Origin of the sequence: Actinomyces qiguomingii (genome assembly GCF_004102025.1) — a bacterium.
Taxonomy (GTDB): Bacteria; Actinomycetota; Actinomycetes; order Actinomycetales; family Actinomycetaceae; genus Actinomyces; species Actinomyces qiguomingii.
In genome coordinates this window covers 461,373-576,715 of sequence record NZ_CP025228.1, presented here as the reverse complement: position 1 = coordinate 576,715, position 115,343 = coordinate 461,373, and the positions used below count along the sequence as shown (strand labels likewise).

The window sequence follows — 115,343 nt, the reverse complement described above, 5'->3', positions numbered from 1 at the left end:
CGATGTGCCGGCAACGACCACCAACATCTGCGTCTACATCCTGGCTCAGATGCTGGGTGCCATCGCCGGTGCCGTTTGCGCCTGGCTCGCCTACAAGAAGCACTTCGATGAGAAGGCGCCCGCCGACGCCAAGCTCGGCTGCTTCTCCACCGGCCCCGGCATCCGCTCCTACGGCTGGAATGTGGTCACCGAGGCCATTGCGACCTTCACCCTGGTGGCCTGGGTGCTCTACAACGGCAAGTCGCCCTCCGAACTGGGTCCGCTGGCCGTGGCCTTCGTGATCGTCGCCATCGGCCTGTCGCTCGGTGGCCCCACCGGCTACGCCATCAACCCGGCCCGCGATCTGGGCCCGCGCATCGCCTACGCCATCCTGCCGATCCCCGGCAAGGGCTCGGCTGACTGGGCCTACTCCTGGGTGCCGGTGGTGGGCCCGCTCATCGGTGCCGTGGCCGCGGCACTGCTCATTCCGAACCTGGCCGGCCTGTTCTGATCCCGGCCCCAACCACAATGAAGTGAAAGGAACTCGCCCATGACCGAAGCAACCGAGACCGAGAAGTACGTTCTGGCGATCGACCAGGGCACCACCTCCTCCCGCGCAATCGTCTTCAACCACTCTGGCGAAGTCGTATCCATCGGCCAGCAGGAGTTCACCCAGATCTTCCCCAACCCCGGCTGGGTCGAGCACGACCCGGTGGAGATCTGGGAGTCGGTGCGCGCCGTGGTCGCCCAGGCACTGCAGAAGGCTGAGATCAACCGCCACTCCCTGGCCGCCGTCGGCATCACCAACCAGCGTGAGACCACCATCGTGTGGGACAAGAACACCGGGGAGCCGGTCTACAACGCCATCGTCTGGCAGGACACCCGCACCGCCGCGATCGCCCGTGAGATCGCCGCCGGCGACCCGCTGGGCACCGAGCGCTACCGCCAGATCACCGGTGAGAACATCTCCACCTACCCCTCGGCCACCAAGGTGAAGTGGATCCTGGACAATGTGCCCGGGGCCCGTGAGAAGGCAGAGGCCGGGGACCTGCTGTTCGGCACGCCGGACACTTGGGTGGTGTGGAATCTGACCGGCGGCGTCAACGGCGGCGTGCACGTCACCGACGTCACCAACGCCTCCCGCACGCTGCTGATGGATGTGCGCACCCTGCAGTGGCGCGAGGACATCTGCGCGGACTTCGGCATTCCGATGTCGATGCTCCCCCAGATCAAGTCCTCCTCCGAGGTCTACGGCTACGGCCGCAAGAACGGCCTGCTGATCGACACCCCGATCTCCGGCATTCTCGGCGACCAGCAGGCGGCCACCTTCGGCCAGGCCTGCTTCGAGGTCGGCACCGCGAAGAACACCTACGGCACCGGCTGTTTCATGCTGATGAACACCGGTGAGGAGCCCGTCTTCTCGAAGAACGGCCTGCTGACCACGGTGCTGTACCAGCTCGGTGACGCCAAGCCGGTATACGCGCTGGAGGGTTCCATCGCGGTGGCGGGCTCCCTGGTGCAGTGGCTGCGCGACAACCTCGGCATGATCGAAAAGTCCAGCGACATCCAGGCGCTGGCGCGCACGGTGGAGGACAACGGCGGGGTGTACTTCGTGCCGGCCTTCTCCGGCCTGTTCGCCCCCTACTGGCGCGACGACGCCCGCGGCGCGATCGTGGGTCTGACCCGCTACGCCACCAAGGGGCACATTGCCCGCGCCGTGGAGGAGTCCACCGCCTTCCAGTCCGCCGAGTTGCTCGACGCGATCAACGCCGACGCCGGAGTTCCGCTCAAGGAGCTCAAGGTCGACGGCGGCATGACTAACGACGACCTGGTCATGCAGTTCCAGGCCGACCTGTGCGGCGTCGACGTGATCCAGCCCGTGGTGGCCGAGACCACCGCGCTGGGGGCCGCCTACGCCGCCGGCATTGCGGTGGGCTTCTGGAATGGCACCGAGGACGTCGTGGCCAACTGGCAGGAGGGCAAGCGCTGGACGCCGTCGATGGACGCCGCCGAGCGCGACCGCACCTACCGGCTGTGGAAGAAGGCCGTCACCCGCACCCTCGACTGGGTTGACGACGACGTGAAGTGAGCCTGGGCGGCGGCTGCACCCGCCGTGAGTGCTAGCCGTCCATGAGATTCGGCCCCGCAGCCATAGCTGCGGGGCCGATTTCCTGCTCTTCCGGTTTGAGGACGCGCCCGCGCTCGCCCCTGGATGTCCGAAGCGCACCCGCGTGGAAGAAGCACCGGGTGACTATGCCGTGCCGGAGTCAGTACAAGCCAAGGAGTCAGTACAAGCCAAGAAGCTTCCACTAGGGCAGGCCGGACGCGAACAAGTAGCGGCTCGCTATGACCACGAGTATGAGGCCGAGCAGGGTCAGAAGCCACGGCAGCGGAGTCACCCCCAGCCCCTCTGCGATGACCTGTACGGTGAGCGGGAGGAAGGCGATCGCAGTTAAGAAGATCGTCGAGGTGGCGAAGCTGGCGTAATAGGTGGTCATTGTCAGGTATCGGCCGATTCGCCCGCCTTTGGGGCCGGGATCGGAATCGAGCACAGAAGCCACGCTACGCATGATCGGATAGGTGATCCCACCAGTGCGGGCGGCGTTGGAGAAACGTCACCGGCGCCGGGACCGGCCGCAACATGAATGCGGCCATCACGCCGAGGCAGAGAGCGAAAACCCTCCAGCCGATGGGGGGCAGCCCCCGCCGGAGCGGGCAGGAGAAGCGCAATGACGACAAGCGCCATGCACGCTCCCAGCTTGATCATTTGAGATTTCATTGCATTACCGTTCTACGTCGTTGGGGAACAAGCGGCCCGCCACCCGGCCGATCGGGTCCGGTGCGGCCGTTCCCATCGAGAACACGGACTTGACCGCACAATCGGCTGGCAAGGCTCCGAGCACCTTCACACCGCACGCCCCCATGAACTCGCTTCTCTGCTGGAATCCGAGGGACACCGCTCCGGAGGCGATCAGTTCGGCCACGGGCACCCCTGCGGGCGCCCGCACCAACCTGTCGTCCAGTGCGGGCCTCAGTCCCCACCCGTCGATCATGGACTCCAGCGCCCGACCGGAGGGGCCGGTGGAATAGCCGATTGAAGGCGCCTCCAACAGGGCGCTGCGAAGAGCATCGGCGTCGGCAAAGGCCGTGCTGTCCGGCCGGGGCGAGGCGCCGTGGATCTGTCGATCTCCGTGTCGGTGCTGCCCACCGAGTACCTTTGGCGCACCCCCGTACTGCCCGTCACCTACGTGGCCGTCACCTCGCTCCATCACCCCCTGCCGCATACCAGCACCATGATGTTCGCCGACCGGCGCTTCGTCAGGGTTGCGGCGCACGGAGGACACATTTACCCCAACCAGGCCCTCGACCGCCGTGGCTTGCTCGACTCCGTCACCATGTGGGTGGACAGTTATGCGGCGGTTCCGCTGATCGTGGAGTCCTCCGATCTCGTAGCCCTTCTGCCGCGCCACGTGGGCGAGGTCTACGCCCAGCGCCACGAACTAGCGCTTCATGAGCTCCCCTGGCCGATCGACAGCCCTCCCGTATCGGTTTACACCAGGACCAGCGAAAGGCTCAGTCCCGCCGAGCGCTGGCTGCGTCGGCTGGTGTTGGAGAGCATTGAAACCCGGACTGAGTGCGCGAGCACCCGGCCCAAGCCTTGACGCCCGCGCGTCCGAGGCCATGGCCGTCTACCCGCCGCCGGCACACTCACCCCACCTGTAGGCAAATCCTTCGACGCTCACGCATCGGCGGCGAAAAGATGAGATGATGCACATGTCGCGACCGCGACGATCACCGCCGCGGCCCCGACCTCCAAGCCGATGCCCCCGACCAGCCCGGAACCCACCATGATGCTTACAGCCCCACTGCTCGCCACGGCCTTCACGCCCTCGACGACCGCCGTCGGCGGCAATGTCTTCATCACCGCGATCATCGGCCTGCTGCCGCTGATCGCGTTCTTCATACTCATGGGGGCCTTCAAGGTCGCCACGCACTGGTGCGCGCTCATCGCCCTGGCGATGTCGGCCGTGATCGCCGTCGTCGCCTTCCACATGCCGGTGGCGATGACGGCACTGTCGGCCACCCAGGGCCTGGCCATGGGATTTGTGCCGATCATCTACATCATCATTGCCGCCGTCTGGCTTTACAACCTTACCGAGACCTCCGGCCGCAGCCAGGACCTCAAGGCCGTGTTCAACACAATCGGCAAGGGTGATCAGCGCGCCCAGGCCCTGATCGTGGCCTTCTGCTTCTGCGGCCTGCTGGAGGGGCTGGCTGGATTCGGCGCACCGGTGGCCATCACCGCCGCCATGCTGGTGACCCTGGGCGTGAACAAGCTTAAGGCCGCGATCGCCACCATCGTGGGCAATGGCATCTACGTGGGCTTCGGCGCCATGTCCATCCCGGTGACCACGGCCGCTAACCTGGGCGGTGAGGACCCGGTGTCCGTGGCCCAGAACATGGGCCACATAACCTCCCTCATCTGTGTACTGGTGCCCTTCCTGCTGCTGTTCATCCTCGACGGCGCCCGCGGTGTGCGGCAGCTGTGGCCGCTGGCCCTGGTGGCCGGAATCGCAGCAGGTGCCGGCCACTTCGTTACCTCCGGCGTCTCCTACGAGCTGACCTCCGTGGTGGGGGCACTGCTGGCCTTCGCCGCCTGCTACCTGTTCTTGCTGGCATGGACGCCGAGCACGCCGGAGGAGTACCACTCCGAGGTCGCCGCCGCGGACAAGCCCGACCGCGAGCGCGTCGTCCTGTCGTTGCTGCCCTACGTACTGGTGGTGGTCATCATCGCCATCACTAAGCTGTGGAAACTGGGCGTGGATCTGTCCGCCGTCCTGTCCGGCACCGACATCAAGATCCCGTGGCCGGGGGTGTACGGGAACCTGCTCACCGCCGATGGCGAGGCCTCAACCTCCGCGGTCTACAACCTGCAGACCCTGTCCAACCCGGGCACCTGGATCCTGCTCACGGCGGTGATCGTATGCGTCGTCTACGGCACTCGCTCCTCAGGGGGCCGCTTCCAAACCTCCGTCGGCGCCATGTTCGCGGTGTTGCCGCGCACCATCTACACGCTGCGCATGTCCATCCTGACCATCGCCTCCGTCATGGCACTGGCCTACGTCATGAACTTCTCCGGCCAGACCACGGCCGTGGGCGCCGCGCTGGCCACCACCGGCGCCGCCTTCGCCTTCCTCTCCCCAGTACTGGGTTGGATCGGCACTGCGGTGGCCGGTTCGGCCACCAGCGCCGGGGCACTGTTCGCCAACCTGCAGGCCACCGCCGCTGCGCAGGCGCACCTGGACCCGCGCATCCTGCTAGCAGCCAACACCATCGGTGGCGGACTGGGCAAGATCGTCTCCCCGCAGAACCTGGCCGTAGTCACCACTGCGGTGGACGCCCCCGGCACGGACGCGGAGATCCTCAAGAAGGCCGCCCCCTACTCCATCGGCCTGCTGCTGATCCTTTGCTGCCTGGTGCTGGCCGCCTCCCAGGGCTGGCTGGGCACCTACATGCCGGTACAGTAGCAACCAGATTAACAACCTGCATATTAAGCACCCTAAGTCGGTTAGCTATGTCTCTAACGACGACGCCGCCCGACTCAGCTAGCACGCCCGGGTTAGGCTACGCACGTGCTATACGACCTCATCGTCCGCTTCGATGTACTGTCAGCCATCGCCTCGCGCTTGGATGGAGAACAAGCTAGCCTTTCCACGTCTCCGACCGACTGGTCAGTGCCCCCACAGGACGCCACTGCGGGATTCCCCGAAGCCTTCAATGCCACCCTCAAGGAGCTGGCGATTACTCAAAACACCCTGAGTCAACAAATTAAAACCGCAGCAGATGGCGTAAGGAAGACTTCCAGCGCCTTCGCAACCACGGAAGAAGAAATAGCAGCCTCCGCAAGACGCCTTATGCGTACACGGGGAATGAAGCCGTGACGATCACACTGACAGCAGCCAAATCCTTCACGCCGGAACCGTACTTCCAGGCAGCTCGCGGTCTGGCCTCTCAAGCGCGCACGGTAAAGGATGTTGCCGACGGAATCACCAGCGTTCAATCCCTAGCCGCCGAGGACTGGCGGGGTGGGTGGGACAACGGCGGTGGCCGTTACCCCCGCCACGAGCCTGGCGGCGACGACAAGGTCAACCGTTACCCCGACGGTCGAGAGTACTGAGGAGAACAAGTAGATGGCAACCGGCCGGCTTCGAACCGACACCGTCTCTCTGCAGCCGCCGATTGCAGCACTTGCAGGGCGGACGATTTATGTGCGCCGTTTCATCACCCGGTAACCAGACAACAAATGAGGACAGAGACATGAGGAAGCCCATGCCCCACAAGTTGATCGCCGCAGCAACCGCCTGCATAGCACTGGTTCTTGCCGGATGCTCCGTGCTCCCCTTCCGTGGACAGGATGGCCAGGAAGACGAACGCTTCGCCGAGTTCACGCAGTACGTTCCCAAACAACTGGACATCCGAACTTCGCTGGACTCGGTCACCAGCCGTATGCCGGCCATGGGTGCCACAGGCGTGCACTTGGTCATGCAAGAGAGGGTCAATAAGAACGAGTCCCGACTGCCGGAGCCAGACCGGCCCTACTGGTTCCACGCCGTCATCGAAGTCGATCAGGCCACCAGTGAGGCGCTGGACGAGGCCGCCACCAATCCCCCGGCCCTCTTGCCACCGGTCCACCCCGACCTGCACCAGTACGTCCCCCAGGAATGCAGCTTCATCACCGTCCCAGAAGAGGACGCCAACCGGATTCTCGACACCGAGAACGCCGACCTCGTGGGAGGCTCGGAGCGATTCACCGTGGATGAGTTGGCGCTGTCCACCGACTGCGAGCTCGTGGTCCTGGTCGGCACGGGGCACTACTCCTGACGCCGTAGCACCTCTCGACCGACCCCGATCACGCGGGGCGCCTAAGTTTGACGACTCACAAGGCGGCAACTGACCCCGGCACCCATGTCCTAATGTCCGGCCGCCTCGGGTCCAACGGCCCTGCCTGGGGGCCAGGCGGTGGTTGCGGCGCAGAAGTTCTGGGCGAGCCGCCAACGGCCCTGCCTGGGGGCCAGCGAGTAAAACCGAAGCCTAGGCTTGCGCAATGTGACCCGCGACGCGCCCGCTCCGCCGCTCGAACAGACCTCACGCCCCTGCGCGACGAAGCGAGTTTTTCGCATGATTTCAGTGTTCTCCCAGCGGGGTTGTAGGCGGGGGCAGCAGGCGGTGGAGACGGCAGTGTCACTGCCCTAACCTGTTTACGGAAGCGCCAAAGCCGCCGTGGAGGAAGGACCAAGCCCCTTGCGCATCGCACTATTCGCCACGTGTCTGGCCGACACGATGTTCCCTCAGGCCGCACAGGCCACCGTCACTATTCTTGAGCGGCTCGGTCACGAGGTCGTCTTCCCCCAGGGGCAGGCGTGCTGCGGCCAGATGCACGCCAACACCGGCTACTTCAAACAGGCCGCCGCCATCGTGGAGAACCATGTCAAAACCTTCGAGCCGGTCCTGGATGGGGAGTGGGATGCCGTGGTGGTCCCCTCCGGATCCTGCGCCGGCGCCGCCCGCCACGAGCAGCGGCTCGTGGCCGAGCACGTGGGTGACTCCGCCCTGGTCAAGCGGGTGGATGCTCTGAGCCCCTACACCTACGACATCTCCGAATTCCTCATTGACGTACTCGGACTTGAGGATGTGGGCGCCTACTTCCCGCACACCGTCACCTACCACCCCACCTGTCACTCCATGCGGGTGGCACGCGTCGGAGATCGCCCCTACCGGCTGTTGCGGGCAGTCGAGGGACTAACCCTCATTGATCTGCCCGATGAGAACGTCTGCTGCGGATTCGGCGGCACCTTCTCCATCAAGAACTCCGACACTTCCACTGCCATGGTTGCGGACAAGGCCGCCAACGTCATGTCCACCGGCGCCGAGGTGCTGTGCACCGGCGACTACTCCTGCCTGATGAACATCGGCGGGGCCCTGTCACGCGTCAACTCCGGCGTGCGCGTCATGCACCTGGCGGAGATCCTCGCCTCCACCAAGGAGGCCCCCTTCGAAGGCCATGTCTCCTTCCAGCCCAGCAACGACCAGGTGAGGTTGTGACGACTCAAATGACCCAGACATCCCAGACATTTCTCGGTATGCCCGCCGCATCCCCAGAAGAACAGCCCCACACCGGCGGCTGGCGCACCAACGTTGAAGTTCCGCAGGACACTCTGCGCTGGGGTCACACCTTCCCCGAGGGCGCCCACAAGACCCTCGCCAACACCCAGATGCGCCGCAACCTGGGCCACGCCACCCGCACCATCCGCAACAAGCGGCAGCTGCGCGTGGACGAGATGCCGGACTGGGAGGACCTACGGGAGGCCGCTGAGGCCGTCAAATTCGAGGTCGCCTCCCGCCTGCCCGAACTCCTGGAACAGTTCGAGGCCAATGTGACCGCCCACGGCGGCATCGTCCACTGGGCCCGTGACGCCGCCGAGGCCAACCGCATCGTCGCCGACATCATCAAGTCCAAGGGCATCGACGACGTCGTCAAGGTCAAGTCCATGGCCACCCAGGAGACCAATCTCAACGAGTACCTGGCCGATGAGGGCATCACCGCCCACGAGACCGACCTGGCGGAGATGATCGTCCAACTCGCCGACGACATGCCCTCTCACATTGTGGTCCCGGCGATCCACCGCAACCGCTCCGAGGTGCGCGGCATCTTCCTGGACCGCATGGGAGACGCCCCCGAGGACCTTTCGGACAAGCCGGAGGAACTGGCCGGAGCCGCGCGCGCACACCTGCGCAGGAAGTTCCTGCACGCTTCCGTGGCGATCTCCGGCACCAACATGGGTATCGCCGAAACCGGCACCGTCTCCATCTTTGAATCCGAGGGCAACGGCCGCATGTGCCTGACACTGCCGGACACGCTGATCACGCTGATGGGCATTGAGAAGCTGGTCCCCCGCTACCAGGACGCCGAGATCTTCGCCCAGCTGCTGCCCCGCTCCGCCACCGGCGAGCGCATGAACCCCTACACCTCCATGTGGACGGGTGTCACCCCCGGCGACGGCCCCCAGGAGTTCCACCTAATCTTGATGGACAACGGCCGCACCAAGGTGCTCACCGACCCGATCGGCCGGCAGGCGCTGGCCTGCATCCGCTGCGGCTCGTGCATGAACATCTGCCCCGTCTACCAGCACACCGGCGGGCACGCCTACGGCTCGGTCTACCCCGGCCCGATCGGCTCGATTCTCACCCCCCAGCTCACCCAGGGGCTGGCCGACGACGATCCGGTCCACACCCTGCCCTTCGCCTCCTCCCTGTGCGGGGCCTGCGCGGAGGTATGCCCGGTCAAGATCGACATCCCCACCATCCTCATTCACCTGCGCGCCCGCAGCGTGGACGTCAAACGGCGCCTGGTGCCGGACATGTGGGACGTGGCCATGAACGCCGCCACCCCGGTGATGTCCAACGGCAAGGCCTGGCTGGCCGCCACCGAAGGGGTCAAAGCCACCCGCCTGATAGGACGCGACGGCCGGATCGGCGCACTGCCGTTCCCCGCCTCCCTGTGGACGCGCTCACGTGACCTGCCCGTCGCCCCGAAGGAATCACTGCGACAATGGTGGAAGCGCACCCACCCCGAGGGCATCACCCCGGCCCGGTCGGGCCTAGGCGCCGCCCAGTCCACCGCCACCAAGGAGAACCGCTGATGGACGCCAAGACCGCAATCCTCGCCCGCGCCCGCGAGGCCATCTCCCGCTCCCAGCAGGGTCGGCCGGTGCGGGATATTCCCCGCAACTACCTTCGGGTCGGCACCGACGCCCCCGGCTCGCAGCCCGTGGTCGCCGACATGGTCGAAAAACTCGAGGACTACTCCGCCAAGGTGGTGCGCGCACCCAAGGACGCCGCCATCCTGGACGGCATCGACGAGTTGCTCGGCGATGCGCGCAGCGTCGTCGTCCCCGCGGGGCTGCCGCAGGCCTACAAGGAAGCTGCGGCCCGTCGCGGGCGCACGGTGCGGGAGGACTCCCGGCAGGAGCCGATCCCAACCCTCGAACTGGACCAGATCGACGCCGTCGTCACCTGCTCGCGGGTGGGCATCTCCATGTCCGGAACGATCTGCCTAGACGGTGAACCCGATCAGGGCAGGCGCGCCATCACACTCGTGCCGGACAAGCACGTGGTAGTTCTGGAGCGGGAGATGATCATGCCCACGGTGCCGCAGGCCGTGGACGTGCTCGGCCAGAACCCCACGCGCCCCACCACCTGGATCGCCGGCGGCTCGGCCACCTCAGACATCGAGTTGGTGCGCGTCAATGGCGTGCACGGCCCGCGCAACCTGGGCGTGGTAATCGCCCACTGAAGTCCCGGCGGTGGTGCCGCACGTGGAGCTTCAAGGTGAGGCGGCAACAGCAATGACGGGCTCCGAGTCCGCGGCGTCGCCAGCGGCGTACACCGACACCCGGTCGCGCCGGGAGGCGCTCATTGCGCAACTGCGAGAGCGCGGTGAGATGGATGTCTCGGCGCTGCCGGAGCTCTTCGGGGTCTCCGTGGAAACCATCCGGCGTGATCTGCGCCAGCTGGAGTCCAGCGGGCGCATCATCCGCTCCTACGGGCGGGTGACCGCTGCGGAGTCCTCCACCTATGAGACCAGTCAGGCATTCCGTTCCTCCCACCACGTCGATGAGAAGGATCGCATCGCCAGGGCGGCCGCCGACTGCCTGGGGCATGCGGAAACGGTCTTCCTGGACGAGGGCAACCAGCCGCTGCTGGTGGGGCGTGCCCTGCCGGCGGACCGCCCCCTCACCGTGGTGACCACCTCCCTGCCCACGGCAATGGAACTCGCCGAACGGCCCCGTTACACCGTGATCTCCGTCGGCGGCCGAGTACGACCGAAGACTCTAGGTGCAGTGGATCGCTGGGCCACCGCCATGCTGGAGCGGATGGAGCCGGACCTGGTGTTCATAGGTGCCAACGGGGTCACCGACGACGGTTGGCTGACCACCCCGGACCCGGCGGTGGCGGCCGTCAAGGAAATGGCCCTGACCGTGGCCCGTCACGCAATACTCGTCGGCAATCACTCCAAGTTCGGGCATTCCACCTTCGTGCGCTTCGGACACGTGCGCTCCCTGGAGCGCATCATCACCGGCAAAGAGCTGCGCGGGGCCACTGCAAGGCGGCTGGAGGCCCTGGGCCCGCTGGTCGACCGGGTCTGAGTTGGGGACACGGCCAGGCGCCGACGGCGCCCGCGACCACCCACCACCACGCCCTTAAACCGAAAGAGCCCCGAAACGGTCACCGACGTACCCGACTTCGGTAACCGCCGTCCCCTTTCGGTCATCCTGAACCGCGCCGTCTGGGAGTTCTCGGCGCCAGAAACCGGCAACCGTCAGACCCCCAATCGGTCACCGGGGCGGTCAGTGCCCGGCCGCAAACTGGTCCCACCGGCGAAGGACGCCGGCCCTGAGTAACGACAAGGTGATCGAGCAACGATGCCATCCTCCAACCGGCTCATAGCAGCCATACAGAAGACCGGATTCCCCACCAACCTCGCCACCGGGTTCCTGGCAGTCATCATCTTCGTGATCGGTGACGGTATTGAGGCGGTGTGGATCACCAACTACCTGTCCAGCGACGCCATCGGCTTCTCCGTCTCCCACGCCTCAATGATCGTCACCTCCTACGGCGTGGTGGTGGCCATCGCGGCATTCCTATCTGGCGCCCTGTGCGACGCGATCGGCTGCCGCCGGGTGATGCTGATCGGACTGGTCTCCTTCCTGATCTTCGACGCCCTGTTCATCGCAGTGGGCCTGCCCAGTCACAACCTGCCGCTGCTGCTGTTGTTCTACGGTATGCGCGGCTTCGGCTACCCCATGTTCGCCTACGGGTTCCTGACCTGGACCATGATGGTGACCCCGCCGGCCCGGCAGTCCTCGGTCTCCGGCTGGTTCTGGTTCGCCTTCAGCTTCGGCATGCAGCTGCTCGGCTCCTACTTCTCCAGCCTGCTGCTGCCGCACATCGGTCACATCGCCACCCTGTGGCTCGGCTGGATTCTGGCAGCCATCGGCGGCACCATCGGCATGCTGTTCCTGCGGCTGCACCCCTCTTCAGCACAGACCCGCGGCAAGTCGGTGGCCCAGTCCGTCGGCTCGGCCGTCTCCGTGCTGTGGCGCTACCCGAAGGTCTCCATAGGCGGCATCGTGAAGGTCATCAACCTCTCCGGCCAGTACGGCATGCAGGCCTACTACGTGGTCTACCTGCACAAGGTCTACGGCATGCCGGAGTCCCAGGCGATCCTGGAGTTCTCCATCTTCGGTTTCGTGGCCATTATCGGCGATGTGTTCTGGGGTGTGGTCGGGGACAAGCTGGGCTGGCGCAACACCCTGCAGTGGTTCGCCACCCCCATCACGGCGGCAGCACTGGCCTACATCTACCTGATCCCGATCATTGCGGGCCCGAACTTCTTCCTGATCGCCCTGGGTACCTCCGCGGTCGGTATCGGGCTCAGCGCCCACGTGCCCACCACGCCGCTGATCACGGCCCACGCCCACGGCGAGACCGGCAACGCGCTGGCGATCCTGAACCTCGGTGCTGGCCTGGGCGCCTTCGTTGGTCCCGCCATCGTCACCCTGCTGATGGGGGACGAGACCACCGCCTCCGGCTACCTGTGGGTGGCCATGGCACTGGCGGGGATCTACGTGGTCTCCTTCTTCCTGTGCTTCGCCTTGAAGCTGCCCGGCAACGCCCGCATCCTGGAAAGCTATGACGACCTAGACAACGCCGACAACTCCAAGGAGGCGGTCACCGCCTGATCATTTCACGCGAGCATGGACCGATGGCGGGGCGGGGCACCGCAGCGCCCCGGCCCGCCCCCGGCCGACGCCGACCGCACAAGCCAGCCGATTTCCGCACTGCCACAACCGATTCAAGACAAGGATGTCCATTATGACCACCACACTCGCCGCCTCCCCCCTCGCCCCCACCTACGACCGTTCCGCCATCACCATCGGCATCGTCCACATGGGTGTGGGCGGCTTCCACCGCGCCCACCAGGCCATGTACCTCGACCGCCTGATGCGAGATGGCAAGGCCTTGGACTGGGGCATCTGCGGGGTGGGCCTGCTGCCCCAGGACGCCCGCATGCGTGACGCCCTGACCGGGCAGGACTTCCTGTACAGCCTGACCCTCAAGCACCCCGACGGTCACCACGAGCCGGCGATCATCGGCTCCATCTGCGACTACCGCTTCGCACCCGAGGACCGCGCCGGTGTGCTGGAGGTGATGACCGCGCCCACCACTCGGATCGTCTCCCTAACCGTCACCGAGGGCGGATACAACATCGACGACGCCACCGGCGCCTTCCTTCCCGACACCCCCGGAGCCGCCCACGACGCCGCCAACCCCCACGAGCCGGAGACCTCCTTCGGCTACATCGTGGAGGCCCTGCGACTGCGCCGCGAGGCCGGGGTCGCTCCCTTCACCGTGATGAGCTGCGACAATCTGCCCGGAAACGGCAAGATCGCCCGCACCGCCGTCGTGGCCCAGGCACGCCTGTGTGACCCGGAGCTGGCCGACTGGATCGACGCCAATGTCGCCTTCCCCAACTGCATGGTCGACCGCATCACCCCACAGACCACCCCCGCCGACGTCGAGGAGGTGCGCGCCGAGCTGAACGTTGAGGACGCCTGGCCGGTGGTGGCCGAGCCCTTCACCCAGTGGGTGCTGGAGGATGAGTTCCCCGCCGGGCGCCCGCCGTACGAGGAGGTCGGGGTGCAGATGGTCGACGACGTCGTCCCCTACGAACTGATGAAGCTGCGGCTGCTGAACGCCTCCCACCAGGGACTGGCGCACTGGGGGCGGCTGCTGGGTATGGAGTACGCGCACACGGCCGCCGCCGACGGCGACATCGCCGCCTGGGTGCGCGCCTACCTGGAGCGCGAGGCGCGGCCGCGGCTGCTGCCGGTGCCGGACATCGACCTGGATGAGTACATTGACACGCTCTTCGAGCGCTTCACCAATGAGGCTATCGCGGACACGCTGCTGCGGCTGGCGCAGTTCGGCCCCTCCGGCATGCCGAAGTTCGTGCTGCCGACCGTGCGCGACAACCTGACGGTCGACGGCCCGGTACGCCTGGGTGCGGCCATGTGCGCCGCCTGGTCGCTGGGGGTGCTCGGCACCGACGAGAACGGGGAGGCGATCCCGGTGGCCGACGACCTGCGGCCCTTCGCAGAGAAGCAGGAGGCGGGCGATGAGCTCGGCTTCATCGGCAACCGGGAGATCTTCGGTGACCTGGTCGATGACAAGCGCTTCCGCACCGCCTACACCGAGGAGCTGGCGGCGCTAAAGCGCGAGGGCGCCCGCGCCCGCATGCGCGCCCTGCTCGGCTCGCCCGAGTGATCACCTGCCCCCCTTTCACCGAGTTCGGTCGAAATAACCACCGAGTTCGGTCGAAATAACCACCGAGTTCGGTCGAAATAACCACCGAGTTCGGTCGAAATAACCACCGAGTTCGGTCGAAATAACCACCGAGTTCGGTCGAAATGACGGGGCCCGGCGACTACGTTCGCCGGGCCCCGTCGGATACGTCGAATTCGGGCTGCTGCGCTCAGTCAGCTGGCCGTAGCCGCCGCCTTGTTCGCTTCCTGCAGTGCCGCCCGCTCGGAGGCGGGCAGCCAACCGTTGTTCACCAGCCGCACCTGGTACCACCAGGCGGCCGCGAACAAGATCGCGCCGAATCCCAGTGCGGTCAGCGAGCCGCCCGCGGCGCCCAGACGGCTAAGCAGCCCCACAATCGAACCGAACCAGCCGAAGTCGGCGTCACCGAAGGTGGAATTGGCCAGACCGAGTGACCCCATAACGGTCAGCAGCGCGGCGGGTAGGAAGGTGATGAGCATGCCGTTGACGAAGCCTCCCAGGATCGCGCCGCGGCGACCGCCGGTGGCATTGCCGAACACGCCTGCCCCACCGCCGTCGAAGAAGTGCGGGACCATACCGGGCAGAATCAGCGCCATCCCCCAGGCGGGACCGAACCAGACGGCGATCAGCGCCAGCGCCGCCAACCCGCCCACGAAGGAGGCGATGAAGCCGATCAGGGAGGCGTTGGGCCCGAAGGGGAAGACGATCGGAATGTCGAGCGCGGGCTTGGCGCCGGGCACCACGCGGTTGGCGATCCCCTGGAATGCGGGGACCAGTTCACCCAGGATTATGCGCACCCCGTACAGGATGATGCTGACACCGATTCCGAACTGCAGCGCCTGGGCGAAGGCCGCCATGATGTAGGAGCCGTAGGTGTCTGAGGTTTGCGCCCCCTCGAAGACCCCCATCAGCTCCTCCTTGGGCACGGCGATCATGCCCCAGACGGCGAACACCAGGTACAGGACCAGCATGAGCAGCGTGGTTGAGACCATGGAGTCGCGCAGAAAGCGCAGCCCCTGCGGGAACTTCATGTCCTCGGTGGAGCGCGAGCGCTTGCCGACGGCGCTGCCGAGCGCGCCCGCCAACACGTAGCCGACGGTGTTGAAGTGGCCCACGGCCAACTTGTCATCCCCGGTCACCCGGTTCATGTACGGCTGGGCGAAGGCCGGCATCACCACCATGATGATGCCCATCAGCACCGAGCCGACCGCAACCACAAGGGCGGAATGCCCGGGGCCGAAACCCACCGAAAGGACCACGGCCAGCAGCGTCGCCATGAACACCATGTGGTGCCCGGTCAGGAACACGTACTTCAGCGGGGTGAACCTGGCCAGCAGCAGCATGATCAGGAAGCTGAGCACAATCAAATAGGCGGAGGTGGTGCCGTACTCGCTTGCGGCCTGTGCGGTGATGACCTCATTGGTAGGAACCACGCCGTGGGCCCCGGTAACCCGGAAGATGAGATCGCCGAAGGGGGCTAGCGAAGCCGTCACCACGGTGGCGCCCGCACCGAGAATGAGGTAGCCCATTGCGGCTTTCAGTCCCCCGCCGATGACCTGCCCGGCGGACTTGCGCAGGGCGATCAGACCGACGGCGGCAACTATGCCGATCAGGTAAGCGGGAACGTTCAGGATCTCCTGGCTGATGAAGTCGAGTACCGCGACCAGCGCGTTCACTGCGTCTTCTCCTTCAGAGCGGCCTCGATTTCAGAGACGTCGGTGAAGTTGTGGACGACGGCGATCGGCGTAGACAGGCCCGTGAGCTCCTCAGCCAACTCGGCAGAGGTGATAATCAGGTCGGCGCTCTGGGCGGCGCCCTTGGCGGTGCCGATATCGGCGGTGCTGACCTCCGCATCCAAGCCGAGGGAGGACGCAGCCTGCTCAACGTTCATCTTCAGCAGCATCGAGGTTCCGATGCCCATGCCACAGACGCAGGTGATGTTCATTCTTCTTCCAATCCGGTAGAGGTTTCGGTAGTGGTGTTGGTGGAGTCGGGGTCGAGCAGCGCACGCAACGCCGCGGGGGTGGGAACACGGTCCAGTTCGGATCGTGAGACGGGATCGGATAGGGCGCGGGCGAGCGCTGCCATGACATCCAGGTGCTCCTGCTCGCCCTTGGCCGCTAGGCCGATAATGTGTCGCACCGGATCATTAGGGCTGCCGAAGTCCACCGGATGCACCAGCCGCACCCAGCTCATACCCGTGCGCAGCACCGCCGGCGAGGGGCGTGAGTGAGCCAGGGCGAGCCCCGGCGCGATCACGATGTAGGGGCCGTGTTCCTCCACGGCCGCGATCATCTCCTCGGTGTACGTAGGCGTCGCCACACCGGAGGCGATCAGTCCCTCCCCCGCGAGCCGCAGCGCATCGCGCCAGTCGGCCGCCTCGACGTCGAGCCGGAAGGAAGTGTCCGGTAAAGCGGTGGACAGAGTGAGAACAGCCATCGTCGCCTCTTCTCGCATAGGGGCCGTTGAGTTCCGGTGCCCACGACAATACCGCCCACAGACCCGTTATGTAAAGAGTTTTACAAAACCGCCGTCGCTGTTCTCCGACGACACCCTCGACATCAACCGATCCAGGTGCGCCGGGTCGGTGAGCAGATCCTGCACCAGCAGGGCCGCCCCGACCACGCCGACGTCAGCCCCCAGTTGCGCGGGCACGACGACGAGCGGCCGAGTCACCTCCTGCGGCCCAATCGCCTCAAGCACCGAACGCAACGGATCCAGGTACCCCGCTCCGCCGTCGGCTAGCGCACCGGCGACCACCACTGCGCAGGGGTTCAGGACCGCAACCACCGGGGCCAACGCGCGGCCCACGAGCCACGCCGAACGCTCCAGCAGTTCGATGCTCAGCGAATCCCCGCGCAGGGCGAGCCCGGCCAGTTCCTCACTGCTGTCCACGGTCCAGCCGGCCTCGCTCAGACGCTCCCGCAGGGACCAGCCGCCGGCAACCGACTCCAGGCAGCCGAATCTCCCGCAGCGGCACTGCCGGCCCTCCGGAATCTGCACGTGCCCGATCTCCCCGGCCGCTCCGGTGGCGCCCGTACGCACGACGCCGTTGATCACGGCGGCCGCGGCGATCCCCTCCCCCGCTTTGACCAGCACGATGTCGTCGGAGTTGGACCAGTGCATCCGGTATTCGCCGAGTGCGGCCACCTGCACATCGCTGCCCACAGCCACCGGAACGCCGTCGAAGTCCCCCGACAGTTCCGCCGCGATATCGACGCCGTGCCAGCCGGGCATGAGTGCTGGATGGGCCAGCCTCCCCGACGCCGGATCGACCGGGCCGGGTACGCAGACTCCCAGGCCGAGGACTCTGCCCGTGGCGCCGAGCTCCTTAAGCATTTCCGTTAGGCGATGACGCACCCAGGGCAACACCGCTCCCGGGCCGCCGGACAGATCCAGCAGTCGGCCGTCGCGGATGAGGATCGTTCCAGCGAAGTCCGTCACCGCCAAATTGGTGCGCGAACTGCCGATGTCGACGGCCAGCAACACGCCGCAGTCCGGTCGGATCCGGAACACCGTGCGTGGCCTGCCGCCGGTCGAGGCGTCCTGACCGGCCTCATCCACCAGACCCGCACGGAGCAGGGTATCCAGGCGCTTACCCAGGGTGACGCGCGACAGTTGTAGGCGATCCTGCAACTCGGGCCGGGTGGTTGCCTCGCCACGACGGATCAGCCCAAGGAGTTCACTCGTCTCAGCCTCTCGCACGTTGCCCATGACGCTGCCTCACGCTTGCCCTTCGCGGCGATAGTATCCGATTCCCGACTCCGACGGCGGCTCGGCCACTTCGCTCCTACACAGCGGCTAGCCTTGGGTTCCGTGAGCACCCGTGTCATTTTGCTTACCGGCCCTTCCGGCTCCGGCAAGACCTCCCTGCTGCGCCGTGTAGGCGCTCGGCGCCTGAAGCTCGACGACTTCTATCGCGACGGCGACGAGCCGGGTATGCCATTGCTGGACGGCTCCATTTCGGGGGCCGACGGCGTCACACGCGCCGAGGCCCAGCATGCCATCGACTGGGATGATTCTGCCTCCTGGGACGCCGACCGGGCCATGACGGCGATTCTCGACCTATGCGCCACCGGGTCCACAACCGTGCCCGTGTACTCCATTCAGGACAACGCCACGGTCGACTACACCACCCTTGACGTCGACGCCGTTCCCGCCTATGTGGCCGAGGGCGTGTTCGCGGCGGAGCTCATTGACCGGTGTCGAGAGGCGGGAGTGCTCGCGGACGCGCTGGTGCTGCGCCGTCCGCGCCTGCAGACCTGGTGGTTCCGGCTGCGACGCGATCTGGCCGAGCACCGCAAGCCCGTTCATGTACTGCTGCGGCGCGGGCTGCGCCTGGCCCGGGAGGAGCCCGCCAAAATCGCCGAGTGGGTGGCCAAGGGCTGCCGCCCGGTCGACCGCGCCGAGTGCGAAGCAGCCATCGCCCGGCACATCGGCGCAACCGTACAGCAGTCCCCCGCCAAGGACGGCTGATCAACCGCCGAGGTCTGTTGATGTAGAGTGGCGGCGAACTGCCTGCGCCAACCTCAGGCGACGTGCGGCACCCTCCCGGATCCAACCAATCACCGCACACTCGTCGTCCAGCATCCCCCGCCCTTCGAGGGGGGCACCGCGGAGCGGCTCACGCCAAGGCGTACCTCCTAGCGATCTCCGCCCCGGCCCGCACCAGTCAACCCACCACCGCACGCCCACCACGATCCGCAACTCTCGCGGACAGTACCTGGATGAGGCACCGAACCACTTTCGCGGGCATCTGAAATGAGTCTCGTCGGTCGCTTGACACAGCCACAAAAGAAGAGATAACCTAACAACAGGGTTGATTGCATTAGCGACAGCTATGATAATCCCTGCACCAAAAGGAACCAACCATGACAAGACAAAGCCGTCTTCGCAATCGCCCTCACACCACCCAAGGTAGGAGGTGGCCACGGCGCACCCTCATCGGAACCGCTGGAGGTGCGGGCCTTATCGGTCTCATTCAGTTCCTCTTCCCCGAGATGACATCAGCCCATGCCGCCCCGTACCGCGACCGCGACTGGAACCAACAGTCGCTGACGAACATCCTTGAGTTCGAGGAGCGTAAGGACTCGAAGGGGCAGAGAACCTGGGCAAGAGCCAAAGGTGACATCGCAGACGACTCCGTTGTCGAGAAGGTGGCGTCACAACAAAACGGAGTCCTGACAATCACCTCGACTTTGCTGTCGGGAGACCAGACAGGAGCACAGGTCTCCGAAAGAATGAGATGACCAGCATGGCGTGGGCATTCGGAGTCGTCAGAATTCTTGCGGGTGCGATCCTCATTGCGGCCGCGCAGGGGAAACACCGCCAGACTTTCGCGAAGAACGTCAGCGTCGTTGAAGGTTATCGCCTGGCTCCTCGATCAGTTGCGGTCGTCGTCGCCGTCACATTGCCCGCCACCGAACTGGTCCTGGGGACAGCACTGGTCCTGGGCATGTGGCCCAGAGTCGTCTCCTGGACAGGTGCCGCTTTTTACCTCATCCTCGCCGCTGCGGTCGCTCAGGCCGTCACGCGGAGACTGGCCAACGAGTGCGGCTGCTTCGGGGCGCTGCGGCAGTCGACAGTCAACTGGGCAATCGCCGGCAGGAACCTCACCATCGCGGTTCTCCTCGCCGCTGCGACGGCATGGCCCGGTGAGCCGCGGCTCGCACTAGCGGGCAACGACTTCTCCCTGATGGCCGCAACACCCCTGGCACTTATCGCCACGTGGTGGATCGGGGAATCGATCGGACAAGCGCGCAGGACACTTCACACCAGGCCCGCCGGCACTGAGCACGAGGCGTCCACCCCGCACTAGCATCGCGCATCGCCAGAAGAAGACGCCGATCTACAAGGCTGGGTGGGTAACGGCAGGTAGCTGCGTTGCCCACCCAGCAGTGCGTCACGATGCCAAGGGCGCGGAGCGCTCGTGCCGCACCTCAACTACACACCACAAGTATACCTCGCGTGTATAGTCCCGTTCATGGATACTCGCCTCACGCTCCTCGGCCTACTCGGCACCGGCCCCGGCTACGGCTACGACCTCAAAACGCACTGGGACCGCTGGTTCGCCGACACCAAGCCACTCGCCTTCGGGCAGGTCTACGCAGCTCTCGCCCGCCTACTGCGCGACGGCCTGATCATCCAGACCGGGGCAGAGGCGGGCGCCGGCCCGGAACGCAAGCGCTACGAGATCACCGCACGCGGGCGCGCCGCCGTAGAGGAGTGGATCCGCAGCCCCGAGGTCCCCTCGGACTCCATCCAGGCCGATCTGTTCGCCAAGACCATCATCGCCCTCCTGCTCGACGACGACGCCGAGCGCCTCCTGGACCTGCAGCGCGCCGCCCACACCGCCCGGATGCGCGAGATCACCCGCCGCAAGGAGAGAGCCGACCTGCACACGATCCTCATCGCCGACCACGCCCTGTACCACCTGGAGGCCGACCTGCGCTGGATCGACCTGACCGCCGCCCGCTTGAGCGAGCTGCGCCAGGAGGTCCGGGCATGAGTACAGCACCCTCAAACTCATCCTCCGCACCCGTTTCAGCCCTACCGTCTGCGGCGCCATCAGGAGCCGCTTCACCCACCACCTCACCCGCCTCGGCATCGGCGCCCGAAGTGATCATGCGGGCGCGCGGACTGAAGCTCACCTTCGGAAGCACCCGCGCCCTGCGCGGCATCGACCTCGACATCGCCGCGGGCGAGGTCCTGGCCATCACCGGCCCCTCCGGCTCGGGCAAGTCCACGCTGCTGCACGTGCTGGCGGGAGTGCTTACGCCGAACGCCGGCAACGTGCACTACGGCGGCCGCGACGTCGCCGCCCTGGGCGAGGCCGACCGCGCCCGCCTGCGCCTGGCCGAGTTCGGCTTCATCTTCCAGTTCGGTCAGCTCCTGCCGGACCTGTCGGCGCTGGACAACGTGACGCTGCCGCTGCTGCTGGCAGGCGTCTCGCGCCGGGAGGCCCTGGAACGCTCGCATACCCAACTGGCGGCCCTCGACTTGGGCGAGCACGAGCGCAAACTGCCCACCCAGCTCTCGGGCGGGCAGGCCCAACGCGTCGCCGTCGCCCGCGCCCTGGTCACCTCGCCGCGCGTCCTGTTCGCCGACGAACCCACCGGCTCCCTGGACTCCCTGGCCGCCGAGCAGACAATGAGCGCTCTGCTCGAGGCCTCCCGAGCCACGCGCTCCACGCTGGTGGTCGTCACTCACGACAGCCGCATCGCCGCCTACGCCGACCGCGAGGTGATCATCCGCGACGGGCGCGTCAGCCTCAACAACGGCCTGCTCGCCGCAGCCCGGCCCGACGGCGAGGAGCAGGTCCGATGAGCACGCTCTCCCTGACCCGCCTGGTGGTGTCCGGCGACCGCGCCTCCCGCCGCCGTCTTGCGGGAATCACGGCGGGCGTCATGATCGGCGTCGCGCTCTTCCTGCTGCTGGCCGCCGCCGGGCAGGCATTCGGGGTGCGTTCGGAGCGCTCCACCTGGACCGATCTGATGGTGACTAATCCGGAGGTGACGCAGGAGCTGGCGGCGGACACCGTCTTAACACCGGACACCGCCGCCGCCGTCGCCGGCCTAGACCACTACGAGGACCGGGTGATCACCGTCGTGCTTGTCGCCGCCACGCCGGACACCCGCGTGCGCATACCCGGCTCCGAGGTCGTGCCTCGCCCGGGCCAGTACCTCGCCTCCCCCGCCCTGGCCGAACTCATTGATGCCGTACCGGCCGACCAGTTGGGCGAGCGCTACGGCGAGCAAGTGGGAGTCCTGTCCGACGACGCCATCGAGGGGCCGGACTCCCTGGTGCTGGTGTCCGGCGTGGAGCAGTCACGCGTGCTGGAGTGGGACGGTGCGAGCGCTCCCCTAGTGGTCACCGAGTTCATCGGCTACGACTACGCCTCCGTGGCCTACCGGATCGTCGCCATCATCGGGGCGATCGCCGTGCTCGTACCGGTGCTGCTGCTGATCGCCATCGTCACCGGTCTCGGTGCGGCTCAGCGCGCCGAGCGCTTCGCCACCCTGCGGCTGATCGGCGCCACTCCCGGACGAGTAGCGCGGATCGCCGCGGCGGAGACCGGCGTGACCGCGCTTGTGGGGGCGGTGCTCGGCGTCCTCACCTACCTCGCCCTGATTCCACTGGCGGCGCGCATCGAAATCGGCTCCTCGCGGTTCTTCCCGGCGGATCTGCTCGCCACCCCGGGCGTCATCGGCGCAACCGTCGTCGCCATCCCCCTGATGGCGACGGTGGTGACCTGGTGGACGACGTTGCGGGCCGACGTCGGCCCGCTGGGCGCCTCCCGCGAACGCCGCGAACGCCCGCCGCGGCTGCGCTCCCTCCTGCCCCTGCTATTGGGCCTGGCGGGACTGACGACGGTGCGCATTCTCACCAGCGCCGTCGAATCCGGCTCGGCGTGGGCCGCCGTCATGCCCACTGGCGAACTTCTGGTGGCCTCATTCGTGCTGACCATGCTGGGACTGCTGTGGGCCGGTCCCCTGCTGACCTCATGGGCTGCTCGCCTGGCACAACGCCGCGCCCGCAACGCGGCGCAGGTGATCGGTCTGGGCAGGATGGTCCAGCATCCCCGGGCGACCTTCCGTGCCGTCGGCGGCCTTGTCGTCGCCGTGTACGCGGTGACCCTATTCGCAGTCGCCATCACCGCCGCCGCCGGCACCCCGGTGCTCAACCAGGGCAGTGGTTACCTGGCGCCGACGACGCTGTACACGCTGTCCCAGCCCGGCGCCGCAGACGCACTCGAACAGACGGCCCCGCAGATTGCACAGGTCGAGGGCGTGACCGCCGTAGCCGTCGCCCTGGACGCATCGGGCGATTCCGAGGATGCCTCCATGCGGCTGGCGCTGCGGACAGAGGAGGCCCGCGCCCTGGGCGCCTTCGACGCCGATTCACCGGGCACGGCCGAGAACTCGGAGTGGGTCAGCGTCGGCTGGGACTGGCTCCTCAACGACGTTGCGGATCCGCGGCCGTATACCGCGCCCGAGGCCGATGCCGCGGCCATGCTGCTGGTCGCGACCGATGGCGAGTCGGCCTCGGTGGAGCGCGCCCGCACCGCCATGGTGACCGCGGTGGGTGAAGGGCTGACCCACTACCCGATCTCACGCTTCGACAATGTGGTCGCCTCCGCCGCCGCCCTGGAGAATCAGTTCGCGGTCCTGGGTTACATCGGCATACTCATCGCAGCGGGGGTGTCGACGGCGGCGCTGGCGGTGTCCACCGTCTCCTCGCTGCTGGCACGACGGCGGGTACTGTCCCTGCTGCGCCTGGTCGGGATGCCCCACCGGACGCTGCGGCGGGCGGTGGCCTGGGAGATGCTGCTCCCCGTGGGCACGGTGCTGGCGCTGAGCATCGGCGCGGCGGTGTACACGGCGTGGACCGTCATCGCCGGTACCTCGTCACGGGGAGTCGGTTGGCCCGCGGGCTCCTACTACGTGGTGCTCGGCGGGTGCCTGGCGATGGTCGGCGTCGCCGCGTTGGCGAGTACGCGCGCGGCGGCCCGGATGGTCGCCTCCGCGACGGTACGGTTCGAGTAGCCCCGAGCCCGACGCCGCCGGAGCCCGCTCCTTCCTTCCGGTCTGAGCACGTGTTCGCCGAGTTCGGTCGTTATTACCGTCGAGTTCGGTCGATATGACGATCGAGTTCGGTTGGTGGGGCTGGCGGGGCGGGGGGAGTGTCCGGATTCGGCACGAACGATGCTCCCCCGCCCGACGCCGTCTACCAGGTCCGCATGGTTTCAACGAGTTTCAGGGCGTGTACTGGGTGGGGCGGGGTGTTCGTGTCGATTCTGGACACTTTGACTCCCAGGTGCTGGTCTACCGTCCTGGTGTGGTGGGCAGGCTAGGGCGTCTGGTTGTCGACCGGGGCATCCCTTGTCCGATTGGGCTGCGGATGGACCGTCTGGTTGCGGATGGACCGCCTGGTTGCGGATGGACCGTCTGGCTGCCGTTGGACTGCCTGGAACGCACTCTCAGACGGTCCATGCGCGGTAGCCCGGTCCATCCGCAGTAACGCGGTCCAAGTACGAGGCCGGTAGCCGCCTGGGTCGACGCCCACCACCGCCAGCACCCTCAAACTGGAAGAGCCGTGTTGGGGCCGGGGTCGGTGGGTTTACTACTCCGGTTGGGGCTCTACTACTCCGGTTCGGGCTCTACTACGCCACTTAGGTGTTTGTTGAAGGGCTCTGGACCGTTCAGCAGAGTCCTAAGTGGCGTACTCAACGGTGAAGTGGCGTAGTAGAGGTCCCGGCGGGGTAGGTGGGTGTTCGAGGTGGTGCTTGGCGGCGGTGCTGGCTGGGGTGCAGGTGGGTGGCGTCCGGGTGGTCGGTAGTGCTGGTTGGGTGCAGGTGGGTGGTGTCCGGGTGTGTGGCTTGTGGTTCCGGTGGGGCGCAGGTGGTTGGTGTGGTGTTGGTGGGGTGTGGCGGTGAGGTTGCGATTTGGTCTACGGTACAAAGTTTAGTGCGTTTTGACCCCGACTTTTCCGCATGACTTCGTTGAAAGTTGGTGGCTGGAGGGGTCTTGGGGGGTGTCGGTGGCGCTTGGCTTGTTTTCAACGAAAGGTGGTAGTTTTGGGGTGGTGTTAGCCGGTCTCGTGGGGTGCTTGCGGGGTCGGTGGCGATCTGGCCTCTGGAAGTGGCGGTATGACGCGGTTTCCAGAGGCAGGGGTCAGGAAGCACCTCGCACCTCCAGGTGCATTAAGACGTGCGGGGCGTGCTTGTCGCTGTTCGCCTTCATTGCTGTCAGGAAGCACCTCGCACCTCCAGGTGCATTAAGACGCGTGGGCGTGGGCGTGGGCGTGTTACGTCAGGAAGCACCTCGCACCTCCAGGTGCATTAAGACTGCCGCCGGCCACCTCAAGAGCGGTTGCCGCAATGAGTCAGGAAGCACCTCGCACCTCCAGGTGCATTAAGACAGGGGGAAGCTAGCCTGCGGAGGCCAGAGCTCCAGGGGCAGGAAGCACCTCGCACCTCCAGGTGCATTAAGACCAACAGCTCGCCCGGCTTCAGCCGCTTGATGTTGTCGGTCAGGAAGCACCTCGCACCTCCAGGTGCGTTAAGACGGAGGTGCGCCCGCCTCCCGATCGTCGAGTTCGGTTGTTGTGACGATCGAGTTCGGTTCTGTGCGGTTTTTTGGGTTTGGGAGTGGGCCGGGGGCTGGAGACCCAGTAGGGATGTAGGGCCGGTGGGGAGGAGTGTTCCCGGCGTGCGTGCCGGAACGATCTGGTGGCTTCGTGTGTCCACTGCGACGGTCACGGCCGCCGGTGGTTTCGCCACGTGTCGGGCGCCGGATGCTGGGGTGGAGTGTCGAATTTTGGGACAAGCCAAACCGGACAAGCCACTTATTCTGCCTGCGGCGTCCTCTCATTCCTTCCGGTTCCGAGCAGCCATGCCGCGGTGAAGGCGACCACCACCGAGAAGACTGCCACCCCGATCGCCCCGTAGAAGTTCGACATTGAGCCGTCGGCGGGGATATAGGCGGGCAGCGAGGCGAAGCTCGGGCTGGCGATGACGTACTGGGTGGTGCCCAGCAGGCCGGCCAGTAGCCCTCCGGCGCCACCGCCGATGACGGCGGCGATCAACGGGCGGCGCAGCGGGAACAGCACGCCGTATACGCCGGGTTCGGTGATGCCCAGCAGGCCGGTGATGCCGGCGGAGATAGCCACCGACTTCGTTTTCACCTCCCGGGATCCGATCCCCACGGCGATGCAGGCGGCGCCCACGGACACGTTCGCCGCCAGCATTCCTGCCATCACCAAAGGATCGCCGCCAATCGATTCGAACAGGGCGAAGATCACCGGGTACAGCGCATTGTTCATGCCGAAGAACACCAGGAATGGCGTCGTCGCCCCAATGACGAGCACGGCCAGCGGCGGAGCGGCCTCGTACACCGCCGTGACCCCACTCGCCAGCCAGCCGCCGAGCACGTTCCCTATCGGTCCCAGTGCCAGCAGCGTCACCGGGACCGTCACCAACATGGTCAGCAACGGTAGGAACACGGCGCGCAATGCCCCCGGAAGGAGTCGCACGAAAAAACGGTAGGCCACGCTCATGAACCAGGTGCCCAGAATGATCGGGAACACCGTGGTGTTGTAGGTGACTTGGGCTACCGGGATATCCGCGAAGGTCAGCCCCTCCGCCCCGTTGATCGTCTCGTACAGCAGTACCGTGCCGAGGAAAGCACCCAGGTAGCCATCCACGTTCAGCTTTCGTGCCGCACTGAAACCGATGAACACGGGCAGGAAGTAGAAGGCGGCCTGGTTGACGGCGTAAAAGACCTGATAGGTGCCGGAGGCGTCGGCGACGTGGAAGAAGTTCGTCAGCACGGTCAGCACGGCCCCGGTCAGGCCGCCCGCAATCAGTACGGGAATCACCGGGGAGAAGGTGCCGCCAATGAAGTCCAGGACGCCGGTCATCCTCCCACGCCGTCCCCCCTCGGCCGCCTCGGCACTCCCCGCGGACCGCTGGGCGTCCTCCGCCGCGGCCTGCTCGTCGACGGCGCCACCGGCGGACTCGAATTCGCCTAGTTGCACGAACTCGTGGTACAGGTCGGTCGCCTCCGGACCGACCACGACCTGGTACTGGCCGTTGCGCTTGACCAGGCCGAGTACCCCGTCCCTCTTCTGGATGGCGTCCTCGTCTATCTTGGACGGGTCCTTGGCCGTGAGTCGCAGGCGGGTGTAGCAGTGCGCCGCCGCCGCGATATTCGCCTCCCCTCCCATGTAGGCGATGAGGTCGCGGCTCAGTGCGATGCGGTCCTCCTTGACACCCATCAATCGCTCATCTCCTCACCCCACTGCGTCGCCCCGGAGGCGATGAATGACCGGTACCAGTAGTAGGAGTCCTTCGGAATGCGGGTCAGGGACAGCGTCGAGACGTCGTCGGTCGCCTTCTGCTCCTCATCGGTCGTGTCGATGAAAACGAAGCCGTACCGCTTCGCCATCCCATTGCCGGTGGAAAGCAGATCGGTGAAGGTCCAGGCGTTGTAGCCGAACACCTCTACCCCGTCCTCAATGGCCAGGCCGATCTGGTAGAGGTTGTCCCGGATGTAGTCCAGGCGCTGCGGGTCGTGGACCTTCCCGTCGGGGCTCTTGGACTCGTGGGCGCCGAGGCCGTTCTCGGTGATCACCATCGGCAACCGGTAATGATCCCACAGGTATCTCAGGGCGTAGCGCATCGCGACCGGGTCGATCTCCCAGTCCCAGTCCGTGTATTCGACGTAAGGATTGCGGGTGAGCGCGTACTGACCGGGGACGACCGAGAAGGTGAGTTCACCCTTCTTCCCCGACGCATTCAGCAGATACTCCTGCGACTCGGCGTCCGCCGGCGCATGCTTAGCGGTGTTAGACCGGTAGCAGTTGACCGCAAGGAAGTCGATCTTCGCCCGTTTCATCGTCTCGATGTCACCGGGGCGGATATCCGGGTCGATGTCGTGGTTGCGCCAGTAGTTGTACAGGAATGGCGAGTAGTCGCCGTAGGCGTAGGTGTCGCACCAGATCTTCTCGGTGAACTCCTCCGCGTTCATCGCCGCGATCTGGTCCTCGGGCCGGCAGGTCTCCGGGTAGATGGGGACGTAGCCGGGAACCGGCCCGATCCTGCCTCCGTCAACCAGTTCATGGCACAGGTTGACGGCTGTGGCGTGACAGAGGTTCATGATGTGGTTGATCTTCCACTTGTCACGGAACCAGTCCTCGACGCCCTTGGAAACGCCGAGCCAATCACCGTAGCAGATCTGCATGTTCTGCTCGTTGATACTGAGCCAGTACTTCACGCGGTCGCCGAAGGCCTCGAAGCAGGTGCGCACGTAGTGCGCGAAGGCGGGAATGACTTCGCGCGACCGCCAGCCGCCCAGCTCCTCCTCGACCCACAGCGGCATGTCGTAGTGGTAGAGGGTGACGATCGGCGTGATGCCGGCCGCCAACAGCTCGTCGATCAGCCGATCGTAGAAGGCGATGCCGTCGGGGTTCACCGCGCCGTCGGCGGCCGGAATGATCCTGGGCCAGGCGATCGAAAAGCGGTAGCTGGTCAACCCGCACTCCTTCATGAGGGCGACGTCCTCGGCATGGCGGTGGTAGTGGTCCGCGGTGAACTTGTTGTCCACGAACGGGGCCTTCTTCTGCGAGTTGAGGTCGATGATCGCCGGTGTGCGACCGCCCTCGGTGGTGGCGCCCTCAACCTGCCAGGCGGCGCTGGAGGCGCCGAAGAGGAAGCCCGCGGGAAAGCGGGGGTTCCAGTCATAGTGCATGAGCCATCTCCTTTGAAGCGCACTGACGTGTCGGTGCTCCGACATTAGGAGGGGCCGGCCGAGCGGCGGGGTTCATAATGTGAACCCCGCCGCCGTCTGTCCACAGCACCGGGCGGCCCGCCGTCGCACACCGCGGCAGGTCCTCTCACTGCCGCCGAAACTCCTCCCGCCACGACCGAGCGGCGAGTGCCCGCCTCAGTCGAGGACGCCGTCGTCGGGGCGCCACCCGGGTTCGAGCGAGCGCCGCACCGTCTCCGAGGCGAGGTAGCGGCGCGTGTACTGGCTGTAGACCAGATCGAAGAACACGCTCACCCCGTACTTGGAGTACACGCTCCGGCACCCCTGCAAGTCCTCCCGGCTGAGGTAGATGACGCGGTCGAACAGCCGGTCCAAACCCGCCGAACGATTTGTGGTCAGCACCACGCGCAGTGCGGGCAGCGTCCGCATCTGCTTGAAGGAGGCCTTGGCGTAATTGCCGGTAACCGACACGATGACGATCAGATCCTCCGAGGTGACTGCGTCGAGCACCGCCGGATCCCCGGAGCCCTCCGTCAGGACGTGGACCAGTTTGTCCCCGTAGAGCATGGCCTGCTGGAACTCGCGCACGCTCATGGAGGAGAAGTCGGAGGCGAGGCAGGCCACTTCGCGCGCACGGTGCAGTTCCTCCACGAACTCATGTACCCCGCGGGAGGCCGCGACGTCGCGAATGTCGGAGAGCATGCGGACAATGCGGGCCGACAGGTAGGCGTCGAATCCGGGCTCATTAGCGTAGTCGACGAAGTACCGCCAATGCAGCTGCCACTCGTAGGCGGCCGCCTTGACCCCCGTGAAGGTCTCGAAGCCGATCGCCTGGCAGAAGCGGCGAATGCTCGACCTTGAGATCGCGCATTCCTCCGCCACCTCGTACACGTTCAATCGGGGCAGCGCATCGAAGTGCTCCAGCAGGTACTTGGACAGCACATAGCCGGGCGAGCCGACCTCGGCAGCATTGAATGCGCCGAGCAGCGCGTTGAGCAGGCTGAAATGCTTGAGTGAGAAATGCTCCCCGTACTCGGGCCGATCGACCGTCAGCACATCACCATTGTGCGGCCCGGCCGCAAGACGGGCCGCATTCTACGACTCCGATTCAGCCGCGCCGCACCAGGGGGAAAGTGATGGTCTCACGGATCCCCTGCCCGGTCAGGGCCATGAGCAGCCGGTCCACGCCCATGCCCATGCCGCCGCAGGGAGGGAAGCCCTGCTCCATAGCCACCAGGAAGTCCTCGTCCAGCACCATGGCCTCAGGGTCCCCCTTGGCTGCGGCCAGCGCCTGCGCCTCGAAACGCTCGCGCTGGATGACCGGGTCGGCCAGCTCGGAGTAGGCGGTGGCGGTCTCGGTGCCGCGGATGTACAGGTCCCACTTCTCGGTCAGACCCGGACGGCAGCGGTGGTTACGCGTCAGCGGGGAGGTGTCCTCGGGGAAGTCGAAGACGAAGGTCGGCTCCCACAGGTCGTTGCCGACCGTCTCCTCGAAGATGTCCTCCACAATCTTGCCGGCCACGGCGTAGTCGTCGACCTCCAGGCCGAGCCGCTCCGCGATCCGGACCAGCTGCTCGCGCGGTGTGGCGACGGTGATCTCCTCCCCCACCGCCTCCGACACGGAGGTGTACAGGTCGAGCCGGCGCCACTGGCCGGACAGGTCGTACTCGGTGCCGTCGGCAAGGCTCACGACCTCCTCGCCCTCGCTCAGGTCGAAGGCGTCGCGGGCGGCCTGCTGCACCAGGTTCTGGGTGAGCTCGGCCATGCCGTTGTAGTCGGAGTAGGCCTCGTAGGCCTCCAGCGCCGCGAACTCCGGGGAGTGGGAGGAGTCCATGCCCTCGTTGCGGAAGATCCGGCCGATCTCGAAGACCCGGTCCACCCCGCCGACCACGGCCCGCTTGAGGTAGATCTCGGTGGCGATACGCAGGTACAACTCCATGTCGAGTGCGTTCATGTGAGTTGTGAACGGCCGGGCGGCGGCTCCACCGTGAATCACCTGCAGTATCGGCGTCTCCAGCTCGACGTAGTCGCGCCCATAGAAGTTCTCCCGCAGGCTACGCACGACGGCGGCCCTGGTGCGTACCATGTCGCGGGCGGCGGGACGGGTGAGCAGGTCCAGTTCCCGACGGCGCACCCGCTGTTCCTCCGAGAGCGTCACCGCCTCGCCGGCCTCGTTGGTCCAAGTCTTGGGTAGGGGCCGCAGCGCCTTGGAGGCGATGCGCCAGGCGGGAGTGGCAACGGCGGCATCACCCAGTTCGGCCAGGTCGGCGCTGTCCGCACCCTCACACAGCTCCGGCTCGGCAAAAATGGACAACTCGCCGCGGCGGGAGGCGCCCACATGCCCGTGGACGAACAGATGGTCACCCAGATCGACGTCGGCCTTGAAGGAAGCCAGGCTGGAATGGCCCTGTCCTGGCAGGGACTTGGCCGACAGCATCGCCTGAAGTGTCGCGCCGGCACCATCCTGCAGGGTGACAAAGCACAGACGGCCGGTGTTGCGCAGAAACACGACGCGCCCCGCGACGCCGACGACGTCCTCGGTCTCCTCGCCGGCCTGGAGGTGGCCGTAGCGCTCGCGCACAGCGGCGATGGTGGTGGTCAGCGGCACGGAAACCGGGTACGGCTCCCAACCCTCCTCGCGCAGGCGCTCGCGCTTATCAGACCTGATCCGGAACTGCTCGCCCGACGACGGGGCGCCCTGCCGGGGCTCGGACCGGGATGCGCCCGGCTCGGTGGCCTGCGGCGCGGAAGTCTGCTGGTTGTCGGGGGCTTCACTCACGCGCGCGAGTCTAACCGCTGGCCCGGCGGGGCTCATATCCGGCCGACCGCAGGCGTCACCGATGTTAGCCACCATACCTGCGACCGCATCTTTCCCTCCGGTTGAAGCTACCGTGCCGGCCGGGGCAACCACTCACCCCAACCTTTATCCGCCCCGCATCTGAGCCAAGGCCCAGCGAGCTCACTCAAACTTTCATCCACAGGTTATGCCTGCGCTCCGCCCCAGTTGGTGGGTTATCCACAGGCAGGCGCTTGGGGCTACACGACTGGGCGGGCGCGAGGTCATCATTCGTTCATGGACATCAAGCTCGAGCTACTGCTGGAACGCGTCGCGACCCTAAACGGCGCGGCGTACGACGATGAGGTCGTCCGTGGTGCGCAGGACAAGCGCGTGATCGAAGCCGCCCTCGCGGCCGAGCTGCTCTATCGCCCCATACCGAGGTTCCTAGCGATCCCGGGGACAGATCCACGCATCATCAAGTGCAGGCAGTTTCGAGCGCACCTGACCTGCGCGAGCGCTGCTGAGGTACTCGGGTACCCCATGTGGAACAAGCCCAAATCCCTGCACCTGGCGGTGCCCAATAATCGCGGAGTCCGGTCGAGCCCGCACCGCGACTTGAGCGAAGTAGTCGTACATCGGAAAACGCAGCTCACACCGATGACGGTGGACGACTTCCCCTTGGTGGTTCCCGCTGAAGTCGTAGCCTGCTGCTTGAAATGCCTTGACGAACTCGATGCCATATGTGTTGCGGACGCTGCACTCCACCGTGGCGACACCACGAAAGAGGAAGTCGCGGAGCTTCTGATCGGTCGTTACAGCACCAAGGCCAGACAACGGTTGGAACGTGCAGAACCTGCTGCACGGTCCCCTTTGGAGACTCGTACCAGGCTCGCACTACGTGACATCGACCTGTCGGTGGACACTGGAGTCATCGTCGAGGAGGTAGGGGAGGTTGACATGCTGGTCGAGGGCTGGCTGATCGTAGAAACGGATGGCTGGGAGTTCCACTCATCCAACGAGCAGTTCGCCCTTGATCGCCATCGCGACCAGGCTGCACTCGCCGCCGGCTACGTGCCCATACGGTTGACTGGACAGGATGTTGCGGCCGGAGAGGAGCGCATTCGCCGCATAGTCGCGCAGGCAATGCTGGGTGCCGCACGCTCAGTTCGCGTTGCCATTCCCCAAAACCCCGGAATCATGCGGAATCTACGCAAGGCCGCGGGGGCGCACTGAGCCTCCTGCGTGCGCCAAGACTCTCGGCGCACGCAGGAGCAACATCAGCCAGCCGCCCCAACTTTTGGGCAACCATCACTTTTCCCTGGAATCTAGCCATACTTGGACATGTCGTGCGTCATTGCCCTCGTACCTAAGCGTGCGTCGCCCCTATTTTCGACGTACACGAATCGTCGGCCGTGGCGGTCAGCAGGAGATTCGGCACCGTATGGTCAGCTGGCTGCCATCGGGAAACGATGTCAGGGCATCGGCCCGGCTTGCCCCGCCGTGAACACTGCGCAGTTCAGCCGCGCACGGCAGTCAGGGGCAGACCAGAGGATCGCAGTCCCTGCACCCGGGCCACGTCGGAGTCGGCGGGTACCTGCCCGGGCTCGGTACCGCGCTCGACAATCTGGTTATTCTCATCAACGAACACCACGTGCGGCAGATAGTTGCGGGCCTCGTCATCGCTCAGCTGGGAGTAGCCGATGAGAATCACGATGTCGCCAGGACTGACCAGGTGAGCGGCGGCGCCGTTGATGCAGATCTCTCCCGCGCCGCGCTCGCCAGGGATGACGTACGTAGAAAGGCGACTGCCGTTGGTGCAGTCGCAGATGTCTACCCGCTCGCCGGGCAGCAGGTCGGCTGCGTCTAGCAAGTCCGCGTCCACGGTGATCGAGCCGACGTAGTTCAGGTCGGCCTGCGTCACTGTGGCACGGTGAATCTTGGATGTCATCATCGTCCGAGTGCGAGTACTCATCGCTTACAAGCGTAGACGCACCGGACTCGCCCAACGCAGTGTCGTGACAGAGAAGACAGCGTGAGGAGGCCAGCGCTCCCAGGATGGGGAACAGTGCACGCCGGCACATCAGCGCCCACCACCGCCACTTCGACCGAACTCGTCGGTCATATCGACCGAACTCGATGGTCATATCGACCGAACTCGATGGTTATATCAGCCGAACTCGGTGGTGGCGCGGGCGAGCCAGCGGTCCAGGTGCTCGCGCCGGCGGCGCCGCAGCGCCCGCTCGGAAATGACGCGTTCAATGCCGGCGGCATCGTTCAGGTCCAGGTTGCTCAAGGAACGGCCGATCTCCGCGTCCACCAGGTCCAGTTGCAGTGCCGCCATATCGCACCGCCGTGCCAGCGGCCCCTGCACCAGCCGCAGCGACTGGATGCGCTCGTAGGGGATAACGCTGATGCGCCGCCACCAACGTCCCAGCCTGAGCACCACGCAGGTGTCGGTCAGGGCAATGGCCTCGCGCCGCCAGGCCAGCGGGGAGAACAGGCGTCCACGGGGGCTGATGCGTATGAAACCACGCCGGGGATCCTCAACCGCCAGGCGTTGATCACCCACACCGTCCTGGTCCTGGCCTTGCAGGGCAGATTTCAGGAAGGCATCGGGATCGGCTACACCCAGGTCGGGCACCACCAGCCACAGTGCCCGCAGGGCGGTCTCGCGCCGCCCTGCGGGCAGCAGCACATTCGCCCCGGTGTTCTCCACCCCGGAGGACTTGGCTTCGGCGGCGCTGCGCCCGGCCACGCTCACCTCCACTCGCCACCAGTCGGGCCCACGCCACAGCAAGCTCTGTCCGAGTTGCACACCATGAACCCTTCCGGGAGGGAGCGTGGAGGAGGTCTCTGTGGTCAGCCCGAAACGTGTCCGAATACCCGCGGGCGTGGCCGCGGCGCGGAAGCGCCACCCCTTGTCGAAACGGTTCCACACGTAAGCCCCCAGACCGAGCGGTATGGTCAGCATGGGCAGCACGCTGAAGAACACCGCCAGCGCCCTGGTGTCCTGGAAGGACCCGATTGTCAGCCACACCGTAACCAGCACCAGTAGGGCTAGCAGCAGTGCGGCAACGGCCAAGGCAACTCCTGAGCGCAGCGTTGAGCCGATTAGGATGCGGGTGTCGACCTCGTATAGGTCGCTCTCGCCGCCTCCGGCGCGTCCGTCCATCATCGGCTGTGCGGCCGCGGCGTCCTCGAAGCCCAGTGGCACCGACGATGTTTCCGCGGTTTTCGGCGCGCCCATGCCCTGGTTCTCCGAGCCCGCCGCCTCGCCCGACTCCTGGACGGAATCGCCACGCACTTGCGCGCCCGCCGCCAAGGACAGTATCTGATCGCGCAGAGTCTCCAATTCGCGGGTGCGCAGGAAGCCGATGGTGACGTTGGAATCACTGCCGCCGGCCACCTCCACCTTCAGCCGCCCCAGCCCGAAGACGCGGCCGAGCAGCGGGTGGATGACGTCGACGGACTGGATGCGCGGCAGACGCGCGGTGCGCAGCTGCCGGTTAAGGACCCCCGTGCGCAGGTAGACGGCGTCTGGATCGACCGCGTAGGAGCGCATCCGCCATGACAGCCACAGCCACGCGCCGCCAAGCAGCGCCACACCCAGCAATACCAGCCCCACAGTCAAGACGACCTGAGAGGTCATGCCTCCCCGAGCCTGTCTGGCGGCCGAATACACATCCCCCAGGTACTCGGCGTTCTGCCACACCAGGAAGATCACCACCGCGGTGATGACCTGCCAACCCTCAAGCAGCGGGGTGATGGGATGCACCCGGGACCACTGCGCGTCGGGCGGCAGAGAGATGCTCCGTTCCTGGGCGGTCGGGCGCCGGGCATCTAGCTGGGAGACGCCACGGGGCCAAGAATCTCCCCGACGCCGTCCGCCACCGCGGAGCCGGGCAGCGTCGCTAAGTGACTGAGCGGATTCGTTCTGCGGCATGCCGGCGTCGCCTGACGCGGCTGGAAACACGTTCACAGCCCCGCCATCCTCTGCTCACCACGGTCAGACAGGACGCGCCGCAGGTTCTCCGCCTCGGTCACGGGAAGCCCGTTGATGGTCGCATCGGTGGATGCCGACGCCGTGTGCAGTTTGACCTCCGCAATACCGAGGTGGCGGCCCAACGGTCCCTGAGAGGTGTCCACGAACTGCATGCGCCCGTAGGGGACTACGCTTATGCGGCGATACAGGATGCCCTTGCGCCACAGCAGGTGCTCATCGGCCATGGCGTAGCCCATGGCCCGCACCTGGCGGGGGATGAGCCACAGTTCCCACGCGGTGACGACGACGACCAGTGCCGTCCCGATGTGGAACCAGGGACTAGCCCATGTGCCCGCGGCCACGAAGCCGATCAGGCATGCACCGTTGAATACCAGGTTGGAGACCAGGCGTGCGGTGATCAACCGCGGGGACACGGGCCGGAAGATGATGCCGTCGGGGGCGAAGGGATCGGCCGCCCCGTCGGCGTGCAGCGGTGAGGAATGAGTCATCATGAACTCCTTGGTGGGATTTCGAGCATCGCAAAGGGGCGCAACAGACACATCCTCCTGCGGTAGGACTCCTCCTGCGGTAGGAGCCGACGACGACGCCCGTCCCCCGGTCCTGTGTTCTTTAGCCGCCGCTGTGGCACCGAAGACGTTGGGCTCATGAAATACCCGTTAACGCCTCCGGGCGCCTCAGCCCAGGTCCACCAGGGCGTTATCGATCAGCCTGGTGGCGCCGACGCGGGCGGCGAGGGCCAGCAGGGCACGGGCGCAGGGCGGTCCGGGCGCGCCGGCCTCCCGCACGCCGGCGTCCCGCACGCCGGCGTCCCGCACGCCGGCCTCCCGCACAGCCTGCTCAGCCTCCGACTGCCTCTGCGGCTCCAGGCCGAGCCCGGCCCCGGCCAGGTCCACGAAGGAGTCCGGATCGACGACGGCGACGTAGTCGACCTCAACTCCCGCCTCCGCGTCGAGCACCTGGAGGGCGGCCGCGCGCACCGCGGCGGCGTCGCCCCCCGCGCGGGCGGCGGTGCGCCCGGCCTCCAGCGCCCGGGACAGGGCGAGAGCCCGCCCACGCTCGACGTCGGACAAGTAGACGTTGCGCGAGCTCATGGCCAAGCCGTCGGCTTCACGGCGGATATCGACGGGGACGATCTCGACCGGAACCGCCAGGTCGCGCACCATGGCCTTGACAATCGCAAGCTGCTGGGCATCCTTGCGGCCGAACATAGCCCAGCGCGGTGCGGTCAAGTGCAGCAGGGAGAGCACCACCTGACACACGCCGGCGAAGTGCGTGGGGCGAGTGCGGCCCTCCAGGACGGTCGCCAGCGGACCGGGGTCGATGCGCACCTGCGGCTCGCCGCGGGGGTACATGACCTCCGGGGTGGGGGCGAAGACCACCAGTCGTCCCACCGCGAGCGCGCCGTCAGCCCTCGTCAGGACGGCGGTCAGGCCGTCCAGATCCGCCTGAAGGGTGCGGGGGTAGGCGTCCAGATCCTCCCCCGGGGCGAACTGGAGCGGGTTGACGAAGATGGTTACCACCACGGTGCCGCCCGGCCCTACGCGGCGGGCGGCCTCGCGCACGAGGTCGAAGTGGCCCTCGTGGAGGGCGCCCATGGTCATCACGACGGCGCGGGGGGCGTCGTCGGCGGCCAGGGTCGCAGCGAGCTCGTCGCGAGTACGGGCGAACACGGTGCCGGCGGCGCGGAAGTCGGGCCGGTTAGTCCGGGGCGGGGCGGTCATGTGACAACGCTAGTTGATCGGACACCTACGTGCGCCCTGCGGACCCGCGCCGAGCCCTACTCGGCGCCGTCGCGCAGAACCTCACGCAGCGCGCGTATCTGCTGCTCCCCTAGGGCCCCGATAGCCTCCCGGCGCGCCAGGGTAGCCCGGGCCAGTGCGCGGTAGGTGCTCACGGCGTCGTCGAGCGCCCGCCCGTTGACGTCGCTCAGCTCGGCCAGAGCCGCCAGATGGGCGCGTACCGTGCCGGCATCGCCGCGCGCCACCGGCCCGGTCAGCCCGGACTCCCCCTCCCGCAGGGCGCGGTCGAGCGCGGCGGAGAGCAGCGGGCCCAGGGTGGCGGCGCCGTCCTCCACGCCTGCGGCCGACAGTATGCGCATCGCCTGGTTGACCACAGTGACCAGGTGGTTGGCGCCGTGGGCGAGGGCGGCGTGGTAGGCGGGTCGGGACTCCTCCGGCAGCACGAAGGGCTCTGCCCCGAGCTCGACGGCGAGTGCCTGGCCGATCGGCACAACTGCCGCAGGGGCGGTGACGGCCATGGGGCAGCCGACCAGACGGGCCACATCCGTGGAGAAGCCGCCGAAGGTCATGGCCGGGTGGATGGCCAGCGGGATGGCGCCGCAGCGGCGGGCGGGCTCGAGCACGCCGACGCCGTAGGCCCCGGAGGTGTGCACGACCAGCTGCCCGGGCTGCCAGCGCCCCAGGTCTGCCAGACCCTGAACCAGGTCCGCCAGGGAGTCATCGGGGACGGCCAGCAGCACCAGTTCGGCCCGTTCGACGATGTCGTCCACGTCCAGCAGGGGGACGCCGGGCAGGAGCAGTTCGGCGCGTTCACGCGAGGCCTCGGACACGGCGTGCACGCCGATGATCTGGTGGTCCACGGCCCGCAGAGCGGAGCCGAGCACAGCGCCGACCCGGCCGGCACTGATTATGCCGACACCGAGTCGGCCGGGACGAGAAGGCCGCGGAGGATTCAGGGACGGTTCGGGGTCGACGGGCATGCCGGGCATCATGGACATGACGCGATGTTCTCACGACACAACCGGGACCTGCCCGGTCCCAAGCCCATCCGGACCGCCGCTGGGCACCGGGTCAGGCGGTGCTTCCGCTCGGCGAGGATCCCGAGCGCAGGTCGTTGTCATCGTCCTCCCCGATGGCGCACCAGTGCTCGACGAGCAGGCCGATGCCGCTCCACAGCAGACAGGCGGCCAGGCAGGCAGCGGCGGACCAGGCCAGTGAGGTCATGGCCGGCGAGTCCAGATTGAGCAGGGCGACCACGAGCCCGCCCGCGTAGACCCCGCCGACCACCGCCCCCACCCGCACCGACGCCTGGGCGGCCGCCGCGGTGGTGGCGGCACCCATGGGCGTCATCCAAGTCGGCTCGTGCTCGCGCAGGCGGCGCACCGCCATCCCCGCCGCCAGCACGATCGCCGCGATGACCACGGCGACCGCAGCGCCCCACGGCGTCAGCGACACGACCCAACCACGGCGGTGCAGCATGAGGTCGGAGGTCGCCCAGGCGAGCACTCCGGGGCCGCTGAAGCACGCGAGGACGGTCGTCCAGCGCGTGCGTCGCATCACAGGCCCTGACCGTCGCGGCCGATAACCTCGTTCCAGTTCGGCGGTGCGGCCCACTCACTGCCGTCGGGGCTCGCACCGGACTGTCCCTCACCGCTGCTCGGGGGGACCTGAACGGCGGGAGGCTCCGGCTGGGTGGGAAGCTCCGGCTGGGCGGGAGGCTCCGGTTGAGCAGGAAGCCCTGGCTGGACGGGAGGCTCCGGCTGGGCGGGAGGCTCCGGCTGAGCAGGAAGCCCTGGCTGGACGGGTTGTGCAGGCACGGCGGCCTCCACTCCCGGCTTCGACCCCGCCGACCCGGGCTGCGCCACCTGCGCAGGATCCCCCTCGGCGTCGACACGGGTCTCGGGGGTCTCCTGCGGCTCGGGCGGGGCAACGTACTGTCCGGTCGGAAGGGCCGGCAGGTGGTCGGAGTCGAGCCAGTCCAAGGCGAGCCAGCGCACGCCGTCGCGGTCGGGAGCGACCTCAGCCAGGGCGGCGACGGACTGGTCACCGATCTCGGCGAAGGGGTCGGCCTGCGCCCAGGGCGTGAGGACGAAGGCGCGTTGTGCGGCGCGCGGATGCGGCAGGGTCAGTTCCGGGTCGGTGGAGGTGACGCCCTCATAGGTGATGATGTCGACATCGAGTGTGCGGGGGCCCTGGGGCCGAGTGCGCACGCGTCCGGCGGCTGCCTCTAAGTCCTGACAGACAGCCAGCACCTCACGCGGAGAAAGCGTTGTGGTAGCCAGGACCACGGTGTTGAGGTAGTCGGGCTGTTCCTCACCGTCGGTGACGACGGCGGCCGTACGCGCCAGCGGCGCCACATTCGTGACGTTGATGCCGTCGGTGTCTCGCAGGGAACCCACCGCGGTACGCAGTGAGGGCACCACGCCACCGACGTTGCCGCCCAGGGCGATGACCACTTCCGCGGGCGCCGGCGGGGCCGCGGTGAGCGGGTCGGCCGGCGGCTGCGGGACCGGCGGGGCGGGGGCCACCTCCGGGGCCGGGGCCACCATGGAGGTGGGCGCCCACGGGGCGCCGGTTGGCGCCGTCGCACCCAGCGGCTGACCGACGGCGGTCTCCGGCTGCTCGGCACCCCCGCCGCTATACGCGGCGGACAGCGGGTCGACCGAAACGGGGGACGCCGCAGCCACCATGGGTCCGGAAGCGGCGGGTTCCTCGGCCGGGAACGTGTCTGCCGCCTCTGGCCCCTCGGGGGCGAGTGCCGCCTCCTGGCTCCGGTCAATTGCCGGGGCCGCTGTCTCGGAGGACGGCGGCTGCTGCTCCCAACCGGCACCGGGCACCATCGCCTCGGTCACCACCGGCCCCTGGCCCCAGCCATCCGCCGGAGCCGCTGTCTCGGAGGACGGCGGCTGCTGCTCCCAACCGGCACCGGGCACCATCGCCTCGGTCACCACCGGCCCCCGGCCCCAGCCATCCGCCGGAGCCGCTGTTTCGGAAGCCGCCGGCTGCTGCTCCCAACCGGCTTCCACGGCCGCCGCTTCGGTGGCGGGGGCGGAGCCGGGAGAGGGCGGTGCCTGCTCGGCGCCAATCTGCTCGGCACCGATCTGCTCGGCACCGATCTGCTCGGGGATCGGCGTGGCCAATGGCGCCGCAGCAGCGGGCTCTGCCACCGGGGCGGGCCGTGCGGCGGGAACCGCATTCATGGGGGTCTCGGAGGCGGCGTCGGCATTGCGGGAGATGGTTACGGAAACGTCGTCGAAGGCCACGTCCAACGGCGCCTGCGGCTTGTGGACGGTGACCTCCACGGCACTGACGCGGGGGAAAGCGAGTACAGCGTCGCTGATGCGCTCAGCTAGCGTCTCAATCAGCCCGACCGGCTCGCCCTCGATCACGCCAATTACGGCACGGGCGATATCAACATAGTTGACGGCGTCATCAAGCGAATCGGTGACGGCGGCAACGGCCGTTCCGCGGTCCCCCAGGAAGACGGTGACGTCGGCGTTGAACAGCTGCCCCTCGGTGCGTTCGAAGGGAAGGAGTCCGTGGTAGCCGCGGGCGGACAAGCCCGTCAGCGCGATCCTGTCGGGGGTGGCATTGTTGGTGCTCATCGGTTTTCCTTCCAGAGGGAAGCGGTGCGGACGGCGTCCCGGTTGGCTGGGACCTCGTGAACTCTCACGGCCCAGGCACCGGCGACGGCGGCCAGAGCGGTGGTGGCGGTGGTGGCCGCGTCGCGCGCAAGCGGGTCGGCGGCGGCCTCGGGGACGGTGGCGGCGGCAAGGAAGCGTTTGCGGGAAGCGCCTATCAGGACGGGGCGACCCAGTTCGTCCACCAGCCGCCCGGTGGCGGCCAGCAACTCCCAGGACTGAGCGTGAGTCTTAGCGAAGCCGAGGCCCGGGTCGAGCACGATCTGCTCCGAATTCACCCCGGCCGCGTCGAGCTCATCCAGCCGCTGCCGCAGCTCCGTTTCCACCCCGGCAATAACGCCGTCGGCCCCGTAGTCGGTCAGGGTGTCCATGATCTCCGGCGCTCCGCGCCAGTGCTGGCAGATGTACACCACGCCCGTCGCGGCGATGACGCGGTGCATGCTCGGGTCGACCAGTCCGCCGGAGACGTCGTTGACAATCCAGGCTCCAGCGGCGACGGCCGCATCTGCGGTTTCGGCGTGCAGGGTATCGACCGAGACGACAGCGCCGGCATCGGCCAGTGCGCGGATGACGGGCAGCACGCGGCCCTGCTCCTGCTCCGTCGTAACCGGGGTGGCGCCGGGCCGGGTGGACTCGCCACCGACGTCGAGGATGTCGGCTCCCTGGGCCAGCAGCTGATGGCCGTGTGCGACGGCGAGCTCAGTGGTGTGCCAGCGGCCGCCGTCGGAGAAGGAGTCCGGGGTGACGTTGACGATCCCCATGACCAGGGTCCGACCCGCCGCGGAGGCCGCCATGAGTGGCTGCGGCAGGGGCGCCGGGGCCCTGATAGGGATCGCGTTCACGGTCCCAGGCTATCGGACGACGCCCGATTCCCTCGGATTTTGCGGCTACAACCCCGCCACGCCCAACACCTCACCCCCAGGTGGGCTGCAAGCGTCCGGATCGCGCCGGCTGTAAACATTCCGCCCCGGCGGGCCGCAAGCATCCGGACCGCGCTGGCCGCAAGCGTCCCGATCAGGCACGGCGGCCCAGCACCAGGCTCATGGCCTCGGAGCGGGTAGCGGCGTTGCGCATGGCGCCACGCACCGCGCTGGTGACCGTGTTCGCGCCGGGCTTGTGCACACCCCGCATGGACATGCACAGGTGCTCGGCCTCGATCACCACGAGCACGCCGCGCACCCCCAGGCGCTCAACCATGGCGTCGGCGATCTGAGAGGTCAGCCGCTCCTGCACCTGGGGGCGGCGGGCGTAGCCCTCCACCAGGCGAGCGAGCTTGCTCAGGCCCGTCACGCGCCCGTCCTCGCCGGGGATGTAGCCGACATGGGCGACCCCGTGGAAGGGCAGCAGGTGGTGTTCACACACCGAGTACAGAGGGATGTCCCGTACCAGCACCATCTCCTGGTGGGCGGCGTCGAAAACCGTCTCCAGGTGGCTGGCCGGGTCTTCGCGCAGGCCGGAAAGCATCTCCGCCAGAGCACGAGCGATCCGCTCGGGGGTCTCGCGCAGCCCGTCACGGTCCGGGTCCTCCCCGACGGCGGTCAGCAGATCCCGGATGGCGCGGCGCACGCCGTCGGCATCGTAGCCGGTCACCACTGCCGCCAATCGTCATGCTGATCGCCATCCGGGGAGGTGCCGTCCGCATCCGGCGGCGCGGCGTGCGCCGATTCGGGGCCGACGGCGTCGGGCCCCGGTGCGGGCTGCGAGCCGGTCGCGGCCGGGACGGCTGCGGCAGACTCGGAGGCCTCGGCGGACGCGGCAGTGTCAGTATCCTGCGCCTGCGCCAGCTGGGCGGCGGCCTTGGCGGCGTGTCGGTCGGGGGCCTGTGCAGCGGCGATGAAAGTGGCGGCCACGTCGTCGGTCAGGACGAGGGCGTCGTCGGAGTGCCACAGGGGGCGACGCGGCTGGCGGACGACCGGTGCGAAGATCCGCTCCAGGTCCTTCTCCAGCAGAGTCTCCTTCTCCAGCAGCTGGGTGGCCAGGTCCTCCAGCACGTCCCGATTGCGCACCAGGATCTCCCAGGCCTCCCGGTGGGCGGCGTCCATGAGGGCGCGCACCTCGGCGTCGACGCTCGCGGCGACATCCTCAGAGAAGTCGCGGTTGGTGGCATTTAGACCCAAGACCGTCTCATTCTCGGTGGTGCCCAGGCGCACGGCGCCCACGGCGCGGGTCATGCCATAGTCGGTAACCATCTTCCGGGCGGTATCGGTGGCCTTCTCAATGTCATTGGAGGCGCCGGTGGTGGGGTCGCGGAAGACGATCTCCTCCGCGGCGCGCCCGCCCATGGCGTAGACCAGCTGGTCGAGCAGCTCGTTGCGGGTGGTGGAGTACTTGTCATCCGCGGGCATGACCATGGTGTATCCCAGGGCCTTGCCGCGCGGGAGGATGGTGACCTTGGTGACCGGGTCGGAGTAGGCACTGGCCGCCGCGCACAGGGCGTGACCGGCCTCGTGGTAGGCGGTGACGGCCTTCTCGTGGTCGTTCATGACGCGGGTGCGCTTCTGCGGCCCGGCGATCACCCGGTCGATGGCCTCGTCCAGGGCGCGGTTGTCGATCAACTGGGCGTTGGATCGGGCGGTCAGCAGCGCCGCCTCGTTAAGGACGTTGGCCAGGTCGGCACCGGTGAAGCCGGGGGTGCGCTTGGCCACCTGGTCCAGGTCGACGTCGTTGGTCATCGGTTTACCCTTGGCGTGCACGCGCAGGATGGCGGCGCGGCCGGCCATGTCGGGCGCCTCCACGGACACCTGCCGGTCGAAGCGGCCCGGGCGCAGCAGGGCGGGGTCGAGCACGTCGGGCCGGTTGGTGGCGGCAATCAGGATCACATTGGTGGTGGCGTCGAAACCGTCCATCTCCACCAGCAGCTGGTTGAGGGTCTGCTCGCGCTCGTCGTGCCCGCCGCCCATGCCGGACCCACGGTGACGGCCGACGGCGTCGATCTCATCAACGAAGATGATGGCGGGGGCGTTCTCCTTGGCCTGCTCGAACAGGTCCCGCACGCGGGAGGCGCCCACACCGACAAACATCTCCACGAACTCCGAGCCGGACATGGAGAAGAAGGGCACGCCGGCCTCGCCCGCCACCGCCCGTGCCAGCAGGGTCTTGCCGGTTCCGGGCGGGCCGTACAGCAGCACGCCCTTGGGGATCTTGGCGCCCACGGCCTGGAACTTCTCCGGTTCGGAGAGGAACTCGCGGATCTCCTCAAGCTCCTCCACCGCCTCATCCTCACCGGCGACGTCGTCGAAGGTGACGTCGGGCATCTCCTTGCCGCCAACCTTCGCCTTGGAGCGGCCAAAGCCCATGGTTCCGCCGCGGCCACCGCCCATACGGCCGATAAACCACCACATGAAGGCCACGAAGATCACCATCGGCAGCAGCAGCTGCAGCATGGAGGACCACCAGGTCGTGGTGGGCACCACCGAGTTGTAGCCGCCGGAGGGGTTGGCGGCCTGGACGAGCCGGTTGACCTGCCCGGCCTGCGCCTCGGTGTAGGTGAACTGGACGCGGCGCCCCAGGTTCTGGGAGCTCTCTCCCTCACGATTGGCCTTACTGGTGTAGTCCTCGGTGAGATCGAGCTCAACGCGCTGGGTGCCGTCAATCACGGTGACAGCCTCAACCGTGGAGGCGCTGTCCTGAAGGATCGCCAGTCCCTCGGAGGTATCGATCGTGCGATAGCCGCTGACTGAGGTGATCAGCGCCCAGCCCAGCAGAACGAGCATCACGAAGGGGGCGAGCCACAGCAGTGGGTTACCCAGCGCCACACGACGGCGCCCTCCCCCCGGCTTGGAGCCCCCCTTGTCTCCGCCGCGGCCGCCCTTCTTGGCAGAGCGCACCGTCACGCGGATCTGACCGGAATCGTTCATCGGCGTTAGGTCCCTTCAGCTATTCGACCCCCTGACGCTAGCGGATACCGCCGACAGGTTTCGCCTCCACCCAGCATCTGTTCGCGCCGGGCGTGGGCCGAAGCCCGTGGTGATGCAACCACCGCAGGCGCAACACATGTGACTTTACGCACATTGACGGCGACTGGACAGTCTCCTTAGCTACCATCCTCGTCAACAACATGTCTGAAATGTGAGGAACACCATGCCGTGGCGAGAGCCAGAACTATGCGGTAGCGCACCGAGCACGCAGAGCCGCAGGTTGCGCGCGGACTGGCGATGCGTCCGCCGGTTCCGGCCGGGCGCCATGTAGCCGAGTATCCGACCGGCGCCACACAGCTCACACCACAGACTTCTGAGACCACCTATTTGAAATTCACCATGAGCAAGTCATCTGCCAACCACGCCTCCAAGCGCTCCCGCGCCAACCGTCGGTTTGGGTTCGTACCCCAGCCGAATCAGACCTCCGTCGGCCCCGTCGACATCGAAATCATCTCCCAGCAGCGTCCGCCCAGCCGCAAGGCCCTCGACTTCTACGAGACCCTGCAGGTCATGACGCTGGAGGACCTTAAAGACCGCGGCCTGATCGTATGAGTGGTGTGGCCGGTCACGTGCCGGCCACACCACCGCCCTGATTCAAGTCCCCGACCACACTCGTCACGCGCCATGAAGCTTCCCCGCCAGTTCAACCGAATCGCCCGACGGACCCCCGCGGAGGACCTACCTCCCAGCCTCAAAGCCATCCTGCACGGGAATCTTTTCGATCCCGACCGCCTCACGCTCAGAGTTGAAGAGAACGGTCGGAACGCCGAGATACTCAATGAACTCATGAGACGAAGCGCGATCCAGGCAGAACTTTGGAGCCAGCACAAGAACAGCTGGCAGCGGCGTACGGTGGAGACCGTGTCTTTTGAGGACGATCAGTCTGAGCGGCGTTCACTGACCCTGGACGTCTCCACAACTCGCCTGCTCACTATCGTTGAGTCTTATCAGCCGGCGACATCTAAACTGTACCTGCCGGTCTCACCGGGGATGACACCGGGACCAATCCTCGATATCGACGCCTCCGATTCAGCCAGACGCAACCTCAACATCGCTCGCAGACACGAGAACTGCGAAGCTATAACATACCTCTTAATCGGCCTGCTTGTGGGAAACAAGTCAAAAGACAACCCCGAAACAGTGCGCGACGGTTCCCGAGACTGGATTCCAAAGTTGGCAACCCTGTTTTACAGGCACCTAATGGAGGCACCTCCCGTCCAGAAAGAGGAGTCTCGATCAGCCAGGACGACACCACCAACCACCACGACCAAGATCACGACCACACCCACAACGACCACAACAACCACCACGACCACGCGCACAACCACCTTCACGACCACGACCAACCACGACAGCATTGCCATGGCCAAACATCTCGTGGGCGAAATCGGCCGAATAAAAGGCCTCCCACACGACATCCGCCTGCGCGCCGACTCTGAGCAATTCCTGGCAACCTTGAACGACCATCTAAGCTCATACACTCTACATGTCATATATGCCCTCCAGGGAGAAGACTCATCCACCCGTCCTCGCCGCGATGAAATCATCAAGATCTCTTGGCTGGAACGCCAACAGCGCAAGGCACTATCAACCATCAGCCACCTACTATTACCCACGCCATTTGCCTACGGGATCCGCCTAGGGCAATTCAATAAAAGCCGACGAGGCGGGACACATTTTCGATTTATCGCGCCAGCGGGAACGGAAATAGGTAGGGCGTCCATCTCCTATGCAGGAGAGGAGATACCGCTCCTAATCCGCCCATCTAGCACCCCTGCCGCCACACCAGCGGTTCTCTCTGATGCAGAAAGCAACCCTGCCATAGAGCTTGTACGGAACCGGAAGCGCCTAGAGATACTGGGACACCAACCCGCCCTCAAACATCTCGAGCAAGACATCGAGAACGCCCGCGCCGCCCCCGACATCGAAGTCTCTGTCGACGATACCAACACAACAGACGAAGGCCGCTCCCCTAAAGCCGACAAGACCAACGACACCGACGACTACACTGATTACCTTCCCTGGACAGTCGATGTGACTCTAATACCGGACAGACACCGGGTCATAGTGCCAGCATTGTTCACCCTAGCACTCACAGCCGTGCTGCTGTTTATCGCCTGGGGCCCCGGCGGCAATCATCTCAGCGGCTCACGCCTGGACTTCATCACCCTAATACCCCCACTGATGACCATATACCTGACCACCCCACAGGAGCACCTAATAACTACCGAAGGTCAGTCTCGAGCGCGCCTCGCAGCCGCAGCGGCAGCATTCGTCGCAGTCATTTTCGGAGCATGGAACACGTACCGACATTCCCCCTGCCATTCCACATCGCGGTCATTCTGGGTCACCTTCATTATTTGCGTCGCCGCATTCCTGTACCTCTTAGTAGCCAGGCTCCTCGCCGCCTCGTCGCAAGTTGAAGCATTTCGCCTACGCGCATACCTCAAGAAGAATTCATCCAGCCTTGACAACAACTATCGCACGTCAAGCAAAAAGACCCAAAGGCGACTATTACGCCACGGGACCAGGGAACTGTTCAAGGCTTTCCTTCCGAGCCCAGAACTGGATCGAGCAATGGAAAGACTCACGAAGATCGAAGGGGTCGAGTCGCTGATGCGTCATCACCGCGAAAGACTTCGCCAGCACCCTAATAGCACCTCACCTACCCCCAAAGAGAAAGGCCATTCATAGAGGCAACGACCACCCCTGGCGCGATTCTTCATGAGCACCCAAGTTTGATTGCAAGCGCTCGGGACTCCTCCGGTTTGAGGGCACATTCGCCGAGTTCGGTCGAAATAACCATCGAGTTCGGTAGATATGACGATCGAGTTCGGTAGATATGACGATCGAGTTCGGTAGATATGACGATCGAGTTCGGTCGATATAACCAACGAGTTCGGTTGGTGGGCTCGGCGGGGCGGAGGAAGTGTCCAGGTTCGGCACAACGAGGATCCCCCGCTCGACGCCGCCCGCCAGATCCGCATGATTCCAACGAGTCTGAGAGCGTGCGCTGGGATGGGCGGGGTGTTTGTGCCGATTCTGGACACTTTGGCTCCCAGGCGCCGGCCTACCGTACTGATGCGGTGGGCCGGCCGGGGCCTCTGGTCGCCGACCCGGCCCCCTTGTCCGATCGGCTGGGACGCCTTTGATGACGAACCGGGCCCGCACCCCAGCCGGGCGTGCGGCCCAGCCCGGCCCACAGCCAGGCCGGGCCCACCTGCCGGCCATGCCGGCGACGTCCGCGCCCTAGGTCTAGGGCATCTTGACCGTTGACCGCGGGTGCGCCGGCGTCCAAGGCAACCGCACCAGCCCGAGCCAACACCCCGCACCCAGACCGTCTGGCTGCCGTGGAACACCTGGCTGCGGATGGACCGCCTAGCCGCCGTTGGACCACCTGGCTGCCGTTGGACCACCTACCTGCCGTTGGACCACCTACCTGCCGTTGGACCACCTGAAACGCACTCTCAGACGGTCCAAGCGCAGAAGCCCGGTCCAACCGCAGGAACCCGGTCCAGGTACGAGGCCGGAAGTCGACCGGGCCCACACCCATCACCGCCAACACCCCAAACCGGAAGAGCCCTCAAACCTCGCCTTCAGACCCGGCCGACTGTTCTTGCCGACCACTCACTGCTGGGCCACAACCGCCCCTGCCTCCTGGCCAAGGCCCGCCAGCGGATCCGCCCTCCACCACCATCATCACCATCCCCGTTGCCGCGGACAACTCCCAGCAATCCCACACCCAGCCACCGACCATGCCGACCCCCGACCAGACGCCCACCACCCGTCCGCCACGCTCCAAGACCGAAAACCGGTTAACAGCGCCCCTGGCCTTGGACGGAGCTCCGCCCAAGACCAGGGGCGCCGCCTGCGGCGGTGGACCGTATGCACCGTTTTGTGACTAATCCCAACATGCGGTCGGCGACACGCCGTTGGCGCGTCGCCGGGGATTCATCTAACGTGTTGATCACGCGCTCACTCGGTCCCGAGTTCTGGAGGCTGATCGGGCGCGAACCCGAAGCTGCACCGGCTCAAGCCCTGGTTCTCCGGGGAACCGGCTCACTCGCAGCGCATACCTCCACCGACACACAGGAGACCCTGAACATTGTCACTTCGCAAGTCACTTCGCCGATGTGCTATCACCGCCTTCGGGGTGGCCACCGCCGCCACCCTGTCCGTAACCGCCATACTTCCGACGGCTCCGGCACAGGCCGTCGTCTCCACGAACGCTTCCGGCTCCCAGTTTGAAACTGTCGCCGATCTCATGTCCGCCTCCAACCTGTCCGGCACGGTATACACCACGGGCGATGAGGCCGCCGACGACGGCGCAGGCATGCGGTTCTCCGTCACGAACACCCTTCCGGACGGAATCGAGGGGAACATCGCCGTCCCACTGGCGGATAACACCTGGGCGGTGCCGGAAGGCCTGCCCACCTCCCCCGCGCGCAATACCGACTCCGCCGCCGTCGAAGACCTCATCACCCGTGCGCACACCTTCTACGACGCGGGCAGCCAGCTCGTCTGGGACTCCAGCCGGCCAACGCCCCTGACTGGAACCGTGGTGCACTCCAGCACCACCGCACCCTACGGAGTGACCTGCTCAACCTTCGTGAGCATGGTGCTGCTCGGCTGGGACTACCAGCACACCACCTACGTAGCCAACGAGAACACGCAGGTCGGATACGCCGTCGACTTCGGCGTGGACCCAACCACCTCCAAGATCTGGCGGGCCAACAACCTGGCCAGCTGGTTCTACGCCAACGGTGACCTGTGGCTGGAGACCGACGGCAACTACCAGCGTGGCGACATTCTGTTCTTCTCCGAGCAGAACCCCGAGGGGCGCATTGATCAGGTTCGCTCGGGCACCGAGGCCACCTACTTCGGCAACGTCTACCACGCCGCCATCTACCTGGGCGACGGGAAGCTGATCCACTCCACCGGCACCGGCGACGGCGTCAACATTACCGACCTGAACCCGGTTCTGGAGGCGGACCTGTCCTTCGTTGCCCGCCCCAGTTTCACCAGCGAAGCCGCCAACACGGGTGAGAGCACTGACTCCGGCAGCGAGCAGAGCACGCAGACGCCCGGCGAGACCACCGGAGGAGCCGGTGACGACGCCGCGCCGACCGAGACCACCGGTCCCGAGGCGCAGGACCCCAACCGGGGCGAGTCCACCAGGACCACGAACTCCGACGGCGTCCGGGCAGTCACCCCGCTGTCGCCCAACCGCCGCTACTCCCGCCCGATCGAGGATCACCGCAGCTGGCTGTCCCGTTGAACAGTTGTTGGCGCTGCTGCCGAATCGGCTAACTACCCCAGCACTGCCAACCGAATATCACCGTGGGTGGCGGCCGGGCCTGGAACCTGGCCGCCACCCGCTTGTTTGCGCAGCGCCACCGGTGTGGCGCTTCAACGAGGTCTTCACCGCACCCTGTACCTTCCCGACACAGTAGCTCCATAGACGACCGGTGCTTCCGGGTTGAGGGAGCGCTGACATGGACAGATCGGTGCGCGGGGTACTGGCGAACGTTGAGGGCGTCTTACTGTGCAGAATCCTTATGGCGTGGGCGTAAGGTGTCCAGAATTTGGAGGCTTAGCACCCCAGCTCGCACGCTTCGAAACGCAAAGAGCCTGCTAACGCCAAACGAGCGTGCAGACGCCGCCGCGGCGCAGGGCCCGCCATTGCGCCACCGCCCCATGGATACGCGGCCAAGCACAGTTACAGGACTCTTCCGGTTCGAGGGCGCATTCGCCGAGTTCGGTCGATATAACCAACGAGTTCGGTACATATGACGATCGAGTTCGGTTGGTGGGGCCAACGGGCCGGGGGAAGTGTCCAGATTCGGCACAAACGAGGATCCCCGCCCGACGCCTCCCGCCAGATCCGCATGATTCCAACGAGCCTGAGGGCACCTGCTGGACGGGGCGGGGTGTTTACGCCGATTCTGGACACTTTGGCTCCCGGCTGCCGGCCTACCGCACTGGTCTGCTGAGCATGCCAGGGCCTCTGGTCACCGACCCGGCCCCCTTGTCCCATCGGCTGGTACATCTTTGACGATGAACCGACCCCACAGCCCAGCCGGGCGCGCCGTTGACCACGCGTGCGCCGACGCCCAAGGCAACCGCAACAGCACAAAAAGCACCCCCGGCACCCGGACCACCCAGCTGCCGTTGGACCACCTGCCTGCCGTTGGACCACCTGAAACGCACTCTCAGACGGTCCAAGCGCAGAAGCCCGGTCCAACCGCAGTAACGCGGTCCAAGTACGAGGCCAGCAGCCAGCCGCGCCCACGCCCAACACCGCCAACACCCTCAAACCGGAAGAGCCAGTTACAGCAGACACCCAGCGAACGGTCCCAACACAGCCACCACACACTCATGGCCACATAACCCACAACGACCGAACTCGACGGTCATAACGACCGAACTCGACGGTAATAACGACCGAACTCGGCAGGGTTGAAAACAAGCCCGGCGCCACCAGCACCGGCTTCCACCAGCACCGACTCCCGTGGCACTGCGCCGCGCACCTGGCACGCCCCTGGCGCTGCGCCGCACACCCGCCTCGCACCTGGCACTGCGCCGCGCACCCGCCGCGCCTAGGCCTGCGCCTCGACCTTCCGGAGCAACTGCTCGAAGTCGGAGTACCAATGCGCAGCGCCATCCAATGCGCCGAGACCTGGAAAGCCAACGGCATCCTGCTCCAAGCATTTGATGAGCCTGTCCAGCAAGCCGGCAAAGGTGAATCCCTCGGGAGCATCAACCCGCAGATCATCCAAAGCACGATCCAGCGCCTCCTGAACGGTGGACTGCCCGTGGGTGATGACCAGTCTGTCGCGAACCTCGTAGGGAAGGCGCAGCAGGTCACCGCGTTTCAGCGTGGACAGATCGATCCTGGTGCCGGCGGTCTTTCGCTCCTGCAGCTTGCTCTTCAGACACGTATCGGGCTCATGCAGCAGAGTCGTGCCCTTCTTGTCCGGCCTCCGCGCATGCACGGCCTCGGCCGCCACCACCACCAGACGCGCCTGCGTGAGCCAATCGGCGTCGTCGAGCAGGTAGCGCACCGTGCGCAGTACATCCACAAGCACTCCGGCGTGAGCGTCGAGCCTGTCCGCCTGCCGCGCCCGCACATAGGCCTGGCGAAGTTCCTCGCAGCAGTCCGCCAGCGCATCCATGTCCCGATCACCGGCGGCCAGCACCCGCACCGCGCTAAGCAGGTTGAGGCTGCGCAGGCTGATGGCGGCGGCACGCCGCAGCGCGTCCTCGGCATCATCGCTCAGGGCGATCCGGTGAAACTGGGACGCCGGCTCCTTCACACCCCGGCTCTCATCGACATAGGTCTGGAGAAACAACGGCACGGCGTTGACCGCGCACCACTTCTGCGCGGCCTTGAGTGCACCGTAGACCGCGGACTTCTCACCGGTGCCCACGATCACCACGGCGGACGGCATCCGCCGCGCCAGGACCTCATCCACGCGCTCACGCACTCTTTCCACCGAGTCCGCAACCGCCCGGGCCCCGGAATCCCCCTCACCGTAGTCCAGAAGGCTCCCGCCCGGTTCGGGCAGTTCCCACTCCCGGTGCACGCCGTCGGCGACGACGGTCTGCGCGTTGAGCCCGGCCGTCTTCCTGGACTCCGGATGCGCCGAGTGCAGAATGACGAACTCGACTGGCAGGGCGGAGAGTTCGGCCAAACCTTCGGATGACTCTTGCCGATCCAGCAGGGCCCCGGGAACCGCCCGCCGTAGCTCGTCTCCGGGCTCCTCGCGCAGCACACGCTCCGGGATGGTTGGACCGCGAAAGCGCGTGCCACAACCGAACACGTAAAGCACTGGGCGCCGGCTCGGCCGCGTCACCCACTCCGGCAGCGCCTGGCCGAGTTCGGGTTGACTGTCCACGGCCTCCCAGTCCTCGGTGCACGGCGCCTGGCCGTCGTGAACGGTGCGTTTGGCTGGCTCGTTCAGTGGGCGGGCTGAGGCCAGCCACTTCGTCGAGCCGGGGCAGGCCTCCCCCAGGCGGTTGACCTCAGCCTCGGCGTCTTCGATGACCTCACCGAGTTTCTTCGGTCGACCATTGTCCTTCACGAAGCACAGCGAAGGGCTCGGCTCGCAACCCTGCTGCTCGGCCTGTTTCTGCTCCTTCTCGTAAAGGCTCCAGTAGTGCCGTTCCGCCCAGGCCCGCAGTGCCAGACCGGCGCCATGGTCGGCGCGTGCCATGTCGGTGACCGCCAGTGCGGCGAGTGCCTCCGGCTCTCTGTCATCCCCGTAGCGGGCGCGGTCCAGGGCGGAGGCGAGTGCCTCAGTTGCCTGCTGCTCTCCCTCCGGCAGCACGGATGTCGCTCCCGCGGTCTCGGCCCAGTCGGAGGCCTGCTTGGGGTATCCGAGGGATCGCAGCCAGTAGAAGGGGGCGGTCCGGTTGGCGGCGCGGTCCAGGAACACGGCTCGCTGCCCGCCCTCCTCCGGGGCGACGGCGAGCCGCCAGTCCAAACCCATCTGGTCGGCCATCCCCATGGCGGCTAACACAACCGTGCTCGCCCCCGCAATCCCGGAGACAATGACCTTCCCTCCCCGGAGAGAGTCATCGTCCTCCAGCCACTGGCGCAGCCCGGCCACACACTTCCGCTCGAAAAGATCGCCATGCTGGTAGGCCTCTACCTGTAACGAGAGCCCGAAGTACTCCTCAAGCCCGGCCTTCACGTCCGGACGGTTGTAGGCCTGTTCCAGCAGCATGGCCGCGGCGTCGGTTTCGGTGCCCTCGCGGCCGTTGGCCGTGCCCAGGAGGATTACGCGCACGACGGCGTCCTCGCCGCGCAGCGCCTCCAGCACCAGCGCCAGCGGGGTGCGTTCAAAGCGCCCCGGGCGCCCGTACTTTCCCGGAGGCATGTTCCGCAGCCTATTCAACAGCGCCTCGGGGTCGGCCTCAGCCAGCTGCTGGCGCAGCTCCTTCTGCCGGGCCTCCTGGGCGTGCAGACGTTCATCTGCTTGCAGCTCGACGATGTCGGTGCCGAGTTCTCCCTGCCCGACCGGGTGAATGATGGTGATCATAGAGTCCTCATTGTTCACGTGTATCCGATGCCGGATGAGTCGAGCCAGGTCGGCGCGGCCTGTTATGTGCGGGCCGGTTCCCAGGCGGCGGACACCGGCACGACCCCACACCGCCTTGCGCCTTCGCCGCGGCCCGAACCTGACCTTGAACACTCGCGCCACGACCAGGCCCACAACGCTGGCAACGGTGATAACGCCGACGATCCAAATCCACCACCTCATACTGCGCTCGCCCGCACCCGCTGTGTCCCAATTGATCCAGATCTCCAGCAGAATCGACAGCGGCATGCCCACGAAGGTGAGAATGCCGACCGCTCGCTCCATGGCGCGGGCGGACTTTTGCTGCTCACGTGCCAGCTCCTCCTGCCGGCGGTCGCGCTCCTGCCGCTCCCTGTCGGCGACGTGCTCCTGCCGTTCGATCAGAGTCTGCACGCTCTCCTGTAGCAAGCGCGCCTGCTGCACCGCTTGCTCAACCGCCCGGTCCAGCCCGCCCACCTGCTGCATCCATCCCAGCACCATGTCGGCCTGCCGGTGCCGGGTGACGTCGGTCCACCACTCGGAGGCGAGGAAGGCGACGGCGTCCCCGTCAAGGCCGATAGCCCGGGTGATAACGGTGTCCAGGCGCGCGGCAACAGCATCCGGGTCATCTCGGCTACTGATCATCCTGGTCGCCTCCCGCAGCTCTTGGGCGGTGACCGCGAGAGCCTGTGACAGTGCGCGCACGCGCAGCCGCTCCAGAACCACCAGCAGGTACACGTCCAGGTCTGTGGAGCACATCTTGAGCATGGCCTCCAGGAGGAAGGCATCGGCCTGCCGCGGCAGGTAGGCGGCACCGTGCTCCCACACGCTCACCGCCCAGCTCTGGGACAGCACGTGCACATTCTCCCGGGCCCGCGCATAACGCTCCTCCCCCAGTTCGAAGCCCGTGGGTGAGGGCAGGCTCCCCCACTGCCAACCCGTCGCCGTGAGCACCGGCAGCGGCAGCCTCTCGCTTGGCGGGGTTCCGGCGGTAGCCCGACGCAGGTCGTGCAGCAGTTCGGATGCCACCGGCACCTCTACCCGGCGCCCCAGCGTCTCGGGGGTCTCCCCGGGCTCCGGAACCCACCGCCGGCTCACCTCCCGGGGCACCCAGGTCAGGGTGAACAGCGGGGCGGCATACCAGGTCCTCCGCTCGGTGCGCTCGGCCACCAGGGTCGCCTGCGCCGGGCCGCACACTTCGGGGCGGGCCAGCAGCCTGTTGATCGTCCGGCACAGGGCGGTCAGGCGGTTCGGGTTCCCGACGGCGTTGTGGAAGCGCTCGTAGGCGCGCTCATCGGGTGTCCGCCCGCAGGCGGCTTCCAACGTCTGCCCGGTGGTCTCGCCGTCAGCCGCCTCGGAGCCCTCATTAGCTGGCCCGGCGGTGCTGCGAGACCCGGCGGTGCTGCGAGACCCGGCGGTGCTGCGAGACCCGGCGGCGTTGCGGGGGACGGCAGCGCTGCGGGGGACGACGGCGTGCACCACCAGGATCGCCGTCCCTGGTCCGTCTCCATCAGACACCCGCAGCACCTCCAGGGCGCCGATGCGCAGCACCGCCTTACCGTCGGCTGTGTGTTCAACCAGTTCCTGAAGCAACAGGGAGCGGCGATTGTCCGCACCCAGCGGCCGGTTGCGGCAGTCCCGGCCGCCGCCCAGCAACCGGTCGGCCACTTCCGGGTGGAAGTAGGCGGCCCGTCTGCCCCGGTAGGCCTGGCGCAGGGTGCCGCCGCGGTCCCGGGCACGGAAGCTCAGGGCCTTGGCGTCCCAATGTTTGAAGGCCTCACCCCAGCTGCGAATCACCTCGACCTCCCACATCAGGGCCACGCGCATCTCATCGGGGTCCTTCAAGTGGATGAAGCCGGTGCGCGAGGGCTCGGGTAACTGTCGCTTCGAGCCCGGGCGCTGCGGCTGCAAGCCCGGCCGTTCCGACTCCAGCCGTTCCGACTCCAGCCGTTCCGACTCCGACCGTTCGGGTTCCGGCCGCCCCGTTCCGGGCAGCGGCGCGCCGTTAGTCATTGGCCGTCCTCCGCCCGGCGACGGCGCCCATCCAGATCGCCCTGCGCGGCGTCGTCGCCCTGCGCGGCGTCGTCGACCGGTCGCGGCAGGCACCCCAGGCGGCGGGCGCCGACCACCTGCCCGTCGCCGTCGCGGATCAGATCATCGGGCCATACCAGGTCGGTGCGCTGCGGGAAGTGCTCGGCCACCACCCGGCTGGTCACGTAAACCGTGCCGGGCTGCGGTGCGGGCAGGGGCGGGTCGATTCCGAGCCAGGTGGCGCCGACGGCGATCGGCACCTGCCGCGCACCGGCAGCATCGCCGGGATGCTCGGGGTCGTAGACGGTGAGGGTCTCCTGCCGCCCCTCCGATAGCAGCAGCCGGGGCACGACGTCGGCCCCCGGCAGCCGCAGCAGCCCGCCGTCCAGGTGTAGGACCACGTCGTGCGGGGTGAGGTTGATCAGGGTGATGTGCGTTGCCCACTTCATGAGCGTCCCTCCGCCCAGTCCAGCAGCGCACAGAACCGCTCGGCCCACGCCGGGTCAATATCGATCTGCAAGGATTCGGCACCTTCTCTCACCGCGGCGATGGCGTGCTTGAGCAGGTCCAGGTAGTAGAAATCGGCGTCGACCGTGATGGACCGCCGAGCCATCACCTCCCGCACGGCATCGTCGACCCGACTGTCTCCGTGAGTAAGACGCACTTCGTTCCTTACCTCGTACAGAAGCCGGAGCAGGTCTCCACGACTGCATTCCTCGATCCTGTTCGGCGGGCCGCAGTGGGTCTCCTGGTCCTGCCAGGCATAGCGCTCCCGGAACAGCGTTTCGGCCGCCTTCTTTCCTCTTCTCGGGAAGTTGACCGCCTCGGCGGCAACGACCACCAGGTGCGGGTCCACGTCACCTTCTGCTTCCAGGCACAGCGCGCGGACGGTTTCCATCACCGACAGCAGCACACCCGCATGGGCATCGGGATCCTTGGCGTTGACCGCCTTCAGATACTCCTCTCGCAGCTCATCACAGGCCTGGGCCCACACATCCATGTCCTGGTCGCCGGCGCTGAGCACCCGCACGGCACTGAGCAGGTTCAGGCCGGACAGGCTCGCCGCGGCTGCGGCTCGCAGCGCCGCCTCGGCGTCGTTGTGCAGGGCGATGCGGTGGAACTGCATCTCCGAGCGCCGGATTCTCTGCCCCTGCTGCACCGAGGTCTGCACGAACAGCGGGACCGCCCGCTTGGCGCACCATTCCTGGGCCGCCTCAAGGACGCCGATCGCGACCGCCTTCTGCCCCGATGCCACGATGGCGACGACGGAGGGCCGCTTGGTATTGAGCACTTCGCGAACCATCGCACTCACTTCGCCGGCCAAGTCGTCAACCGGCGCGAAACCATGACTCTCAGCTCCTCCGTAGTCGATAATGTCCACCCCGGGCGCGGAGGTGTCCCCTGGCCTCTTCGCCGCAAGCGCGGAGTCGCGGGTCTTAACCGCCGTCTCCTTCGAACCCGGATCGGATGAGTGCAGCAGGAGGAAATCGACGTCGCCAACACCGCCGCCCTCGAGCATCCCGCCGGGCACGGCGCGCCTGAACTCCTCATCCGGCCCGGCCTCCATGACGCGCTCGATCACCGACGGCGGTCGATACCGATCACCCATGCCGCAGATGTAGAGGACTCGCCCGCGTCCGGGCCAGTGCATCCAGGACGGCACTCGCCCCCACAGCTCGGGAACCCGTTCGACCGCGGCCAAGTCGGACGCCGTCGGCGCCGCTGCATCGTGGACGGCGCGGTTGCCAACCGGCCGCAGGCGATCACCTGTTCCGAGGAGCCACTCGGCGGAAGTGGACTCCTCCTCCTGAGGCTCGTCGCGGACCAGGCCCAGCACCTTGCCCAGTTCCTTGCCCGGCAGGCGCTTGAACACGCTACTGATCTGATCGTCCTGGGCGCGCCCTGCGTTCTCCTCGGCCAGCAGGGCCTCATAGTGCTTCTCCACCCAGGCGCGCACGGCCAGGCCGGCGCCGTTGTCCGCCCGGGTCATCTCCACCGCCACCAGCGCGGCGAACTGCTCATCGGTGGCCGCGGCCGACGCCTCTCCCCTCTCCTGCCCTGCGCCGCCGAGCACCGTCTGGAGATCACGCAGTAGCCGCGTGTGCTCCTCATCGATCAGTTCCTCTCGGCCGTGCTGGCGGGCCCACTGGGCGGCCTGCTCCAGGTAGCCCAGGGCGCGCAGCCAGTAGAAGGGCGCGTCACCGTGGTGACCGCGACGGATCAGGCGCGCCGCGTCGTCGTCGGGACTGCCGGCGACCGCCAGGCGCCAGTCGTAGCCGAGCTGGTCCACCACGCCCATGGCGCTCAGGCACATCATGGTGGCCCCACCGATCATGGACACCACCACGGGACGGTCCGCAGCAGCGCCGTATGCCGACTCGACCCAACTGCTGAGATCGCCACGGCCGACCTTTTCGCTCAGGTTGCCGTCGGTTTGGAGTTCGACGGCGATCTCCAACCCATACCGGCCACGCAGGGCCGCGCGGACTTCGTCTTGGCGCAGGAGTTCGGCGAGCACCTCGGCGATGTCGGCCGTGGCGCCGTAGCCGGAGTTGCTACCCAACAACAGCACATGGACCTGCCCACCGCGGCCCTCGGCCTGGATCGCCCCCAGTTCCAGGGCCAACGGAGTCCACTCGAACCGGCTCCCGTGATCTGCGGCCACCGCACCGTAGAGCAGAAGGCCGACAGCCTCGGCCGGGGCTCTGGCAGCACCGCCCTCAATGCCCGCGGCGGCCTTCCGCAGCGCCGCGACACCGGCATGCCTGGCCTGCTCGCGCTGTTCCCCTCTGAGCTTGAGGATGTCACTGCCCAGGTCGCCCTCGCCGACGATGTGAACGAGCAGAGTCATGTCAGGTCCTCTCTGACCGCCTGATGGGGTCGCGTTGCTGCCGGGCGCACCCGCCTAGGGGAAGGCGGCAGGCGCGGACCATCCGAGTGTGCACCCGACCGCCCCGTCCCGTCAGCCGAACGACGGCAGGAAAATCGCCAATTGAGATTCCTCTCCCAAAACCGTGTTGCCACTCACGCCGGCGTGGCAGACTACACGCGTCCCGGCATCCGCCCCGCCATTTCGGCCCGACCCAGCCCCGAGAGGATCCCCATGCAGCTGGTCATGATCGAGACCCACGGGAACCAGAACTACATCTTCTCCTCCCCACGGCTGCGGGAGAACATCGGGGCGTCCTACCAACTCACCCAGCTGGAGCGCTGGACGGAGGCCGCGCTGAAGCAGTCCGGCACTACCGGCACCAGCATCTATGACGACTGGCACGGGCAGCATCTCGACTACGGCGATGACGCCCCTTGGGTCTCCCGCTCCTCGGGCAAGGTCATCCTCATGACCGACACTCCCGAGCAGGCGCGCGAGTTGATCGGCCGCGTCACTCGCCGCGCACTGGTGGAGGCGCCGGGAATCGACGTGTCCGGGGTTTTCGTTCCGATGGCCGGCGAGCACGTCACCGCCTCCGACCTGAGGGCGGTCCATCGGGAGGCCGCCGCCTACGCGCTGAGCAGGCCGCCGGCAAGCGCCCGCTTCTCCCAGATGCCATTCCTCGAGCGGGCGGGAGACTCCTCACTGCCGGCGGCGCCACCTCTGGCCGGCGTCCATGACCAGGACAAGAAGGACAAGAACAGCCAGGACTTGTACTCCCTGCGCTCCAGGGTCGCGAGGCACGAGGCGATCACGCCCCGGAAATCCCTGCTCGAGCGCGTCGAGATCGAGCAGCTGCCCAAAGACAGCTACGAGCTCGCCAAGGACCCCACGGAGCTGCAAAAGCTGCTACAGCCGGAGAATGACGACGATCCCAGGGCCTTGTCCAAGGTAGCGGTGATCCACATTGACGGCAACGGCGTCGGCGCCATCATGCGGGATCTTGAGGGTGCGCTGGAACGCGTGCGCGAGGCCGCTCCCGACGCCGTCACCGAAGGGGACGATGCGCTGCGCCGCTTCCTCCTGGAAGTGAACCGGCGTCTGGAGGAAGCGGTGAAATGGGCCTTCACCAGCGCCTGGCGCGATACCGCGCTGCTGACAGAGAAGAAGGGCTCTCCTCCTCGTGACGAGGACGGCCAGGCGAGGTCCCGCACGGTCGTGCCCGTGGTACCGGTGATCCTTGGCGGCGACGACGTCACCGTAATCACCGACGGCGACTATGCGCTTCCCTTCGCCGAGTCGTACCTGACTCATTATGAAGCCAATACGGAATCCGATCCGCTGCTGAAGTATCTCGGAGGTGCGGACGGCGTCGGCCCCATGACGGCGGCCGCCGGCGTGGCCGTGGTCCGCCGCAACTTCCCCTTCCACATCGCCTACGACCTGGCCGAACGGCTGGTTGAGTCGGCCAAGCGAGTGGGCAAGGCGCAGGTTCCCGCAATCTCCACCCTGACCTACCACGTCCTTTTCGACACTACCGTCCTGGACGCCGACGAAGTCCTCAGCGCTTACAAGAGCTTCACCACCCGCCCCTTCCTGCTGAACCCCGACCCGGCCCGGTCGGCAGGAACCTCAGCGGCGCAGCATCCGGACTGGGTGGAGGTGTGCAAACGGGTGAACAAGTTCAACCGGCTCACCGAGGAGGACGAGGAGACCGGCGAGACCCGCTTCCCCCGGGCCAGGGCCGCGCGCATCCGCAGGTTCCTGTCCGACGCCGCCCAGGCACAGCTCAGGGGAGACGCCGCTACGCGGAAGACGATCATGGGTCATGCCGAGCGCGAATGGCGCGACGCCGAAGACAGCCTGGGGAGCAACGTCGAGGCGATCGGCGGAATCACGGGTCTGTTCGATCTGCTGGAGCTGTCCGACCTGCTGCCCAAGCAGTACCTTGACAATCAGTTAGGTCGGACATCGCTCAGCACCGCCGCATCCGTAACTCAGCAGTCCGAGGAGGCCCGCGCATGAGCACCACGAGCGCTCCCCCGATTCACCACTCACCCATCAGTTTCCCGCTGCATGTGGTCTTCGAATCCGATTGGGGAGTATCCACCGGCGCCGGAATCGCGGGCGGTGTTGACGCCGTCGTGGAGAAGGACGAACGCGGCCTGCCGATCGTGCGCGGCACCGTCCTGGCCGGCGTGATTCGCGAGCAGGCCTTCGTGGTGGCCGACGTCCTCGATCGGGATGGGGCGGGCGATTCCGACGAACCCTACGATGATCCCCCCACCTGGCGCGGCTTCGTCACCAAACTGTTCGGTGATGCTGAGCATCCTCGGCTGGTCGGCTTCACCGACGCCCGGCTGCCCGACGACACCACTGCGGAGGGGGCCGTCCACGAGGTGGTGTCGCTCTCGATCGACGAGGATACGGGCACCGCCAAGCAGGACTTCCTCCGTTTCTTCGAGCGGGCCGCCGCCGGTGAACTTGAGGGCGAGGCCGTGCTCGCGGACTTCGATCCGCGGGGGCGACCGCTGGTCTGGAAGGACAACCAGGTGGAGGCGGCGCGCCTGGTCCTGAGCCTGGCCGGGCTGCTGGTGCGCGGCATCGGTTCGAACCGCTCCGACGGCGACGGCGTCTGCGACATCCTCATTGGTGATCCGCTGAGGGGCGACTCGTCTGCCGGGGAGTGGACCGTCACAGCGGTTAAGAAGTGGTGCCACAGCCAGTTGAACTCTTGGAAGGACACGGTTCCCACTGCTCCTAAGGGCGACGGCGAGGCGCGGGCTCCGGAGATCGCTCACGCGCCGGATTCCGGCGAAAAGACGACAGGCGCCGGCCGCTTCTTCACAGCCACTCTCGACATCTGCCTGCTGACCCCGGTGGTGTCCTACGAGGTGCCCCTGTCCAACGAGGTGCGGTCCCTGGACTTCCTGCGCGGGACCGTGCTGCTGCCGTGGGTGCACCGGCGCCTGCGGGCAGTTGCGGGCGATGACCAGTTGGTGCGTGACGCCGTCGTCGCCGGTGACCTGCTGGTTTCCGACGCCACCGCCGTCATCCGCGATGACGACGGCGATCCCTGGCAGGGCATGCCGGTTCCGCTGGTCCTGTCCCGCCCGAAGAACCCACCACAGTCCGGGGCGGCGAACGATGACGGCACACAGCCCGCATCCCCCGCGGAAATGACCGCCACGAACCGACTGCTCGCGGGCGAGCCGGAGGATGTGCACAAGCCGCTGCGCGCCGGCTACGTGTTCGTCCCGGATGCTGGCTCGGACGGCTCCGGCGGCGTCGTCGGCGGCATCGGAGCGCCGGCCCTGGTGGGCAGGCAGTCCACCGCGCATGATCCGGACACCGGCGGCGCGCGCAGCGGCCAACTGTTCCTGGTCAGGGCCCTGCCCGCGGGACTGCGCATGCGCGCCACCGTGACCGTCTCGGAGAGGCTTCTCGACCGGATCGGGCCGCTGCTGGCTGGGGCATTCCCCCACAAGGTCGAGGCGCGGCTGGGGTCGCGGCGCCTGAGCGGAACCTACGGGCGCGCGCAGTGCGAACTGTCGGCATTCACGGCAGCAGACCCGGCCCTGACTGAGGGTGAACCCGCATACACACTCTGGTTCACCTCCGATGTGCTAGTGCGTTCGCCCCGGCTCGGCCCCGGAGGCAGTATCGAGGACCTCCTGCAGGCCTTCCGACGCGCCGGCGCCCCCGTTGTGCCGGCGGGAGAGCACCACGCGCAGGGGGCCTCGGCATCGCCTCCGGAGGGTGCATTCACAGCCGGAGTCCGGCACAAGCGCGTGGACTCGTGGTCGGCCGCCGAGCATCAGCCGCGCGCGACCCGCACCGTCATCTCCGCCGGTTCGGTGCTGCGGGTTGTGGCCGCGGATGGTGCGGACTCCACGGCGGTTCTCCGACGGCTGGCCGAGCTGTCTGTCACCGGTGTCGGCGAGTTGACCGCGCAGGGGTATGGGCGGTTCGTCGTCAACCACTGGATGCTGAAGAAAGAGCAGATCCACTTCAAGGAGCTGCACCAAGCGGACTTCCTGAGCTGCATGCGGACAGAGCCGGAGGAACGTGCCGTGGAGAGCACCTCCGGCGGCCATGAGGAGGAACGGGCATGAGCATCACCCGCTACGAACTGACGATTCGGCTGCGGACGGCTTCACCGCTGCACTCGGGCGGGATCGACGAGTTCGTCGATCGCACCCGCCCGAAGGAGGAGCGCAAGTCCGTGCCGCGGCGCTTCGCCCGCGACGGGAACGGGCATCCGATCATCACCGGCCGCTCGGTCAAGGGCGCGGTGTGGGCGGCGTGCCGCAGGTACGTGAAGGATCACGGCGACGCCGGGCTCACGCTTGACGATCTCAATTTCCTTCAGGGAGTGGCCGAAGACAACCGAGCAGGTGCACTGACCTTCCGCTCCATCGACTTGAACGAGGTGGCTGAGCGTGAGCGCAGACCGAAGAAGGACCAGGACGCGAAAGACCCGCTGATCACCCGCACCGGTATCGCCGTCGACCGTTACTGGGGCACGGCCGGGGATACGGCCCTGTTCCAGCACGAGTATGTGCCGGCGCGCAAGTCCCTGGAGCTGACGATCTGCGCGCAGGTCGGCACGCTGGACGGCGCGGGGGACCCCAGCGCGTCAACCGGCAATGCTCCATCCGAGAGCGCGCACAAGTTGAAGGACCCGGAAGCCACTGTGGAGCGACTGTTCGCACTCATCATCGCCCTGTTCGCACAGGAGCGCATCGCCCTGGGCGGGCGCAGGAGCGCCGGCTGGGGCAGAGTACGACTGGACGAGACGAAGCCGAGTACATCGGGGCCGCCTACATCGGGAAGACCGTGGACCCTTGTGAAGACTCCCCTGGCCAGCAGGAACAACCTGTTGGACTGGCTTGCGCCGTCGGATAAGCAGCGCAGTCCGCTCGAGCCGGCGAAAATAGCCGCGTCTGGCCTGACCAGGATCACCATCACCTGGGACAGCCCCACCGGCATCCTTGTGGCTGAGACGCCGTCGGAGGATGACGACAGCGAGAAACAGAAACAGAACAAGAATCAGAAGCAAAGCGAAACTCAGAAGGAATCGGACGATACCGTTCCGGCCGAGCCCCTCCGCTTGGGACCGGAGAAAGACGCCCCGTTGGTGCTTCCCGGGTCCTCGGTACGCGGGGCGCTGCGGTCACGCGCATCGCGCATCGCTCGTACAGTGCTTGCAGCCAAGCGGCCGGATGAGGTGGCGAGCTGGCAGAACCGGGATGTCCACAAGCAGTTGGCCGATGACCCGACCCTGGTGCGCGACCTGTTCGGTTCAACCAAGCACCGCGGCGCACTGACCGTACTGGACACCGTTGCCTCCAGTAACGGTACCGGACGCAAGGTGACGCACAACGCCGGAGACCGTTGGACCGGCGGCGTCGCGGAGGGCGCACTGTTCAGCGAGATGGTGTTCGACAACGCCAAGTGGAATGACATCGTGCTTGAGCTCGACGCCGATGCCCTGCCGGGGAGCGATGACCGCCGGAAGGCGGCCTGGTGCCTGCTGGGCCTGGTGCTCGCTGAGCTGACAACCGGGACCCTGCCGCTGGGCAGCCGCGGCACCCGCGGCATGGGTCAGGTCAACGTATCTGCGGTGCGGGTAGAAACGGACAACTCACTCATTCCCGGGTGGAGCCTGACCGCCAAGCCCGGTGATGTCGGTGGCCTTGCGCGGGACATCCTCGCCGAGCTGCGGAAGATCGACATCACCACCAATCCGAATACGGGCGAGGGCTGGGAGGGCTGGTCGAGCTACCTCTACGACCGTACCCCCAACGCCGCGAAGAAGACTGAGGAGGCTGCCCATGTCTGAGACCGAGGGCTACGACGCACCGCTGCGACGCGGAAGGCTCACGGACGCATCGTGCGGCGACGGGACCCTGGCCGGTGTTCTGGCTGAGGCAAGCGCCGGCAGTTGGCAGGGCATCGCTTACACGACCGCGGGCGCCTGCTCGCTACGCGAGGTGTATGGCGAGGCGGCGAATGCACGGCTCCGAAACACCGACGGAAGTGACGTTGACCCCGGCACCGTCTACGAACTGCGTCTGTGGTCTGTGGAGACCGGCGGCGACCAGTCGCTTCTGGCCCGTGAACTGCGGTGGCTCAACGGCACCGGAGGGGTAGAAGTAACCGTGCGCCGTGAGGCCGGGGCCGTGGACGATGGCCAAGCAACACACGGCGAATCCGGCCGCCCGTGCTGGTACCGGCACAACAGCTACTTGCAGCACGGGGCCAGCGCGCCCTACAAGGGCTCGGACGCCATGACCAGCATCGAGGTCTTCACCGAGGAAAACCGCTACGGCAACGTGGTATTCACGGACGAACTGATGACAGGAAATTGGAACTGACATGGCTGACCCGAACGACCCCATCTCATTCAAGCCATTCCACTCGGCCGTCAACCGCATCCCGGTGCCGCGCAGATCGGCGGCCAATCTCGCGAACAAAGGACGTTTGTCCGCTGATCTTTTCAGGGACCGGGCTGCCAGCGGGCACGACCGTCTTGAGCCCGACCTCTGGTCCGGGTCGATCGACCTGGAGATGACGGTACGCACGCCGCTGGTATTCGGCGAGCAAAATGATGCGACCGTCACGGCGCCGTTTGAGGAGGACGAAAAGACACTCCGGATGTCGCCGACCATGGTAAAGGGCATGATCTCCCGCGCCTATGAGACCCTCACCTGTTCGCGCTTCCGCGTATTCGGGGATCTCCCCGAGGAGTCCTCGGGCCAGCGCCGCCGCAAGGCGGACACCAAGCCGCTGACCTATCGGGGAGATGCAGCTAGCGCGCTCGGCCTGGTGCCCATCCGCATCTGTGGGGAGGAGGAAGACGGCCTCGTGGGTGAGCTGTTTTACGGAGACACGCTGGTCACCAACGACTATCGCGACGACCGAGGCCGAACCTACGAAACGATGCGAGCCGCTTCGCTCCAAGGAGGCCCGGCAGGGCCCGCAGACCTGCTTGTAAACGCTAACGATCTTAGGGAGATGACGCCGCACGGCGAGCATATCCGCTGTCATATCTCACTGTGCTTGCACGGGGACCGCGGTAAGGGTGCTCGCTACGCCTACTGGCAGGTGACCCACATTATCACGGAGGCCGGCGAACTGGAGCTGTTCGAAATCCCAAATTCGGTGAAAGTCGTCGACCATTTGGACAATGTCTGGGGCTATGTGTGCCGTACCGCGCCGGACGGCATGAGCCCCAATAAGCTGTTCTCCAGAAAACACGACGAGCGGTTCTTTTTCGACGTCTCGCGCCAGGGACCTAAGAAGGTACACGTCGAGTCAGATGTCTGCAAGGCATACGCGGCAGTAGTAAGAAGCTACGTTTACCAGCGGACACAGGACCCAGCTCACCAACCCAAACCGCCGAACCGGGCTACCCATGCTGCTCAGCAGGACCCATCCGCAGTGAGCCTGAAGGTCGGCGACCTCGCCTTCGCGGTTGTGGATAACAGTGGCCCCACGCCCGTGGTGCTCGAAATCGTGCCGACGATGATCGGCCGCCACGCCTACAGCGCCAGCCCCTACCGGCTCGCACTGGAACAGGATGTCGTTCCTCTATCTAACGCCGAGGAGGCCTCGGCCGCCGACCGGCTCTTCGGCTACGTCGTGCCCGACCCGGAGCAGGACGCCGCCGGAGGAGAGGTGGCTGCACGCGGGCGAGTATCTGTCGGCAAAGTCGACGCCTCGAGAGCAAGAATAAGCCGCGATCCCAAGACACTGACTCCGCTTCTCGAGCCCAAGCCGGGTTCTGCACGTCGCTTCTTGACGGGCAGCAATAGTGCAACTCCCTCCGCGCGTGGCAGCGCCAATGCGCTCAAGCGGTCGGAATACTTCTCCCCTGGGCAACTGCTGGGAGCCGCGGCCTATCCGGTTCACCGCGGCGTGCTCGATTCGCGCAAGTTCCCCAAGCAGGCCACGGCGCCAGCGGTGATGAATGGCCGTGAGCAGCACAACACTGACGTACAGCTCAAAGCGAACTCATGGGTTGAGGTCGGCAGCGAGCTGCGCTGCACCGTGTCCTTCACCAACCTCAGTCACGATGAGCTAGCCGCGCTGATCTGGGTGCTCACCCCGGAGAACCTGGTTCCCGCCTCAGAGCAGGGCCCCGACCGGTCCAAGTGCGGCTACCTTCGGATGGGTCTCGCCAAGCCCTTCGGCCTCGGTGTCCTTGAAGTACGAATCGCCCGAGGCGGTCTACGTGCACGCCAGGGCGCCGACCTCAGCAATTCTTACACCGCACTCAACGGATGCCTGGGCCTGAATGAACCGGTCGTCGATCCGGGTAAGTTCGTGCTTCCCCACTCATCCGCCTTGGTGCAGACCCCTTGGGTGCAGGCCATGCAGCGTGCCGCCTACGGCTATGCCGACGGCATCAAGGTAAGGCATATGACGCTACCTGAGAACCGGGAGAACAACCAAACCAACGGACGTACGGGCGAGCCGCATCCCGGTAAGGGAATCGGTCCTCGCGACATGTTCGGCCCGAACTCGGCCAAGCCTCTTCGCATAGACAACCGCCCACAGAACCACGGCCGACCGCCTTACCCTGGCGGAAACCGTGGCCGAAGGCGCTGAGGAGTCCCGGTACGCCGTGTCAAATCCCGCCGTTACGCGCATCCGCCAAGTCAGTGATTCCGGAATTCAGCATACCCGACATCGTTACACGAGTTGGACACCCGGAGCGCAGCTGTTGTTCTGGGTGGTGCTCGTCACCATCGGCGCAATAGTAGCGCTAGTGGCGTCTTGGTACATCTGGGGGTACTTCGCCGACTTGCGAGAGGAGCCGACTGTACGCACAACTGCCGCACTGACAACTACTGGGGGAATCGGTGGGATCGTATTCCTTACAGTCAGATTCCGAACGCAGGCCATGTCAGAAGACGAGCGCGAAGAACGACGTTGGTCAACCATCTATGAGCTTTTGGCATCACCGGACCAGTTCCGCCGCGCCACCGGCGTGCATCAGTTAGCCAGCCTTGCTGACAGCCGTCCAACCCTGTACCGTCAACGAGCCGTTGACGCGTTGTGCGAGTACTTACGGGTAGGACACTCGGATGACGGCGTTGTGGAGCAATTGATTACCGACACCATCCGGGAGCGCTTCACTCTGGATTCGGAAGTCTCGTGGCACACCTGTAATCTCGTCCTCAGCGGAACCCGTTTTAGTCGACCAGTAGACTTCTCAAACTGTGAATTCAGAGGAGTTGTCGACTTCTCCGATGCACACTTCTGTCGCGAAGTATCGTTTCACGCAAGCAGATTCCAGCTGGCAGCAAACTTCAACCGCTGCAAGTTTGACAAGCATGCGGACTTCAGCGACGACCACTTCCTGCACGAGGCACACTTCGAAGACTCCGTATTTTCGGACTACACCTCATTCGAGGCGAGCAACTTCGACAGTGACACATTCTTCGGCAGCGAACAAATTGAAGGCGCCGAACCCACGATTACCTTCTTTGGAACAACGATCTTCTCCATGTGTCATTTTAAAGGAGAAGCATGGTTCGGCCCCAGCCAGGAGGATGAAGCAGGCCAAGACTCTGATGTCTCATACAGCCGGACCACGGCATTCTTCGCCGAATCGAACTTCCAGGGAGCGTGCTTCATTCGCTCAAGTCACTTCTCCCAAGCGCACTTCTACGGGAGATCTTCGTTCGACCCAAGAAGGAAGCCAGGAGACAGATTCAAAGGGGACAACAGAACACATTTTCACGAGCGCGCTGACTTCGAGGGCGCCAGGTTCCTCGGAGAGAACACGAACTTCGATCATGCCGTGTTCTTGCGCCCGCCGTCATTCAAAGACGCCGTATCTCGGGGCGAGTTAAGTTTCTACCATTCCTCACCACTTTTCAAGCCCGCGTTCGTGGGCGCAATCGGGCCAATCGAGATCGCCGAGGACGCCCAAGGCGAACAGATGGTCAAATGGACAGATGGCAGTGGTCACGGCAACCGCGGACGGTAATGACTGGTAAGGAGACAGTAGTCATGAATTGGCACCACGCTTACAACGGCATCCCCGCGGTCCGTGACACGGGCGGGAAGGGTGGCAGGAAACTCGCTGGCGACCACGCTCCATCTGGGCAGGATCGGCTTGCGCCGAATACCCTGTCCGGCGAGTTGGCGCTCACCATCACCGTTGTCACGCCCACGGTTCCGGGGCAACGCACCGACGATAGACGTGTGGTGGTCGCCTCGCGCAGCAGACAGCCGGAGGGTGCACGCACCTGGGAGGACGCCACCATCCCCGTAACTACACTGAAAGGGGTACTCTCCTCCGCCTACGAGGCAGTCACCGCTTCGCGCATGCGTGTTTTCACGGACCACGACCATGTGCTCACCCATCGCCGCACCACCCAGGAGGCCGCAACACTCTACCCGGTTCTCCTGGTGCGCGACGGCGGCTCGAACAGCGATCCCGAAACGGGCTTGAGCGCGCGTATTATGCTCGGCAAGAACAACCCACGCAAGGGGGAGGGGCGCTGGCACCGTCCGGACTACGTGTGCGCCGCCGTGCTTCCCAATAACCTGAGTTCTCGAACCGCCCTATACGATTCGGCGGGCAAATGGATGTACTCCGGATCAACCAAGAGCAAAAAGCGGCGACGCGCTCACGGAGTCTCGGACACCGACGCGGAGAAGCGGCTGAGACAACTGCGCAACGCCACCCCACATCTCAAGCGCATCAGCTTCTCCGTGGAGGTCGAGAAATTCTATAAGACTAGCAGGGCGGTCGTCGCCAGCGTCGACAATAAACGTTTCTGCGGCACAGTATCCAAACCCGCGAAGAAGGACACTACGACCTACACAGGCGTGGTCGTAAGACTCACGCCACCTAATTCTGATCCGCTTATTGACACCAAGTACAATGAGTTCGTCTTCTTCGACACCAAGAAGAACCGTACCCGCCGCCCTGTGAACACTGACCTCCTAGACCGATTGGTTGAGGTCATCCACAGCTACTTGGATAACATACGCCAACTCATGGACCGTGAGAAGGCGGGCGTCCCTCGTAATACGAATACTCGCAAGTCGACCGACTCGAAGACCTGGCTGGTCCATGAGATCGCCAACGGCAAGATCGACGACAACGGCCATATCCTCGGAGCCTCCGATCCCAAGGTCGACGAGGGTGGAGTCTCCGCTGTCATGGCCGACCGTGCACAGATCAAGCAGTTCCTGCTGAAGCTAGCCTCCAAAGGCCCAGGCATCCCTTTGTTCGCTTCGGTGTCGAACAATGGCAACATCACCGGGCTCACGCCGTCTCAAGTTGGTCGGCGCACGGCGCCCGAATCACTGGCCCCGGTCAAGTTGGCAGAGAAATCAGGAGTTGCTCCCGCGCGTACCTTCTCCCAGGCTTCGGCCGGTGACCGCATGTGGGGCTTTGTGGCCGATGAGAAGCAGGACGGCGCCAGCCAGGCCGCAGCCGTACGCGGACGCATCACAATCCGTCCCATCACACCCGTTCAACCTGGCCACGACAGTTGGCTACAGCTGCCTGCACCCGACGATAAGCCTTGGCATCTTCCTACTCTGGCGAGCCCCAAGCCCGCAACCGGTGCACCATACCTCCGAGACAAGTCCGGAAGGGCACTGCCGGAAGAAACCACTCGCGCCGGCATGTATCAGCCAAAACAGACCCTGATCCGCAAGGTGTACCCCACCCACCGCAGGCTGCTCGGCCGAGAGGGCTTGCCGAACAGCACGCTCCTCGAAGGCGACATCGGCCCTCACGACACCGTCGTCGGCTCATTTCTGGTACCGGGAGCCAAGTTCACGACCACGCTCGCATTTGATGGGCTGACGCCGCAGGAACTTGCCGTGCTGGTCTGGTTGCTCATCCCAGAGCGCCTGGTACCGCCGGATGCGTCCCCCGACGACGCGTCGATGCGCCGCGGCTATCACCGACTCGGATTCGGCAAGCCTCTAGGACTCGGCGCAGTCGAGATCAGGGCCACCGACGTGTACGTACAGACCGGTGAGGAGGTGGCCTCCATGTACGCGCGTTTGACAGGCTGCCTCGGCTGTCTACCAACCGACACAGCGCCGACGCCTTCTGACAGACTATCCAGAGCCCTCGACCCACTACCAGCAGACTTCGAGAGAAGCCTTCCCGTGCGCGCCTTTGTGCGTGCGGCCTACGGCTGGGACGACAACGCTGAGGTCCAGTACCCCGCCGCCGACGAGCCCGCACACAAGAAGACCGGGGTATCCGCCACCACCGGGTGGTTCAAGAACCGCGAGGAGAATCGGGTCAAGCACAGCATTAACCCCAAGGAGTACCGCCTTAACGGCAAATACAACCTCCCGGGCTTGGCATTCCCGTAGCGAACGTATAGAATATGGCCACGCCATTAACGTCTACCTTACTAGTTGAGTCGGACCCTACTTGCCTGGAACCACGACCGACTCAATTCGCTCCCCACAATGGCATGCAACCTACCTGAAGGACGGTGTCGTATGAGTCGCAACGCCGCACTCGCTCACATATCGAACTCCAACCCCGCCACAGCCCAAGTTCCCATGGCGGTACGCATTTCATCCGCCACGGCAATCTTGCTACTGATCGCAGGCCCAGGCGTGATGCTTGTGTTCTGGGCGAATTACTCCGGCACCAGTCCGAGAGAGTACCCGTACTATCTAGCCGCCACCTGGGGCGACGGGCTCTTCCTGACCGCCGCGGCTGCATCACTGGTCGCACACGCCGTAATCATCACCGAACGCGCCCATACCCCTTTGCCCGCGCTCGTTCGCGCTCTATGCATCGCCTCCATCGGCGCATGGTTGGGGATGCTCGGAGGCGCCCTGACCCAATTCGAATGGCTTATGAACAGCAATATCCAGACGAACTGGACCCTGCCTTCACCTCACACCTTCAACGCCGCAGGCCTCTACCATGCAGCGTATCTAATGACCATGTGTGGCCTATTTGCGGGACTGGGCCTACTGACATTGCAACGCACAGTTATGACTCGCGGAACCGACGCCATCAGTACGCCAGGAGCAAGGTTCTCATACCAAATCACATGGTTCGGCATGTCGGGGTACGCATGTCTTCATGTCTACGATAATTCACACCTCAACCTGCACACCTGGTCAGGCGTTGCATGGCTGTGCGTGGTCCTCACCGCCATCAGCACGTTATTCACAATCGCGTGCCGACTTCTCAACTTCAGACGACGGTCACACGACACCACCCGTGGTCTCCCACTCACGTCCGACGCTGTTGACGCAGGGTCCGGCGTGCTCTTGGGCATCTTCACGTCGATATGCATAGTCGCGATAGCCGACCGTCAATCTCCAGAGTTCCTGTACGATGCGGCCCTCTATGCCTTAGTGCTGATCGGACTCAAGAAATACAAGGCAAAAGGGAGCACTGCCCTCATTCACCAGCTTGTCATCTCGTTCTCCTTCGGCGCACTAATCGGCACACTGGTCGGCTTCGCGGACTCGGCCACTTCAACCGTGTTCACCGCTCTTGCCCTTATAGGCATTCCTTTCACTCTACGGCCACACATCTACGGCGACAAGCATGCGGACTCGCGGTCGGCATACGGTCTACTCCCGGCATTCGCGTTCTATCAACTGGCTGTTTACTTTCGCAATTGTAATATCGAGTACGGCGAGCTGCTGACGATGTTCGGCGATTTCATCGCGGCCCCCATCATCTTCCTGCTAACCTCTCATCTCACAGCTATATTTCGAAACAATGTAATATCCGCCGACGAGCGCGGAACGGAGATGCCACCCCCGGAGGAGATGCACCGGATCAAGAACCGGTTCTGGATTTCTTTCGTCGCAGGAATACTCTCGGTTATCGCCATGCTTCTACGATTCCAGCTAATTCGAGTCTCCTTCACTATTCCCGCGTTTGCCAACCTCGGCCTGCCATACCTGCTGCTATTTTGCGGTTGCCTCATCACTGTACGTGCCGTCCTAAAGAAGCTCGACGGCAAAGCGCGCATCATTCTCGGAGCACTGCTCATTTTAGCTCTGTATTGCCTGGGTGCTATGTTCATCTCCGATCTTCGTTCCCCACTGCTCAGGGACTGGCGCACTTGGTTCGCTCTACTACCGGTGCTCGGTTCCGGGGCGTTCGTTGCAAACGGGGTTGGCTCAAACGCAGTTCTTCTGGCGGGTGGAGTTCGCACCCGCCTGTGGTGGGTGGTCACGGCTGTTACATTTTTAGGATCCTGCCTGCTGTTTATGTGCACTTGTGTGCCAACAGTCGCCGATGGCGTCGAGTACGCGCCGTCATTCCTGTCGCCGCTATCGGGCCTGGTCGGAGGATACGCGCTGGTTCTAGTCATGGCCAGGATCTCCGGGCGACTGCTGGCCATAGCCTATTCCACGTCACCAGCGTCGCCCGAGGAAATTGTGCTACGGGATTCCGGCATAACCGGCATAAACCAGGACTCGCTACTGGCGTCTAGCATGGTCCTCACGTTGGCATTATTGCCAATGCATATAATGGCAGATATTGACTATTTCCCGCGCGTCGCCGTCGGTTTGATAGTAACCCTCACCATCATCCTACGAGCTTTTACGGCAATAGACTTCGCGCTTAGAAATAACTACATGCATTTGTTGGGCGACAACGCCACCAAGGATCTCTTCGAGTCTGCAAGGTCTAGTTCCGCTTCGACGGGCTCCACCGAGTCGGCAAACAATCAGCAACGCGCGCTTAAGGCACACCTGGAACGTCAAGCGTGGTTAACATGGTTTACCTGCTTCCCTTGGATCGCTATCATCCTGTGGGGACCCTACGTCAAGAAATATATGAGATCATCCCCGTCGGGCCGCATTGACAAGGCGTCGCCCCAACGCAAGCATGCGGATTTCGCGCAGGACATGTACAACCGATACTTGCTAGAATTCAGCGTGCTCAAAGGCAAACATTCGCTAAGTGCTGATAGAGATCTTGGACTTGCCTCCGCCCGGCGTCAACGTCCTTGGATTGTGGACCTGATGCTGTACAGGTGAGGCGCGTCAACATGAGCTGGCGGCGCACGTTCCATTACACAACACGTTTGGTGCGATACGATGCGCCTGTGTGCACGGTGGTCGATCTACCCGACGGCATTCAGGGGAATGCCGCGCAGAGGACGGCCGTGCCGGAGGAGTCCATGCCCGCGGCGCGGTTGAAGTCGACTTCAGCACCGCTCGACCAGGCCGATCCGACCTCCACTCCAGAGGTGGACCAGGAGACCGGCCTGCACCTGCTGCGCATCGGCCGCCCGATCACTGCGGAAGAGATCGCCGGATTCCTCGCCGAGGACCACTGAAGGCGCTCCCACACGGGCACCCGCCGGCGAGCTGCCTCACCACACCCCGCGGTACAGGCCGCCGTCGTCGAGAGCCGGGGCGGTGCCTTGCACCTCGGCCCGCCCTAGGCAGTTCGCGCACAGCGGGTATATATGGACCACGTCGTCGCGCGAGTCGATGATGTCGTTGACGCGTTCGCGCACCTCGTCAAGCTCGCCGTCCTCCAGCCGCAGTTGAAACACCGACTCCTGAATCCGGTAGCCCCAGCTCTCCAGGGCCGCGGCCAGGCGGGTGCGGCGCGAATCGGCCGACACGTCGTAGGCGAGGATTACGATCATCGCCATGCCGCACCCGTCCATTCGTAGTCGGGATCGGTAATGGCACGCCCCAGCAGTTGCGCCTGGTGGTGAATGTGCCGCCGCCATGTGCCCGCGAACCCGGGTAACGCGCCCTTGACCTGCCGCTGCACAGTCGCCTCGTAGCCGTCCACAAGCGCTTTCTTGCCCTCCGGCCCGAGCCACACTCCCTCCCCATCCGGGGAGTCGATGGCGTGCTCGGGTCGCAGACGCCGGGAGCGCAACAGCGCCATGACGGTGCGGTCAACCAGCAGCGGACGGAATTCCTCCATCAGGTCCAGGGACAGGCTGGGGCGTTTGTCGGTGGAGGCGTGCAGCACGCCCAGCGAGGGCTCCAGCCCGGCCGCTATTAGCGCGCCGGTGCATTCGGCCAGCAGGATCGCATACGCATAAGAGAAGGCCGCATTGGCCAGGTCCTTGGGTGGGCGGCGGCTGCGGCCCCGGAAGGAGACGTCCTCGGGAACCAGTAGAGACAACGCTTCGAAGTACGCCGTCGACGCCGCCCCCTCCAAGCCCATCAGCTCATCGGTGTCGGCGGCGTAAGCGGCGTCCCCGGACAGGCTCCGGATCGTGGCACAGGTCGTCTTGATGTCCGCGCCACGGTCGCGACGTCCGATACGGTGCAGGACGCCGATCTGATGGCGCAGCTTGGCCCGCACAATGGCGCGGGCAAGCGGAAGACGAGCGCCGTCGTCGGCGGCGAAGGCGGCCTGGGTGAGCAGACGCCGGGCGTTGGCAGTGTCCCGCAGGCCGGAGAGCTGGCCCAGATAGCTGCCGCGCCGGGACAGGAAGACGACGTCGATGTCGTTGTACAGCGCCCACGAGCGCGCCCCGGCGGATAGGCCCACGGCGCCCGTAAGCACGATCCGACTGACGGCCTGCCGCGGAATCGAGACCTGCGGAAGTCCGTCGGCGCCGTCGACGATCAGCCTCCCCTTGGTCACGTGCAGCCGTGCGCCGTCGCGGCCAACGTAAACGACCTTGTCCGGATTGGGGCGGCCCTTGATGTCATGGTGGGGATCGACCGCCGGGCGCGTGCGGGAGAAGTCGACTCCCAGGTAGCAGAAACCCTCGTCGAAGGTGGTCATGGTGGTCTTCCCCTGGTTCAGGCTCAGCCCGTGGGCGGCGACCCCGGTGCTGAGCAGGTCGTATGCAGACAGCAGGTCGTCTTCAGTAGGGGCACATACGACGATGTCGTCGGCGAAACGGGCGTAACCGTAGCCGGCGTCGCACAGTGCCGTATCGACGTCGGCCAGGGCCAGGTTCGCCAGCAGGGGCGACAGGCAGGAGCCCTGGGCGATGCCGCGGCCCCGTACGCGCCGCTCGCCATGAGCGCGGCGGGGCCGGGCGAGTACGCGAATCAGGTTGATGATGCGAGTGCAGCGCAGCGCCGGGGAGAGCACGCAGAGGGCGTCCTCGACGTCGGCGTTGGGGAAGTAGTCCTCTACGTCGGTGCGCAGCACGTACTTGTAGCCGTCGTCGCGGAGGGTGGCGAGTAGGTCGATGGCGTCATCTGTACCAATACCGGTGCGGTAGGCGAAGGAGCACGTCGACATCAGTAGGTCGGCGGTGTGGGCAATCGTGTCCAGGACCGCCCGCTCGACAATCCGGTCGCGGATGGAGGGAACGTGGAGCACTCGTGTCTGTCCGGGCTCGCGCTTGGGGATGTCCAGTCGTAGATAGGGCTCGGGGGTGTAGGTACCCTCGCGCAGGGATGTTGAAAGCTCGGCGAGAAAACGGTCGAGGTCACCAACGATGGCGCGTGTCTGCTTCTGCAATACGCCGTCGCGGGCGTCGCGAGCCAGCACGGTCTCCCAGGCGGCGGTCAGCGTCTCGACCGAGCTGATGCGGTCATACAGGGAATGCGGGGTTGCCTCCTGCGGGGCCGCATCCGCGGGCTTGGTGGGCAGGAGGGAGCACCTGGCAAGCGGCGGCAGGTCCCGGCCCAGGAACTGGTCGCGCCGCGGGTAGCGGGTGGCGTCACCACGTTGACGTCTGCGGGGGCGCCGATGCTGCCGGTGGCCGCGGCGATGGATCTTCACCGGCCCTTCCGCTGGGCACGGGCCGCGCTCCACAGAAGACGACGGATCATCCGGTTGCGAGTCCATTGCACGATCTCTTCGTTGAGCGGTGACGCGGCACGCAGCGATCGTAGCGCCGACCGTCGGAGCCTGCAGGGCGTTAGGGCGGCGCAACGGCAAGCATGCGGCCCCTTGCGGTCCGGAAGTGTCCAGAATCGGCGCAAACGACCCGGGCAGCGTTGGATGCCGCGAACAGAACGTTGGAATCATGCCGATGCCGCAGCGGCTCACGGCAGCATCAACGGCGTTTATGCCGATCTCGGACCTTCTGGCCCGGCGGCCGGTGCGCGGCAGGATCAATGGCCGGCACGACTGTACGACTGTGGGTGCACGCACGAACCATCAGCCGCCTCGGCACGTGCACCGGGGTATCCCACCCCACCGGGCTGCCGACCTACCTTCCCTGCTGAGCCATCGCCCCCTTCCCACCCCCAAAACCGGAAGAGCCCGCGTAGGACCGACCTCGGCAATGGGGAGGTGGACTCACCTCCGTCTTAATGCACCTGAAGGTGCGAGGTGCTTCCTGACTTTTGGACTGCACCTGCCCCCTGGCACCAGGGTCTCTGTCTTAATGCACCTGGAGGTGCGAGGTGCTTCCTGACGTATTGTCTTTGGTCGCCTACTCGGTGGCCATGGACGTGTCTTAATGCACCTGGAGGTGCGAGGTGCTTCCTGACTGAACGATAATTTGATCGAAGAGGTGGCGGCCGAGATGTCTTAATGCACCTGGATGTGCGAGGTGCTTCCTGACCGTCCGCCTGTATGATGTCAACAGGCGTCTGCAGCTGTCTTAATGCACCTGGAGGTGCGAGGTGCTTCCTGACCCCTACCCCTGGAAACCGCGCCATACCGCCACTTCCAGGCTCAAGATCGCCACCGGCCCCGCAAGCACCCCACGGAACCGACTGGCACCAGGCCAAAACTACCACCTTTCGTTGAAAACAAGCCAAGCGCCACCGACACCCCCCAAACCCCCTCCAGCCACCAACTTTCAACGAAGTCATGCGGAAAAGTCGGGGTCAAAACGTACCAAGCTTTGTACCGTAGACCAAATCGCAACCTCACCGCCACGCCCCACCAGCACCACCAGCCACTCTCGCCACCGAGACCACCACAAGCCGCGCACCGAAACCGGAACAAGTAACGCGCTGTTGTCCGCTGTGGAGGTGTGCGCCGTGCGGGTTGAGGACAGGTTTTCCACAGGCAGATCGTTCGGGATGGGCGGGTTTTCCACAGGTGGGTGGTTGGGGGTGGCGGTCCTGGTGGGGGTGTGGGTACGGTTGCCTGGCGCCGGCATTCGGGCCGGCGCGCCCGATAGTCCCCGTCAGGGTCCTCATTGAGGAGGCCGCCCCCATGTCCACCGCTCCCACACGTCATCACAATCCCCGTAGATACCGGGTGTCGGCCGCTGTGGCCCGTCGGCGCCTGCGGTCTGACGGTTCCACCCGTGGTGTCGCAGAGGCGGGCCGGGCGCTGCTACTTGTGGCGGTGGCGGGGTGTTTGGTCGTGTTGGGCGCCGGGTGTTCCCGGGGCAGTGGCGCCAGTAGCTTCTACAGCCCCACCTGGACCCCACCAGCAACCACCACCGCCAGTGCTAGTGCTAGTGCCACGCCGACACTGCCACCCGAACAGGCCGCGGCCAGAGCCACCGCCCTGGCCATGGAAGCACCCCAGCCCTACACCCCACAGTTCACACCCGAAGGCGCCGCCGAAGCCGCCACATACTTCCTCAACCTGTTCCCCTACGTCTTCGCTACCGGCGACCTGGAAGCCTGGAAGAACATGAGCAAAGACGACTGCAAATTCTGCAACAACGTAGCCACGGACGTGGCCGCTCGACATGACGCCGGCGGGTGGGTCGATCCGTGGGAGCAGGAAATCACCGCTCTGGGGTACTTGGTAGACGAGAACGACCCCAACCGCTACGTCATACGCACACAAGTGGTTTCTGAAGCCCACACAGACCACTCGGAAGACGGCACGGCGACAGAATACGAGATCACCGACGACGTACAGTTGGTTCAACTTTACTGGATAGAGGACAACTGGAAAATTGAAACGGTGGCACTAGAGAGAGAGGATGATTCGGAATGAAAGTCAGGGCTTTCGCTATCATATTGGGGACCATTTATGCAGTCACCTGGACTTCAATGTGCATTGCTCCCGACGCACTTGCGGACTCTCAAACCAAAGTAACAATGAATGCATACTCGGCGCAGGAGTCGGTCACGGTTACTGGTGGGACCTCCCATGAGGTATATTCGTATGTTTCTGGTGGTTCGGGTGGGGGCGGTGTCACTGTTGAGGGCGGCACTGGTGGGGTGTTCGATGAGAGGGCCGCTTTTATGGCGAGTTTGTCTTATGCCATGTGCTTCGGTATGAGAATGGGCGTGAACGTCGGAATGCGTGCTGTTGTGCTTGATCCTGACGAGTGCGCCACCGATGCCGCGGCGGCAACCACTGCCCAGGCCGCAGACGGCACCACCGTGGTGATCACGATCTCCTCCACCGACGTGTCCACCCTGCTGGCCGAGGGCTCAGGCATCACCCGCCAACCCCCAGGCCCAGAAGTACTGCTGACCAAGGACTTCATCGTCTACACCAGCCCCGACACCCAGGTCCTGACCACCACCGTAGCCGGAACCGAAGTAACCATCCACGCCACCCCCACCTCCTACACCTGGAACTGGGGAGACGGCACCACCACAACCACCACCGACCCCGGTGCTGCCTGGCCCAACCAGACCCTCACCCACCGCTACACCGCCACCGCCACCGACGTAACCACCACCCTGACCACCACCTGGAAAGCCACCTACACCCCCAACGGCGGCACCACCACCCCCGTGGTCGGAACCATCACCACCACCAACACCACCACCCCCTACAACATCGTCCGCACCCTCACCTACCTCACTGACCAAGCCGAAACCCAAAAACGACACTAAAAACGACTCCTCATGCTTAGGGACACGATGAGCCGGTGGTTGGCGTGTGCCTGAATCACCGGGCACGTCTGTATCGCCGGGCATGCGCACCAGTTGAGTGCACACGGTGGAACCGGCGCGAGGGTAAGCGCATTGCCCTGACGGATCGTACGTTACAGCCGACGATTCGTCAGAAGTCTGCACCCCCAGGCAGTGGTACATGCGCCCGCACCACCAAAGGGGGGCACGACATCAGAGTCGCTGGAACCGCCGGAGGTTGTTCACGGTGGCGACCCACCGCTGCGGAATTCCCGTGCTTTCCGCGCGATGGTGCAGAAAAACCGTGATCATACGGGGATATTGGCGGCGCTGCGAATAAGCCACCCCGGTCTCAGTAGCCATAAGCACGCCACCCCACCCAGCCACGCACCAGAAACCAGCAAATACTCCACAGACCATGCCACCGAAGCAGTCGCAGTACACCCGCAGGCGCGAGATGCTTCCTGATCCTACAAGGCTACAGACCGGGCGACCGGCTCGTCTTAATGCACCTGGAGGTGCGAGGTGCTTCCTGACCCCTACCCCTGGAAACCGCGTCATACCACCACTTCCAGGCTCGAGATCGCCACCGACACCCCTCCAGCCCCCTCCAGCCACCAACTTTCAACGAAGTCATGCGGAAAAGTCGGGGTCAAGACGTACCAAACTTTGTACCGTAGACCAAATCGCAACCTCACCGCCACGCCCCACCAGCCACACACACCCCACAAATACCACCAACCGCACCCGGCGCCACCACCTGAGCCACCTGACTGCGCTTAGCCGCTAGTTCAACGGCCATATCCGCTGAAGTGTGCGTAGGGCACCCATGACAAGGGATCCACCGCGTACCGAGGGTCCAAACGCAGCTCATCGACCGCGTCAGCCACCGCCCGCGCCACGGCCGACGCAAAGTCCCCATCCGTCGGTTCGGCGGCGACGGCCGCGTACAGGCACGTCACGAAGGGCACGACCGAGGAATCTCGCACCGGCAAAGTGGCGGCCACGACCTCCGCGAAGCCGGCCTGCTGCGCCGCCCCGGCCGCATGCAGGGCCTCATCAGGAGCCTCGAAGTCACCCGATGCGGATTCGCAGGTCAGGAGCACCGCCAGTCGCCCCGTGGCCGTGCGACTTGCCGCCAGGTCACGGAGCGTGAATCGACCGTCGGCCAACTCGATCCCGGCCTCGAACGTATCGTCTGGGTCGAGCCGACCGTGTGCGCTGACGTGAAGCAGCGTGCATTTCGGCAGCTCGGCGCGGAAGGCGGCGACTGTGGCGTGGTCGTCGAAGAGGCGGGTCATGCGCGCGCCCTGCATCGCTTCGTTGACCGCTCGGCGCTCGGCCTCCAGTGACCCAAGCCGGTCATCCACGTCGACCGACACGTGTAGCACAGCGTCCAAATGTCCGTCCCTCGCGCCGGGCCGCGGGCCAACCCTGCGGACCGTCGGCAGGTACGATGAAAACGCCCGGTCTTGCACACTTGGCCACCTCGCCAGGTTCTCGAGTCGGCGAGCCGCCTGCGGCTTGTTGCGAGGGTGGACCCCGGCGGCATGGACGGGCAGTAGGGCAAACTCCCCGACCGGCGACCACCACACATGCGGTCGCTCTCCCGTGGTCGCGATCCGGTCCAGGATGGGGGACGCCACACTGACCCAGAGCCACTCCAGGCACTCGAAGACCACATGTGACGCCGAGCGAAAGGTGCCCACGCCGTGGGTCATCTCGGTGCGAAGCTTGTCGCCCCACTCGCGCAGCAGCGCCGCCGAGGCTTCAGGGAGGCGGATCTCCAGCGGTTCGTCAAGCCCTTGAAGGACCAGTGCCAGCGACTCCTCATCCCCGGGGACTAGCAGGACAACCGGGCCTTCGGCCCCGAGACCCCGGTACGCGTCGGGATCGGGCACCGCCTGGCCGAGCGCTGCCGCCGCCGCGTGCGCCCGCAGCCGGAGTTGCTCGTCCGGACGCGCGCTCGGTCGCCGCCCGTCGGCCTGCACGTGCCGGACAAAACCGGACAATGATGCCCACTGTTCGTCCCCGCGCTCCGCAGCCAGCGACAGAGTCTGGAGGCCCTGGCGCCACAGAACCGACCGAACATGATCGGCCCAGGCGAAGGCCTCGAGACGTCGCTGTCCGGCTGCGTGCGCAACGGCGTGGTCCAGCACCTCCCGCATGTAGGTCAGCAGCTCGCGGCGCTCCCCGAGGGTCAGCCCGATCCATGCCACCTGTGTTGTCAGGGAAACAGCTCGACCAAACGCCAAGAACGCCTCTTCGCGATCCCCCAGCGCCTCTGCGTCGCGGGCCCAGCGGACGGACTGACCGAACTTTTCCGCAGGAGTGATCTCCTCAAGCAGAGCAGCGCGACGCTGATTCTCGAGCACCTCCCGGGATGGGGACGAGCCTGGCGTTAGACGCTCGCGCCAGCGTAGAGCCTCGGCGAGGTTCGACAAGGCGGGCAGAAGGCGAGCGTCGCTGGACCCTGCGGCCTCAACCGCTTCCCGACCGGTCGTCACCGCGCGGTTTGCATTCTCCAGTGCCAAGGCGCGGTTTCCGCGCTCCATGAGCATCACCGACCGCTGCCGGTACACGTCAGACAGGTTCGAGATTCGGTGGGCGCGCGCCTGATGGGCCGTCGGCAGGAGGTCGATTGAGCGCTCCAGATGCAGCAGGGCCTGATCCATGTCATCCATCGACCCCGTATTTTGGGCGCGCGCGGCCAACGAGAGCCCGAGATTCGTCGCATATCCGGAGGCCTCGACGGGCCGGTTCGCTGCCACAGCCAGCGCTTCGCCGAACCGTTCGATCGCGGCTACCAGGTCCTCCGGATCACCATCACGCTCGTATCGCTCGGACAGCGCGTTGGCCAGGTTATTCACATAACCGGCGTGGGTCAGCTCATCAGTCTTCGAGGCCGCCACAGTCTGACGGGCGAGGTCGACGGCCTCGTTGAGATCCTGGGAGTTCTCGGTATCCCGGTACCGATCCCGCAGCGCGAGCGCCAGGTCGTTCATCCGCTCGACGACGCGGCTCGCCACGGGTTCACGCAGCTCCAGAGCCTGGCGGTAAAGCTGGATGGCACGATCTAGGCGGCTCCTGTCGGAACGCTCAGTGAAGTCGTCCGACAGGATCACGGCGAGGTTGGTCAAGCGCGCAGCTCGCTCAGAGTGCTGCTCCGGCGTCAGGTCAAGCGCTTCCTCGGCGCGGCTGCGCGCCTCGTCCAAGTCGTCCAGAGAGCCGGTCTCGAGGTAGCGGTCGCGCTGGGCATTGCTCACCGCGGTGAGCGTCGCCGCTCGATACAGACCGGGGGCTGAGAACAGCTTAAGCGCCTCGTCACCCCGCACGAGGGCTTCGGTGAGCAGTGCGGGGTCGGGATACCGCTCGTTCGCATCCCGACACGCCGACACCAGGTTTACCATGGCCACGCCCCGGTCCTGCGACCCCTCGGGCGTGATCTCGATGGCCGTCCGGTAGAGGTCGAGGGCCTCGCTGAGCAGGCCAAGATCCGCGTCGCTTCTGACGGCCTCGCATATCGCCGAGGCCGTGGCCGTGAGGACGAGGGGACGATCCAAGTCGTCGTCGGGGATCCGCCGCAGCGCCGCGCGACCCAAGTCGACTGCCTCATTTGTGAGCGCAGGATCCCCACGCTCCCGCGAAAGGCGTTGGAGCAGGTTGACTAGGTTGGCCGTGTATCCGGGGTGGTCGCGGTGGTCGGCCCCAAGAAGGTCGAGCCCGACCCGCACATGCTCAATGGCCTCCTCAAGGAGTCCATCGTCGACCACGCTGTCGTGCAAACTCTCCAGGGACGCGGCGAGGTTGAAGTGGGCGATGGCCGCATCCTCCGGGTCCGTGGCCTCCGCCGCGGCACGGCGCCCCAACTCCACGACGCGCCGGAGATCCGCCTCCGACGCCCCAGCATGGCTGAGGACCAGCGTGAGGTTACCCTCGATCCAGCGTTCGGCGTCCTCGTCCAACTGGCCGGACGCAAGGGCTGCTTCCCAGAGGCTCACGGCCCGCGCACGCACCGGCTCCGGTACGTCGGCGGCGGTGCCTTCCATCAGTCCCACGGCAAGGTTGGTCTGGCACTCGGCGACCAACTCCAAATCCGTTCCGTCCGCCTCCGCCCTAGCGAGCGCAGTCTCAAGCAACTCCACGAAGCGGGCTAGGTCCTCCAGGTCGTCGCGTTCAGCGAACCGGTCCCACAGCATGAGGGCCACGTCGTGCAGGTGGGCGGCCGACGAACGGCCCTGCCGCTCCACAACCGACACACCGCGCCGGATCGCCTCATCCAGGTCGTCGGGGTCGCTCTCGTCCAGGAATCGCTTGTATAGCGCATACGCTACATGCCAGTGGAGATCGATCCAGTCCGGATCGTCATCGGGCAGGCCATCTGCGGCCTCCATCACCTCGTCCAAAGAACGATCCGTATCCATCGACAGCTCGTCATCCACGGCGGTAGTATGTCAAAGGCTTTGCACCGGCACAGCCCACTTCGCGAGGAGGACCAGTGAGACTGTTCGGCTCTTTCCGCCGCCGCTCAGACGCACCCGAGGAACTCCCCTATCTCGAATTAGCGTCGGCCGAACTCGACAGCAAAGCCGCCACCCTCGTCAGAGACTCGGTCTTGCGCGTCACTTATCACGCCACCCCCGGCGCGCCCTCCCTCACCATCCAGGGGCCTTGTCCGCGTTGCAAACACGTGTTCAGCCAGACCCAACAGCTTGACCTCTCGACTCTGGCGGTCCGCCGCACCGACACCAAACCAGGCGAGACCGCCCGGTGGGCCGATTTCCTTTGCGAATGCAGGGTCGCCCACCCGGGCGCCTCGGACGAACTCGGATGTGGGGCAAGCTTCACGATCATCGTCCCCAAGCCAGCGACCTGAGATGGGCTTGCCAGTGCCGCCCGAGGATCGCATACGTCCCTCCCATGGAGACCTGCGGGCGATTCAGGAGTTGCAACGAACGTTGCTCGAGCAGACTTTGGCGGACGCACGCGTTTGGCGCAACGGCTACACCCTTCTCCTAACGGGGACCGGTGCCGTCCTGACAATGGCCGCTTCTCGTCTCGGGGACGCCTCTTGGAAGTGGCGTCTGGCCTTGACACTCGCCTTGGGTGGGGGGATTCTGCTGCTAACCGTGGCGTTGTGGCTCGTTCTCACCGCAGAGGGAGGGAAACATGGACCCCCGCGCGGACTCAGCCTCGATGCGATCCTGAAGACACACGGCTCCGTCGAGGCGTACCGCGTGGATCAGGCCACCCAGGCCCAAGAGCGCATTCGAAGCTCCCAACGCTGGGCCTGGTTGGGCGCCTTGGCCGTCTTCGTAGGCCTCATGCTTACGCTGTGGCTCCCTTCTTAACGGGTTCTTTCAGTCTTTTGAGCGGCATTGAGCCTTTCTCACCGGGGTTGAGGGCGGGGGTTGGGATCGTTGGGGTGGTGCGGGAAGGTGGGTGTGTCGTTGGTGGGTGCACGCGGGGAGCTCCGGCAGCATGTGTTTCGACAAAGAATAACCAAGCCCGGAAAGAGGCCCCCGCGCGGGTGTCCTATCGTGCCACCCATGGGCGTCCCCGTGGCTACTGCCCGGACCGTGTCCCGGTGGATCGCCGCCCACCGCCGCCGTCATGATGTGCGTCCCTGGCAGCGGGCCGCCACCAGCTGGGTACAGGCTGTCATGCTGCTGCGCTGGCTGATCCACGCCACCGATGTGGCAGGCATCGCCCGCGACGCAGGCGTGTCCCCTGCCACCGCTTACCGGTACCAGCCGCGAGGCCCTGGACGTCGTGTCCTCAAAGGCGCCGGACCTACCCGAGGTGCTACGTCGGCTCAAGGACAACGGGGAGCCGTTCGTGTGCCTGGGGGCGGCACCTTGATCCGCACCGACCGGGTCGCCGAGCGTGACCCCGACACCGGATACCACCTGTGATACTCCGGCAAACACAAGGCACCTCACGCGGGAACATCCAAGTGCTTACCGACTCAACCGGCTATCCGGTGTGGACCTCGCCGGTCGAGCCCGGCTCGGTCCACGACATCAAGGCCGCCCGTACCCATGTGCTGCCAGCCCTATTACCCGGTAGCCGCCGACGGGACGCCCACACTGGCCGACAAAGGCTACGTAGGTGCCGGCATCGGTATCAAGGTGCCCATCAAGGGCTCCAAACCCGACACCGGGGCGCGCTCCTACAACCAGGTCCAAGCCCACCTGCGAGCCCCCGCCGAAACAGCCAACGCCCTGCTCAAGGGCTTCAAGGCCCTCAAGCGAGTCACCCTCGACCCAGCCACCATCACCAAAATCACCACCACCGCCCAAGTCATCCTCAACCTGAACAACAACCTCCCCAGACGAGAAAGACTCAATCTTTGGGGGGTGATGGACTTGCCTAGCCCGTCACCCCCTAAAGAATTCGCCGGACAACTACGGTGACGGTTGTGCATGGTATCAAACTGATGATAGTGTATATATATGAGGTTTCTGTCTAGACGTCGCGTCGTTGGTGCTGGTGCAGCCGTTGGGATCGGTGTTGTCTTGTTTGGTTGTGCACGTGACGTTGACTCGGGCGAGTCCCCGTCGGTAGAGGCGGGTCCTGATCGCCCCTCTGCAGAAGCGTCACCTGGGAGTCTTGACGTTCTTGATTCCAGTGCTATCGCACTGGAATCGGGTTGGGGCGGCAGCTCTGTTAGGGTGATTGTGGGGCCAGCTGTGGTCAAAAATGGCAGAACCATCTTGAAACTAGTCGTGTCAGCTGACGCCGACGAGACGTTCTACGTCAGTATATTGTTCAGCCTCATGGGCAGCAGTGTGTCCTTGAGGGGAATTAAGTTGCTTTCTCTTGAAGATGGTAAGGCCTATTGTGAGATAGGTGAGAGTTCCGCGGGCTTGCTTGACGATCTGGCCGAGCAAGACGAGGTTGAGTTATTTCCGGTGTTTGGCGGATTGCCGGATGGTGTGGATTCGGTAGATGTGTTTCTGCCGAATGTGGGTGTGGCTTTGGGAGTGCCGGTGCTGGATGCGGCGTCTGCTGGGTTTGATGTGGATGCTGCATTGGCGGCCGCGGAGATTGACGAGAGTATCGAGTCGGGTCCGTTTGAGTTGAATTCCGTGGCGGTGGCGGCAGATGGTTCGTCGGATACGGAGAAGGACGATGCGTCGACGACGGTGAATGTGTCGGGGGACGTGTTGTTTGCGACGGATTCGGCGGACTTGTCGGCGGAGGCCGATGAGCTATTGGGGACTGTGGTGGAACAGTTGGCACTGTATCCCTCGGGCGGTGAGCTCGCGGTTACGGGACATACGGATGACGTGAACACCGATGAGCATAACCAGGACTTGTCGGAGCGTCGGGCGGAGGCGGTTTCGGTTCGTCTAGGTGAGTTGACGAATCTGTCGGGTTGGGAGACGGTTGTGTTAGGCAAGGGGGAGTCTGAGCCGAGGGTGCCGAATGATTCGGATGAGAATCGGCAGTTGAACCGAAGGGTGGAGATCCTGCTGACCCCAGCCGATCCCAGTGAGGCCGGTGCTGCCGGTTCGGGCGCGGGCTCGGCTGGTCCTTCTGGTGACATGCCCGAGCCTACGGGCCCAGTGGGTCCCGGCTCGGACGGGGTTGATGTGCAAGTGGAGGGTGTCAACGGCGAGCGTGTTGTTCTGCGAGTCGCGATGGATAGTGTCACGAGGGTCGGCGGCTACTTGGTAGGAACGGTGCATATGGTGGCTGACGGTGAGTTAACGCCGAAAGTTGGGATGTTGGATCTGCCTGAGCAGTTTGTGTTGATGCGCATGTGGGCCGTTTTTTATAGTGGCGCGCCGGGATTTACGTTGCTGAATGGCGACGACAGGTACCTCCTAGTTGATTTCACTGATGGAGATGAGGAGAATATTCCGCTGACCACGGACTTTGTTTACGATTTCCACGCTAATGATGATAGGTGCTTCCCTGTGGTGTGGCCGGATGCGGGCGGTGACGCTGTGACTATGGATATCATCGGACGCTCCGATGACGGTACCTCGGTGGCGGCACGGCTCACCGACATCCCTGTCATCGAGGCATAATCTGTGACACGTCAGACCAAGGGATGGCGGCTAAGGTGTTGGGCATGATGGAGTCAGAGTTTGTAAGCTGTGTGCGCGGTTTGAGGTATCACTAAGCCGCGATGAGCGAGGCGCTATCAATATCTTCCTGGTTGGCGTTTTGGTCATGATGCTGACGGTCGGGATGATTATTGAGCCTTTCTCACCAGGGGAGGCTGTTGTTCAGGTTGAGGATGACTAGCCTCGGTGTTTCGTGGGGTGGTGGGGTTAGGGGTGAAGGTGCCCCGTGTTGCCTGGAATAATGCGGGTTGTTGATGATCCGTCTGTTCCGGGAGGGGGGCACCTTCGGGGTGAATGCTACAGCAGGGGTGTATCCGCGTGTGGGGGTTGAGTCCGGGCCGGTGGCGGCGGTGGGGCTGGCCGGTGGGGTGCTGCTTGCCGAGACGGTGCGAGCCACTGGCCTGGCTGAGGGCCTGTGCCGGGCGCTGGCGCCGTGGCGCAAGGACGGTGCGGTGCATGATCCGGGCAAGATCATCACTGATCTGGCGCTGAGCGTGGCGTTGGGCGGGGGCTGCTTGTCGGATCTGGGTCTGGCGCGCTGTGAGCCGACAGTGTTCGGGAAAGTGGCCTCCATCCCCACGGCCTGTCGCCTGGTGGGGACGCTGGCCGGGGATATCGGGGCGGTGGAGGACGCGATCACCAAGGCCCGGGCGCAGGCCCGCAAGCTCGCGTGGGCGCTGGCGGGCCGGCGCGCCCCCACCGCCGGGGTGGACGAGCAGCGGCCGCTGGTGGTTGATATCGACGCCACCGTGATTGGCGTGCACTCCGAGAAGGAGGGGGCGGCCGGGACGTTCAAGCGGGGTTTCGGGTTCCATCCTTTGACGGCCTGGATCGACCACGGCCAGGACGGGACAGGCGAGTGCGCCGGCATCCTGCTGCGCCCCGGTAACGCGGGCTCCAACACCGCCGCCGACCACGTGCAGATTCGCCGCGGCCCTGGACCAGGCGGGGCTGGGACCCCGACCGGGCAGGCGGGTGCTGGTGAGGATCGACGGGGCCGGAGCCGCCAAGGCCACCCTAGCCGAACTCGAACGCCGACAGGTGGCCTATTCGGTGGGTTTCACCCTCCCGGCCGGCGCAGATGAGCTGTACCGGAAGATACCCGAGCGGGTGTGGACCCCCGCCTACAGCGCCGACGGCGACCTGCGAGACGGGGCGGACGTCGCGGAGTTCACCAGCCTGCTCAAACTCGAGGGCTGGCCGACGGGAATGCGGGTGATCGTGCGCCGCGAGAGGCCCCACCCCGGCGCCCAGCTGCGCCTGGACGACCCCGACGGGTACCGGCTGACCGCGTTCGCCACCAACACCCCTGTCGGCCAGCTGCCCGACCTGGAACTACGGCACCGACTGCGCGCCAGGTGCGAGGACCGCATCCGCTGCGCCAAGGACACCGGCCTGGCCGCCCTCCCGTTCAAGAGCTTCAACTCCAACCGCATCTGGTGCCAGATCGTCGCCCTGGCCTGCGACATCCTCGCCTGGGCCCAGATGCTCGCCCTGGGCGACCATCCCGCCCGCCGGTGGGAACCCAAGACCATCCGCCACCGCCTGCTGAACATCCCTGCCGTACTGGTGCGCCACGCCCGCCGCACCACCATCCGCTACAAGCAAGACCACCCCTGGGCAAGCCTGCTGACCCACGCGATCAGCTCCCTACACGCCCTGGCAGCACCATAAGCCCAGCCATCTTGTCCCTACCCCACCACAACCCCTCGGAGGAAACCCCGCACCGGCCCCAGGAAAGGCCCGACCACCGCACGACGACACGCGGCACCACCCCACACCCACACGCCCCCAACACGCCATAATCAACCCCGGTCCCAACCAATCCCGAACCCCCCAAGCCCAACCCAACCACCCCATGAAACATCAAGGCTAGGGCGGTGGCGGCGATGTTTGAACCGCACCGGGTTTGATGGAGGCAGTGAATACACGGAAGGATCACTGCCGGCAGTGCACAAAGGAAGTACCCCGAAGAGGGCTGCGGGAGCGGGCTACCAGGATGGCTGCGGAGGCCCGTAGGGACCCCGAGCGGTCCAAGGGGGCGAATCTGAAGGATCGCCGAGGAGCTGGGCGCCCCGCCCCGAGGCGCTGCGTACCTGGCACACAAGGCCGAGATCGACGCGGGCGCCCGGCCGGGAACCACCACATCCGATGCTGAGCGGATCAGGCAGCTGGAGGTGCGAGGTGCTTCCTGACCTTTTGCCACAGACAACGCCGCGCTGAAGGCCTTTCTGTCTTAATGCACCTGGAGGTGCGAGGTGCTTCCTGACGAGGTCGGCCAGGATGCCTTGGTTTTCCAGCTCAATGTCTTAATGCACCTGGAGGTGCGAGGTGCTTCCTGACTCGTTAGAGTGGTCGATTTCTTCGACCCTACGTGGGAAGTCTTAATGCACCTGGAGGTGCGAGGTGCTTCCTGACTCACAGACTGGCCTGTGAGAGTACTTTTTGTAGCGTCTTAATGCACCTGGAGGTGCGAGGTGCTTCCTGACTTAGGAAAGGCATGGGGAAATGGCACACGTCTACTTGTCTTAATGCACCTGGAGGTGCGAGGTGCTTCCTGACCCCTGCCTCTGGAAACCGCGTCATACCGCCACTTCCAGAGGCCAGATCGCCACCGACCCCGCAAGCACCCCACGAGACCGGCTAACACCACCCCAAAACTACCACCTTTCGTTGAAAACAAGCCAAGCGCCACCGACACCCCCCAAGCCCCCTCCAGCCACCAACTTTCAACGAAGTCATGCGGAAAAGTCAGGGTCAAAACGCACCAAACTTTGTACCGTAGACCAAATCGCAACCTCACCGCCACACCACACCAGCCACACACGCCCCACCAGCACTGCACGCCACAGCCCCGGACACCACCCACCCGCACCCAACCAACACCACCGACCACCAACGCCCCCGGCAAGCGCCACCTCGAACACCCACCAACCCCGCCGGGACCTCTACTACGCCACTTCACCGTTGAGTACGCCACTTAGGACTTTGCTGAACGGTCCAGAGCCCTTCAACAAACACCTAAATGGCGTAGTAGAGCCCTAACCGGAGTAGTAGAGCCCCAACCGGAGTAGTAAACCCACCGGCCCCGGCCCCAACACGGCTCTTCCAGTTTGAGGGTGTTAGCGGTCGTGGGCGTGGACCCGGCCCGCTGCCGGCCTCGTACTTGGACCGGGCTCCTGCGCTTGGACCGTCTGAGAGTGCGTTCCAGGCAGTCCAACGGCAACCAGACGGTCCATCCGCAGCCAGACGGCCCAACGGCAGCCAGGTGGTCCAACCGCAGCCCGATCGGATAAGGAAGGACCCGGCCTACAACCAGACGCCCTGATCTGCCCACCACACCAACGCGCTAGGCCAGCACCTGGGAGCCAAAGTGTCCAGAATCGGCATGAACATGCCGCCCGGGCCAGCAGCCGCCCTGAAACTCGTTGAAACCATACGAACCTGGTAGACGACGTCGGACGAAGGAACATCGTTCGTGCCGAATCCGGACACTCCCCCCGCCCCGCCAACCCCACCAACCGAACTCGATGGTTATACCGACCGAACTCGATGGTTATATCGACCGAACTCGGCGAAGGCGCCTCAGACCGGGAGAGCCACTAATCCCCTCCGCCTTGCACTCACCCACCCGCGCTCATCGGCCCAAACCCCGGGAAGAGTTTCCCAACACCGCCACGTCGCAGCCCGATCGGTGCCAGGATGTACCCGGTGCGGCATGCCGTGACCACACCGCCGCAACACAGCGCCGTGACGCACGCACTGATCCAAGGAGAGGCAGCCGCCCTTGCCCGCCACCGTTTACATCCGTTTCGATGTCGATGCCCCCGTACGCGCCACGCCGCGGCGCCTCCACGCCGCCTGGGGCCATGTACTGGACTTGCCCGCCGGCCTGTCCCCCGCCCGCGCCCAACGCCTGCCCGGCCTCGCGCACCGACCATCGCATGACGCCCCCGGGCCCAAACCCTACTGTCTGGGCCAGCTGGACGAATCTCCCGGCACGATCGGCATGGAACTGCGCTTCCTGAACGACCGTCTCCTAGACACCCTCGACGCCTGGCTCGCCTGGGGCGGTGTTCTGCCCATCGGCGACGGCGCCCAGCGCACGGTCCTTGCCGCTGCCCTGGAAGCCCAGGTCCTCCAACAGTCCTCCTGGGAGGAACTGAGCCTTCAGGACACCGCCACCGCCTGGAATATCCAACTGCTATCCCCCACCGTATTCACCACACGCGGCCGCCACGGCCTGGACATCACCCCCACCTCCCTGGCTACCAGTTTGCACAGCCGTTGGCTCCGTTGGTCCCCGCATACGGCCCCCACCCTCCCCGGGCACACAGAACTCCAGCGGCTCCTGGCCATCGAAGACCGCACCCACGCCGTCACCGTCGGCCTGGGCATGCCCCGGAGTGACGGCCGCGGCCGATTGGCCGATCGGCACATCCCCGCCCGCGCCGGCCGCCTGCGGATCTGCGGCCCCACCGGTGCCCCGGCCACGGCCGTCTTCTCCCAGCTCATGGCCCTGGCGCGATACACCAACGTCGGCTCGCACACCTCCTACGGCATGGGGGTCATAGACGTCATCCCTGACCCCGCCTGCTGATGGCCGGACTGCCGCTCAGCCCCCGTAGACCTCCGGGCGCAATGTGCCGATGAACGACAGGTTGCGGTACTTCTCCGCATAATCCAGTCCGTAGCCGACCACGAACTCGGTGGGAATGTCGAAGCCGACGTATTTGACATCCACCTCCACCTTGGCGGCCTCCGGCTTGCGCAGCAGGGCGGCGATCTCCACGCTGGCCGCACCCCGACTGGACAAATTGCCCAGCAGCCAGGACAGGGTCAGGCCCGAATCGATAATGTCCTCCACCACCAGCACGTGCCTGCCGGTCACATCGGCATCCAAATCCTTTAGAATGCGCACCACACCGCTGGACTTGGTGCCCGAGCCGTAGGAGGACACCGCCATCCAGTCCATCGGCACCGAGCGGTGCAGGCGGCGCGACAAATCGGCCATCACGTAGACGGCCCCCTTGAGCACACCCACCAGCAGCAGATCGCGGCCGGCGTAGTCGGCGTCGATCTGGGCGGCCATCTCCTCCAGGCGCTGGTTGATCTCCTCCTCGGTGATGAGCACCTGCTGCAGGTCCTGTCCCATGTCCGCGGCATCCATTTGTGCGCCTCCCGGTTGTCCACTGAGCGTCCAAGCACTTGGCGGCCAGGGCAGCGTCGGGTCGACGCGCAGCCTCCGGCCCCACCGAAATCCTTTCACACCTGCCCCGCCCGACGCCCGGCGATCCGAAGCGTTACAGACCCATCCGTTCGATCCAGACCTCCGGTCGGGAGATCTCCGCGGGCCGGGGCAGGTTCTCCGCCCTCCGCCACACCACGTTCAGCCCCGCATGACCCACCCGGCCAACCACGGCGCGCACAAAAGCCGCCCCATCCACGTACTGGGCCCGCTTGGCCTCCACCCCCACCAGCCGCTCCAGCATCGTGCCCGCGGCGCCGTTGGGAGAACGCCCCAGCACGGCCCGCAGCCGGTGCACCGAAGGCATACGGCTGGGCTGGACGGCGTCGAGCACCGCCTCGGCATGACCCTCCAACAGCGCCATGGTGGCGGCGACGGCGGCCAGCCGCTCCCGTTCGGCGACCCCGAGGCGTTCGGTCAGCAGAGGGGAAGGCACACCCGCGGGAGCCGACGCCCCGGCGCGCCACGCCCGGGCCAGAAGTTCCAGGCCGCCCGGCCCGCCCGCCGCCGGCCGGCGCACCAGCGCCTGCGCGATGCCGGTCACCTGCACCGCCAGGTGTTCGGCCAGCCAATGGGCCTCGGTCAACTGGAGCACATGTGCCGCCTCGTGCAGCGTCACCCAGGCGGACAAATCCAACCGGTCCAGGTCCCATCGGCGCTGGAAGTCCAGCACATTGGGCGCCACCAGCAACATGCGGGGTGCGGCCGTCCGCGCCCCCGCAGCGGTGTTCGCCGCCGACCCCGGGGGAGCGCTCTCGCCTCCGGGCCCCGTCTCGCCCGGCAGTACCTGCCCCAGCACCCGGGTCGACACCAATCCGAGCAGGCCGGCCACGGCAAGGCCGGCCGTGCCGCGGCCGATGGCCGCCGACGGCCCCAAACGGGCGTGCGCCGGCTCCGGCACCCGTCCCATGAGTTCGCGCAGGAAGGCGGCATTGGCCCGCTGCAGGCCCGCCCGGTCCACCACCAGCACGCCGGAGACATCCGCGGCCAGTCGTCCCGCCCGGGTCAGTCCGGTGATCTGCGCCGCCCAGGGCAAGGCGTCCTCGGCGCTGCGGCGCAGCAGGGCGACAACACCGCGGCCCACCGCCCGGGGCACGCGCGGCCCGGCCGGTGTCGCCAGCCGCGCCAGCCCCAGCGCAGCGTCCCAGTCGACGCCGTCGGCGGCGCTGCTCCCGGTTGCCGCACCATCGGAGCCGGCACGCCCGCGCACATCCCCGCGGGAGGCGGCGAAGTCAACCGGCCCGCCACGCAACTCACTCACCGTTCAGCCCCCGCAGCCGCAGTCGGCCAGCGGGGAGACCAGGTCGTCGTCTATGGCCAGCCGGGCCGAGTACAGTCCGCCCTCGGCAAAGCCGTCCACAATCACACTGAAGGCCAGCAGGCGCCCGTCGGCGGTGACCACGGTGCCGGTCAGGGAGGCGACCGTGTCCAGCGAACCGGTTTTGGCACGCACGGTTCCCGCACCGGAGACGCCCACAAAGCGGTCATCAAGCGTGCCATCCAGGCCGCCCACCGGCAGCGCGGTCATGAGGCTGCGGCCGGTGGTGCCGCCGTCGTCCCCCGCCGCCCGGGCGATGATCTGGGCTAGCAGCCCGGCCGGCACCTTATTGCCCAGCGCCAGCCCGCTGGCGTCGCGCATGATGACGCCGCTGGTGTCAAAGCCGTCGTCCCGCAGGCGGCCCAGCACCGCCCGGGTCGCTCCAGCGAAGTCGGCCTCCTCACCGGCGGCCAGGGCCACCAGGCGTCCCTCAACCTCCGTCATGGTGTTGTCGGACTCCTTCAGCGACACCGACAGGATGTCGGCCAGCGGGGCCGAGCTGACGGCGGCGACCTGCGTGGCACCCCCGCCGGCGGCGGCGCGGGTGACGGTGCCGGTCACCTCGATCCCGGCCTCACGCAGGCGGTCGGCGAATACCTGGGCGGCCTCCAGGGCGGGGTCTGCCGGATACCCGCCGGAGGCGTAGGCGGTCACGTCAACCATCAGCGGCTGGATTGGGGCGACCCAGGACTCGTTGCCCTCCACCCAGGCGTCGTTCCAGGTGGGGCCCGTGAACAGGGTGTCGTCCAGGGCCACATTCACGCTGGTCACGCCGCGCTCCTGAAGCTGCTTGGCGGCGGCACGGGCCAGATCACCCAGGCCGGCGCGGCCCACAGTGGTATCGGGATCGCCGGCGTCGGCGGCCAGCAACACGTCTCCGCCACCCACCAGGGTCAGGGTGGTGCCCTCCAGGACGGCGGTGGTCTGCAACCTGTGGTCCGCGCCCATCAGGGACAGCGCCGCCCAAGCCACCGGCACCTTGTTGGAGGAGGCGGGAGTCAAGGGGGAGCCGGCGCCATGGTCTACCAGCTCCCGGCCACTGGCCACATCCACAATCGACACGCCGGTGGTGGCCTCGCCGACGCGCTCATCGCCGGCCAGCGTGCGCGCCAGGACGTTGAGCTCGGCGGCGTCGGGCACGGGCGCCTCGGCCAACCCGGGGGCGGCGTCGGGCTGTTTCGCGGCGGCGGAGACGGTCGGGAAGGGCTGGACGGCGTAGTCGGCCGGCGAGGCGGTCAGCACGCCGGGCACCAGATCGAGGGCGTCGGCCAGGCCGTAATAGGCGCCGACGACGACGAGCGTGGCAGCCGTCAGGGCTGCGATCTGGGCCTTATGCACGGCTCCTCCCGGTCGGTTCGGATGCTGCGGCGCCCGGGGAGTTGCGGCCGCATCCGCGGCGGGCCGCACGGCTTTCCCCTCCGGATGCGCCGTCATAGTCCACACTAGTGCCAAAGGGACCGGCCCTCCCGGCGCGACGTCGTCTCCGTCGTGTCACGGGCCGGTCGACGACCCGCATGCGGGCCGGGCTACACCCGCCGTCGGCCCGGCCGCTCGGCCCCGGGGCGTCAACAACAGCCGACAACGCCAGGAACGGAGACAGCCGTGGAATTCGATGTGACGATCGAGATCCCCAAGGGGAACCGCAACAAGTACGAGCTCGACCACACCACCGGGCGCATAAAACTGGACCGGATGCTGTTCACCTCTACCCGCTACCCGGACGATTACGGGTTCATCGACGACACCCTGGGCGAGGACGGGGACCCGCTCGACGCGCTGGTCCTGCTGGAGGAACCCACCTTCCCCGGCTGCCTGATCCGCTGCCGCGCCCTGGGAATGTTCCGTATGCGCGATGAGAAGGGCGGAGACGACAAGGTCCTGTGCGTGCCCGCGGGTGATCAGCGCGCCTCCTGGCGCACCGACATCGAGGACGTCTCGGAGTTCCACCGCCTGGAGATCCAGCACTTCTTCGAGGTGTACAAGGACCTCGAGCCGGGCAAGAGCGTGGAGGGCGCCCACTGGGTCGGCCGTGAGGAGGCTGAGGCGGAGATCCGCCAGTCCTACGAGCGTGAGGCCGCCCGCAGGGCCCGCGAGGGGCACTGAGCCAACCGGACCGCTCCATATGCGCGGTGGCCGCAGGCACCACATCGGGTACCTGCGGCCACGAGCTATCCGGGCCGGTCGGCCCTCAGGGGCGCACGGCGTAGGGCATGATCTGGTAGTACCAGACGGCGCGGATGGTCACGCCGCGACCGGCATTGGCGTCGATCAGCATGCCGTCCCCCAGATACATGGCCACGTGGTAGATGCCGGGCTGGGTGCCGTTGGAGGACCAGAACAGCAGGTCGCCGGGCTGCGCCTGGCTCAGGGGGATCTTGTCTCCCTGCCCGTACTGCACGCGTGAGGAGTGCGTCAGGTACACCCCGGCATTGTGGTATGCGCGCATGACCATGCCCGAGCAGTCCACGCCCGAGTCCGACTCCCCGCCCCACACGTAGGGGATGCCCAACTGCGCCTTGGCTCCGGCGATGGCCGCCTGTGCCTTGGAAGTGGAACTCGTGGACGTTGACGGGGCGGTCGTGGTCTGCTGCTGGGAGGAACCGCCCGAGGAACTCCCGCCGGAGGAGCCCGATGAGGAGTCCTGAGAGGAGGACGAGCCCGATTCCGAGTCGGCGTCGTCGGAGGGGCCGGCGTCGTCGGACTGCTCTGACCGGCTCGGGGCCGACGCGGAGGGATCCTCGGTCGGCTCGGCCGGGGACTCTGAGGAGTCGGGCTCGGAGGACTCGGCGGGCGCCTCCGGCTGGGCCGGTTCGGCGGGATCGCCCCCGACCTGATCGACCTCCTCCTTGGCGGCGGCCTCCTCCTGCGCCTTTCGGTCCGCCTCCAACCGCTCCTGGTAGGCGGTTTCCAATTCGACGGTGGTGTTGCGCTGCTCGGCCAGCTGAGCGATCAGGTTGGCGCGCTCGGTCTGCGCCGAGGTCTGCGCCGCCTGCGCGGCCGTGGCGGCGGCCTCGGCATCGGCCTTGGCGTCGGCGGCGTCATCGGCCGCGTCCTGCTTGTCCTCCAGCTTGGTGTCGGCGATGGACTGCATCGTGTCGGCAACCGCCTGGAGGGCCTCGACGTTCTGCAACTGAGAGTCGGTGTTCTCCCCCGCGCGCTCCAGGGCCACACTCACATCGGTGACATCACCGAGGGACTGGCCGGACAGGTATGGGGCCAGCACATCCAAGGTGCCGCCACTGCCCTCCTCATAGGTCTCAGCGACGATGGCGCCCAGATCGGCGCGGGCCTCGCGGGTGTCCGCGGCGGCCGCGTCGGCGGCCTCCTGGGCGTTGTCCGCATCGGTGGTGGCGGCGTCAAGCTCGTCGAGCGCGGTCAGGTAGTCCTCATTGGCCACCGCGGCCGCAAGTTCGGCGGCACTGGTATTCGCACTCAGCTGCGCCAACTCGGCTTCGAGTTCGGCGATGGAGGTCTGCGTGGTCTGCTCGGCGGACCTGGACTGGTCGATGTCTTCCTGAGTCACCTCATCGGACGCCGCCGCCGGAGAGAGCGTGACCGCAAGAGCGAGTGCAGCGGCTATGGCGCCGACGCGCCGGGCGGTGCGGGCTTGGCGCATGCGATTGGTCGTGCTCACAAGTTCTCCGTAGATGTTCCGGCGCGCCTCCTTGACCGACGCACCCGTGTATCTCCTGAACCTTACCCACCAATATCCTCAAGAAGAACAGTTACATCATAAGTCACAACAGTCTCACGAGCACGCCCACGTACCACAAACCCCAGAATCAAGCGGATCTACGACACACGTCCATACTGTGTGCTGTTTGTCACATCTCATGCTGCGGTAGCGTTCTACCCACGCGCCAACCGGCCCATCGCCTCCCGGCTGCCTCTCAAGATCCATCACCGATCCAAGGAGTTCTCATGGCTGACGCCCCGTCCGACACCCCGGTGCACATCCCCTCCCCCGCCGACCCGACCGGCTGGCACTTCGAGACCATGCAGGTGCAGGCCGGCCACACCCCCGACTCCGACACCGGTGCCCGCGCCATTCCGATCTACCAGTCCACGTCCTTCGTCTTCCCCGACGCCCAGGAGGCCGCCGACCGCTTCGCCCTGAAGTCACTCGGCCCGATCTACACGCGGCTGGACAATCCCACCAACCAGATCGTCGCCCGCCGCATCGCCGCACTGGAAGGCGGCATCGGCGCCCACCTGGTCTCCTCCGGCATGGCCGCGCAGGCCTTGACCTTCACCACCCTGGGTGGGCAGGGCAGCAACATCGTCGCCTCGCCCTCCCTGTACGGCGGCACCGTCAACCAGCTCAAGCACGCCCTGCCCAAACTGGGGATTGAGACCCGTTTCGTCTCCGACCCGGCCGATCCGGCCGCCTGGACGGCGCAGGCCGATGAGCGCACCATCTGCTTCTTCGGCGAGTCCATTCCCAACCCCAAGGGCGACATCCTCGACATCGAGGCGATCGCGCAGGCCGCGCATGCGCTGGGCATCCCGCTGGTGGTGGACAACACCGTCGCCTCGCCCTATCTGATCCGCCCCTTCGAGTGGGGAGCGGACATTGTGGTGCACGCCGCCACCAAGTTCCTCGGCGGCCACGGCTCCACCGTCATGGGTGTGATCGTCGACTCCGGCAACTTCGACTTCGCCTCCCAGCCCGAACGTTTCCCGGACTTCAACACCCCCGACCCGTCCTATAACGGTCTGGTCTATGCGCGTGACCTGGGCGTGGACAGCCCGCTGGGCAACATGGCCTTCATCCTGCGGGCCCACACCGCCGGCCAACGCGACCTCGGCTTCGCCGCCAGCCCGACTGAGTCCTTCCTGATCGCTCAGGGAGTCGAGACACTCTCGCTGCGCATGGAGCGGCATGTGGATAACGCACTCGCCGTGGCGAAGTGGCTCGAGGGCCAGCCCGAAGTGGCCGAGGTGCGCTACTCCGGGCTGGAGTCCAGCCCCTACTACCAGCTGCACCGTAAGTACTGCCCGCGGGGCGCCGGCAGTGTCTTCGCCTTCGACCTGGCCGGCGGCCGTGAGGCGGGAGCGGCCTTCATCGACGCCCTCGGACTATTCTCCAACCTGGCCAATATCGGCGACGTCCGCTCACTGGCGGTGCACCCGGCCACCACAACGCACTCCCAGCTGTCCGATGACGAGCTCGCCCGCGCCGGCATCAGCGCCGGAACGGTGCGCCTGAGCATCGGCATCGAGCACGTCGAGGACATCATCGCCGACCTCGCGCGGGGCCTCGCCGCCACCACCGAGATCGGTCGAAATAACCACCGAGTTCGGTCGAAATAACCACCGAGTTCGGTCGAAATAACCACCGAGATCGGTCGAAGTTGCGTGGCTTTTGCGGTTTGAGGGGCGGTTAGTGCCGTGCTTCGGTCAGGGGTTCGTGGATTGGGCAGGGGCTCGGCAAAGTCGTTGGGTGGTCATGGAGTTGTTAGGAGTTTGATGGCTTTGGTGGGTCTTCGTGTCATGGCCCGGTTGGCTGAGGCGATGCCGGTGGTGGTGGGGTCGTCGTAGGTGGTGCGGATCAGGCTTATGGCCAGGTTGCGCAGGATCGCCATGACCTCAGGGGGTCGGCAAAGTCGGTGTCTGGGTTGGGGGTTGTTAGGGGTTTTCGGCGTGTTGGTGGGGGTGCGGCGCGATCTTCCGGAGACGATGGAGGTGTTCGAAAAAGCCATTGTCTTGGAAGGTCGCGCCGCTGTGTCATCATCCCCCACCGCCCCCTTGTCGCGCCAGCCCCTGATCGGAGTGTTCAAGGGTGTCCCGGACCCGCGTGATCGGCGCGGGTCCGGGACAGTGGCGAACACCCCTGTCAGGGGCTGGCGCGACAAGGCAGGAGTGGTGGATGATGACACAGCGGCGCGACCTTCCGTGATGATGTTGATTTAGCACCACATATCCTCACCGGCGGGTCGCGCCGCACCCCCACCAACACGCCGAAAACCCCTAACAACCCCCAACCCAGACACCGACTTTGCCGACCCCCTGGTGGATTGGGCTAGTGGTGAAGTGTTGGGCCAGGTGGCCAGGTGTTCGGGACGACTGGAGCGCCACTCAAGGCGGCTGCCGCCCGGGATGGCTGCAACCTGAGCCCGGCCACCAACACCACCAGCCCCACGGCCTCGGCCACACAGGCGCCGCTGGCCCATAATGCCCTACCTGTTGGTGCCGGACCCCTGGGTGCACCTACTACGCCACTTCGCCCACCACTGGACCGCCTGGCTGCCGTTGGAGCACCTGGCTGCGGATGGACTACCTACCTGCCGTTGCCGTTGGACCACCTGAAACGCACTCTCAGACGGTCCAAGCGCAGTAGCCCGGTCCAAGTACGAGGCCGGCAGCCGCCCGGGCCCGCAGCCGGTCGGTACGGCAGCTGGCCGGGACGACATCCACCACCCGCAACACCCACACGAACCACGTCCTCAAGCCGAAGCGCCGATTCAGAGCGGCAACAGGTGACGGCAATGCGATCCGCAGCGACTCCACGCAGGTACACCATCACCACCGACCCCACGTCCGGACCTCGCCCGCTTACAGCCGCCCCGGCTACCATGACGGCCATGACCGCGCCCATTTCACAGGTGCCGGGGGTCGGCACGGCGACCCTCAAACTCGTCGACCGCTCGGCGGGCTCCCCTACGGGTGCCTGGCGGCCAGGTGACGACCCGGGGCGCCGACACTTCCTGGAGATCGGCGACCTGCCCCTAGATTCCGGCGAGATATTGCCGGAGACCCACCTCGCTTTCGAGACCTGGGGCCGGCTGAGCCCCGCACGCGACAACGCCGTCCTGGTGCTGCACGCCCTGACCGGCGACTCCCACGTCACCGGCGAGGCCGGCCCCGGCCACCCGACCGCCGGCTGGTGGGACACGCTGGTCGGCCCCGGCCGCGCCATCGACACTGACCGCTACTACGTGGTGGCCGCAAACATTCTAGGCGGCTGCCAAGGATCCACCGGCCCCTCGTCGACGGCGCCGGACGGGCGTCCCTGGGGCTCACGCTTCCCGTGGTTGACCACCCGCGACGCCGTGCGCGCCGAGTCGCGCCTGGCGGACGCCCTCGGCATTGACGCCTTCCACCTGGTCATCGGTGCCTCCCTGGGCGGACACCGCGCTCTGGAGTGGGGCGTGATGCACCCCGAGCGTGTACGCAACCTGGCCCTGGTGGCCACCGGCGCCTGCACCACCGCCGACCAACTCGCCTGGTGCCACCTGCAGGAGCTGGCGATCGTCTCCGACCCGTACTTTTTCGACGGCGACTACTACAACCACCGCATCGGACCAGTGCGTGGGCTCGGCCTGGCCCGCGCCATCGCCCACACCACCTACCGTTCCGCCGAAGAGCTGGACACCCGCTTCGGTCGTGCCCATCAGGGCCAGGAGGATCCGGCGGTCGGCGGCCGCTATCAGATCGAGTCCTACCTGGATCATCACGCCGGCAAGCTGCTGGCCCGCTTCGACGCCAACACCTACCTGATCGTCAACCACTCCATGATGGTTCACGACGTCGGCGCTGGCCGCGGCGGCATCCGGGCGGCCCTGGGCGCGGTGACAGCCCGCACGCTGGTGGTCGACGTCGACTCCGACCGCCTGTTCCTGCCCGCGCAGGCCGAGGAGCTGGTCGACGGCATCCCCGCCGCCCGGCGCACCACCATCCGTTCACTGCATGGACACGATGGCTTCCTGATCGAGGCCGAGCAGATGGACGCCGCCCTGCGCACCTTCCTCACCGAGGACGAGCCGAGCCGGTGAACGTCCCCACAGATCCCGTAAGCGGCGCCGCCCCCGCAAACAGCCCGGCCGCCGCCCCCGCAGACAGCCCGGCCGCCGCCCCCGCAAACAGCCCGGCCGCCGCCCCCGTAGAAGTGGCCCCGGTCGACGCCTGGGGGCAGGATGTGCTCGGGCCAGGTTTCCGTGCCCGCACCCTGCGCCTGCTGCCGGACGCCGAAGACGACGACGCCGTTGCCACCTTGGTCCACCACGTGCCGGTGCTGGACCCGCAGGCCCTGCCCGGCACCCCGACGACCCCGCGCTTCGCCTTCCTGTTCCTGCACGGGTGGAACGACTACTTCTTCCACACCGACCTGGCCCGCGAGATCTCCCGCATGGGCGGTGCCTTCTACGCCCTGGACCTGCGCCGCTACGGACGGTCACTGCGCGCGGGACAGATGGCCGGCTGGGTCACCTCGCTGACCGACTACGATGAGGAAATCGGCCTGGCCCTGGCGACCATTCGTGCCGCCGAGGGGTGGCGGACCCCAACCGTCCTATATGGCCACTCCACCGGCGGCCTGGTGGCGGCGCTGTGGGCGGACCGTCACCCGGGCGCCGTCACCGCCCTGGTGCTCAACTCCGCCTGGTTGGCGATTCAGGGCGCCGAACCGGTGCGGCTCGTGGGGCGGCCGGTGCTACGCACCCTGGCCCGCCGCGACCCGCGCATGGTGATTCCGGTGCCCGCCTACCCGCCCGAGAGCCTGCGCAGCATTGTTGACGGCTGGGACACCGAGCGCGACGGTGCCCTGCCCGATCCCGCCTGGGAGGGCGACCCCTATGTCACCGGCTGGAACGTGGACCGCCGCTGGAAGATGGTGCCCTCGGCTCCCATTCGCCCCGGCTGGCTGCTGGCTATCCTGGCCGGTCAGGCGCGGGTGGCGGCCGGCCTGGACGTGCGCTGCCCGGTTTTGTCGCTGGGGGCCGCTCGCAGCCATTTGAGCGTCACCTGGACCGCGGACTCGCGCAGCACCGACACGGTTGTGGACGCCGACGCCACCGCCCGCCGCGCCATCGGCCTGGGCAAGCTGGTCACGGTGGCCCGTTTCGACGACGCCGTACACGACGTGGTCCTGTCCGCTCCGCCCGTGCGCGAGCAGGTCTATTCGGCGCTGCGCCGCTGGCTGCGCGCCTATGTGCTCACCTGAGCTCGCGGCGCCTGCCCCGGGGAACCGGCGCTTGACCGCGCAGTAAGCCCGCTTACTGCCGGGCGGCGCGCCGGGAGACGCGCCTGCCGCCGCCCGCGGTGGTCACGGTGCTCAGCAGGTCGCGCAGGCTCGGACCGCCCACGCCCACGCGCCACACACGCCAGCCGTCGATGTCCTGGGTGTGCTGCGCGGCGTTGGCGGCCGCCGAGGGATCACGGTGGGTGGTGCCGTCGGCGAGGGTGATGGTGCCGTCGGCGGCCAGAGTCGCGCGGTGGTCTATGCCACGGCGTCTGCGCAGCCATATCAGCGTAGCAGGGGTGTCCAGGGTGCGCGCGATCGCTGCCAACGCCCTGGCCGAGTCCTCACCCGCGGGAACGGTGGGTTCGGCGCCGAGCACCACCCCGTCCATCCGGTGTCCGCTGGCGGGACCGGACGACGCCGAGGCCGCCGGGGCGGCGGCGCGCGGGCCGGGCGGCTGCGCCACCGCCGCGGTGGGCGTTACGGCCTCCGCCGGGAGTGAGAAGTCCTCCGCTGACGCCACGGAGGTGGCGGAGGTCGCGAAGCGCCCGGAGTCCAGAGCTTGAACGAGTGCATCGGAGCGCAGCAGCTCCACGGATGCCATGGCGCGCCCGTCCTCGGTGGAGCGGACCTGCAGTTCATGCACCTCCACCCCGGAGTCGGCGATCATGCCGACGCATGTGCGCACGTCGTCGGCAATGGTGCCGGCCAGGATGGTCAGGCGCGGCCCGGGTTCGACCCGGGCGGGCATGATGCCGTGGAAATCGCCCCAGTCGCGCTCGAAGGCGGGCGCTCCGCCCGGGTAGCGGGAGGCGAGCTGATCACGGCTGGTGCGGGCGGCGTCGGTGGTGCGCGCCATGGCCAGCAGCAACGCGGTGGAGTCGAGCACGTCAAGCACCTCAATGGTGATGACCTGCCCAGATGCATCCAACGCGGTCAGGGCGTCACCTCCAACGATCTGGTCCCAGTAGATGGCCAGGAGGGGGCGGCGCAGCACCTCAGAGATCTGTCGGCGTACGGCTGCCTGAACGGCAGTGCGGTCCGCGTCGGTGGCGGGCCTACCGACAGCCGCGGGCTGAAGTCGGTCGTCCTTGAGGTCAAAGAGCGCCATCTTGGTGTGCCTTCCTGTCCGGCGCTGACCGCCCCGACGGGTAGCGCACTGTGCTGGACCATCCTCTCATGCGTAGAGCGGAACATCGCACTCGTGTGGGCGTCTGCACACCCCGGTTCCCGGGCATTCTGAGTTGGGGGGGTGCTGCGCGTCAGGGTGTGACGCCCCGGGCTCCTCAGGTCACGAAGGCCCCGGCATACGGCGGGCGCGTCACCGCCGACGGCGCCACAGGCTCGCGGGCAGGAGTACGGCCCGCAGGCGGCGGGGCGATGACGTCGTCCGCATCAGGCCTGCTGAAGCGGCGCGCGCCAGCCGGGCCAGCCGCCGGCGGTCACCACCGCCATTGGTGCCACCGTCGGGGTTTTGTCGCCCATGGTGCGCGAAGGATTCGGCGACGACGGCGTCGGCCACCTCCACCAGCGCGGCCCGGGGCGACTCCTCCAGCCCGGGGGTGGCGGCCAGGTGTTCGGCCAGCGCCTCATGCGTGCGCGCACGCGGCCCGCCCCCGGCACCATGCCCGCCCCGGGCAGCCCGGGCCGTGTCTCCGCCGAGTCCGCAATGTCCGCGGGCCCGGCCCGCGGGCTCCCATAAGCCCAGATCGACGGCGGTGTCGCGCAGTTCCTCCCAGGCAGCCGCGGCGGGTCGGGCGCCGTCGCTAATGCGTGCGAATCGACGTCGGCGCCGTCGCACACGCACCAGGGCGGGTCCGGCGAGCGCCAGCGCCACGGCTCCCGCCCCCATCGGCCACACCGCCCGACGTCCCGGTCTACCGCCGGACTGGACGTCAATACCCGCGTCGGGCCCCGGCGCCGCGTTCACGGGCGTGGCGGTGGCGGAGGCGTTGGTGTCCCCGGCCGTGGCCGTAGCGTCTGCGGACTCCCCCGCGGTGGGTGCGGGCTGCGGCTGCGCCCCGGTGTTGGCGCGTTGCCCGGCGCCGCCGGGGGTCGGCTCGAAAGCCACCCAGCCGACGCCGTCGAACCAGACCTCAGGCCAGGCGTGCAGGTCCCGGCCGGATACGGATGTGGTCGCATCGCCGGCCCGGGATGCGTAGCCGATGGCGATGCGGGTGGGCAGGCCCAGGCTGCGGGCCATGACAGTGAAGGAGGCGGCGTAGTGGATGCAGTAACCGCGCCGTTCGGCGAGGAAGTCGTTGATTGTAGCCACGGGCGTCTGGACGCCCGCACCGAAACCGCCCGGCGCGGTCTCGTCGTACACAAAGTCACCGGTGTGGAACCAGGCATTCAGTGCGGCGGCCCGGGCGACCGGGTCCGCGTCGTCGCCGAGCCCGGCGGCCTCGACCACCTCCCCGGCGGCGGCCGCGATCATCTCGATGCCCTCGGGCGTATCAGTGTAGGCGGCCAGGGCGGCGGGCTCGGCCGCGGCGGCCGCGTAGGGAGGGAAGACCTGCGGGACGCCGTCCGCACCGGCAACCGCATTCCAACCCAGGATCGTGTAGTCATCCCCGCCGACGATGTCCGCACCCCGGGTGAGGACGGTTGAGGTGCCGGGCACCCACGCCCACTGCGAAAGGTCCGGCGACTCCTCCCCGGCCCCGTCCACCACCAGGACCGTCGACTGGGCCAGCGGCGGGCGCGGGGAGGAGAGGTTCCTGATGCGCAGGTAAATCCGGGGCAGGTCGGCGCCACCGGAGAGCACCTCAGCGGCGGTTACCCCTGCCGCAGTGAGTGCCGCCCCGGCCGTAAGCGTGTCGGCGCCGGCCGGCGCTGCCAGGGCGCCGACGCCCGTGGCTCCGGGTTCGTCCAGGGGTTCCCAGGTGTCGCCGTCCAGATCACGGATGACGGCCAGGGTGAAGCGCATGGAGGTTCCCGGCGCCACCGAATCGGTGCTGTACTCGAAGGCTGTGGCCGCCGACCCGCGCACCAGGTCCTGCCCCAGTGTCAGCGTGGTGTCCGGCACCGGGCCCCCCACCGGACTTGCGCCGCTGAGGTTCCAGCTCCACGCCCGTACCGGCACGGCCGGCGCCAGGGACAGGGCGACGCCGGTCAGGCCCACCGCCAGGGCGGTCACCGCCGCCACACCGGCCAGCGACCCGGCCACACGCGTCAGGGCGGCGACGCCGGCACGCACCGCGACACCCCGGGCGCTGCGGTCCTGCTGCCTGTGCTCGCCGCGCCGTCGGCGCACACGCCCCCTGCCGGGTGAGGGAGCCGCGGTGAGGATGAGTGCGAGCACACCGGCACCGGCGGCCAACACCACGGTGTCTTCGGGGTGCTGCCCCAGGACGATGCCGGGAGCCAGCAGTGCGGCGGCCGGGGCCAGCCCGGTGGCGCCGCTGCGGTCGCCGCCGCCGGCGCTCATCAGTGCGGCCGCCCAGGCCAGCAGGAGCGTGAACAGGCACAGGGTGAAGCCGAGCACGCCGCCGGTGGCGAGTGGGGCGACGCCATTGCGCAGCAGAGTGCCGACGGCTTGCAACTGGCTCATGGGGGCGGCGAGCCAGGCCTCCACCTGGCCGGTGCCGCGCCAGCACCACCACACCACTGCGGTTCCGCCGACCAGGCCCAGGACGCAGCCGAGCCCGGCCCGGTGCGGCCAGGCGGCGCGCACCAGGGCGGGAATAAGCAGGGTGGTGGCGGCGGTGGCCAGGCCCAGGGCGGCCCAGGGCGCGGGGGTCAGCAATGGTGATAGCGCCGTGGCGGCCAGGTGCCATAGGCCGACGACGATCAGTGCGGCGGCCAATGGCTGCCAGCGAGCGCTGCGGGGGTGCGGCCGGGCGGAGGGCGCCGCCCGTGGAGCTGGTTCCCGGTCGCGGTCCGGGACGGGTTCCGGGGCGGGTTCCGGGGCGGGTTCCGGGGCGGTTGAAGGCGGCTGTGAGGCGGCTGATGGCGCATCCGGGGCGGGTTCCGGGTCAACGCCGGTAGCGGCGTCGGCAATCAGCACTACCGCCCCAGGCCTGGGCTGGGGCCGCGGGTCGGCAGCGACACCGGTGATGGTGACATCGGCGTCGCGCTGCGTCATCCGGGCGGGCCTGTCGTCCTGCGGACCGGAGGTGCCGGGCCCGGGCGCACCATCGGCGCCGGTGGCGGGGTCGGTGTCCTGTGGCGGAGCCGTCTCCACCGTGGCCAGGCGCCGCATCAGGGCGATGGCGTGCGCCGCGGTGGCGCGGTGGTGTTCGGCCCCCAGGTGCAGTTCGACGTCGTGTCCGGCACGCGCCCAGGCCTCAATCACCCCGGCGGCACGACTCACGGCGTCTTCAAAGGCGGCCGCGGCACTGTCCGGCTGGTCGGGGTCCGGCGTATAGGCCGCGGCGCGCACGTCGAGTCGCAGGCGGCGCGGACGGCGGTTCTCCTGCTCCCGGTCGACCACCAGCAGCCGGTCCACGCGCGCGGACTGCCGCCAGTGGATGGATCCCAGCCAGTCTCCGGGTCGGTAGTCGCGCAGCTCACCGGATCGCGCCTGTCCGCCGCTGCCGCTACCGTGCCGCGCCCGGGCGCCTGTAGCGGCGTCATGGGTCACACCGGCGTCGGCGACGATCGCTTCCTGTGGCGGCGGCAGTGGCCGGGGCAGGACCAGCAGGTCGCCGTCAACGCGCAGGGGAATGCGGGCGCGCGCCAGCCCGAGCGGGTCGTAGCAGGTGAGCACCTCCGCCCCGGCGGCCAGGCGTCCGCGTCGGGGCGGACGATAGGAGATCGCACAGCCGCCGTCGACAACCGGAATCGTGAATCGGGCGCCGGTGACGCGCCAAGTCACCCACAGGGGAACCCACCGGGGCAGTCGAGCGTTGACGGCCAGCTGCCAGATCGCCTCCCCGCCAACCTGGACGTCGTCGGGCCGGGTCAGCCGCGGTTGCGGCCGGGCGGCGACTGCCTCCAGCCAGGCCGCTACCAGGGACGCTCCGGCCAGTGCGGTCAGGAGGACTCCCAGGTTCCGCAGCAGCGTCAGCCCGGTTCCGCCACCACCCACCAGCAGTACCAGCGCCAAGGCGAGGACCTGGCAGCCGGTTGTCGACGGCGCCGCCCAAGGAATCGGTCGGCGTCGGCTCCGCCCGCCGGGGCGGTCGGGTCCGGGTAACCGCGGCCGGGCGCCATCCGCATCCGCCGGCATCGGCTCACTCACCCGTCGGCACGGGCATATCCGCGATGATGTGCCGCAGGGCGCGGGTGGAGGCGGCGAGCGCATCGGCCGCGGAGGCGTGGTGTCCGGCCGGGATGAGCCGGTGGGCGAGCACGTCGACGCCGGCGCGGGCGACGTCGTCGGGGGAGACGAAGCCACGACCCGCCATGGCCGCCCGGGCACGGGCCACAGCGGCCAGGTGGAGGCCGGCACGGGGACTGGCACCCAGGGCGATGGCCGCGTTGTCGCGAGTCGCCGAGACCAGGGCAACTATGTAGCGGGCAACGGCCGGATCCAGGTGCAGGGCGGCTACTGCGGCGCGGGCCGCGCGGGCGTCCGGCTCGGAGGCTATGGGGGCGAGGTCGGCCAGGGGGTCGGCGGCGCCCCGGGCCAGCAGCAGCGCCGCCTCGGCATCGGCGTCGGGATAACCCATGGTCATGCGGGTCATGAAACGGTCGCGCTGAGCCTCCGGCAGGGCGAAGGTGCCCTCCATCTCCAGGGGGTTCTGGGTGGCGACGACGATGAACGGGTCGGGCAGGGGCAGGGCGCGGCCCTCGACACTGACCTGCCCCTCCCCCATAGCCTCCAGCAGGGCGGACTGGGTACGCGGGGTGGCCCGGTTGATCTCATCGGCAACGACGACGCCGGCGAAGACCGGTCCGGGGTGGAAGCGGAACTCGCGGGTGGCCTGGTCGTAGACGCTCACGCCGGTGACGTCGGCGGGGAGCAGGTCGGCGGTGAACTGGATGCGGGCCGAGCTCAGGTCCAGGCAGCGGGCGAGCGCCAGGGCCAGGGTGGTCTTGGCGACGCCGGGCACGTCCTCGATCAGAAGGTGGCCGCCGGCCAGGAAGGTGGCCAGGAGGGTGTCGATCGCCTCGGTCTTGCCGACGACGACGCGTCCCATCCGCTCACGCAGCGCTTCGGCAAGCTCGCGCAGGGCGGGCGGGCCCATCGGGGAGGAAAGCGGACCCACCGGGGAGGCGGCCGGACCCACCGGGGAGGCAGGGTCGGCGGCGCGGGTGTCGGGAACCCGGATGTCCATGGCGTGGGTGCCGGTGGCACGGCGGGTTCTGGAGGTGCCGCGCGGGCCCCGCGTGGTGGGGGCGACGCCGGTATCAGCGCTGGTCATGCGCCGATTCTGTCAGAGCCTGCAAGGCGGCGGCAGGGGCTGACGGGCCCTGGCAGCGCGTATGGGCCGCGCAAAGCGGCTCATACGGTTCAAACTGTGTTCGCCGAGTTCGGTAGAAATAACCATCGAGTTCGGCAGATATAACCATCGAGTTCGGTAGAAATAACCACCGAGTTCGGTCGATATAACGGCTGTTCGTGTTTAGGGGTGTGGGCGCATACACCGCCGCCTGGGGGCGCAGGCGCTTCACGTGTTCACTGGCCTGTGCCGGGTAACGGTCCATCACCTGTTGCGACCGATCGGCACCTACAGGCACGCACCGTCGTGGGAAGTGCCCGAGCGCTGATGCCAAGTGACCAACCGTCATCCTTTACGACGAACCGCCGTGCGAAGCACCCAAGCGCCGGGGTGAACCGCCGAATCGTCACCCGGAGCGCACAAGCAAACACACCCTCAAACCGGAAGAGCCATTAAAGGTGCATGCATACGGATCCACGAGGTTGATCTCACGGTTCTTGCTGTATACGTATTCCTTCAGCTCTTGAAGCTTTCCTTCTTGGGCAAGTCGCACCATCCCCTGGTTGGCTGACTCCCGACATAGCGACGCCATCACCTCGCCGCAGCGAATGTGAGTCGACCGGGCTGTTCACCCCAGATCGCCTGATGCACCGGAGCGGACGCCGGGTACACCCCCACGGGACCCTCACAGGCGCCTACCTCGAGCTTTTGCACCCTGGTGTGCGGGAAATCGCCGCACACCAGGGTGCAAAGCTCGTATCAGAGCACAAAGGCTCGCAGCAGACGCCGGCCAGCCGGGGAACCAGCCGGAGAATCCGCCAGCACGCACGCCGGGGAACCAGCCAGCGCACCCGCCGGGTAGCACCCAATGGGTAGCGCCCCGCCGGCACCGTCAGCGCTTTACGTCGATGGCAGGCCAGCGCCTCGCCGTCGGCGTCACTCGGCCGGCGCCAGCACCGCCGCCCGGCCCGCCTCCAGACGCGCCACCGGCACGCGGAAGGGCGAGCAGGACACATAGTCCAGGCCTACCCGGTGGAAGAAGGCGATCGACTCGGGATCACCGCCATGCTCACCGCACACGCCCATCTTCATGCCCGGCTTAGTCGACCGGCCGCCGTCGACGCCCAGCTGCACCATGCCGCCCACGCCGTCGACGTCAATCGACTCAAACGGGGAGGTGCCAAAGATACCGGCCTCAATGTAACGGCCCACGAAGGAGGACTCCACGTCGTCGCGGGAGAAGCCCCAGGTGGTCTGGGTCAGATCGTTCGTGCCGAAGGAGAAGAAGTCCGCCTCCTCGGCCACGTGTGCGGCGGTCACAGCCGCCCGCGGCAGCTCAATCATGCAGCCGATCGGGAAGTTCAGCTCGAATCCGGACTCGGCCGACACCTCCGCCAGAACCGCCTCCGCACGTTCCCGAGCCAGCTGCAACTCGCGCACCGAGCCAATCAGCGGAATCATCACCTCCGGACGCGGGTCGCCACCAGCCTTTAGACGCTCGACGGCGGCCTCGGCGATCGCCCGCACCTGCAGCTCAATCAGGCCCGGCAGGGTCAGCAACAGGCGCACGCCGCGCAAGCCGAGCATCGGGTTGGCCTCGTGGTTGCGGCGCACCACGGCGAGCAGCTGCTCGTCGGCAGGGTCCAGGGTGCCGCGCTCACGGTCAACCGCAACCTTGACGCTCAGCTCGGTCAGGTCGGGCAGGAACTCATGTAGAGGCGGGTCGATCAGGCGCACCGTCATGGGTTTGCCATCCATCGTCTCAAGCATCTGCACGAAGTCGCTCTTCTGCAGCGGCAGCAGAGCGGCCAGGGCGGCCTCCCGCTCGGCGTCGTCGGCGGCGAGGATCAGGTTCTGCACATACTGCTTGCGCTCACCGAGGAACATGTGCTCGGTGCGGCACAGGCCCACACCCTGGGCGCCGCGGTGGATGGCGTGGCGGGCGTCGTCGGGGTTGTCGGCGTTGGCGCGCACCTGCAGTCGGCGCACCTCGTCAGCCCGTTGCATGATGCGGTCCACGCTGGTGACCAGGTCGCGGGAGTCGTCGTCGCCAGCGGCGGCCAGTGCCGCGTCCAGGCCGCGGCGCAGGTAGGTCATCACTGGGGAGTCGACCACGGCGACCTCCCCCAGGAACACCTCACCGGTGGTGCCATCAATGGCGATCACGTCGTCGCTGGTCAGCGGCGCCTCCCTCCCGGCTACGCGCACGGTGCGGGCGGCGGCGTCGACCTCCAGGGCCTCGGCGCCGCACACGCAGGTCTTGCCCATGCCGCGGGCGACGACGGCGGCGTGTGAGGTCTTCCCACCGCGGGCGGTAAGCACGCCGACGGCGGCGACCATGCCGGGCAGGTCGTCGGGGTTGGTCTCGCGGCGCACCAGGATGACGGACTCCCCGGCCTCGGCGCGGGCGATGGCCTCGGCGTTGTCGAAGGCGATGTGGCCGACGGCGGCGCCCGGCGAGGCGGGCATGGCGCGGGTGATCAGGTCCCGGCCGGCGTCGTCCCCGAACTGCGGGAACATCAACTGGTTCAGCTGGTCGCCAGTGACGCGGGTGAGGGCCTCGTCCATGGTGATGAGCTTCTCGTCCACCAACTGGGTGGCCACGCGGAAGGCGGCCGCTGCGGTGCGCTTGCCCACGCGGGTCTGCAGCAGCCAAAGCTTGCCGCGCTCGATGGTGAATTCGATGTCGCACAGGTCGCGGTAGTGGGTCTCCAGGCGGCGCATGGCGGCGCGAAGCTCGTCGTAACTGGTTTTATCCAAGCGCTCCAGGTCCGCCAGCGACAGAGTGTTGCGGATGCCAGCGACGACGTCCTCACCCTGGGCGTTGACCAGGTAGTCGCCGTAAACACCGCTGCGCCCGGTGGAGGGGTCGCGGGTGAAGCACACGCCCGTGCCGGAGGTCTGCCCCATGTTGCCGAAGACCATGGTGCACACATTCACGGCGGTGCCCAGGTCGTGCGGGATCTTCTCGCGACGCCGGTAGATGTGCGCGCGCTCTGTGTTCCAGGAACGGAAGACGGCCTCGGTGGCCATGTCCAGCTGGGCGCGCGGGTCCTGCGGGAAGTCGATGCCGGCGTGCTCGGCGACGATTGCCTTGTACTCCTCGACCAGTTCCTTGAGAGCATCCACGTCCAGCTCATAGTCGAGCTTGACGTCGCGGGCGGCCTTCTTGGCGTCCAAGGCCTCGGAGAACAGGTCGCCGTCGATGTCCAGAACGGTCTTGCCGAACATCTGGATCAGGCGCCGGTAGGAGTCCCAGGCGAAACGCTCGTCATCAGAGGCGGCTGCCAGCCCCCGGACGGATACGTCATTGAGGCCGATGTTCAAGACGGTCTCCATCATGCCGGGCATGGAGAACTTCGCCCCGGAGCGCACCGAGACCAGTAGCGGGTCCTGCGCGGCGCCCAGCTGGCGACCAAGCTCCTCCTCGACCTGTCGCAAGGCGGTGGTCACCTGGACGGCTAGCTCATCGGGGACGACGCCGTCGCGCAGGTAGGCACGGCAGGCATCGGTGGTGATGGTGAAGCCGGGCGGCACCGGCAGGCCGAGTCGGGTCATCTCGGCGAGGTTGGCCCCTTTACCACCCAGGAGGTCCTTCTGGTCCTTGTCGCCCTCGCTGAAGCGGTATACGTATTTGGGCATCATCGCCTCTTTCTGATTCTGGTTGACTGTGCGCCCGTGCGCGTTGACCCCTCACACTCTAATGTGACTTCAGTCCTAGCGCCACCTGCCGGCGCCGTGTCTTCGGACGGCGCCGGCACCCCCGGACCGCCGAGACCGGTCGAGGTAACGGTTCTTCCGGTTGCGCCGTGTTCGCCGAGTTCGGTCGATATAACCATCGAGTTCGGTAGATATGACCAACGAGTTCGGTAGATATGACGATCGAGTTCGGTTGGTGTGGTCGGCGGGGTGGGGGAAGTGTCCAGATTCGGCACAAACGAGGATCCCCCGCCCGACGCCGCCCGCCAGATCCGCATGATTCCAACGAATCTGAGGGCACCTGCTGGACGGGGCGGGGTGTTTACGCCGATTCTGGACACTTTGGCTCCCAGCTGCCGGCCTACCGCACTGGTCTGCTGAGCATGCCAGGGCCTCTGGTCACCGACCCGGCCCCCCTTGTCCCATCGGCTGGTACATCTTTGACGATGAACCGGCCCCACAGCCCAGCCGGGCGCGCAGACCAGGCCGGGCCCGGCTGCCGGCCATGCCGGCGACATCCACGGCCTACGGCATCTTGACCGTTGACCGCGCGTACACCGGCATCCATCCGCTGCCCGATGAGCAGGGCGACCGCGAGCGCCGTTGACCACGCGTGCGCCGACGTCCAAGGCAACCGCAACAGCACAAAAAGCACCCCCGCACCCGGACCACCTGCCTGCCGTTGGACCGTCTGGCTGCCGTTGGACCGTCTGGCTGCGGATGGACCACCTGAAACGCACTCTCAGACGGTCCAGCCGCAGTAACGCGGTCCAAGTACGAGGCCAGCAGCCAGCCGCGCCCACACCCAACACCGCCAACACCCTCAAACCGGAAGAGCCCACATAACCACCGAGACCGGTCTATATGGCGCAAGGCGGTTACACCCATCGAATACAAGAGATGATCCCACACGCTGGCCTTCCACGGAACATGCACGCGTTGCACAGATGAATAGCGCTTCGGTGTAGGACGCCGGCTCCTCAGGACCGGCAACGGTGTGTTGTTTGCGCAGGATCGGTCTTTCCCGTGGCTGCATCCTCGATATTCACAGGATCCTCAACCCGGCCTGATGCTGCCAATGGGTCACCTCGTCATGAACCAGATCGGGGAGGCCTGGCAGTTCTGCGATCAGTGTGAAACGACAGACTTGCTCTCAGGCATCGTGGGTCTCCTTCGTGATTACTTAGACAGATGACCCAACAGGCTCCCACGATGCAGCACCGGCGGAGTCCCCTAGCGGGAACTGCCACCCCGCTACAAGACCCACCCGGCATCAGCGGACCCTCGCCACTTCGACCGAACTCGGCAGTCATATCGACCGAACTCGGCAGTCATATCGACCGAACTCGGCAGTCATATCGACCGAACTCGGCAGTCAGGGGATCAGGGCAATGACACCCTCATGGGGACCCAGTCGCAGGCGACGCGGCAGGGGCTCCCCGTCGGGCCGCCCCTGCGGTCCCGGCCGTACGGCACCGGCCGGCAGGGTCACCGTACCCCCGGTCTCCCCGTCCGGGATGGCCGCCACGACGCCACCCTCAAAACGGCGCCGCCACACCCGCCCGAACCTGCGCGCCGGCCCCAGTGGTCGCCCCAGGTCCGCATCCATGGCCGGAAACCAGGGCGTACGCGAGTAATCGTCATGACCGGTGGCCGTGTAGGACAGCCGCCGACCGCCGGCGCCGACAATCCAGAACACCGCCAGGCCGTACAGCCCCCGCCGGGAGCCGTCATATGCGGCCCCACACCCGCCCGACGGCGTGCGCAGCAGCCCCAGCCCCGGCCCACCGAGCTGGTCGGCCTGAGCCGTCGCCGTTGCGGCGTCGAACATGACGTCATCGCCCCAGCCCAGCCAGCACTCGTCAAAGCCCCCGCCCCACGCGGCGTGCCGCCTCCAACGGCCGGGCTCACGCCGGGCCTCGGCAATGTTGGGAACTAGCAGACGACCGCCGTCGGACAGGGCACGCCCCGCCTCCTCGACCAGGGCGCCCAACACCGTGCGCATGCCGGCGGCATCGGCCGGGGCCAGCGGATCGGCGGCGGCAATGGCGGGCAGGTCAATGCCGTAATAGTCCTCGAAAACATCGTTATCCGCCATGATTCCGTCGAAGGCGGTGCCCTCCAGGCAGGCGACCACCCGCTGCGTCCAGGCCGCGCGATAGTCCGGATCCCACACGCGAGTCTGCAAATGCCCCCGGTAGGAGGACCACTCCACCGGCTCACCCCCGCGCAGGGCAATCCAGCCGCGCTCGCGAGCCTCGGGCCAGCCGACGCCGGAGGCGCGGCGTTCAGGCGGCTCGAAGACTCGCA

Annotated in this window: 75 protein-coding genes, 3 pseudogenes and 2 CRISPR repeat arrays (2 of these 80 cut by a window edge); of the genes and pseudogenes, 42 read left to right on the top strand and 36 right to left on the bottom strand. The window is 66.5% G+C overall.

The genetic code is table 11. The features are described from left to right. A protein-coding gene (locus CWT10_RS02325; protein ID WP_103062676.1) for an MIP/aquaporin family protein crosses the window boundary here: on the top strand, positions 1-490 show its 3' portion. 245 nt of this gene lie to the left of the window's left edge; only the last 490 of its 735 coding nucleotides appear in the window; its start codon lies beyond the left edge, outside the window; its stop codon occupies positions 488-490. Between the two features lie 39 nt (positions 491-529). Further along, positions 530-2,068 (top strand): glycerol kinase GlpK, encoded by a 1,539-nt coding sequence (glpK, locus tag CWT10_RS02320; RefSeq protein WP_103062677.1) that lies wholly within the window; start codon positions 530-532, stop codon positions 2,066-2,068. Positions 2,069-2,288: 220 nt separating this feature from the next. Here glpK and CWT10_RS02315 read toward each other — a convergent pair. After that, positions 2,289-2,576, bottom strand: a pseudogene (locus CWT10_RS02315) (anion permease); the annotation flags it as partial. Positions 2,577-2,762: 186 nt separating this feature from the next. Then, positions 2,763-3,248: a substrate-binding domain-containing protein gene (locus CWT10_RS02310; protein WP_342353550.1), complete on the bottom strand. Its 486-nt coding sequence runs from the start codon at positions 3,246-3,248 to the stop codon at positions 2,763-2,765. Here CWT10_RS02310 and CWT10_RS02305 point away from each other — a divergent pair. The 11 genes from CWT10_RS02305 to CWT10_RS02255 all read left to right on the top strand — a co-directional run bounded on the left by CWT10_RS02305 (position 3,153) and on the right by CWT10_RS02255 (position 14,367). Continuing rightward, entirely contained in the window at positions 3,153-3,641 is a 489-nt protein-coding gene (locus CWT10_RS02305; protein ID WP_158247618.1) for a LysR substrate-binding domain-containing protein, read from the top strand. The two genes, CWT10_RS02310 and CWT10_RS02305, sit on opposite strands and share 96 nt — an antisense overlap. A 186-nt stretch (positions 3,642-3,827) precedes the next feature. Continuing rightward, positions 3,828-5,507: an L-lactate permease gene (locus CWT10_RS02300; RefSeq protein ID WP_103062681.1), complete on the top strand. Its 1,680-nt coding sequence runs from the start codon at positions 3,828-3,830 to the stop codon at positions 5,505-5,507. A 105-nt stretch (positions 5,508-5,612) separates the two neighbouring features. Further along, positions 5,613-5,921 (top strand): hypothetical protein, encoded by a 309-nt coding sequence (locus CWT10_RS02295; RefSeq protein ID WP_128683241.1) that lies wholly within the window; start codon positions 5,613-5,615, stop codon positions 5,919-5,921. Continuing rightward, positions 5,918-6,157, top strand: coding sequence for a hypothetical protein (locus CWT10_RS02290; protein ID WP_103062682.1), 240 nt, complete (start codon positions 5,918-5,920; stop codon positions 6,155-6,157). The genes CWT10_RS02295 and CWT10_RS02290 overlap by 4 nt, the downstream gene beginning before the upstream one ends. 140 nt (positions 6,158-6,297) lie before the next feature. Further along, on the top strand, positions 6,298-6,861 hold the full coding sequence (locus CWT10_RS02285) for a hypothetical protein (protein WP_128683240.1): 564 nt from the start codon (positions 6,298-6,300) through the stop codon (positions 6,859-6,861). A 420-nt stretch (positions 6,862-7,281) separates the two neighbouring features. Beyond that, positions 7,282-8,082 (top strand): (Fe-S)-binding protein, encoded by an 801-nt coding sequence (locus CWT10_RS02280; RefSeq protein ID WP_103062684.1) that lies wholly within the window; start codon positions 7,282-7,284, stop codon positions 8,080-8,082. Positions 8,083-8,090: 8 nt separating this feature from the next. Then, entirely contained in the window at positions 8,091-9,680 is a 1,590-nt protein-coding gene (locus tag CWT10_RS02275) for a LutB/LldF family L-lactate oxidation iron-sulfur protein (RefSeq protein ID WP_103062685.1), read from the top strand. Continuing rightward, complete coding sequence (locus CWT10_RS02270) at positions 9,680-10,333, top strand: LutC/YkgG family protein (protein ID WP_103062686.1); 654 nt, start codon at positions 9,680-9,682, stop codon at positions 10,331-10,333. The genes CWT10_RS02275 and CWT10_RS02270 overlap by 1 nt, the downstream gene beginning before the upstream one ends. Positions 10,334-10,385: 52 nt before the next feature. Then, positions 10,386-11,186 (top strand): DeoR/GlpR family DNA-binding transcription regulator, encoded by an 801-nt coding sequence (locus tag CWT10_RS02265; protein WP_103062687.1) that lies wholly within the window; start codon positions 10,386-10,388, stop codon positions 11,184-11,186. A 276-nt stretch (positions 11,187-11,462) separates the two neighbouring features. Beyond that, positions 11,463-12,782 (top strand): MFS transporter, encoded by a 1,320-nt coding sequence (locus tag CWT10_RS02260; RefSeq protein ID WP_103062688.1) that lies wholly within the window; start codon positions 11,463-11,465, stop codon positions 12,780-12,782. Positions 12,783-12,915: 133 nt separating this feature from the next. Then, positions 12,916-14,367 (top strand): mannitol dehydrogenase family protein, encoded by a 1,452-nt coding sequence (locus CWT10_RS02255; protein WP_103062689.1) that lies wholly within the window; start codon positions 12,916-12,918, stop codon positions 14,365-14,367. 212 nt (positions 14,368-14,579) lie between these two features. On the opposite strand, the gene CWT10_RS02250 is transcribed toward CWT10_RS02255, so the two are convergent. The 4 genes from CWT10_RS02250 to CWT10_RS02235 all read right to left on the bottom strand — a co-directional run bounded on the left by CWT10_RS02250 (position 14,580) and on the right by CWT10_RS02235 (position 18,099). After that, the gene (locus tag CWT10_RS02250) at positions 14,580-16,061 is read right to left on the bottom strand and encodes a PTS ascorbate transporter subunit IIC (protein ID WP_103062690.1); all 1,482 of its coding nucleotides are present in this window, start codon (positions 16,059-16,061) and stop codon (positions 14,580-14,582) included. After that, on the bottom strand, positions 16,058-16,330 hold the full coding sequence (locus CWT10_RS02245; RefSeq protein ID WP_103062691.1) for a PTS sugar transporter subunit IIB: 273 nt from the start codon (positions 16,328-16,330) through the stop codon (positions 16,058-16,060). Before CWT10_RS02245 ends, CWT10_RS02250 begins: the two co-directional genes overlap by 4 nt. After that, a complete protein-coding gene (locus tag CWT10_RS02240; RefSeq protein ID WP_103062692.1) occupies positions 16,327-16,824 on the bottom strand; it encodes a PTS sugar transporter subunit IIA in 498 nt (165 codons plus the stop codon). Before CWT10_RS02240 ends, CWT10_RS02245 begins: the two co-directional genes overlap by 4 nt. Positions 16,825-16,890: 66 nt before the next feature. Further along, the gene (locus tag CWT10_RS02235) at positions 16,891-18,099 is read right to left on the bottom strand and encodes an ROK family transcriptional regulator (RefSeq protein WP_103062693.1); all 1,209 of its coding nucleotides are present in this window, start codon (positions 18,097-18,099) and stop codon (positions 16,891-16,893) included. Positions 18,100-18,201: 102 nt separating this feature from the next. Between CWT10_RS02235 and CWT10_RS02230 the strand changes: the two genes are divergently transcribed. The 5 genes from CWT10_RS02230 to CWT10_RS02210 all read left to right on the top strand — a co-directional run bounded on the left by CWT10_RS02230 (position 18,202) and on the right by CWT10_RS02210 (position 23,930). After that, positions 18,202-18,861: an ATP-binding protein gene (locus CWT10_RS02230; protein ID WP_103062702.1), complete on the top strand. Its 660-nt coding sequence runs from the start codon at positions 18,202-18,204 to the stop codon at positions 18,859-18,861. Between the two features lie 778 nt (positions 18,862-19,639). Next, positions 19,640-20,203 carry a MauE/DoxX family redox-associated membrane protein gene (locus tag CWT10_RS02225; RefSeq protein ID WP_158247619.1) on the top strand — a complete coding sequence of 188 codons (564 nt, stop codon included), beginning with the start codon at positions 19,640-19,642 and terminating at the stop codon, positions 20,201-20,203. A 165-nt stretch (positions 20,204-20,368) separates the two neighbouring features. Beyond that, positions 20,369-20,893, top strand: a complete 525-nt coding sequence (locus tag CWT10_RS02220) for a PadR family transcriptional regulator (RefSeq protein ID WP_103062696.1) — start codon at positions 20,369-20,371, stop codon at positions 20,891-20,893. Beyond that, positions 20,890-21,711: an ABC transporter ATP-binding protein gene (locus tag CWT10_RS02215; RefSeq protein WP_103062697.1), complete on the top strand. Its 822-nt coding sequence runs from the start codon at positions 20,890-20,892 to the stop codon at positions 21,709-21,711. Before CWT10_RS02220 ends, CWT10_RS02215 begins: the two co-directional genes overlap by 4 nt. After that, positions 21,708-23,930, top strand: coding sequence for an FtsX-like permease family protein (locus tag CWT10_RS02210; protein ID WP_103062698.1), 2,223 nt, complete (start codon positions 21,708-21,710; stop codon positions 23,928-23,930). The genes CWT10_RS02215 and CWT10_RS02210 overlap by 4 nt, the downstream gene beginning before the upstream one ends. Positions 23,931-25,057: 1,127 nt before the next feature. After that, a CRISPR array of direct repeats spans positions 25,058-25,452; the repeat unit is 37 nt; unit sequence GTCAGGAAGCACCTCGCACCTCCAGGTGCATTAAGAC. A 279-nt stretch (positions 25,453-25,731) separates the two neighbouring features. Here the strand turns inward: CWT10_RS02210 and CWT10_RS02205 are convergent. The 4 genes from CWT10_RS02205 to CWT10_RS02190 all read right to left on the bottom strand — a co-directional run bounded on the left by CWT10_RS02205 (position 25,732) and on the right by CWT10_RS02190 (position 31,467). Next, entirely contained in the window at positions 25,732-27,162 is a 1,431-nt protein-coding gene (locus tag CWT10_RS02205) for a PTS transporter subunit EIIC (RefSeq protein WP_103064237.1), read from the bottom strand. After that, a complete protein-coding gene (locus CWT10_RS02200; protein ID WP_103064238.1) occupies positions 27,162-28,634 on the bottom strand; it encodes a glycoside hydrolase family 1 protein in 1,473 nt (490 codons plus the stop codon). Before CWT10_RS02200 ends, CWT10_RS02205 begins: the two co-directional genes overlap by 1 nt. 195 nt (positions 28,635-28,829) lie before the next feature. Continuing rightward, a complete protein-coding gene (locus CWT10_RS02195) occupies positions 28,830-29,708 on the bottom strand; it encodes a MurR/RpiR family transcriptional regulator (RefSeq protein WP_103064239.1) in 879 nt (292 codons plus the stop codon). A gap of 52 nt (positions 29,709-29,760) precedes the next feature. Beyond that, complete coding sequence (locus tag CWT10_RS02190; RefSeq protein WP_103064267.1) at positions 29,761-31,467, bottom strand: lysine--tRNA ligase; 1,707 nt, start codon at positions 31,465-31,467, stop codon at positions 29,761-29,763. 258 nt (positions 31,468-31,725) lie between these two features. Between CWT10_RS02190 and CWT10_RS17230 the strand changes: the two genes are divergently transcribed. Continuing rightward, a complete protein-coding gene (locus tag CWT10_RS17230; protein WP_233188380.1) occupies positions 31,726-32,664 on the top strand; it encodes a hypothetical protein in 939 nt (312 codons plus the stop codon). A 283-nt stretch (positions 32,665-32,947) separates the two neighbouring features. Here CWT10_RS17230 and panD read toward each other — a convergent pair whose 3' ends face one another. The 10 genes from panD to ftsH all read right to left on the bottom strand — a co-directional run bounded on the left by panD (position 32,948) and on the right by ftsH (position 44,671). Beyond that, positions 32,948-33,403 (bottom strand): aspartate 1-decarboxylase, encoded by a 456-nt coding sequence (gene panD, locus CWT10_RS02180; RefSeq protein ID WP_103064240.1) that lies wholly within the window; start codon positions 33,401-33,403, stop codon positions 32,948-32,950. 195 nt (positions 33,404-33,598) lie between these two features. Next, complete coding sequence (locus CWT10_RS02175) at positions 33,599-35,410, bottom strand: PH domain-containing protein (RefSeq protein ID WP_103064241.1); 1,812 nt, start codon at positions 35,408-35,410, stop codon at positions 33,599-33,601. Further along, positions 35,407-35,925 carry a PH domain-containing protein gene (locus CWT10_RS02170; protein ID WP_425320994.1) on the bottom strand — a complete coding sequence of 173 codons (519 nt, stop codon included), beginning with the start codon at positions 35,923-35,925 and terminating at the stop codon, positions 35,407-35,409. Before CWT10_RS02170 ends, CWT10_RS02175 begins: the two co-directional genes overlap by 4 nt. 183 nt (positions 35,926-36,108) lie before the next feature. Then, entirely contained in the window at positions 36,109-37,155 is a 1,047-nt protein-coding gene (gene panC, locus CWT10_RS02165; protein ID WP_103064243.1) for a pantoate--beta-alanine ligase, read from the bottom strand. A gap of 56 nt (positions 37,156-37,211) precedes the next feature. Further along, complete coding sequence (locus tag CWT10_RS02160) at positions 37,212-38,162, bottom strand: Rossmann-like and DUF2520 domain-containing protein (protein ID WP_103064269.1); 951 nt, start codon at positions 38,160-38,162, stop codon at positions 37,212-37,214. Positions 38,163-38,244: 82 nt separating this feature from the next. Beyond that, complete coding sequence (locus CWT10_RS02155) at positions 38,245-38,730, bottom strand: DUF3180 family protein (protein WP_103064244.1); 486 nt, start codon at positions 38,728-38,730, stop codon at positions 38,245-38,247. Continuing rightward, positions 38,730-40,778 carry a 2-amino-4-hydroxy-6-hydroxymethyldihydropteridine diphosphokinase gene (folK, locus tag CWT10_RS02150; RefSeq protein WP_128683239.1) on the bottom strand — a complete coding sequence of 683 codons (2,049 nt, stop codon included), beginning with the start codon at positions 40,776-40,778 and terminating at the stop codon, positions 38,730-38,732. Before folK ends, CWT10_RS02155 begins: the two co-directional genes overlap by 1 nt. Continuing rightward, positions 40,775-41,608: a dihydropteroate synthase gene (folP, locus tag CWT10_RS02145; protein WP_103064270.1), complete on the bottom strand. Its 834-nt coding sequence runs from the start codon at positions 41,606-41,608 to the stop codon at positions 40,775-40,777. The genes folK and folP overlap by 4 nt, the downstream gene beginning before the upstream one ends. Before the next feature lie 220 nt (positions 41,609-41,828). Further along, positions 41,829-42,404, bottom strand: a complete 576-nt coding sequence (gene folE / locus CWT10_RS02140; protein WP_103064271.1) for a GTP cyclohydrolase I FolE — start codon at positions 42,402-42,404, stop codon at positions 41,829-41,831. Beyond that, complete coding sequence (gene ftsH / locus CWT10_RS02135; protein ID WP_416171727.1) at positions 42,401-44,671, bottom strand: ATP-dependent zinc metalloprotease FtsH; 2,271 nt, start codon at positions 44,669-44,671, stop codon at positions 42,401-42,403. The genes folE and ftsH overlap by 4 nt, the downstream gene beginning before the upstream one ends. A 399-nt stretch (positions 44,672-45,070) precedes the next feature. Between ftsH and CWT10_RS02130 the strand changes: the two genes are divergently transcribed. The 3 genes from CWT10_RS02130 to CWT10_RS02120 all read left to right on the top strand — a co-directional run bounded on the left by CWT10_RS02130 (position 45,071) and on the right by CWT10_RS02120 (position 50,009). Next, positions 45,071-45,283 carry a hypothetical protein gene (locus CWT10_RS02130; RefSeq protein WP_128683238.1) on the top strand — a complete coding sequence of 71 codons (213 nt, stop codon included), beginning with the start codon at positions 45,071-45,073 and terminating at the stop codon, positions 45,281-45,283. Positions 45,284-45,355: 72 nt separating this feature from the next. Further along, a complete protein-coding gene (locus tag CWT10_RS02125) occupies positions 45,356-47,425 on the top strand; it encodes a hypothetical protein (protein WP_128683237.1) in 2,070 nt (689 codons plus the stop codon). A 1,411-nt stretch (positions 47,426-48,836) separates the two neighbouring features. Then, positions 48,837-50,009 (top strand): NlpC/P60 family protein, encoded by a 1,173-nt coding sequence (locus CWT10_RS02120; protein ID WP_103064249.1) that lies wholly within the window; start codon positions 48,837-48,839, stop codon positions 50,007-50,009. Positions 50,010-51,330: 1,321 nt separating this feature from the next. Here the strand turns inward: CWT10_RS02120 and CWT10_RS02115 are convergent. From CWT10_RS02115 to CWT10_RS02100, 3 genes are read right to left on the bottom strand one after another with little or no spacing between them, the layout of a single operon-like run. Then, positions 51,331-55,806 (bottom strand): hypothetical protein, encoded by a 4,476-nt coding sequence (locus CWT10_RS02115; RefSeq protein WP_158247705.1) that lies wholly within the window; start codon positions 55,804-55,806, stop codon positions 51,331-51,333. Further along, positions 55,803-56,273 carry a hypothetical protein gene (locus CWT10_RS16935; RefSeq protein ID WP_174721927.1) on the bottom strand — a complete coding sequence of 157 codons (471 nt, stop codon included), beginning with the start codon at positions 56,271-56,273 and terminating at the stop codon, positions 55,803-55,805. Before CWT10_RS16935 ends, CWT10_RS02115 begins: the two co-directional genes overlap by 4 nt. Next, positions 56,270-58,675 (bottom strand): hypothetical protein, encoded by a 2,406-nt coding sequence (locus CWT10_RS02100; RefSeq protein ID WP_103064253.1) that lies wholly within the window; start codon positions 58,673-58,675, stop codon positions 56,270-56,272. The genes CWT10_RS16935 and CWT10_RS02100 overlap by 4 nt, the downstream gene beginning before the upstream one ends. A 141-nt stretch (positions 58,676-58,816) precedes the next feature. On the opposite strand from CWT10_RS02100, the gene CWT10_RS02095 reads away from it, so the two are divergent. From CWT10_RS02095 to CWT10_RS02055, 9 genes are all read left to right on the top strand, one after another. Then, complete coding sequence (locus CWT10_RS02095; RefSeq protein ID WP_233188381.1) at positions 58,817-60,721, top strand: hypothetical protein; 1,905 nt, start codon at positions 58,817-58,819, stop codon at positions 60,719-60,721. Beyond that, entirely contained in the window at positions 60,718-62,811 is a 2,094-nt protein-coding gene (locus CWT10_RS02090) for an RAMP superfamily CRISPR-associated protein (RefSeq protein ID WP_103064255.1), read from the top strand. Before CWT10_RS02095 ends, CWT10_RS02090 begins: the two co-directional genes overlap by 4 nt. Further along, positions 62,808-64,541 carry an RAMP superfamily CRISPR-associated protein gene (locus CWT10_RS02085; protein WP_103064256.1) on the top strand — a complete coding sequence of 578 codons (1,734 nt, stop codon included), beginning with the start codon at positions 62,808-62,810 and terminating at the stop codon, positions 64,539-64,541. Before CWT10_RS02090 ends, CWT10_RS02085 begins: the two co-directional genes overlap by 4 nt. Next, complete coding sequence (locus tag CWT10_RS02080; RefSeq protein WP_103064257.1) at positions 64,534-65,076, top strand: hypothetical protein; 543 nt, start codon at positions 64,534-64,536, stop codon at positions 65,074-65,076. Before CWT10_RS02085 ends, CWT10_RS02080 begins: the two co-directional genes overlap by 8 nt. Before the next feature lies 1 nt (position 65,077). Then, positions 65,078-67,312 (top strand): hypothetical protein, encoded by a 2,235-nt coding sequence (locus CWT10_RS02075; protein WP_103064258.1) that lies wholly within the window; start codon positions 65,078-65,080, stop codon positions 67,310-67,312. A gap of 295 nt (positions 67,313-67,607) precedes the next feature. Continuing rightward, a complete protein-coding gene (locus CWT10_RS02070) occupies positions 67,608-68,699 on the top strand; it encodes a pentapeptide repeat-containing protein (protein ID WP_128683235.1) in 1,092 nt (363 codons plus the stop codon). A gap of 23 nt (positions 68,700-68,722) precedes the next feature. Next, on the top strand, positions 68,723-71,062 hold the full coding sequence (locus CWT10_RS02065) for a hypothetical protein (RefSeq protein WP_103064260.1): 2,340 nt from the start codon (positions 68,723-68,725) through the stop codon (positions 71,060-71,062). Positions 71,063-71,194: 132 nt separating this feature from the next. Further along, the gene (locus CWT10_RS02060; protein ID WP_103064261.1) at positions 71,195-73,717 is read left to right on the top strand and encodes a hypothetical protein; all 2,523 of its coding nucleotides are present in this window, start codon (positions 71,195-71,197) and stop codon (positions 73,715-73,717) included. 68 nt (positions 73,718-73,785) lie between these two features. Further along, entirely contained in the window at positions 73,786-74,019 is a 234-nt protein-coding gene (locus CWT10_RS02055; protein ID WP_128683234.1) for a hypothetical protein, read from the top strand. A 36-nt stretch (positions 74,020-74,055) separates the two neighbouring features. On the opposite strand, the gene cas2 is transcribed toward CWT10_RS02055, so the two are convergent. Next, the gene (gene cas2 / locus CWT10_RS02050; RefSeq protein WP_103064263.1) at positions 74,056-74,343 is read right to left on the bottom strand and encodes a CRISPR-associated endonuclease Cas2; all 288 of its coding nucleotides are present in this window, start codon (positions 74,341-74,343) and stop codon (positions 74,056-74,058) included. Beyond that, positions 74,334-76,397, bottom strand: a complete 2,064-nt coding sequence (gene cas1 / locus CWT10_RS02045; protein ID WP_158247706.1) for a CRISPR-associated endonuclease Cas1 — start codon at positions 76,395-76,397, stop codon at positions 74,334-74,336. Before cas1 ends, cas2 begins: the two co-directional genes overlap by 10 nt. Positions 76,398-77,789: 1,392 nt before the next feature. Here cas1 and CWT10_RS17620 point away from each other — a divergent pair. Next, positions 77,790-78,530, top strand: a complete 741-nt coding sequence (locus tag CWT10_RS17620) for a DUF6318 family protein (protein WP_269843828.1) — start codon at positions 77,790-77,792, stop codon at positions 78,528-78,530. Positions 78,531-78,634: 104 nt separating this feature from the next. Then, positions 78,635-79,384 carry a hypothetical protein gene (locus CWT10_RS02035; protein ID WP_128683232.1) on the top strand — a complete coding sequence of 250 codons (750 nt, stop codon included), beginning with the start codon at positions 78,635-78,637 and terminating at the stop codon, positions 79,382-79,384. An 809-nt stretch (positions 79,385-80,193) separates the two neighbouring features. On the opposite strand, the gene CWT10_RS02030 is transcribed toward CWT10_RS02035, so the two are convergent. Next, entirely contained in the window at positions 80,194-83,844 is a 3,651-nt protein-coding gene (locus tag CWT10_RS02030; RefSeq protein WP_103062922.1) for a CHAT domain-containing protein, read from the bottom strand. 56 nt (positions 83,845-83,900) lie between these two features. Between CWT10_RS02030 and CWT10_RS02025 the strand changes: the two genes are divergently transcribed. From CWT10_RS02025 to cas6, 5 genes and pseudogenes are all read left to right on the top strand, one after another. Continuing rightward, entirely contained in the window at positions 83,901-84,278 is a 378-nt protein-coding gene (locus CWT10_RS02025) for a hypothetical protein (RefSeq protein ID WP_103062921.1), read from the top strand. Between the two features lie 654 nt (positions 84,279-84,932). Next, positions 84,933-85,719: pseudogene (locus CWT10_RS02020) on the top strand (transposase family protein); the annotation flags it as partial. A 399-nt stretch (positions 85,720-86,118) separates the two neighbouring features. Further along, positions 86,119-87,441, top strand: coding sequence for an OmpA family protein (locus tag CWT10_RS02015; protein ID WP_233188124.1), 1,323 nt, complete (start codon positions 86,119-86,121; stop codon positions 87,439-87,441). Between the two features lie 329 nt (positions 87,442-87,770). Next, a pseudogene (locus CWT10_RS02010) lies at positions 87,771-89,154 on the top strand (IS1380 family transposase). A 485-nt stretch (positions 89,155-89,639) separates the two neighbouring features. Next, positions 89,640-90,042: direct repeats of the CRISPR family, unit length 37 nt; unit sequence GTCTTAATGCACCTGGAGGTGCGAGGTGCTTCCTGAC. A 1,225-nt stretch (positions 90,043-91,267) separates the two neighbouring features. Then, entirely contained in the window at positions 91,268-92,080 is an 813-nt protein-coding gene (cas6, locus tag CWT10_RS02005; RefSeq protein WP_103061967.1) for a CRISPR system precrRNA processing endoribonuclease RAMP protein Cas6, read from the top strand. A 15-nt stretch (positions 92,081-92,095) separates the two neighbouring features. Here the strand turns inward: cas6 and hpt are convergent, their stop codons facing one another. From hpt to dacB, 3 genes are all read right to left on the bottom strand, one after another. Further along, entirely contained in the window at positions 92,096-92,650 is a 555-nt protein-coding gene (gene hpt, locus CWT10_RS02000; RefSeq protein WP_103061968.1) for a hypoxanthine phosphoribosyltransferase, read from the bottom strand. A 133-nt stretch (positions 92,651-92,783) separates the two neighbouring features. Continuing rightward, positions 92,784-93,989: a zinc-dependent metalloprotease gene (locus CWT10_RS01995; RefSeq protein WP_233188005.1), complete on the bottom strand. Its 1,206-nt coding sequence runs from the start codon at positions 93,987-93,989 to the stop codon at positions 92,784-92,786. A gap of 3 nt (positions 93,990-93,992) precedes the next feature. After that, complete coding sequence (gene dacB, locus CWT10_RS01990) at positions 93,993-95,384, bottom strand: D-alanyl-D-alanine carboxypeptidase/D-alanyl-D-alanine endopeptidase (protein WP_103061970.1); 1,392 nt, start codon at positions 95,382-95,384, stop codon at positions 93,993-93,995. 264 nt (positions 95,385-95,648) lie between these two features. On the opposite strand from dacB, the gene CWT10_RS01985 reads away from it, so the two are divergent. Further along, positions 95,649-96,149, top strand: coding sequence for an inorganic diphosphatase (locus tag CWT10_RS01985; RefSeq protein WP_103061971.1), 501 nt, complete (start codon positions 95,649-95,651; stop codon positions 96,147-96,149). A gap of 85 nt (positions 96,150-96,234) precedes the next feature. On the opposite strand, the gene CWT10_RS01980 is transcribed toward CWT10_RS01985, so the two are convergent. Further along, a complete protein-coding gene (locus CWT10_RS01980; RefSeq protein WP_233188006.1) occupies positions 96,235-97,680 on the bottom strand; it encodes a C40 family peptidase in 1,446 nt (481 codons plus the stop codon). 287 nt (positions 97,681-97,967) lie between these two features. Between CWT10_RS01980 and CWT10_RS01975 the strand changes: the two genes are divergently transcribed. Beyond that, positions 97,968-99,359, top strand: coding sequence for an O-acetylhomoserine aminocarboxypropyltransferase/cysteine synthase family protein (locus CWT10_RS01975; RefSeq protein WP_103061972.1), 1,392 nt, complete (start codon positions 97,968-97,970; stop codon positions 99,357-99,359). A gap of 134 nt (positions 99,360-99,493) precedes the next feature. On the opposite strand, the gene CWT10_RS16720 is transcribed toward CWT10_RS01975, so the two are convergent. After that, the gene (locus CWT10_RS16720) at positions 99,494-99,631 is read right to left on the bottom strand and encodes a hypothetical protein (RefSeq protein WP_158247585.1); all 138 of its coding nucleotides are present in this window, start codon (positions 99,629-99,631) and stop codon (positions 99,494-99,496) included. Between the two features lie 990 nt (positions 99,632-100,621). On the opposite strand from CWT10_RS16720, the gene metX reads away from it, so the two are divergent. Together metX and CWT10_RS01965 are read left to right on the top strand one after the other, a co-directional pair. Beyond that, positions 100,622-101,821 carry a homoserine O-acetyltransferase MetX gene (metX, locus tag CWT10_RS01970; protein WP_103063771.1) on the top strand — a complete coding sequence of 400 codons (1,200 nt, stop codon included), beginning with the start codon at positions 100,622-100,624 and terminating at the stop codon, positions 101,819-101,821. Positions 101,822-101,934: 113 nt separating this feature from the next. Continuing rightward, positions 101,935-102,987 (top strand): alpha/beta hydrolase, encoded by a 1,053-nt coding sequence (locus CWT10_RS01965; protein WP_233188251.1) that lies wholly within the window; start codon positions 101,935-101,937, stop codon positions 102,985-102,987. Between the two features lie 52 nt (positions 102,988-103,039). On the opposite strand, the gene CWT10_RS01960 is transcribed toward CWT10_RS01965, so the two are convergent. The 5 genes from CWT10_RS01960 to CWT10_RS01940 all read right to left on the bottom strand — a co-directional run. Then, positions 103,040-104,116 (bottom strand): restriction system modified-DNA reader domain-containing protein, encoded by a 1,077-nt coding sequence (locus tag CWT10_RS01960; RefSeq protein ID WP_103063706.1) that lies wholly within the window; start codon positions 104,114-104,116, stop codon positions 103,040-103,042. Positions 104,117-104,326: 210 nt separating this feature from the next. Further along, positions 104,327-108,055: a transglutaminaseTgpA domain-containing protein gene (locus CWT10_RS01955; RefSeq protein WP_128683231.1), complete on the bottom strand. Its 3,729-nt coding sequence runs from the start codon at positions 108,053-108,055 to the stop codon at positions 104,327-104,329. A gap of 127 nt (positions 108,056-108,182) precedes the next feature. Then, positions 108,183-109,316 (bottom strand): AAA family ATPase, encoded by a 1,134-nt coding sequence (locus tag CWT10_RS01950; protein WP_233188242.1) that lies wholly within the window; start codon positions 109,314-109,316, stop codon positions 108,183-108,185. Between the two features lie 954 nt (positions 109,317-110,270). Continuing rightward, positions 110,271-112,976, bottom strand: a complete 2,706-nt coding sequence (ppdK, locus tag CWT10_RS01945) for a pyruvate, phosphate dikinase (protein WP_103063708.1) — start codon at positions 112,974-112,976, stop codon at positions 110,271-110,273. 1,432 nt (positions 112,977-114,408) lie between these two features. After that, positions 114,409-115,343: the 3' portion of a putative glycoside hydrolase gene (locus CWT10_RS01940; protein ID WP_103063709.1), read on the bottom strand. It continues 178 nt past the right edge of the window; 935 of the gene's 1,113 nt are visible here — the last part of the coding sequence; its start codon lies beyond the right edge, outside the window; it ends in the stop codon at positions 114,409-114,411.

Bases quoted from the DNA above. Each gene is read 5' to 3' on its own strand.
- ppdK (WP_103063708.1), bottom strand. From the start codon at position 112,976: ATGCCCAAATACGTATACCGCTTCAGCGAGGGCGACAAGGACCAGAAG.
- CWT10_RS02085 (WP_103064256.1), top strand. From the start codon at position 62,808: ATGAGCATCACCCGCTACGAACTGACGATTCGGCTGCGGACGGCTTCA.
- panD (WP_103064240.1), bottom strand. From the start codon at position 33,403: ATGAGTACTCGCACTCGGACGATGATGACATCCAAGATTCACCGTGCC.
- CWT10_RS02260 (WP_103062688.1), top strand. From the start codon at position 11,463: ATGCCATCCTCCAACCGGCTCATAGCAGCCATACAGAAGACCGGATTC.
- CWT10_RS02115 (WP_158247705.1), bottom strand. From the start codon at position 55,806: ATGACTAACGGCGCGCCGCTGCCCGGAACGGGGCGGCCGGAACCCGAA.
- CWT10_RS02155 (WP_103064244.1), bottom strand. From the start codon at position 38,730: ATGCGACGCACGCGCTGGACGACCGTCCTCGCGTGCTTCAGCGGCCCC.
- CWT10_RS02090 (WP_103064255.1), top strand. From the start codon at position 60,718: ATGAGCACCACGAGCGCTCCCCCGATTCACCACTCACCCATCAGTTTC.
- CWT10_RS02205 (WP_103064237.1), bottom strand. From the start codon at position 27,162: ATGGGTGTCAAGGAGGACCGCATCGCACTGAGCCGCGACCTCATCGCC.
- CWT10_RS17620 (WP_269843828.1), top strand. From the start codon at position 77,790: ATGTCCACCGCTCCCACACGTCATCACAATCCCCGTAGATACCGGGTG.
- CWT10_RS02220 (WP_103062696.1), top strand. From the start codon at position 20,369: ATGGATACTCGCCTCACGCTCCTCGGCCTACTCGGCACCGGCCCCGGC.
- CWT10_RS02225 (WP_158247619.1), top strand. From the start codon at position 19,640: ATGGCGTGGGCATTCGGAGTCGTCAGAATTCTTGCGGGTGCGATCCTC.
- CWT10_RS02255 (WP_103062689.1), top strand. From the start codon at position 12,916: ATGACCACCACACTCGCCGCCTCCCCCCTCGCCCCCACCTACGACCGT.
- CWT10_RS02100 (WP_103064253.1), bottom strand. From the start codon at position 58,675: ATGACTCTGCTCGTTCACATCGTCGGCGAGGGCGACCTGGGCAGTGAC.
- CWT10_RS02215 (WP_103062697.1), top strand. From the start codon at position 20,890: ATGAGTACAGCACCCTCAAACTCATCCTCCGCACCCGTTTCAGCCCTA.
- CWT10_RS16935 (WP_174721927.1), bottom strand. From the start codon at position 56,273: ATGAAGTGGGCAACGCACATCACCCTGATCAACCTCACCCCGCACGAC.
- CWT10_RS02075 (WP_103064258.1), top strand. From the start codon at position 65,078: ATGGCTGACCCGAACGACCCCATCTCATTCAAGCCATTCCACTCGGCC.
- CWT10_RS02200 (WP_103064238.1), bottom strand. From the start codon at position 28,634: ATGCACTATGACTGGAACCCCCGCTTTCCCGCGGGCTTCCTCTTCGGC.
- CWT10_RS02070 (WP_128683235.1), top strand. From the start codon at position 67,608: ATGTCAGAAGACGAGCGCGAAGAACGACGTTGGTCAACCATCTATGAG.
- CWT10_RS01950 (WP_233188242.1), bottom strand. From the start codon at position 109,316: ATGACCAGCGCTGATACCGGCGTCGCCCCCACCACGCGGGGCCCGCGC.
- CWT10_RS02160 (WP_103064269.1), bottom strand. From the start codon at position 38,162: ATGCCCGGCATGCCCGTCGACCCCGAACCGTCCCTGAATCCTCCGCGG.
- CWT10_RS02170 (WP_425320994.1), bottom strand. From the start codon at position 35,925: ATGATGACTCATTCCTCACCGCTGCACGCCGACGGGGCGGCCGATCCC.
- CWT10_RS02125 (WP_128683237.1), top strand. From the start codon at position 45,356: ATGAAGCTTCCCCGCCAGTTCAACCGAATCGCCCGACGGACCCCCGCG.
- CWT10_RS02130 (WP_128683238.1), top strand. From the start codon at position 45,071: ATGAGCAAGTCATCTGCCAACCACGCCTCCAAGCGCTCCCGCGCCAAC.
- CWT10_RS02060 (WP_103064261.1), top strand. From the start codon at position 71,195: ATGAGTCGCAACGCCGCACTCGCTCACATATCGAACTCCAACCCCGCC.
- hpt (WP_103061968.1), bottom strand. From the start codon at position 92,650: ATGGATGCCGCGGACATGGGACAGGACCTGCAGCAGGTGCTCATCACC.
- panC (WP_103064243.1), bottom strand. From the start codon at position 37,155: ATGACCGCCCCGCCCCGGACTAACCGGCCCGACTTCCGCGCCGCCGGC.
- CWT10_RS16720 (WP_158247585.1), bottom strand. From the start codon at position 99,631: ATGGCGATCCTGCGCAACCTGGCCATAAGCCTGATCCGCACCACCTAC.
- CWT10_RS02080 (WP_103064257.1), top strand. From the start codon at position 64,534: ATGTCTGAGACCGAGGGCTACGACGCACCGCTGCGACGCGGAAGGCTC.
- CWT10_RS02240 (WP_103062692.1), bottom strand. From the start codon at position 16,824: ATGGCTGTTCTCACTCTGTCCACCGCTTTACCGGACACTTCCTTCCGG.
- metX (WP_103063771.1), top strand. From the start codon at position 100,622: ATGACGGCCATGACCGCGCCCATTTCACAGGTGCCGGGGGTCGGCACG.
- CWT10_RS02275 (WP_103062685.1), top strand. From the start codon at position 8,091: ATGACCCAGACATCCCAGACATTTCTCGGTATGCCCGCCGCATCCCCA.
- cas2 (WP_103064263.1), bottom strand. From the start codon at position 74,343: ATGGCGATGATCGTAATCCTCGCCTACGACGTGTCGGCCGATTCGCGC.
- CWT10_RS17230 (WP_233188380.1), top strand. From the start codon at position 31,726: ATGGACATCAAGCTCGAGCTACTGCTGGAACGCGTCGCGACCCTAAAC.
- folP (WP_103064270.1), bottom strand. From the start codon at position 41,608: ATGGCGGCCTCCGCGGCGGGTCGGACCCTGGTCATGGGGATCGTCAAC.
- CWT10_RS02235 (WP_103062693.1), bottom strand. From the start codon at position 18,099: ATGGGCAACGTGCGAGAGGCTGAGACGAGTGAACTCCTTGGGCTGATC.
- CWT10_RS01960 (WP_103063706.1), bottom strand. From the start codon at position 104,116: ATGGCGCTCTTTGACCTCAAGGACGACCGACTTCAGCCCGCGGCTGTC.
- glpK (WP_103062677.1), top strand. From the start codon at position 530: ATGACCGAAGCAACCGAGACCGAGAAGTACGTTCTGGCGATCGACCAG.
- ftsH (WP_416171727.1), bottom strand. From the start codon at position 44,671: ATGAACGATTCCGGTCAGATCCGCGTGACGGTGCGCTCTGCCAAGAAG.
- CWT10_RS02310 (WP_342353550.1), bottom strand. From the start codon at position 3,248: ATGGAGCGAGGTGACGGCCACGTAGGTGACGGGCAGTACGGGGGTGCG.
- CWT10_RS02065 (WP_103064260.1), top strand. From the start codon at position 68,723: ATGAATTGGCACCACGCTTACAACGGCATCCCCGCGGTCCGTGACACG.
- CWT10_RS02190 (WP_103064267.1), bottom strand. From the start codon at position 31,467: ATGAGCCCCGCCGGGCCAGCGGTTAGACTCGCGCGCGTGAGTGAAGCC.
- folK (WP_128683239.1), bottom strand. From the start codon at position 40,778: ATGAGCACCAACAATGCCACCCCCGACAGGATCGCGCTGACGGGCTTG.
- CWT10_RS02210 (WP_103062698.1), top strand. From the start codon at position 21,708: ATGAGCACGCTCTCCCTGACCCGCCTGGTGGTGTCCGGCGACCGCGCC.
- CWT10_RS02270 (WP_103062686.1), top strand. From the start codon at position 9,680: ATGGACGCCAAGACCGCAATCCTCGCCCGCGCCCGCGAGGCCATCTCC.
- CWT10_RS02285 (WP_128683240.1), top strand. From the start codon at position 6,298: ATGAGGAAGCCCATGCCCCACAAGTTGATCGCCGCAGCAACCGCCTGC.
- CWT10_RS02265 (WP_103062687.1), top strand. From the start codon at position 10,386: ATGACGGGCTCCGAGTCCGCGGCGTCGCCAGCGGCGTACACCGACACC.
- CWT10_RS02035 (WP_128683232.1), top strand. From the start codon at position 78,635: ATGAATGCATACTCGGCGCAGGAGTCGGTCACGGTTACTGGTGGGACC.
- CWT10_RS01975 (WP_103061972.1), top strand. From the start codon at position 97,968: ATGGCTGACGCCCCGTCCGACACCCCGGTGCACATCCCCTCCCCCGCC.
- CWT10_RS02245 (WP_103062691.1), bottom strand. From the start codon at position 16,330: ATGAACATCACCTGCGTCTGTGGCATGGGCATCGGAACCTCGATGCTG.
- CWT10_RS02300 (WP_103062681.1), top strand. From the start codon at position 3,828: ATGATGCTTACAGCCCCACTGCTCGCCACGGCCTTCACGCCCTCGACG.